Genomic DNA, 114,119 nt, shown 5'->3' with positions numbered 1-114,119 from the left:
AGGTGGGTTATGAAATCCCGATCAACCGGCATTTCTACGTCTACAAGCCACCGCGTCCGCTGGACGAGATCGAGCAGGAGATTACCGAACTGGAAGGGGAAATTGCCGGGCTTTTAAGGGGATTGGTGGGATGATTGACGTAACACTTCCAGCGACATGGTCAAGCAAGCGCCTCAAATACCTAGCTACCTATAATGATGAGGTCTTACCAGAAAGCACTGATGAAGAGGCCGAGATCGACTACGTTGAGATCTCAGGTGTTTCCCTATCTCGTGGAGTTGAGCAGGTAGAGCGTATTACTTTCGGGAAGGCTCCCTCTCGTGCTCGTCGTAAAGTGCGAAGCGGCGACATATTGATTTCTACAGTTCGGACTTACCTCAGGGCCATTGCCAAGGTTGACGAAGCTTCGCCAGACCTGATTGCTTCGACAGGTTTTTGTGTTGTTCGACCAGACAGGGAAGAAGTCGATAGTGGATACCTCGGTTGGGCCGCGAAATCTGAGCCGTTTGTATCGGAGGTTGTTTCGCGCTCGGTCGGGGTCAGCTATCCGGCGATTAACGCTAGTGAGCTGGTCACTATCGAAATGCCGCTCCCACCCCTCGAAACCCAGCGCCGCATCGCGCAGTTTCTGGATGAGAAGACCGCCCGCATCGATGGCCTGATCGAGAAAAAGCGCGCCCTGTTGGACCGGCTGGCGGAAAAGCGCCAGGCCCTGATCACCCGCGCCGTCACCAAGGGCCTTAACCCCGAAGCCCCCATGAAACCCTCCGGCATCGACTGGCTGGGTGATATTCCTGCGCATTGGGATCTGGTTCCATTCAAATGGAGATGCCAAGTACAAAGTGGGCAAGTCGATCCTCGCGAGCCTGAGTATACAGATATGCCTTTAATTGCTCCCGACTATATAGAAAGCGGTACTGGACGACTATACGATGTCCCTAGTGCCGAGGAACAGGGAGCAATTAGCGGGAAATACTTCTGCTCTGAGGGCTCTGTTCTATACTCAAAGATTCGCCCTGCACTCAGAAAGGTTGCGTTATTTGATTCAGTGTGTCTTTGCAGTGCAGATATGTACGCTATTGACCCCGGGAAGTATTTTGAACGTCGGTACTTATTTTATTTTCTTCTAACTGATGCGTTTACGGCTTATGCCGAGCTTGAGTCACTTCGCGTTGCGATGCCTAAAGTAAATCGAGAAGCGCTTGGTGCGTTTGTGTTACCAATTCCCTTTCTAGATGAGCAAACTGAGATTGCCGACTATTGTTCACGTGTAGATCGAGAGAATCGCTTCGCTGCAGATGAAGTAAAGCGTAGTGTCCAGAAGCTAGAAGAATATCGCTCTGCACTAATTACCGCTGCCGTCACTGGCCAAATCGGAGGTCTGCAATGACGTTGGCAGCCTCCACCTATTTCGAGCACCTGAAGGCCTATGTAAATAGTCGATATGTGATGCATGATGGCGTGGGAGGTGAAGTCATCCTGAAAGAAAAGTATTTTCCTCCAACAGGGACCCGCGCGAAAACAAGGAAAATACAGCTTCTTTTGCCGGGGCCGGGATTGGCTTTCAAGTTGGACCATGATCAGGTTGAGTTGCAGCGGAAAAAGAGTAAACCGCCTCTTTTCCACTTTCTAGACGATACAGCTAAGCCTTGGTCAAAGCGCTGCGACTTCGTTATTTTCTATGTGAACGGCCAAAGGTTTTACGCGGACTGTATCGAGTTCAAATCCAAGAGTTTGACTGCTGAAAAGATTGTCCCTCAGCTCAGGGCGGGTGCCTGTTGGGTCCACAGCCTCAAGCGCACCATCGAGCATTACACCGGTGACAAGCGCCGAATTCATCTTCGCAAATTCGTCTTTGCCGAGAATGACAACCCAGACGCCTATCTGGAACCCAATCGGCAACTCCGCGCTGATCCATCCATACGCTATTACCATTTTGACGAGGTGCACGGCCAGGCGCTGGCCGAGTTGCAGAACACCTCGATACAGGAGATTTGATCCATGGCTGGCCACTCCGAACTCGCTTTTGAAACCGCCATAGAAGCCAGCCTGACCAGTGCGGGCGGCTATGAGAAACGCAATGCCTCAGCCTACGACGAGGCGTTGGCGATATTCCCAGAGGATGTCACCGGTTTTTTGCAGGACAGCCAAGCGGCCAAGTGGGGCCAACTGGAAGCCTTGCTGGGCGAAAAGACTCGCGCCACGGTGCTGCACAGCCTGGCCAAGGAGTTGGAGATCAAGGGCACCCTGCATGTGCTGCGCTACGGCTTCAAATGTTACGGCAAGACCTTCCGGCTGGCGCATTTCCGGCCCAATTCCGGCATGAACCCGGAGGCGGCGGCCGCCTACGCACTGAACCGGCTAACGGTCACCCGGCAGGTGGCTTTTACTTCGGTGATGAAGAAGGCCGATGGTCCAAAATCAACCAAAAACCGCCGCTGCATTATCGATGTCACTCTGAGCTTGAACGGCCTGCCGGTGGTCACCGCAGAATTGAAAAACTCGCTCACCGGCCAGCGGGCGGCAGATGCGGTCAAGCAATACAAGCAGGACCGCGATGAACGCGACCTGTTGTTTGCGTTCAAAAAGCGCGCCTTGGTGCATTTTGCCGTGGACCCGGACGAGGCATGGATGACCACGCGCCTGAAGGGCAAGGATACCGTCTTTCTGCCCTTCAACCGCGGGCATGATCATGGCGCAGGCAATCCACCAGTGGAGAACAACTGGAAGACCCACTACCTGTGGGATGAGGTGCTGGAGAAGGACAGCCTGATGGACATCCTGCAACGCTTCATGCACCTGGAGGTGAAGGAGCGGCAGGTCAAGACCGACAAGGGCGTGCGCACCATCCGCAAGGAAACCATGATCTTCCCCCGCTATCACCAGCTCGACGCGGTGCGCAGGCTGGTGGTCCATGCACGGGCCAATGGCTCGGGGCACAATTATCTGGTCCAGCACTCGGCCGGTTCCGGCAAGTCCAATTCCATCGCCTGGCTGGCGCACCGGCTGGCCAGCCTGCACGATGCCGAGGATCAGAAGGTGTTCCACTCGGTGGTGGTGGTCACTGACCGGCGCGTGCTGGACCAGCAGTTGCAGAACACCATCTACCAGTTCGAGCACAAGACCGGGGTGGTGGAGAAGATCGACGAGAACACCCAGCAATTGGCTCAGGCCCTGTCCGGCGGCACGCCGATCATTATCACCACCTTGCAGAAATTCCCCTTCATTTCCCAGGCCCTTTCTACGCTGGAGAAAAAGGGCACAGGGGTGAAAATCAGCACCGCCGGCAAGCGTTTTGCTGTGATTGTGGACGAGGCGCATTCCTCCCAGAGCGGCGAGACAGCTTCTGAATTGCGGGGCATGCTGAACAAGGATGGCATCGAGGCGGCCATAGCCGCCCAGTTGTCGGATGAGGAAGACGATGCGCTGTCGGATGAAGCCAAGGCCGCTATTCTTCGCGATTCGCTGAAGCGGGCACGGCAACCAAACCTTAGTTTCTTTGCCTTTACCGCCACGCCGAAATTCAAGACCAAGGCCCTTTTCGATGAACCGGGCCCCTCCGGCAGCTCTCCGTTTCACGAATACTCCATGCGTCAGGCCATCGAAGAAGGCTTCATCATGGACGTGCTGCAGAACTACACCACCTACAAGCGCTTCTTCGGCCTGATCAAGCAGGTTGAGAACGACCCGGAAGTACCGCGCAAGAAAGCCGCCAAGGCCCTGAGCCGCTACCTGGAATTGCACCCGGTCAATATCGAGCAGGTGGTCTCGGTGATCGTCGAGCACTTCCGGTTGTATGTGATGAGCGAAATGGGCGGGCGTGCCAAAGCCATGGTAGTGACTGGATCGCGGCTGGCTGCGGTGAAATACAAATTGGCCTTTGACCGCTATATCAAGGACAACGGCTATGGCGGCATACGCTCGCTGGTCGCTTTCTCCGGTAGCGTTGAAGATCCAGACGACCCCGGTTCCGCTTACACCGAGGTCGCGATGAATGACGGTCTGGCGGAAAGCGAGCTGCCGGAAACCTTCGAGCGCGAGGATTACCGTGTGCTGCTGGTCGCGGAGAAATACCAGACCGGTTTCGACCAGCCGCTGCTGCAGACCATGTATGTAGTCAAACGCCTGGCCGGTGTCCAGGCAGTGCAGACCCTGTCTCGCCTCAATCGTGTGGCACCGGGCAAGGCCCGTACCTTCGTGCTGGACTTCGCCAACGAGGAAGACGATATCTATCAGTCCTTCAAGCCCTACTACGAGGCTACACCTGTCGGCGAGAATGCCGATCCGCACCAGTTGTCCGAGCTGCAACACAAACTTATGGGTTGGGCCATCTTTGCGCCCGATGATGTCAATGCTTTCGCGGATGTATGGTATCGGAGCAAACGGGATCACTCTGCTTCCGACCACCGGGTAATGAATGCAGTGTTAGATGCGGTGGTTGCGCGCTTCAGTGACAGGGAGGAAGCGGAGCAAGAAGAGTTTCGCGGCCAGTTGACCGCCTACCGTAATCTCTACGCTTTTCTATCTCAGATCATTCCGTATCAGGACAGCGAACTGGAAAAATTTTACGCCTTCGTCCGCAACTTACTTTCCAAGCTTCCCCCTCCTGGCGATGGTCAGGCCTTCGCACTCGACGACGAAGTGGCCTTGCGCTATTTCCGCCTGCAACAAATGACGGAGGGCTCCATCGACCTGGGCACGGGCGAGGCCTACCCTCTGAAAGGGCCCACCGATGTCGGCACTAGTGGCGTGAAGGAGGAAGCCGTGCCGCTATCATCACTGGTCGAAAAGCTAAACGAACGTTTTGGCACAGACTTTACCGAAGCCGACCAACTGTTCTTTGATCAGATCACCGCGAGCGCCGAGGAAAATGAAAAAATCGTTGAAGCGGCAAGGGCAAACAACCTGCCAAACTTCTCCGCATTTCTGGAGCGAATGCTGGATGAACTGTTCATTGACCGAATGGAAAACAACGAAGACATATTTTCGCGTGTGATGACCGACAAGGAGTTTCGTTCAGCAGCCCATGAGCACCTTGCCGAGGAGATTTTTAAGCGAGTGCGTGAGGAAAAGCGCACCGGCGGCGGATAGGCGTTTTGGGGTGCAGAAAGCGTATAACAATGCCATGCAGTTGACGCTCCTTGCGTCGCGCAACTGATGGCTGGCGTTAGAGCGAAGGGGTTACGGGTCAGTGAGCTGGTCGCGGTGCGGGTCACGGACATTGACGGCGAGCGCTCTCAGCTTCGCATCGAGCAAGGCAAGGGGCATAAGGATCTGCACTCGACCATGCGCTACCTGCACTGGGTGCCGGACGTGCAGCGGGGCCGTGGCCACACCGATCTGGTTGACCTGCTGGGGGCCGGGCGTTATGCAGTACGTTCGTCTTGACGTACGTACCCAAAGGCGTACACTTGGTGAAAAGTTGAACACGCAAGAGGTGCGTCATGACCGGAATCACAGCAACTGAGGCGCGCAGCAACCTTTATCGGTTGATTGACGAGACCGCCGAGTCCCACCAACCAATCGTCATCACGGGTAAGCGGAACAAAGCCGTCTTGGTTTCCGAGGAAGACTGGTCTGCGATTCAGGAAACACTTTATCTGCTCTCCGTACCGGGCATGAGGGAGTCTATTCGTGAGGGGATGGATACCCCTGTGGACGAATGCGATGAGGAGATGGACTGGTGACATGGAAGTTGGTTTACACCAAGCAAGCCCAGAAAGATGCAAAGAAACTGGCCTCTAGCGGCCTCAAACCAAAAGCCCAGGAATTGTTGGCGCTGATTTCAGAGGACCCTTACCGCAAGCCGCCTCCGTTCGAGAAACTCATTGGGGATCTCGCGGGGGCCTATTCGCGCCGCATCAATATTCAGCATCGTCTGGTCTACCAAGTATTGGAAGAAGATCGGGTGGTAAAAGTTCTGAGGCTCTGGAGCCACTACGAATAATGCATAACCAGCCGCGCTCATGGCGCGGCAACGTCGCCTTCGTAGAAGACCTCGCAGTCCTCCGGGCTGATGGATAGGGCATCCAGCCCGCGTTTCAGCAGGTCCAGCGGGGCGCCGAGCAGCACCTCCAGGAAGTGCGGCTCCTCGATCTCCGGCGCATCGAAGCTGCCATGCACCTCCTGGCGCATCAGCGCACAGCCGTCGCCATCGACCACGGCCACCTCGGCCTCGCGGATCCGGCGCTCGGGCAGTTCCAGTGCGGCCTGCGCGGCCAGGCGGTTGCGGGGCGTGGCCAATGCCACGTCCCGTGAGTGCGCCACGCCATTCTCTATCTGCCAGGCCGAAAGCAGCTGCACGATCTCGGTCTCGCCGTTGGCACGCCCCGCCAGCCGTGCGAAGTCGGTGCCCTTGGTGGCCGCCAGCCACCCCGGACCGACCAGCACCACCGCTGCCGCATCCACCAGGCTGAAGCGCTGGGTCCGCTCGTAGGCCGCCAGTTCCTCGTCCAGATCCACCCCGCGGATGAGCAGATCGTGTCCGCTCAGCACCACCTCGCCATGCAGGTGGCGCAGCAGCGCCTGCGCGTCCTCGCCCTGGCTGGTCAAGGACGCGGTCAGCTCCGCACTGCCGGAAGCGGCCCCGGCTGGCAACCAAGCCTCCGGGAAGGACTCCAGCTGCAGATCACCGAACGCCACGTTCAGCACCCAGTGCGGCGGCGCCTCGGTGAAATCCGCCTCGGCCTCGCCGGTGCCGCGGCTGCCGAACAGGGTCATCTCCCAGTCCTCGGTGCGGATGACGCCGTCGCGCGCGCTCAGTCCGAAGGCCACGTCGTCAAACCCCAGCACGCCCACCTCGACGCGCTCCGCCGACACATTGGCTCCCAGGGCCAGCCGCGTCAGCGGTTGCGCATCATCCGCCGCCACCCGCCATTCCGTTGCAGGCGCATCCACCTCAAGGCCGCGGACCGTCACCGTCTGGTCCTGGCCCTCGTCACGCCAGTGCAATTCGCCTCCACGGATGCGCAGGTCGAGAGCCAGCGCGCGGCCGTCGGCGTCTTCCGCCTGCCGCCAATCGACGTTCAGCGCGCCGGCCGCATCCCGCTCCAGATTCAGCACCGGGGTATCCAGCAGCAACGTGCCCGGCTCCAGACGGCCACGCAGCAACGGCAGCCAGCGCACTGACAGGCGCGCCGCTGCCAGATGCCCCACCGGATCCGCGTCGGGTTCCGGCCCGAGCAAAACGTCGCTCACGCGCACGGCCGGCCCCGGCCATAGACGCAGCGTGGCATCGCCCTCGATGCTCACCGGCACCCCCAGCTGCGCCTCCATCTCGCCGGCTATCTGCTCGCCCAGCCGCTCCCCCGGCCACAGCAGTGCCAGCGCGACCCCAGCCAGCACCAGCACCGCCACCAGCACCCCGGCTAGATACAACAGGAAAGTAAGCGATCCACAAACCCCATCTGTTGCGCCCGGAGCTGATTCGGGAAACTGCTCCCATCGAATCCAGATGAGGAGGTCAGTTCCATGTGGTTGTCACCAGCGCGCGCCCGTTGGTTGGGGTATCTGCATCACGCGCACGCTTGCGGCCTGTCGCTGAGCGATTATGCCCAGGCGCAGGATTTGAGCCTCGCCGAGCTTTTGGGCTGGGAGCGTCACCTGGCAGCGCTCGGCATTGCGGTGCCGCAGCGCCACCGGCCGGCCCGGTTTGTGGCCGTGGCGGTGCAGCCATGATCCGGCCCGATACCCAGGTCAATGTCTATCTCTGTCGCGAGCCGGTGGATATGCGCAAATCCATCGATGGCCTTTCCCTGCTCGTCCAGGAGGCGATGGCGCTCAATCCATTCGAGCAGGCGGTGTTCGTCTTCTGCAACCGCCAGCGCGACAAGGTCAAAATCCTCGCCTGGGAGCGCAATGGCTTCGTGCTCTGGTACAAGCGCCTGGAGCAGGAGCGGTTCAAGTGGCCGGCTCGGCTGCAGGGCGACACCCTGACCCTTTCCGGGCAGGAACTGAACTGGCTGCTGGATGGGTACGACATCGCGCTGATGCGCCCCCATAAAGCGTTGCATTATCAGGCCGTTGGTTGATCTTTTTGCTTTTGGAGGGGGCCTGATTCTGCTATAATCGGTCCATGAAATCAGCGGCCATTCAACCATATAGGGATGTCTCCCGCCTACAGCGGCAGGTCGCTGAGCTGGAGAAAAAGCTCGCCGAAACAGACGCCCTGTTGGCCACCAAGGAGGCCCACTGGGCTGCCCGCGAGCGCTCCATGTTCGAGCAGATCCGGCTGCTGCTCGACAGCCGCTTCGGCCCCTCCACCGAACGCTACCACGTCGATCAGCAGCAACTGCAGTTCGACGAGGCCGAGCAGTATGCCGATGCACCGGTCACCGAACCGGAGGCAGAGGCCGCTCAAGCCGGCGAGACGGCCCCGAGCGTGCCGGCCAAGCGCCGGAACCGTGGCGGCCGCGTGCGGCTGCCCGCGGAACTGCCGCGGGTCGAGGTGGTGCACGATATCCCCGAGGCACAGCGCTACTGCCCGCATGACGGCAGCGAGCTGACCTGCATCGGTGAAGAGGTCACCGAGCAACTGGATGTCATCCCCGCCCGGGTGCAGGTCCGCCGCCACATCCGGCGCAAGTACGCCTGCAGATGCTGCGAAGAAGGCGTGCACACCGCAAGCATGCCGCCGCAACCGCTGCCCCGGAGCATGGCCAGCCCCGGATTGCTGGCCTACATCGCCACCGCCAAGTACGAATTCGGCCTGCCGCTCTACCGCCAGGCCAAGGGCTTCGAGCGCAAGGGCATCCCGCTGCCGCGTAACACCCTGGCGCGCTGGATGGTGGGCATCGGCGAGCTGCTCACCCCGCTGGGGCAGGCCCTGCAGGACCATCTACTGGCCCAGCCGCTCATCCACATGGATGAGACCACGGTCCAGGTGAACACCGAGCCGGGGCGAACGGCCTCCAGCACCTCCTACATGTGGGTCCAGCGCGGTGGCCCGCCCGGTGAGCAGGTGGTGCGCTACGACTACGACACCAGCCGCTCCGGCCGGGTCCCCCAGCGCCTGCTCGGCGACTATGCCGGCGTGCTGGTCACCGACGGCTACGAGGGCTATGCCCAGGTGGTGCGGGAGAATGGCATCACCCATGCCGGCTGCTGGGCGCATGCCCGGCGGAAGTTTGTCGAGGCCCAGAAGGTCCAGCCCAAGGGCAAGACCGGCAAGGCCGACTGGGCGCTGAGCCTGATCGGCAAGCTTTACCGCGTCGAGCGCGAAGGCAAAACCCTGGACCCGGAGGCTCGTCTGGTGCTGCGTCAGCGCCAGAGCCGGCCGCTGATCGACAAACTCCAGCGCTGGCTGGAGAAGTCCATCACCCAGGTGCCGCCGAAGACCGCCATCGGCAAAGCGCTGCGCTATCTTCAGGGCCAGTGGTCCCGGCTGACCCGCTTTCTCGATGATGGGCGCATCCCGCTGGATAACAATCCGGCGGAGAACGCCATCCGACCCTTCGTGGTGGGCCGAAAGAACTGGCTATTCAGTCACACCACCCAGGGCGCGGCGGCCAGCGCGATGATCTACAGCGTGATAGAGACGGCCAAGGCCAACGGGCTGGAGCCCTACGAGTATCTGGAAGATGTCCTCACCCGCCTGCCGGCTGCGGACACCAACCAGGCGGTTCACGCTCTGCTGCCCTGGAACTGGGGTAAGACCATACAGGCCTGAGACTAAGGCCGGTAGGTGGGCGGGGTGGACCGCTTACACAGGAAACGCAACGGGGAACGCGACGTGAACGGCATGTGCATGGGCCTCCCGGTCAGGAGCCGATAACCCGGAATGATGGCTTCGAGTGTAGCAGCGCAACGCGCGCAGGCATGCGGAAGAGTTTTCCGCAGCAGGTCGCTCGGAAGTGCGGCTATTGTTTGGGGAATGAGGATCCAAAGGAAGAAGGTCCGCCTGTGCTGGTCCTGCCGGTGCCGCATTTTCTTTCGGCGCAAAAGGATGAGATCGACCGGGTGGCGGGGTTTACGGCTGGCGCCGATGACTATGTCGTCAAACCGTTCTCGCCGCGCGAGCTGGTTGAGCGGGTCCGGGCCATACTCAGGCGTTACGAGGCCGGGTCCAGGGAGGGGCCATCGGCGGCTCTTTGCGTCGGGGGGCTTGAGCTGGATCCGGAGCGTTACCGGGTTAGCCGTGACGGAGAGGAGATCAAGCTGACACTGATCGAATTCCGGCTGCTGCAGGCCCTGATGAGCGCGCCCGGGCGTGTGCAGACCCGTGAGGCCCTGATCGCACACTGGTACGATGACGAACCCGACGTGATTGACCGGGTCATCGATGTGCACATTGGCAAGCTCCGGCGCAAGCTGGTGGCCGACGTCGACCTGGTCGCTCTGGTTGCCCGCGAGCTGGAGTTGGCCCGACCGGTGATCGAGGCGGCGATCAGGTGCGCATCGAGGTTGCCAACACCGGCGCGACGATCCCGACCGCGGATCTGCCTCACATCTTCGAGCGTTTCTACCGTGTTGAACGTGCCCGTTCCCGCCAGACAGGAGGGGCCGGGATCGGGCTGGCGATTGTTCGCGAATTGGTCGAGGCGCACGGCGGGCAGGTTGGTGCGCGTAGCGAGGATGGCTGGACGCGTGTCTGGATCGAGTTGCCCGTTTCCTGATTGCCTTTACAAGCCCTTCACATTGGCTTTATTCGCCCTTTGCACAAGGGCGCTAGAGTGCACCTTAAGCTTCACGTTACTGCGAAACGAGAGGTGTACCATGGCCACCCGGCTCAAACTGCTCCCTGGAATGCTGCTTGCTCTCCTGCTGCTGCCGGCACCTGCCAGTGCCGAGGGCACGATCTACACGGAAGAAGGCGTAGCACTGGCATGCAGCGTCGTGACTTTCTGATACTCACGCTCGGAACAGGCGCAAGCCTGTTACTACCGGTGGGCGCAGCAATGGGCCGCTTGGAGGTGCGCGAGTTCCATCGCGTGACTGGACGCGCATGGGATCTTGGAACCCTTGCGCATGATCCGGCGTTCTGGCGCGCGCACGTCCCCCATGCTGCCTGGAGAATCCTGTTCCGCGGTGGGACGGAGCGTCCCTTCTCGAGCCCGCTGGACGAACGCTACGAGGACGGCACCTACGTCTGCGCGGCGTGTCATCTGCCGCTGTTCAGCTCCGATACCAAGTTCGACAGCCGCACCGGTTGGCCCAGTTTCTACCAGCCCTTCCCGGGGCACGTGGGCACGAAGCAGGATCGCCTGCTCTGGATGGTGCGCACGGAATACCATTGCATCCGTTGCCGGGGGCACCAGGGGCATGTTTTCGAAGACGGCCCCGCGCCCACGGGCCGGCGCTGGTGTAACAACGGGCTCGCCCTGCGTTTCGCGCCGGCAACGGGCCACGCTGACGACGAGGAACGGGCCACGGCCCTGTTTGCGGGTGGTTGCTTCTGGTGCGTTGAAGAGGCGTTCGACGGCGGCGGACAATTCTGCGATCGGAGCACGTTCTACCCGGCCGAGGAGTACCACCAGAACTACTATCAGAAGAATCCGCTGCGCTACAGGTTCTATGTGACCCGATGTGGCCGCTATGCGCGCCTGGATCAACTCTGGGGGAGCGAGGCCCGGCCGGGGAAGGATTGATCCCCGCCCCGGTTAATCACCCGTAAAGGGCTTGCAGAATAACGAAAAGAAGCACTTGTCAACGCCACCTGACGCTGTCCAGAGCGTTGCGGCGCATTCGTGATCCGGAGCCTTGGACGCTCCCGCCCCTCGAACGGAATCGCGGTGTCGGTTTGCCAGATGCACCAAGGTGGTCGATGCTTTAGAGCAACGCCCGCAGCGGAGAACGGACATGAAAAACGCAATCCTGTTTGTTGCGGCCGTGGTGATGACCCTCGCGACTCAGACCGCGTTCGCGGGCCAGGGTGTGGAGCGACTCGAAAGCCCCGATGCCATTGAAGCCGTTGATGACCGGCTGCGTGCGGCCCTCAACGCACGCGGCATGACCCTGGTGCAGGTGGTCCATCATGCGGAGAACGCCCGCGGCGTGGGCGAGAGCCTGCCCGAGACCCGGACCTTCATCTTTGGTAACCCGCAGGTGGGTACGCCAATGATGCAGTGCCAGGGGCAGGTGGCCCTGGACCTGCCGCAGAAGATGGTCATCCGGGAAGATGAGGGCCGCACCCTGGTGGAGTGGAACGATCCGCTGTACCTGGCGGAGCGTCACGGGCTGGAGGGCTGTGACCTTCCGCTGGACAAGGTGGTCGAGGCGCTGAACGGCATTGCAGCCGAGGCGGCTGGTCAGTAGCGGCCGCCACCTGGTTTCCCCCCCCGTCGCAGTAGGGGATCCCTCCGGGCGAAGAATCGAGGTGCGGGAGGAAGCTGTAGGAGAACGGTATGGAATCTGGAATCGAGCACAGCGGCGCTTGCCTTTGCGGTGCGGTTCGAGTTAAGGCAAGAACCCAGGGTACAAGCATTGGCGCATGTCACTGCAAGATGTGCCGGACATGGGGTGGAGGTCCGCTTTTTGCTGCCGAGTGCGGTAGTGACGTGGAGTTTGAGGGCACCGAGCATATAACCACGTTTAGCTCGTCGGAATGGGCGGTGCGGGGGTTCTGTCGGAGGTGTGGTACCCACCTGTTTTACCGGTTAAAGAAAGAAAACCACTATGCGATCCCCGTCGGCCTGTTCGATGACAGGGACGTGTGGGAGTTTCGGGAGCAAATATTTATTGATCAGAAACCCTCTTTCTATTCATTTGCAGAAAAGACCAGGAACCTTACAGAGAAAGAGGTGTTTCAGCTGTATTCCGGAGAGTGAGCGGCGTTATAGGTCTCTTTTAGTGGTTACTTCTATGGCCCGGATGGCCACCGATGGGAGGTGGCGCACAATCCGACTAGGTCAACACCTTGAGCGGCCCGTGGTCGTCGCAGTGGTCGCCATGCGGGTGGTGCAGGTGCCCGTCCACCAGGTAGTCGATGTGATCACCGTGCGGAACGGGCTCGTGACCGCAGCCGGGGCCATGGACGTGACCGGGTTCGTGGCCATCACAGCGGTGATCAGGGGTGCAGCGGTCCGGATTGGTGTCGCTGACCTCGATCACATGTTCGTCGACATGATCGCCGTGCGGATGGTGCAGGTGGCCATCGTGCAGGTAATCCACGTGACCGTCGTGTTCCACAGCGGTGTGGCCGCAGCCGGGGCCGTGGTCATGATCGTGGTTCGGGTGTTTTTGGCAGCTCATCAGGGTTTCCTCCCTAAGGAGTAGGGGACGGGTTGCGCTCCGATGCGTGTTCCAGTGCATTGTTCAACAGCTCTGCGACATGCTCGTCGGCAAGCCGGTAAAAAATGTGCCGGGCCTCCCGGCGCCGGTGTAACAGACGGGCGCGGTGCAGGCTCTGCAGACGCGCCGAAACGGTACTCAGCTTGTCGTTCTCTCCCACCAGTTCCCCCACACAGCGCTCCCCGCCCTGCAGCATCGTGAGCAGGCGCAGCCGCTCCGGGTCGCCCATGGCCCGGAACATCTCTGCTGCTTGGTTCAGGGCCTCGGGCGAGGGGAGCTCCGGGAGACGGGCGGTGTGGTGGTCACAATGGTCCAACTGGTGCTCCGATAATCCATGTATTGTCGTAGTATGGCTCAGAGTTGCCCTGTGTGCCAGGCGCACGGTGCGCCCGCATTGCGGGAAGCGCAGCCTTGGCCGATGATGCTGGGTACCGCAGTGCGGATGGTTCGATCTTCGCCAAAGGTCGGCTCTTTTGTGCGGTGGTTGTCGAGGAAGCTATGGACCTGAGCGTTCGTAACGCCAAGGCAGAAGACGCCCCGAAGCTGGCCGAGCTCATGAACTTGGCGGGTGAGGGCATACCTGCCTATCTCTGGGGGCGCATGGCGGGGCCGGGCGAAGATGCCTTGGCGTTTGGTGCCCGGAGGGTGGCCAGAACGGAAGGCGGGTTCAGTTATACCAACACCTATGTTGCGGAATATGATGGCGCCATGGCCGGGATGCTGCTCGGCTATCGGCTGCCTGATCCCTATGAAGCCGGCCCGTTGGACGAGATCCCCGTTGTGGTCCGGCCGCTCATCGAGTTGGAAGCGCTTGTTCCCGGGTCGTGGTACATCAACGCCGTGGCCACGGACACGGCCTATCGCGGCCAAGGGGTAGGGCGGAGGCTCATGGACTGGGCCGAGCACCTCGCCGCGGCGTCGGGTGCCGGGGTGCTTAGCCTGATCGTGGCGGAGGAGAATGCCCGGGCGCGACGGCTTTACGAGAAACTCGGTTACCAGGCCATCGCCCGACGCCAGATCGTGCCGTTTCCCCGGTGTGCCCACACCGGGGATTGGGTCTTGATGACGAAGGAAATCAGCCCCGATACCTGATAGCGGCGTCCACTGGGACCGGCTTTTCCGCCGGCGCTGCATGGATGGCTGGCGCTGGGGGTGGCAGCGTTTCCCGGGGGCTGTCGGTCATTGATACGCGCTTTGCGGCTCCGAACCGGCCCGCGCCTCTTTGAAGGACACCAGGCGCTGTTTGTCCTCATCCCACAGTGCGAGCGGTACGGACGCCAGGCTTTGCCGCAGTGTGATCCGGCCCACGTCCCGAAGCTCGGGATGATCCCGCAGCACTTCGGGCAGCCGGTAGGATGGAATGCGGGAGCACAAGTGGTGGACATGGTGGACGCCGATATTGGCGCTGAACCAGCGCAGGATGCCCGGCAATACGTAGTGGGAACTGCCGTGAACGGCGGCCTCATCGAAGCTCCACTCCTCCTGGTGCCGCCAGTAGGTGTCTTCGAACTGGTGCTGGACGTAGAACAGCCAGACACCGATCACAGCGCCCAGCAGCGTGATGGGCAACTGCACGAGCAGAAAGGGGCCCAGGCCAACCAGCCAGATCATGCCGGCCACAACGAGGGCGATGGCCGCATTGGTGCCCATGGTGCTCACCCAGGGCATCCACCCCGACCGCATGAAACCGAACGGCAGGCGGTTGGCCAGCAGAAAGAGGTACACAGGGCCGATACCGAACAGGACCAGTGGATGACGGTACAGGCGATAGCGCAGCCTGTGCAGCCGCGGGAGGGCCTGGTACTCACGCACGGTCAGCGTCTCGATGCCGCCGATATTCGGCCGGTCCAGGTTTCCGGAGGTGGCGTGATGGGTGGCGTGGCTGTGGCGCCATAGATCGAAAGGCGTGAGGGTCAGCACCCCGATGACCCGCCCGACCCAGTTATTGGCGCGCCGGGAGCGGAAAAACGACCCGTGGCTGCAATCGTGCTGGATCATGAATAAACGGACGAGAAACCCGGCTGCCGGCACGACGGCGATCAGGCCGATCCAGTAGCCGGCGTTCTGGGCGCTCCATGCCACCCCCCACAGCAACACGAAGGGAATAACCGTGATCAGGATTTCCACAACACTTCGCGCGACTCTGGGCTCACGGTAGTGGCTCAGTGAGCGCCGCAGCGCTCGCGGGTTGTCTACGGCACCGATGTTCGATGCGTCTTGCGAACTCATCCAGCTAACCTCTGTCTTTCTAAGGCACATGCAAGCATAGGTTCAGGCTAGGCCCATAAAGGGGTGTTGTCTGTGCGGAAGGGAACACGCGGTGATCGGGCGGAGAGGGCGCGCCCGGAGGTGTATTGGGTCAAGCAGCCCCGCAGCCAGACCACATTCACGGCGACGGGCACGGCTCATTCAGGGAGATCCGGCAGCCGTCGGTAGCCAGCCAGGCCTCGAAGTAGTCGTCCAGTCGCGATTGGGTGTGGGCGTACCAGTCTTCGTCTTTGACGATGGCGCCTGCGGCATTCAGCGGATGGGTGGGGATGTGCAGACGCATATCCAGGCCGGTGTCCGGGTGGGTGGTGACCTGGAGGGCGGCCGAGTCACGCGCGGGCCCGTAGGGAATGCGCCGGGCGAGTTCGGCGAGGCGCTCGGTGGTGGTGGCGAAGCGGATGAGATCCCGGGCGGCCTCGGGGCGGGCGGCGCCGCGGGGAACCGCCCAGGCCTCGTGCTCCTGGACCTGGCCGTCCCAGAGGATCTCGATGGGGGCATCATCCCGGAGCATGGCGTCGAAGAAGCGGCCGTTGTAGCCCGACGCCATCACCACCCGGCCCTCGACGAGCAGCCGCGCCGGGGTGTCCCCGGCCTCCCACCAGTGGATCGCCTCGAGCTCTGCGAGCCGACCCAGGGCCAGGCGCAGGCCGCGAGGGGTGCTGAGCAGTCGATAGAGCTCTTCCCGGGGCACCCCGTAGGAGCGTAATGCCCACTCCAGGTTGACCGCCGGGGTGCGCTGCAGGGCACGGGGGCCGGGGAAGCGTTGCTGGTCGAAGAGATCGGCGATGGCGGTGGGGCGCCGGCCGGGGAAGGCTTCGGGCCGGTAGGCTACCACGGTTGCGAACACCGTATGGGTGAGGGCGCAGCGGCCGATGGCGTCCGGCAGGAAATCGCGGGCTGGCGGTGTGCCGTCCGGTGCTGGCGCCGCCAGGTCGGGCGGCAGCGGCGCAAGGAGGCCCTCCTCGCAGGCGGCCATGGCGTCACTGCGGGTCATGTCGATAAGGTCCCAGGGCACCTCGCCGTCGGCCACGGCCCGGCGCAGTGCCTCCAGGCCCCCGTCGTAGCGCTGCACCTCCACCGGGATGCCGGTCCGGGCGGTGAAGGGCTCGAACAGCGCCTCGCGCTGGGCACGCTCGTAGGCGCCGCCCCAGCTCAGCACGACCAGGGCGTCGTCCGCCGTCGTGGCCGGGGCCGGTGCGCAGAGCAGCAGCACCAGGGCAAGGGCCAGGATCCGTCGTCTAACCGTTGCCATGTTCCTCCCGTCGCAGGGTGTCGCTCTGAACGCGATGGGCACGGGCGATGCCGGCCTCGTAGACCACCCCCATGAACGCATTGTCCCGATGATCGTCGACCACGGCGAGCGCCTCGCCGGAGACCTCCTCGAGCCGTGCCATGGCCTCCCATAGCGAGCTGCCGGGGCGCAGCACCGGGCGCTTGGCGTCGATGACATCTGCGGCCGGTCGGCGCCCGCCGTCGGCCTGCTGGGCGGCCTCGAGATCGTGAAGGAGAACGCAGCCGCGGTAGCGTCCCCGTGCATCGACCAGGTAGGCCTCGGCGTGGCGCGCGCGGCCCAGGGCGCCGATCGCCTCGCTCACGGGTGTTTCCGGAGGCAGGGTCACGCAATCCTGCGTCACCTGCGAGGCCACCGACGTAGCCTGCAGGACGGCCCGGCCGCGGCCGGCGGAGAGGTCGAGGCCGCGCCGGTCAAGCTGGATATCGAACAGCGAGCGGCCGAATAGCTGGGCCGCGATGGGGCTGGCCAGCGTCACGCTGGCCAGGGCGGCGGTGGTGAGGGCGTAGCTGCCGGTCAGCTCGAAGACGATCAGCAGGGTGGTCAGCGGCGCGCCGATCACCGGCGCGGTGACCGCCACCATGCCGCAGACGGCATAGAAGACGAAGGTCTCCGGGGGAGCGCCTGCGACCTGGCCGACGAGGGTGCCGCACAGGGCCCCGAACAGGGTCCCGATCACCAGGGCGGGGCTGAAGACCCCACCGCTGAAGCCCATCCCCAGGCAGAGGGCGGTGGCCGCCAGCTTGAGGAGCAGGATCAGCAGCAGCTCGCCGCCACCGAAGGCACCGGCGATGGTGGCGAAGCGAAGCGTCTCCTGGCCCATGCCGAGGATGTCCGGCACCCAGAGGGCGGTCAGCCCCAGGAGGGCGCCGGCCAGCGCGGGGCGCAGGGTCGCCGGAAGGGGCAGTTTGGTGGCCAGCCTTCCGACGCCGAGGATGGCGTGCATGTAGGCCCCGGCGACCAGGGCGCCGAGCCCGCCGATGACGACGAAGAGCATGAATTCCCAGGCGCGCGGCACGACCGTCTCGGCGACATGGAACAGGGCGCCCTGATCCAGCACCGTGGTGGCCACCACATAGCCGACGATGGCCGCTGCGGCTACCGGGGCGAAAGCGCGCAGGGCGTAATGGCGCAGTACCACCTCATGGGCGAAGACGATGCCCGCCAGCGGCGCATTGAAGGCGGCGGAGATGGCCGCCGCCACGCCGCAGGCGATGGTGATGTTGTCTTCCGAGCGTCCCAGGCGCAGCAGCCGGGAGCCCAGCGAGCCCAGGGTCGCGCCCATGTGGACCAGGGGGCCGTACTGGCCCACCGAGGCGCCGGCGCCCAGCGAGATCATGGCGGTCAGCGCCGAGAGGCCGCCGGCCCGGGCCGGCAGGCGTCCGCGTCGGGTCTGTACTGCGGCGATGACGTCGGCCGGGGTATGGGGCCGCTTTTCGGGAATGGCTCGGTGAAGCAGGCCCACCAACAGCCCGCCCAGGGTCGGCACGGCCAGGGTGGCGGCGATCAGGGCGGCGGGATGGTCGAACATCATGCGGCTGCGCGGTGAGATCAACAGGATCTCATTGAGCCACAGCACCGCTGTGACGAAGCCCACCGCGGCGAGCGCGGCAACGCCGCCGATCAGGGCACCCAGCAGCACCAGGCCCAGGAACCGGACCACCGCCAACGGGCCTCGCTCGGTGAGTGCATGATCGGGATTCATATTCCAAGGTTTAGGCGCCCCCGGCTGTCCGGTCCACTGTCGCCGGTCGACGCCCGGGTGCCGGGCCAGCCCTCCCGGTTTTGCAAACCGACCACGTTCCGGTCACTTGCGATTGCCCGCCACCTGCTCCACGCTTCCGGCCATCACGATGAATATGCTGCCGCAGCGGCAGGCCGAACCGGAGGGCCGGAAGAGTGAAGATGACCGCTTTTGCCGAAAAATTCTCCCAACAGGCCGGCATCAACAGCCTGATGGATGATTTGGGCAAGGCCATGGCCGGGGATCAGCCCATGATCATGATGGGTGGGGGCAACCCGGGGCACTTTCCGCCGGTTCAGGAACGCCTGGGTGAAGAACTCCAGAAACTGGCCCATGATCCGGAGGCGGTGGCCCGCCTGATCGGTGTTTACGATGCACCCCAGGGCGAGGCGCGGTTCATCCGTGCGCTGAAGGATCTCCTGAATGAAACCTACGGCTGGGGCCTGAGCGAAGAGAATATCGCCCTGACCAACGGCAGCCAGGCGGCCTTCTTCATGCTGTTCAACTTCTTTGCCGGCGAGATGCCGGACGGCAGCCGGCGCCAGATCCTGCTGCCCATGGCACCGGAATACCTGGGTTATGCCGATGCGGGGCTGGGTCCGGATACCTTCCGCAGCGTGCGCCCCCGGATCGACATGCTGGACGCGCACACCTTCAAGTACCGGCTGGATTTCGAAGAACTGGCGCTGGATGAGCAGGTGGGGGCGCTTTGCGTGTCCCGGCCGACCAATCCCACCGGCAACGTGCTGACCGACGAGGAGATCGGCCGGCTTCACGGACTGGCCAGGGCGTGGGATATCCCGCTGATCGTCGACGGCGCCTACGGCAGTCCCTTTCCCGAGCTGATCTATACCCGGGCCCGGCCCTTCTGGGACGAGCAGGTGATCCTTTGCCTCAGCCTGTCAAAGCTGGGGCTGCCGGCCGTGCGTACTGGGATTGTCATCGCCGCGCCCGAGGTGATCCGCGCCCTGAGTGGCACCAATGCCATCCTCAACCTGGCGACCGGCAGCTTCGGTCCCCAACTCACCGAGGGCCTGGTGCGCTCCGGCGAGATCCTGTCGTTGAGTCGCGACCAGGTCCGGCCCTGGTACGAGGCCAAGATGCGCAAGGCGGTGGCCGTGCTTCACGAAGCCTTCGGCGAGGCCTGTCCCTGGTCTGTCCATCAACCGGAAGGGGCCATGTTCCTCTGGCTCTGGTTCCCGGGTCTGCCCATCACCAGCCACGAGCTTTACCAACGCCTTAAGGGCAAGGGTGTCTTGGTGGTTTCGGGGCATTACTTCTTCCCGGGGCTGCCGGACGACGAAGACTGGCCGCATCGCCACGAGTGCCTGCGGGTGACCTATTCGCAGGATGACGAGGCGGTGGCGGAGGGGTTGCGGGTGATCGCCGAGGAAGTCCGGCAGTGCTATTCGGACGCGGGCGTCCGATGATCGAGCAGGGCGGAGGCTGGCCGCTACTGGCGACCACCGAACAGTACCAGGGCCAGTCCCGCTACCGTCGCCGCACCTCCGCCGATGAAGTACCACATGGTCTCGTCGGTAAAGCGGCCGGTAAAGGCCTCATGCGCCTGCTCCATCAGGCCCTGTGAGGCTTGCCAGCCGAGATACAGGGCAATGATGCCGCCGGCCAGTAGGGCAATACCAAGAATGCGAATGGGGCTCATAACGCTTCTCCCATGAACACCGAAGGAGTTGCCCCCCCGGTCTTGTCACCGATTGCTTCCGGGTCGCTGCGCCCGATCATTCCCACGGGAGTGCACCCTTCGCCTACGAGTGTAGTCCTCTCCTGAGACCGCACAGGGCGCGGCCGCCAGGCGCTTTCAGCGCGGGCGGCCGCGTGGGTGAGGCAGGCCAAGGCCCGGTGCATGGTCTAGAGTGCATGCAGCATGGCAGTTCCATGCGCCTATCCACCGAGGCAGCGCCATGTCACAAGGCGAACCATGCAAGATCGTAGACCTCGCATTGCAGGGAGGCGGTGCCCACGGCGCCTTGACCTGGGGGGTACTGGACCGGCTGCTGGAGGATTTGCGTATTCGCATCTCCAGCGTCAGCGGCACCAGTGCCGGTGCCATGAATGCCGTGGTGATGGCGGACGGTCTGGACCGCGACGGCCGGGAAGGCGCACGCAAGGCCCTGGAGGCCTTCTGGAAACAGGTCAGTGATTCGGCACGGTTCTCTCCGGTTCAGCGCAGCCTGTGGGACCGCATGACCAGCAATTACAGCCTGGACAATTCGCCCGGCTACCTGTTCTTCGAGCACCTGACCCGGCAGTTCTCGCCCTACGAACTCAACCCCCTCAACATCAATCCCCTGCGCGACCTGGTGGCCGAAACGGTGGATTTTTCCCGGGTCAACCATTGCGCGGACCTGAAGGTGTTTGTCACCGCCACCAATGTGCGGACCGGGCGCGGCCGCACCTTCACCCAGCCGGAGATCTCCGTGGACTCGGTCATGGCTTCCGCCTGCCTGCCGTTTGCCTTTCAGGCCGTGGAGATCGACGGCGAGGCGTACTGGGACGGGGGCTATATCGGCAACCCGGCCCTCTATCCCCTGGTGGAGGACAAGGCCACGCGCGACCTGATCGTGGTGCAGATCAACCCGTTACGGCGCGAGGCGCTGCCGCGTACGGGCCGCGAGATCATCAACCGCGTCAACGAGATCACCTTCAACGCCAGTCTGATCAAGGAGCTGCGCTCCATCGCGCTGCTGCACCAGCTTATCGAGGCCGAGAAGCTGGAATCGGAACGCTACCGCGATATCTACGTGCACCTGATCCACGCCCACGAGGAGCTCAAGGACCTGGATGCCTCCAGCAAGATGAACGCGGAGTGGGAGTACCTTCTGCACCTCAAGGCGCGCGGCTGGGCGTGGGCGGACCGTTTCCTGGCACACCACTTCGATGACCTGGGTGTTCGCTCGACCTTCGACCTGAGCAGCCTGTTCGAGGACAGCTTCCAGCCGCCCCAAATCCCCGGATCGGACGCCACCACCGGGAAAGGGGAGTAAGGCCGTGCTGGGCATAGTCGTCATCCTGATCACGCTGGGGCTGTTGATCTATCTCGCCTATCGCGGGATCAGCCTGCTGATCCTGGCACCGGCGCTGGCCACCTTTGCGGTGGTGGCCAGCCTCGAGGGCCGGGTGCTGGCGAGTTACACGCAGATCTTCATGGGCAGTACCGCCGACTTCATCGCCCTCTACTTCCCGGTATTCCTGCTCGGCGCGGTGTTCGGGAAGCTGATGGAGGACTCGGGCAGCGCGGAGGTGCTCGCCAACGCCATCATCGAGCGGCTCGGCAGCAACCGCGCCATTCTGGCCGTGGTGCTCTCCTGTGCCGTGATGACCTACGGCGGTGTCTCGCTGTTCGTGGTGGCCTTTGCCGTCTTCCCCATTGCGGCGGCGCTGTTCCGGCAGGCCGATATCCCCAAGCGGCTGATTCCAGCCACCATCGCCCTGGGGGCGTTCACCTTCACCATGACCGCCTTGCCGGGCACGCCAGCCATACAGAACGCCATCCCGATGCCGTACTTCGGCACCTCGCCCTTCGCCGCCCCCGGGCTCGGGGTGATCACCGCGGTGGTGATGTTCTCGCTGGGGATGCTCTGGCTCCAGTACCGTGCCCGGAAGCTCGCGAAGGAAGGCTACGGGGACCATGACGACGCGGATTTCACGCCCGACAAAGAATTGCGCGAACGGGCGGCAGGCGAGGGCTTCGACCTCATGGAGCTTCCGGTCGAGCAGCAACCGGTCGGGCCGCCGCCCATCCTGATCGCCGTGCTCCCTCTGGTGTTGGTGATCGCTATAAACCTGGTGTTCACCTTCCTGATCATCCCGCGCATGGACACCGACTACCTCGCCCTGCCGATCTACGGGGAAACCGCGATCGATCAGGTGCGCGGTATCTGGTCGGTGATCGCCGCGCTGGTGTTGTCGCTGCTGGTGCTGATCGCCACCAACTGGCGCCGCCTGACCGGGCTCAAGCAATCCGTCGACAACGGGGCCAATGCCTCCCTGCTGCCCATCTTCAACACCGCGAGCCTGGTGGGCTTCGGCGCGGTCATCGCATCCCTCGGTGCCTTCCTGCTCATTCGCGACACGGTGGTCGGGGTGGGTGGGGACAACCCGTTGATCTCGCTGGCCATCGCCGTCAACGTGCTGGCCGGCATGACCGGCTCCGCCTCCGGCGGCATGAGTATCGCCCTGTCCACACTGGGCGAGACCTACCTGGAGATGGCGCAGGTGCATGGCATCAACCCGGAACTGCTGCACCGGGTGACCGCGGTCGCCACCGGCGGGCTGGATACGTTGCCCCACAACGGGGCGGTGATCACCCTGCTGGCCATTACCCGCCTGACCCACCGCCAGGCCTATTTCGACCTGGCCATGACCGCCATGGTGGTGCCCTTCGCCTCGCTCGTGGTCCTGATCACCCTGGGCACCCTGTTCGGGAGTTTCTGATCCGGGGTTAGGGGCCAGTTACGCCGATCAGGATGGATGGGGGTACTGCGCTCATTGAGGCTGCGGGTCTGGTCAGTCGCTGAACTCGGGGAAGTTTTCGGGCCGGTTCAGCTGCCAATCGTAAGCGGTGTGGCGGATACGGCGTGCCCGGTCTACGGCCTCAACGACCGCATCTTCGCCGTGAGCGCGCAGCCATGCCTTCACCGAGCCCTGTTCGGCGACAAAGTGCTCCTCGTACCAGTCGAATAACTCGGTGAGATAGAGTGTGTCGCCACGCAGCTCGAAATGCCGCGGGGTGCGCAGGGCACGGCGGGTGTTCTCCGCCAGCAGGGCGTCCACGTTGTCGGGGCGGTAAAGCTCGGTGCGCAGCGGCGGGCAACCGACCGAGGCACAGTTCACGGCGAAGTGCACCCGGGCGTCCTTCCAGCCCAGGGCGCGGTAGTCGTCGCCCAGCAGGATCTCGTTTTCGATCTCCGAGAGGCTGAATTTGCGACCACCGATGTCGAAGTGGTTTTGGCTGAATACCCGGTAGGGATTAAACAGATGGCCGTAGTCGCGGACGCTGCCCACCAGCTCGCCATTGCGGGGGTTGCTGAGGATATGGGCGAGCATGAAGTAGTTGTAGGTATTCAGCCAGAAGGCCACCGCCCGCTGCCGTTCATCCAGGCTGGCACGGTCGAACAGTGCCAGCAGTTGGTCCTGCTCCTGGAGCAGGGCCTCGGTTTCCGGGTGGTCCAGGGCCGCCTGGTAATCGAATGCCGAAACGAGCCCGCCGTTGGGCAACGCCTTTTCAAGGAGATGGCGGTCCAGCAACTCGGCATAGGGCGCGAAAGTCTCGTCGAGGGTCTGGCGCCCCGGTTCCGCGCCCAGGGTGGGGCTGGCGGCGGATGCCCCTACGGCAACGGCGAAGGTGAGGGCGGCGGTGGGCATGTAAAGCGGCCAGGACATCGGTTGGTCTCCCATCACAACAAGCGGCGGGCCTTGCGCTTACGCGGGCCTGAGGGCGGAACGTGGCCGTATGGCCACCTGGGTCAGTGTGAGTAACCTGCCGTCAGCCCACCATTCGCGTAACTACTTACGTGTTTCCCCGTACCAGCGCAGAGGGGCTATCTTTGGCGGGTAGACCCTGGCCCGCAGGCCGGTGTCGCCGGGAGTGATGGGGCAGGTCCCGATAGTGGGTGTATCGATGATGAGCAAGACAGTACCGAAGGTGGCGTACGGTGTTGCGGTGGGCGCGGCGTTCCTGGCCGTTATAGTGGGCCTGAGTGGTTGTGGTGGCAATGGCACTCCCGACCGGCAGGCATTGGAGGAGGCGGTCAGGACGGGCTACGCGGAACGCCCCAGGGGGTGTTTCGACCAGGTCTACCTCCAGTGGGTGAACCGCTTTCCCATCGAGCGCCCGAGCGGTTTGGGCAGCAACGAGGTGGCCCCGATCTTCGATGCGTTGCTTGGGCTGGGTGTGCTGGAGGAGCGGCGCAATGGCGAGATCCGCTACCACCTGACCGACACCGGCGAGCGTTACCACCGAGAGGGCATTGGCCTGTGTTTCGTTGCGCTGGAAGTGGTGCGCCTGCACGACATCTCATCGCCTTTCGAGCTCCAGGGGCGCAAGGTGATCACCGCCGTCGCCGAGTCCCGGACCGAGCTGGCGGGCTTTGCCGACAGCCCGCACTTCGAGACGCTGCTCCAGGCCTCACGCGAGCACTGGGCGCGGTCGGTGGGCAGCCCCCGTCTGGACGAACTGGTCGCGCATCATGAACAGGGGCAGCCCTTCACCGAGGAGATCACCTTCGTGAGGCAGGACGACGGCTGGTCGGTGGTCGAACGCTAGCCAGGGCTATTGGGCGGCGGTGCAGGCGATTGGAGAAAATGGCGGTCATCTGCCAACATGGGGCAGGCCCGGAGCGGGAGAATCAGGGAGGGGGACAATTGATGCACATTCGTAAAGGGATGCTGGTCCTGTGGGTGCTGGCGCTGCTGGTCGCTGCCCCGGCCCATGCCCTGGACGGGGCGACCGTCGATCGCTGGTTGAACGCCCTGCAGGCGCTGGACGAATGGGCGGAGGAAGAGGCCGACGATCTAGAGCGGGAGTTGCGGGCGATGGACGATCCCGGCGATATGGCGCCGGGGGAGTTCGGCCGCGTGATGGCGGAAGCGGCCAGGCAGCACGCGGCGGTGCAGGAGCTCATGCAGCGCCACGGCTTCGAGGATGCCCAGGCGTGGGCGCGGACCAGCAACCGCATATTCAACGCCTTTTATGCCCTGGAGATGGAGCGGATGGCACCGGAGATGGAACGGGAACGGCAGCAGGCGCTGCGGGACCTGGAGGAGAGTCCGCACCTCACTGAGGAGCAGAAGGCGCAGATGCGGGAGGCGTTGGAGCAGCAAAAGCAGATCATGGCCGACGCGGTGCCCGAGGTGCCCGAACAGGATCTGCAGGCCGTTCGTGCGCGTGAGGAATCACTGAGGGCGTTTTTCGAACGCTGATTGGTCCGGGGAGCGGCCCGTTCCCCCGCTTGTCTCCGCGCGGGCAACGTGGCAGTCTTCGGTATTACTGTTACCGATCAGACAACGATGCGGCCCCTATACGGCAGGGTGGTCTACCCCGCCGCGTGGGGGCCCATTTTTTATGTGGGAACGATTTAATGAGCGAAAGACCGAATATTGTCATTTCCACTTTGGATGCGGACCGGCTTTACGATTTGCTGGACTCGCTGCCGGCGGGCGGCGTTCCAAGCAAGGCTGAACTCAAGGCGGAGCTGGAACGGGCGGAAATCGTGGAGCCAGAGGATATCCCGCCCACCGTGGTGTCCATGAACTCCACGGTGCGCTTCCGCGTGGCCTCTTCCTCCGAAGAGTTTACCCTGACGCTGGTCTATCCCAAGGATATGGATGCCACCAGCGGCAAGATCTCGGTGCTGGCCCCGGTGGGCAGTGCGCTGCTGGGACTCTCCCAGGGCGACGAGATCGAGTGGCCGAAGCCGGGCGGCGGTGTGCTGCGGGTCCGCATTGAGGAGATCCTGTACCAACCGGAGCGCTCTGGCGAGTACCACCGGTAACGGCTTGGATGCACTCATAGGCGGGTCACGACGTGCCAGATCGCTGCCACGAAGGCGAGGGTGGCCAGGGTGCTGATATTGACCGGGGGGTAGTCCGGCTCCCACTGCCAGATGCCGATACCAGCCAACAGGGCGAGACCTATCAGGGCCAAGCAGACCAACGGCGCTACGGAGCCGGCGAGGCCGACCACCAATGATTGCTTCTTTGCCTGCAAGGCCTCCGGCGGTGGGAGCGGCTTTCCGTCCAGGATGAAACTCGCCAGCGCATCCCAGTTATCCTCGCTTAGCGCGGCGCTGTGGGCCCCGCGCACATAGTGGACCTGGGCCACCGCGGGCGTTCTCGGCTCCCGAAAGCCGTCATGCCCGGCGCTTCCCAAGTCCTGCCACTCCACCATCTCCAACGCTTTCGGGAAGATGGCGACCACCCAATCGCTTGTGGCTACATAGTTTAGAACCCGTTGGACCTGCCCCCGTTCAATGGCCTCACCCCATGGGTAATGGGTGGGCACCACGCTGCCGGCGAATACCACATTGTGGAAACGGCATGAGGGATAATCGCGGAGTGCTCGCGCCAGAAGATAGGTGCCGTTGCTATGCCCGATAAAGGAGAATCGGGCATTCGGCCAACGGGCCAGTGCCTCGGTGTACTGGTCCATTAGCCACTCCACTTTCTCCCTGCGTTTATGCAGCATCAGGAAAGGGAGCATGGGGAAATAGCCGTAGCTTGAGGTGGCGGTGGCGATTCGCAATCCGGCCCCACCACGCTGTTGGGCCAAAGACTGCACCCGGCGCGCAATCTTGTGGGTCCAGTAACCGCGGTCGCGTATGCCGTGGATTACAAACACCACGTCCCGCACCGTTTCGTCGCTGTCGGCGGGGGCATGGTCATGGGGCAGAACCGACTCGGCTTTGAGCGCCTCAACGGGTGCCAGAAGCGCCTTCAGGATCTGACTGGCCCGCGCCTGTCCCCGGGTGCATGCGCCGGCTGCCGTGGGTGTCGCTAGTGGTTCCGGGTCTGCCACCCTAATTACGTTGCCATGGCCGGAGTGGGGCACGTCGAGGTAGACGAAATCCCGGCCCGATACCAGATCAACGTTGTCTTCCGGGGCGACTATGTCATCGATAGACCCCAAGAGTTGGATCGTGAGTGCATCTCCATAACCGCGCTCTCGTGCAAAACGGCGCATCCACAGCCATTGCACTCGTAGTTGCGTGATGAAAGAGGCGCCCCGCCGGATGCAAAAGATAGCTGGCGGCCTGCGCTTGATAAGCCACAGTAGGGCACCTACCCAGGTGCCGATGGTCCAGTAGATGGCTTTGAACAACGAGAGGTGGTGGGAGATGCGCCATCCGCGGTTCATACCAGCCAATAGCACGAGCCGCTCAACCTTCGCCGCCCAAGGTCGGCCGGTCCTATGCATTATTGTCGGGTCGAATGGGGCCTTCGGCGTTTCGCCGCAAGCTACGACATAGACCTTCCGTGCGAGAAGAGCACCGTAGCTGTGCCCGATCAAAACGATGCGCTCGATCTCGCCGTTGGAGGCGACCCACTGTCGGTCTATGCCGGTCACGATTTCGTTCGCTATAGCCACTGGGTCGGACAGGGAAGCGTACCCCAACGGAAGCGGTGGCACGAAGAATTCGGCATCACGGTATTGCGGTTGCCGCTGAAGGAGTTCCACCAGATCGTCCAGCGACGCGGGGGTCTTGCCGAACGCGTGCAGAAGAACGACGAGGGTGCTACGCGAGTGTTCGCCATCTTGGCGGCTGCTGCCTGGTTGCGACTCAGATTCCATGGCTTTTCTCCATTGGCCACGCCTTGAAGCCAATATAGATCACCGCCACGGCGTAACTCACCGCCAGGCAGACGAGCAAGACGCCCGCGTGCACTGCAGCACTTGAGTAAAGGGCTAAGCTTTCAGGCAGGTGGGGCCCATTATGGCGGGGCCTCAGCTCCAATCAGGCTGTGGCAGGGAGCAGTACCCGTGAACAAGACAGCGGTCAAAAGCCTGCAGCGCATCCTGCGCGATGCGGGAACCTACAGCGGCAAGATCGATGGCCTGCGCGGACCGCTCACCAATAAGGCGGTGAACGGCATGATCGAGGCCCGTCGGGATGGTTTTCCCGACGCTGTCGAGGGCTGGTCCGCGCGGCGGCGTGCCGTGGCCTGCCTCCAGCGGGGTGCCCTGGACCGCGACATCGAAGCCGGGCCGGTGGACGGCCTATGGGGCCCGCAGACGGACTTTGCCGCCGACTCGCTCGCCACGCTGTTCGAGACGGGGGAACCGCCACCCGCCTGGCGCGACGAGCCGGTGGTCGACGTCAATCCCAACGGCTGGCCGCGCGAGGCCGCGCTCATCGAGGCCTTCGGCAGCCCCTGCGAGGCGAACCTCGTGCGCGTACCCTGCCCGTGGACCCTCTCACTGGCCTGGGACCTGCGTACCACCTGCGATCATATCGGTTGCCATGAGCGGGTGGCCGAAAGCCTGCGCCGGGTGCTGGAGCGGGTGTACGCGCACTATGGCGAGGAGCGCCTGCGTGAGCTGCGCCTGAACCGTTACGGTGGCTGCTACAACTGCCGGCGCAAGCGCGGCGGCAGTAGCTGGTCCACCCACGCCTGGGGGGTGGCCATCGACTGGGATCCGGATCAGAATAAGTTGCGCTGGGGCCGCGACCGCGCCCGCCTGGCACGCCCCGAATACGACCCCTGGTGGCGGTTCTGGGAGGAGGAGGGCTGGGTGAGCCTCGGTCGCGCCCGGAACTTCGACTGGATGCACGTGCAGGCGGCCAAGCCCTGATCAGAGCCGCCGCGGCAAGCAACAGGCGGGAAGCCGATGGCGGGATGTGGACTGGTGTTGCCCGGGGGCGGCGCGCGCGGCGCCTATCAGGTGGGCGTGCTGAAGGCCGTGGCGGCGCTCACGCCCAGGGACCGCGGCAATCCCTTTCCAGTCATCATCGGCACCTCGGCGGGCGCGATCAACGCCGCAGTGCTGGCCTGTTATGCCACCCATTTCCAACGCGGCGTGGCGAATATGGAGGCCGTCTGGGCCAACTTCCGCTGCCAGCACATCTACCGCACCGGCTGGCGGCACAACCTCACTACCGGGCTGCACTGGATGGCGGCCATGGCGCTGGGGGGGCTGGGCGGTCACAACCCGCGTTCACTGCTCGACAACGAACCCCTGGCCGAACTGCTGCGCCGCAACCTGCCGCTGGACGGCATCCGTATGGCCATCCACCGCGGCGCGCTGCGTGCTGTGGGGGTGACCGGGGCGGGCTATACCTCCGGACGGGCGGTGACGTTCTTTCAGGCCGCACCGGATGTGGAGGGCTGGCTGAAGGGCAAGCGGGTGGGTCGGCCAGTGCGACTCGGCGTGCAGCACCTGCTGGCCTCAAGCGCACTGCCCTTCATCTTCCCCGCCCGGCGCGTGGGTCACGAATACTTCGGCGACGGTGGCCTGCGTCAGACGACGCCGCTCAGCCCCGCTATCCGCCTGGGCGCGGACCGGCTGTTGATTATCGGCACCCGGGATGCCCACCCCGATCCGGAGCCGCCCGCCGATGTGCCCTATCCCTCCATGGGGGATATCGGCGGCGCCCTGCTGGATATCATCTTTATGGACCACCTGCAGACCGACCTGGAACGGCTGGAACGCATCAACCGGACGCTGCGCCAGGTCGCGCCGGAACACCGGGCGGCCGTGGGCCTGAAGCCCATCCGTTGGCTGGAGATCCAGCCCAGCACCGACCTGCGGGAGATCGGCTCGCGCCACATGCACCGGGTGCCGCCCAGCGTGCGGGCCCTGTTCCGCGGCGTCGGCGCCTGGGGCCCGGGCCGGCTGCCCAGCTACCTGCTGTTCGAAGCGGAATACTGCCGCGAGCTCATCGACCTGGGCTACCAGGACGCCATGGCCGTGCGCGGGGAATTGCTGGCGTTGATCCAGGACAGCCCTGAGGCGGCCTAACCCCAAAGCGCCTGCCAGGCCAGGCGCAGGGCCAGCAGGGTGAGCAGGACCTGGAACACCCGGTGGAAGCGCTGGTCGCTGAAGCGGCGCAGCAGGTGGATGCCCACCCAGGTGCCGATGGCGCCGGCGATGATCATCACCCCGATCAGGCCAATCCAGTCCCGGAAGGCAAAGCCGGCGAAGCCGAAGACCACCGCCTTGGGCGCATGTTGGAGCGTCATGGCAGCAGCGAAGGTGGCGACGGTGGTGAGCCGGTGGCTGGCCTGCTGCTGTTTGATGAAGGCGGCCACCAGCGGGCCGGTAGCACCGACGAACAGCGAGAGGAAACTGGTGGCGGTGGAGGCCAGGAAGGTGCCGGTGGCGCCAAGCGCGCGCCGGGGCACCGGCGGCCCCCAGACCAACAGCAGGATGAAGCCGGCGATGGCGATCTGGATGGTGGCCAGCGGCAGGCCCACCAGCAGCCGGCTGGCGAGCCAGGCGCCCAGCACCACCCCGGGCGCGAAAGCGGCGATGGTGCGCAGGTCGATATGGCGCCACATCATGAGTGCACGGCCGGCGTTGGAGCCCAGTTGCACCAGGCCGTGAACGGGGATGATCGCCCCCGCCGGGAGCGTGAGCGCCAGCAGCGCCAACAGCACGACCCCACCACCCGCCCCCAGTGCGGCCGTGATCATCGAGGTGAGGGCGGCGGCGAGAATGAGGCCACCGGCAATCGCGGGCGAGAGCGTGGCGGGTATCCAGGACTCAATCATTCGTGACAGTATGCACGGAGGCGCCATGGCCAGGCTATGGAGAGCAGGGTGTAAGGAGTGGGAAGGGAATGGCATCCGGTGTGTTGAAGGGGGTGGTGCGGGCGATGCGGCCCCCGTTTCTGCTGTTATCCCCCCTGTGCGTGCTGCTGGGCATCGCTACGGCCGTGGAGGTCGGCGTCACTCCGGACCCGCGGCTTGCCACCCTGGTGGTGCTGGGCGCCTTGCTCGCGCATGGCGCCACCAACCTGCTGAATGAGTACCATGATTTCCGCTCCGGGCTGGATCTGCGGACCACCCGCACCCCCTTCAGCGGGGGCAGCGGCGCGCTGCCGGCCCAGCCGGCCGCCGCGCCAGCGGTGTTGATGGCGGCGCTGGCCGGGGTGGGCCTGAGCATCGCCCTCGGCGTTTATTTGACGTTACAGGCGGGGCCCGGCCTGTTGCTCGTCGGCCTGCTGGGTGTGGTCCTGATGGTCGCCTATACGCCACTGATCACCCGCTCCGCACTGCTGTGTCTGATCGCCCCCGGCCTTGGCTTCGCCCTGATCCAGATCGGCACCCACTATGTGCTCACCGCCCGTTTCAACCCTGAACTGTTTTGGGTGGCCCTGACACCGCTGTGTCTGGTCAGCGCGCTGCTGCTGATCAACCAGTTCCCGGACGTGGAGGCGGACCGGGCGGTCCAGCGCGGCCACCTGCCGATCCGGCTGGGTCGCCCGCGGGCCGCCCGGGTGTTCGCGGTGCTGGTGGGCGGCGCCTACGTCGCGCCTGTGGCTGCCGTGGGGGTGGGCGGGTTGTCAGCGGGGTTGCTGTTGGCCCTGCTGCCCATGCCCGTCGCCGGACTGGTGGCGGCGCGGGTCATGCGCCTGGCGCGTCGCCCGCAAGCGCTGACGCCCTGGTTGGGGGTGAATGTGGCTGTGGTGCTCACCACCTTACTGCTGCTGGCGCTGGGGTTGCTGCTGGTCTGATCGCCCGCCCCCACCATCACTGCGCGAAGGGCCACCCCCACCATCACTGCGGGAAAGGCCACCCCCACCGTCACTGCGGGAAAGGCCACCCCCCACCGTCACTGCGAGAAAGGCCACCCCCCACCGTCACTGCGAGGAGGCGAAGCCGACGTGGCAGTCTACCGCCCTGGATCGCCACGGGCCTTCGGCCCTGGCGATGACGGGGGAGGGTGGCCTGTAATGATTGGAGGCGACGTTCTTCACTGACGGCGGGCGGAACTTCTCTGTGTTTTCTTAATTCTATTCGTATTCAATGATCGATAGGTAATAGCTATTTATCTGCCTTTAGTAAGGAAACCGCCCCCATGGGCGTTTGCGCTCTACCGCCCCTTATAACCCTTTAAAAATAATGAAAATGCATTCGTTGACGGCGGCGATAGCTGTCCTAGACTCGAAGCAAGAAAAGGCGCATTAATAATAAGTCCCCATGGGTCCGAGGGCGGCACCGGGCACGTGTCGGGGAAACGGCGAAAGGAGAAGGTATTATGGCTTCCTATTTACACCCTGGGGTCTATATCGAGGAAATACCCAGTGGTTCCAGGCCTATTGACGCGGCAGGGACGTCCACCGCCGCTTTCATCGGCTACACCACCCGGGGGCCGGTCGACGAACCGACCTTCATCACCAGTTGGGAAGACTACGAGAACATCTTCGGGGGCATCCGCGAGGTAGAGGACTCGGTTAGCGGTATTGATTCGATGAAGAATGCCAGGCTCGGCCAGGAGATCGACACCCTCGGCCTGTCGGTGTTCGCCTATTTTCAGAATGGCGGGGGCAAGGCCTACATCATCCGCACCGCCAGTGACACAAAGGTGGCCGACGGTGCACTGGAGGACTCCGGCACCGACCTGATTGGGTTCGAGGCGGTCAATCCCGGAACCTGGGGCAACCGGCTGCGGGTCCGCCTCACAGCCAAGCCGGACGCCAGCGATTCCCGTTTCACCGTGGAGATCGGCCGCGGGGATGGCGATGACTTCGTCGCCGACGAGACTTTCACCGACGTCTCGCTGGAGAAGGGGGATAACGATTATCTCACCACCGTCCTGAAGGAGGGCTCGGAGCTGCTAAGGGTCAGCGACGAGGACGATATCGCCGATGCGGTCGCGGTCATTAACGCTGCCGGAACGGACGGTGTCAGCGTGGAGATGACCGGCGGCGAGGACGGGACACCCGGTGGCGCCAATGAATACACCGGTATCTTTTCGAAGCTTCTGAAATACCGGGATATCAACATCATTCTGCTGCCCGATCAGACCTGGGGAGGCGCAGGGCAGGGGATCATTGAAAGCGCCATCAGTCATTGCGAGACCATGAAAAACCGCATGGTCATCTTCGATCTGCCTCCCGGCCAGGAGCTGGAAAAAGAAAAGGACGTGACCGACCTGGCGCTGACCACCTCGACGTACGCGGCCACCTATTACCCCTGGGCGCTGGTCAGCAACCCGCACTACAACCCCGACACCAACCCGGGCGCGGAACGGATGGTGCTGGCGCCGGCGGGCGGCTTTGCCGCAGGGCAGTGGGCACGAACGGACGGCCGTCGGGGGGTGTGGAAGGCCCCGGCGGGGGTTGAGACGAACCTTCTGGGCATCAGAAAGCTGCTCTACACGGTCGAGGACGCCGAGCAGCAGTACCTCAACCCGTTGGGTGTCAACGCCCTGCGCCAGTTGCCCAACTACGGATCGGTGATTTGGGGCTCGCGCACGCGGGCCACCCGCGCCAACCCGGAGTGGCGCTACATCCCGGTGCGGCGCACCGCCATTTTCATCGAGGAGAGCATCTTTCACGGCATCCATTGGGCGGTCTTCGAGCCGAACGACCACCGCCTGTGGTCGGCCCTACGCACGAATATCGAATCCTTCCTGGGCGGGCTCCACCGCTCGGGGGCCTTCCAGGGTGAGAAGGCCAGTGATGCCTACTTTGTGCGCTGCGGTCTCGGGCAGACCATGCGCCAGGGCGATATTGATCGCGGCCAGGTGATCGTCGAGGTGGGCTTTGCGCCGCTCAAGCCGGCGGAGTTCGTCATCGTGCGCATTCAGCAGAAAGTCGGCCAACAGTAAGGGAGCATACTCATGGCAGCCCCGCTTTTTCCGGTGAACACCCACCGTCACGATCCGTACCGCACGTTCAAGTTCCAGATCCTGATCGACGGCCAGCCCGTCGCCGGGCTTAAGAAGATGAGCGCACTGAAAAAATCCACCGAGTCGGTGGCCTGGCGCACCGCGGGTGACCCTTCCCACGAGCGCCAGCTTCCGGGCGGCACCAGCTACGAGGCGGTGACCCTGGAGCAGGGCCTGACCCACGACCCGGTGTTCGAGAACTGGGCCAACCTGGTGAACAACATCGAGGGTGATGGCGGCATGTCGCTGCGGAATTTCCGCAAGGACATCATCATCAACGTGCTCAATCTGCAGGGTCAGGTAGCCATCTCCTACAAGGTGTTCCGGGCCTGGGTCTCCGAGTTCCAGGCCTTACCGGAGCTGGACGCCGGCACCATGAACGCCGTGGGCATCCAGACCATCACGCTGCAGCACGAAGGCTGGCAGCGCGACACGTCGGTCCCGGAGCCTGCAGAGACCTGATTTCGCAACCCGATAACGGGTGGAGGCGTTGAGCTATGGAACGGCTGCCGGGAGGACTGTTGGAGGCGGGCGAGCGGCGACGGGACTTCCGCTTCAAGCCGGTGGACGGGGCGCTGGAGATGGCATTGCTCGAAGCGGCCCGGACCGCGCCTTCCACCCCCGCGGCGGTGACCGCGGTGTTGGCCACCGCGCTGGAGGCGCTGGCCGGCGGGCCGGCGAGCACCGAGCGGGTGCGCCGCCTGTGCGTGGCCGACCGCCAGCACCTCATGCGTGCGCTGGCGGTGCACTTTGGTGAGCGCCACGCCTGGATGTCGGCCCGCTGTGCCGGCTGTGGCGAGGCCTTCGACTTTCAGCTCGACCTGGCCTGCCTGCCCACCGATCCGGCGGGGCCGACCTTTCCGGAGGTGGCGGTGGACTGGCAGGGCCGGAACTGGCGCTTTCGCCTGCCCAACGGCGCTGACCAGGAGTCGTTGGCCGAGGCCGGTGATGTGGAGGCCCTGTTGCAGCGCTGCCTGCTCGCCCCCAGTGGGGCCGACGTGGCCGAGTTGGGTGAGGCGGGGCACGAGGCCGTCGACCGGGCCATGGACGCCGTCTCGCCCGGGGTGGTCAGCCAGGCGCAGGCGCCGTGCCCGCACTGCGAACACGACAACCGCGTGGTGCTTAACCCCTACAGCCTGTTGGGGCGCGCCCCGGACAGCCTGCTGGCGCAGGTGCACAATCTGGCCACGCATTATCACTGGAGCGAGCGGGAGATCCTGGACCTTCCGCGGGAACGGCGCGAGGCCTATCTCAGGCTGATCGACCGCGCCAGGGGGATGACGCAATAGGCCATCGCAAGGAGGCCGCATGCGCTTTTTACACGATGTTCTGCGGGACGCGCGCCGTCCCCTTCGCCCGGGGGGGACCACCCTCTGGCGCAGCCCCGCCGGGGAGGCGGAGCCGGACGAGAGTCCGGCCCCACCGCCGGAGGAGGACGAGGACGGTGCAGCAACCGTGTACCGGTTTCAGAAGGCCGGGGAGGGGCGACCTCCCCAGGTGTCGGAGCGCGGTAAGCCGGCCGGGAGAGCACCCTCCGGCAATACCGCTCTCCCTTTGCCCGGCGCCCGTCACAGGGCAGAGGCCGGGCCCCCCGTCGCCGGGGAGCAGTATGTTGAACGTCGAACTACGGTAAATGGAAAGACTGGGTCGATGAACAAACCGGCGACTGCCGTGCGTGACCGCAATGGGATCGCAGGTGAAAGAGGATCTGTTGATCGGTCTGCAACGGTTGACGACAACGCACGGTCCGTAGACGTACACAGTGCTTCGACGACTTTGGAAAAGGAAAGACTGAGCGTGAAGGCTGAAGTCACGGAAACCGGCAATGAAAAGGAAAGTCCTTCAACCGCAAGACGACTGGAGACAGCTGACTCAAACGCCAGTGTGAGCAAGCGGTCAACGAGAGGGAATCCGGGAGCCGACACCCCTTCTGAACCCTATACCCGCCCCCGGCGGGGCACCGGTGCTCCGCCGAGCGGGGTCGACCGGACCGACCCGCCGGAGGCCCCGGCCACTGAGGGGTTTCCGGCGTCCGGCCCGGCCCCTGTCGGGGCGCCCTCGACGGGCGGGTTCACCGCCACTGCGGACCGGCCCGAGCCGGCGGCAGCACCCGAGCCCGTCGAGGCGGTCACCCGGGCGGAGCCGTCCGGCGACCCCTCCGGCGACGGCGCCGCCTTCCACGCCGGCCCCGCGCCGGAGCCCGGCCCGGAGTCGACGCATGCGGCCCGGTCAACCCCACAGGTCCGCATCGGCCAGGTCGAGGTGGTGGTGGTCAACGCCGACCCCCCGGCCCGGAAGGGGCGCCGCCCATCGACATCGGATCGCGCCGCACTCTCCCGTAACTACCTGCGGAGGTTTTGACGATGGCCCTGGTGGCCTCCTCCGTGGCCCAGGTCTGCAAGGGCCTGGCGCAATACCTGGGTGGCGAGTTCGACGGTCTGGATACCAAGGTCCATGTGCTCCTGGGCAGCCCGGGGGATGCGGCCACCTCCGAGCAGGATGGCGAACACAACCTCAATCTCTTCTTCTTCCGCTTCGAGCCCTCCGGCTTTGATGGTGACACCCTGCCGGGCGAGACCCAGTACCTGCGCATGTACTGCCTGGCCACCCCCTTCGCGGTGGCCGAGGAGGCGGTGAGCAGCGGCGAGAACGACCTGCGCATCATCGGCGAGGTGCTGCGGGTCTTCCAGGAGACGCCGGTGTTCCAGTTGGAGGCGGACGGTGAGCCCTTCCACCTGCAGGTGGTCTTCCAGACGCTGGGCGTGGAGCAGATCAACCAGCTCTGGGCCACCCAGGGCGACACCATTTACCGCCCGTCGGTGCTGTTCGAGGTCTCGCTGGCACCGGTGATCCCGCAACATCGCCACGTGGAGCCGCCCCGGGTCGGCACCCTGGGCCTGGAGGTGGGCGGCATGGCCGGGGGTGGCACCACCACCACCGCCGGCGCCACCGTCACCCGCATGCGTCCCGAGACCGGTCGCGAGGACTGGGCCCCGGCCGCGAGCCTGGTGCACCAGGGGGCCCTGGTGCAGTCGCTCACCTTCGCCGTGGGCAGTGACGAACTGGCAGGGTTTACCCCGCAGGTCTGGGTGGTGGGAGAGCCCGGTACCGAGGTCACCCTGCGTTGGGAGGTCTGGGACGACCAGCAGGGCTGGCAGCCCCACCCTGGGGGCACCGAGGTCACCCTGACGGAGGCGGCCATCCACCCCGAGGGGCTGGCGGACGCCAGCCTGCACACGGTGGCGCTGCCCTTCGATGACCGGTCCGGCCAGCTACTGCTCTATGCCGAGCGCAGTTACCCGCGGGCGACCGACGGCCGCACGCTGCTGCGGCGCTCCAACCCGCTGCTGATCACCCTGTACCAGGAGGGCGCATGAACGCCGCGGCCGCCGCCGACGAGGCCCTGCCCATCGCCGAGCAGTTGCAGCCGGAGTGGGACCGGCTGCAATACCTCGGTTACTGCCTGTCGCGCAGCCGTCAGGGCCAGGACCCCGATCGGCCGGCACTGAAGCAGCTCCAGCGGCTGCAACACCAGGTGGAGCGGCTACGGGCCCCGGACGGTGCCTGGGAGCGCGCCCTGGGGCTGGGCCTGGAGCCTGTCGAGTGGGACCTGTTGGCCTGCGTCCTGGGGCCCGATATGGAGCCGCGGGTGGGCTGGATGTTCCAGAATCTGCAACCGGGCAGCCCGCAGCCCTACCCCTCGCGGGCCCTGGTCCAGGAGCTGCTGGCGCTCGCCCCGCACCAGGCCCGGCTGCTGGAGCAGGCCCTGGACGCCGGCGCACCGCTGCGCCGTCGCGGCCTGCTGCGCGCCCGCGACGGCGATCCCTACGCGCCGCTCACCCCGGAGCCCGGCCTCGGTGCGCGCCTGCGCGGCGTCCGCCAGGCGCCGCCGGCGCCCCCCGGTGCGGTGCCGGTGGACAACCCCGCCGGCTGGGACGACCTGGTGCTGCCGGCCCCTCACCGGGCCCAGTTGCGCGAGTATCTGATGTGGCTGCAGCACCGGGAGACGGTGGTGGAGCGCTGGGGCGGCCAATCGGTGGGCGGGCCCATCGCGCTGTTCAACGGCCCCTCCGGCACCGGCAAGACCCTGGCCGCCAGCGTCATTGCCAACAGCCTGGGCTGGCCGCTCTACCGGGTGGACCTGGGGCGCCTGGTCAGCAAGTACATCGGTGAGACGGAGAAGAACCTCAACCAGCTCTTCGACGCCGCCCACCGCCAGCCCATGGTGCTGCAGTTCGACGAGGCCGACGCCCTGTTCGCCAAGCGGGGCGAGGTCAAGGAGGCCCGCGACCGCTACGCCAACATGGAAGTCAGCCATCTTCTGGCGCGCATCGAGGCCCACCGGGGCCCTTGCATCCTCACGACCAACATGCGCAAGCAGATGGACAGCGCCTTTGCCCGCCGCTTTCAGATGGTGGTGACCTTCCCGCGCCCCGGCGTCGCCGGGCGGGCCGCACTGTGGGGCCGGTTGCTGCCGCCGCGGGCCCCGCGGGCGCCCGACCTGGATCTGGAACTGCTGGCCCGCTCAGTCAACCTCACCGGCGGCGGTATCCGCAATGCCGCCCTGCACGCCGCCTACCTGGCCGCCGGGCGGGAGTGCGCCATCGGTCTGGCGGAGGTCGCCCTGGCGGTCTGGCGGGAGCTGGGCAAGGACGGCCGGGAACAAACCCCCCGGGAGCTGGGTGATCTGGCTCCCCACCTGCCTCAGGAGGTGCTGCATGATTGATATCCACCACCTGCGCCTGCAACTGCCCGAGGGCTACGCCGGGCGCGCGCCGCATATCGTACGCCTGCTGGGTCGGGCACTGGCGGACGCCCCCACGGCCGGATCGGCGGACCTGGCCCGGCTCCAGGTCGGCCCGGTGACGCTGCCCGCCGGGGCCAGCGACCGACAGGCTGCCGACTGCATCGCCCGCGCCATCCGGGCGCAGCTGCCGGGGGCGGTGTGACCATGGGCCGGCATGTACGCGGCGTCCTGGTGGAGTACGCGCAGAGCGCCTCCCCGCTCACCCTGGTCTTCGAGTTCAACCCGGAGACCCTATCGCGCAGCCGCAGCGTGGAGATCACCCTGGCCGACACCCCCGCCACCCGGGGCGGCTACGACTTCCAGTCGCCCTCCGAGACCCCCCGCGTCTCCCAGGGGGTGAGCGTGGAGCCGGAGGGCTTCGATGTGGAGATCCTCCTGGATGCGACCGACCGCATGGGGCAGGGCGACCCGGTGGCCAGCGCCTCCGGGGTGGAGCCGGAGCTGGACACCCTGCGCTCCATGGTCGAGCCCAAGGTGCAGGGCCCGGACGGGATGCAGACCCTGGCCAGCCTGGGCATGGGCGGGCAGCGCGCCTTCCAGCGCGACGAGAGCGCCTCGGTGCTGCTGTTCCTCTGGGGCAGTCATGTGCTGCCGGTCTTTCTCAAGGGCATCGACGTTCAGGAGACGGCGCACCTGCCCAGCCTGGTGCCCTACCGGGCGACGGTGACCCTGAGCCTGCAGGTCATCGAGGGCAACAACCCCTTCTACCGCGAGGAGAAGATCCGCCAGGCCGCCAGCGCGGCGCTGCACAGTGCCACCGCCCCCGGCCATCTGTCTGGAGGGATGAGCTGATGCTGTTGCGCCAGTCCCGCTACCATAAACCCCGCGCCGCCCGCCGCTTCAGCGCGGGGGCCGACGGCGAGCCCGACTTCCCGGGGATCCGGCCACGCGCCATCGGGCCGGCCAGCGGCGTGATCGAACACACCATCGCCAAGGGCGAACGCCTGGACGCCCTGGCCCATTACTACTACCGCGACAGCCGGTTGTGGTGGCGGATTATCGACGCTAACCCGGACCTGCTCTTCGCCGGCGTGATCCTGCTGGATGAATACGCCGGCGAGACGCTGCTGATCCCCCGGGCGAGGGAGTAGGCCATGGTGCTCGATCTGCTCAGCGGCGAACAGCGGGCCCCGGCGGAGTGCCGGATCTACCTCCACGACCAGGAGGTGCCGGAGTACTACCCCTTCCTCCGCGAGTTGGAGGTGGACACCAGCCGGGAGGAGGCCTGGACCGCGACCCTGCGCCTGGCCACCGTGCGCGATGAGCTGGGGAGCTGGGGTATCCAGGACGACGCGCTGTTGCGGCCCTGGGCGGAGATCACCCTGGCCATCGTCTTCGGCGATGACGAGGAGCGCCTGTTCAAGGGCTATATCCGCGAGGTCAACGCCGACTTCCCGGAGAGCGCCGGTGAGGCGGAGGTCGTGGTCGAGTGCCAGGACCAGTCCCTGCGCCTGGACCGCACCCACCAGCGCGAGCCCTGGGGCGACGAGGAGGCCCCGGTCAGCGACCGGGTGATCATCGAGGAGATCCTCAGCCACTACGGCCTCGCCCTCAGCCCGGACAGCAAGAGCGGCCAGCAGGGGCTGGTGGAACTGCCGCAGGACAGCTCCGATATCCAGTTCCTGCGCAAGCGCGCCGAGGAGAACAACTACGAGCTGATCTTCTACCCGGACGAGGTCTACTTCGGGCCCTACCGCCTGGACGGCGCCGGGGCCCAGGCCACCATCCAGGTCTACGCCGGCCAGGCCACCAACTGCCTGCGGCTCAACGTCAGCGCCGACGGCCACCTGCCGGACCTGCTCCAGGTGGAGGTGCCGGCGGAGCGCGAGGATGACGACTCGCGCACGCTGCAGATGTTCTCCACGCTGCCCCCCATGGGGCCGGAGCGGGCCGACAGCCGGGGCGGCGGCCTGGAGCCCAATGTAGACACCCTGAGCGGGGAGGGGGGCGATGCCGCCGAGCAGCTCGAGGCCCGGGCCCAGGCTCGCATCAACGAATACGACCTGCACCGCCTGCAGGCCGACGGCGAGCTGGACGGCAGCCTCTACGGCCACGTGCTGCGCCCGGGCCGGCCGGTGCCGGTGGACGGCCTGGGCGAGCGGCTGAGCGGGCTTTACTACGTCGACCGGGTGGCCCATCACTTCAGCCCCGACGGCTACTTCCAGCGCTTTCAACTGCTGCGCAACGCCTACGGCGACAACGTGGAGACCGCCGCCCCGGTCGCTTCCCGGCTGGCGGGGGTGCTCTGAACGGGCGGCGGCGGGCCCCAACGGGCAACGCAACAGAGGAGGACGACGGTGGACGATGTCATCAAGCAACTGGTCCGGCAGGCCCAGGAGCGGCGCTACGGCAAGTACCGCGGGGTGGTGGTGGACAACGCCGACTCCCAGCGGCGCGGGCGGGTCCAGGTGCGGGTGCCGTCCGTCTGGGGGGATCGCATCAGTCACTGGGCGCTGCCCTGTCTGCCCTTTGGCGGCAAGGAGGGCCAGGGGCTGTTCTCGGTGCCCGAGGTGGGCGCCCAGGTCTGGGTGGAGTTCGAGGGGGGCGATACCGAGCACCCCATCTGGACCGGCACCTTCTGGCGCAACGCCGAGGAGGTGCCCGACGAGGTGGCGCGCGAGTCCGATGCCGCACCCAGCACCCGGGTCTTCCGCACCCCCAAGGGCCACCGGCTGGTCTTCGAGGAGCGGGACGATGCCGAACAGGTGCGCCTGGAGCACGGCGGCGGCGCGCACGTGGACATGAACCCGGAAGGGGGGCTGACGCTCACCGACGCCGGCGGCGCCACCGTGGTGCTGGACGCCGAGAACAACCAGCTTCGGGTGGAGGATGCCAACGGCAACACCCTGGTGCTCACCACCACCGGCACCACCGTGGAGGACGCCAATGGCAACAAGATCGAGATGGCGCCGAGCGGCGTGACCGTGAAGGGCGCGCAGATCGTGCTCGATGGCAATCAGGTGATGCTGGGCGGGGCCGGCGGCGAGCCGCTGATCAAGGGTCAGAGCTTCCTGAGCCTGTTCGCCACCCATGTGCACACGTCGTCCGTCTCCGGAAGCCCCACCTCGCCGCCGCTGCCCCAGGGCGAGATGAGCACCCTATCGATGAAAGTGCTGACCGGTTGAGGTGACCATGGAGCGACGGCTGAGCAACCCGCCCTACCTGGCCTTCCCGCTGCGGATCGAGGCCGACGGCCCGCGCCTGGCCGACCGCGCCGGCCACATCCGCGGCCAGATCGAGCAGGTGTTGTTCACCCTGGCCGGGGAGCGGGTCTTCCGGCCCGACTTCGGCGCCGGGGTCAAGGCGCTGCTGTTCGAGCCCAACGACTCGCCCCTCTGGGCGCTGACCCGGCGCCGCCTGATCGCCTCGCTGGCCGACGCCCTGGCCGGTGAGGTGGACCCGAAAACCATCGAGGTGCACGTCACCGGGGAGGAAGCCCGCCTGCTGATCACCGTCAGTTACACCCTGGCGGCGGTGGGCCACCGGGAGCGCCACCAATTCGCCGTGGGAGAGCCGTGATGGCCGACAGCCCCGAGATCGAGCTGCAGTTCCAGGAAGGCTGCGACGACTGCGGTCGCCGGGAGGTCCGCCTGCCGCCACGGCTGCCGGCGCTGGGCGATGACTTCGACTGGGACCTGCGGGACTACGACGGCTTCCGCCTGTTCATGCTCGAGGAGCTGGCCGCGCGCTTCCCGGAGCGCAAGCGCTGGACCCCGGCCGACCTGGAGGTGGTGCTGGTGGAGGCGTTGGCCGCCGTGCTCGACCAGCTCTCCGACACCCTGGACCGGGTGGCCGGCGAGGCCTACCTGGAGACCGCCCGGCGCCCCGAGTCGGTGCGCCGGCTGCTGTTGATGATCGGCTACGACGCGCTGGGGCTGCGCCGGCGCCAGGGCCTGCCGCCCTTCGACGGGGAGCACGACGGCGACCCGATTGCGGCCATCGAACGCCTGGAACAGTACTGGCTGGACCATCCGGAGGACATGGAGCGGGACCGCCAGGAGGGGCCGCGCCAGATCCACCGCCAGCACCGCATTGTCACCACCGCGGACTTTGTCACCCGGCTCGAGGCCCACCCGGTGGTGGAGCGCGCCCAGGCGGCCGAGACCTGGAACGGGAGCTGGTCGCTCATCCAGGTCGCCGTCATCCCCTGGGCCCGGGTGGGCCTGGACGCCCCGCAGGACTACGACGATGCGCTTTGGACGCGCATCGAGCAATTCCACGCCGAGCGCGACCTCTACCTGCCCGGGCGCGACGGCCGGCCGCCGGTGCGCAGCCTGCTGCGCCACTACCTGGACGATTACCGCATGGTCGGCCAGGAGGTGCAGTTGGTGCCGGCCGAGGAGGTGGGCTTGTCGCTGTCGCTCTCCATCCAGGTCGCCCCTCACTACTTCCAGTCGGAGGTCCGCCGGGCGGTGGAGCAGGCCCTGGGAACCGGCCCGGGGGGGTTCTTCGAGCCGGGCCGGCTGCGCTTCGGCGAGGATGTCTGGGCCGGCGACCTGTTCCAGTACCTGATGGCGCTGGACGGGGTGGAGAACCTCTGCCTCAACCGCTTCAAGCGCATCGGTACCCGCTTCCCGGACATGAGTGGGACCGGGCGCATCGCCCTCAACGGCCTGGAGCTGGCCGTCTGCGACAACGAACCCGAACACCCGGAGCGGGGCTATTTCCACCTGCGGCTGCACGGCGGGAGGCGGGGCTGAGATGGCCGATGATGATCTGACCCGCTGGAACCGCGCCGGCCTGAGCCGCTTCCGTTACCTGGACGGCAATGCCGCCACCTTCCTGGAGGAGCTGCGCGCCGGGCTGCAGGCGCGCTTCCCGCGTTGGCCGGCGGTGGCCGGGGAGGGACCCCCGGAGGAGGACGAGCGCGAGTGGCGGGCCCGCCTGGAGCGACACTACCAGGCCGACCGGGACGACCTCCTGTGGCAGATCGGGCGTGGCTTCGCCCGCGCCAGCCACGTGCTGGGCGAGCACCTGGACGTCTACGCCAACGAGGCCACCCTGGGCACCGCCGGCGAGTGGGAGAACCTGCGCAAGCTGGTGGCCATGCTCGACTACCACCCGCGGCCGCCGGCCTCCGCGCACACCACGCTGGCGGTACTGGCCAAGAAGGCCGGGCCGCTGGCGGCCGGCTTTGCGGTCAAACACAGCCCGGCGGACGGTGCCCCGGTGGTGTTCGAGACCCTGACCGACCTGGACCTGGACCCGGTGCTCAACGCCGTGCGCCCCGCCGATCACGACCGCAATCCGGCACCGCTGCAGGGGCAGTACCTGGAACTGGCGGGCGAGCACGACAAGCTGACCCGGGGCACCCCGCTGGTGGTGGAGGACACCCGGCGCGGCAGCAGCCGCGCCCACCTGATCCAGTCGGTGACGCTGGACGAAGCGCGCGGTGTCACCCGGGTCCGGGTGAGCCCGCGGCTTTCGTCCCGTTACCGGGTGGGCGATGTCCGGGTGCACGTCCTGCCCAAGGAGCGCCTGGCGGTTACCGGCCCGGTGCTGAAGGGCGCGGTGCTGGGGCACAGTCTGCGGCTCGGCGACGACACCGGAGACCTCAAACCGGGGGAGACGCTGGTGCTCAGCAACCCGGGCCACAAGGCGCGCTTCCTGCGCGTCGACCGGGTCCGGCCCCGGCTGCTCAGCTTCAAGACCCCCCTGGGCAAGACCTACCTGGCCGGCGCGCGCCTGTCCCGGCCGGTGGAGGTGCCGGTGGTCCGCCGTGCCGGGGTGCCCTGGCGGCGCCGCATCGAGGCCGGTGACGACAAGGGCAAGAACCTCTACGTGGTGTTCGTCGCCGGCGACTGGCACCGCCTGCAGAACCAGTGGGTGGCCCGCCGCCCGTCGGCCGTGGACACCGCCCTCCGTTCATTCAAGGTGACCCGCGCCCACTACCAACCGGTGGGCGTGCCGCCGGAGGCCGATGACTCGCCGGCCTGGGAGGGCTACACCGCCCTGAGCCTGGTGGGCGACGAACTGGATAACAATCCGCAGTACCTGCTGGCGGTGCCCGAGTCACCCGGCCCCTGGGCCCCCGACCCCCTGCTTGAGCGGGCGGAGGGCGGGGTGCGCGATCCGCTGATCAGCGAGCACAGCAAGCACGCGGCGCCGGGCGATTTCGCCGTGCTGGTCTGCGGCGGCGCGATCGCCTGGGCCCGGCTGGGGGCGGTGGCCGAGGACGAAGAGGGCGAGCGCACCACCCACCATGCCGCCGGCGGCGCCTGGCGGGACAGCGGCGGCGGCCCGATCCATCCCGACAGCTCGGGGGCGCGTGAGGGCGGGCCCTTCTACCGTGATGCCTCGCAGCTCTTCGTGCACTTCACCGAGACGGTGCGGCTGCACGACGGGCAGCGCAACCCCACGCCCCTGCGCGGGCGCACCCTGCCGGTGTCTGATCCGGACGGGGTGCTGGCCGCTCGCCTGGGCCAGGGGCATCGCCTGCTGCTGGACAACGGCAGCGGGGCGACCACCGCCCGGGTGGTGAAACTGGAGGGCGGCGATCCCTTGCGCCTGACCCTGTCCGAGCCGCTGCCGGACGACAGCCGCCACGACAATCTGGTCCTGTACGGCAATGCGGTGCCGGCCGGCCACGGCAGCGGCAAACCGGAACAGGCCCTGGGCAGTGGCGACGCCACCGAGCGTCACCCGGCCTTCGAGCTGGCCGTCAAGGATGTCAGCTTCGTCGCCGACCCCAGTCAGGCGAGCGGGGTGCGGGCGGCGGTGGAGGTCACGGTGGATGACCGGCGCTGGACGCAGATCGCCAACCTCAAGGACGCCGGGCCGGAGGACGCCGTCTACACCGCGCGCCTGACCGAGGATGGCACCCTGCAGGTGCGCTTTGGCGACGGGCGTCACGGGCGCCGACTGCCCACCGGGACGAATAACGTGCGCATCCACTACCGCCAGGGCGTGGGCACCCGGGGCAACCTGCCGCCGGGCTCGCTCACCCAGCCCCAGCGCCCCCACCCGCGGGTGGCGTCGGTGCGCCAGCCGCTGCCGGCCGGTGGTGGCGCCGACCGCGAGCCGGAGGCGGACCTGCGGGAGAGTGCCCCGGCCACCCTGCTGACCCTGTCCCGGGCCGTCTCGCTGCGCGATTTCGCCCGCCTGGCCCGGGCGCACGCCAGCATCTGGCAGGCCAACGCCTTCTCCCGGCCCACCCGGCGGGAGCGCCGGGAGAGCCTGGAGGTGGTGGTGGTGCCCGCCGAGGGGGCCCGCCTGACCAGTGAGCTGCGCGACCAGCTCACCCGCTACCTGGGTACCCACGGGGTGCCGGGGGTGGACCTGCGGGTGGAGGATTACGTGCCGGTGGTGATCGGGCTCGATATCACCCTGCGCATCGACCTGGATGCCTTCGACCCGGAGCCGGTGATCGAGGCGGTGCGCGCCGCGCTGGAAGAGGCCTTCTCACTGCGACGCCGGCGCCTGGGCCAGCCACTCTACCGGGGCGAGGTCTTCCAGGTGGTGGAAGGGGTGCGGGGGGTGGCCAACTCCAGTTGCGAGATCAGGGTGGTCTCCGTGGGCACGGAGGGTGAGGCGGATGGCCTGCGCCAGGTGCTCACCTCCGGCGGCGTGGTCCGCGTGCTGCAGCCCGGACCCCGCCAGTGCCTGCACCTCGCCCCCGGGCGGCCCGACATCGCCATCGAGACGGAGGCCTACCAGCCATGAGCCGCAGTTCCCTGGCCGACCAGCTCTACCAGCTGCTGCCCGCCGTCTATCGCGAGCGTGACCGGCCCGGCGGGGCCAGCCGCGGCGGGGCGCCCGGCGGGGGCGAACCGCCGGAGGCGGGCGCCGCGCCCGGCGAGGTGGGTGACCTGGAGGCCCTGCTGCAGGTCTACGGGCGTTTCCTGGACCGCTGGCGCAATACCCTCGACCAGCGCTATTACGACAACTTCCCCGACCGCGACCCGCGCCGGGATGACCAAGGCCGCGAGCGGAACTGCCAGTCCTGGCTGCTGCCGTACTTCGCCCGGCTCATGGACGTGGACCTGGTCTCCCCGGACAGCGAGGGGCAGCGCGAGGAGGTCACCCACGCCGTGGCCTGGCGTCAGCGCAAGGGCACCCGGGTGGCCACGGAGGCGATCGCCGAGGCGGTGGGCCGCATGGAGACCGCCGTGCAGGAGGGCTGGCAGCGGGTGGCGCGCACCCCCCGCATCGGCGACCCGCTGCTGCCCGAGGCCCACTACGGTGTGGCGGACCCCATCCCCGACGACGCCTCTCCCGCGGAACGGGCCCGCCACCCGGGCCTGCCCGCCGTCACCCCGGATCTGCGCTATGCCTCGCGGTCGCTGCGCACCCGGCCCGGGGACCCGGCGGCCCGGCGCACCCTTTACGCCGGTGAGCCGCAGCATTGGGTGCAGGCCAACCCCGGCGGCGTACCCTGCTTCCCCGGCAGCCACCAGGATGTCTCTCGGCGCACCCCGGATCTGCGCACCCCCGACGCCGGCCGGGGCCACTTCCACCCCCGACGCGCGCTGCTTTACCTGGCCCCGCCGGACGGTCTGTGTCACCCGGACCCTCAGGGCATGCGCTGGGAGGCGGTCTGGGAGCGGGTGGGCACGCAGGCGCACTACCGCGACGACGAGATCGAGTACCACCGCCGGACCATCCACTGGCGGGGCGAGGAGTGGACCTGCCTCGACCTGCGCGCCCGCACCGAACGGCCGCTCAAGCTGCTGGGGCGGGAAGGGCTGGGCCCACAGGTGGACGGCGACCGGGTGCTGTTCCGTCTCCAACACCTGTGGCTGCCCCACCGGCTGGCCCTGGAGCGGGGGAGCCTGGCGCTGCACGGCTGCGCCCTGCGCCACCTGGCCGTCACCACGGCGGGCCACGGCGGACCGGCGGTGGCGGCGCGCGGCTGCCTGTTCAACACGCTCCTCGCCGCTGGGGCGGAGGCGGAGCTGGAGTACTGCACCGTGCTCGACCGGCTGGTGGCGACGCGGTTGTGGATGAGCGACAGCATCAGCGTGCCGGTGCCGCGCGGGGTGGAGAGCGGCGGCGACCTGCCCGCCGCGGGCTGTATCCGCTACAGCCGACTGCCCTTCGTGCCCGAGGCGGAATGGCGCCACCAGGGCGAGCCCTCGGCCCTGCGCCTGGCGCGCAGTACCCACCGGCAGGCGGTCTTTCTCGAAGACCGCTTCGGCGAGCCCGGTGCCGGGGTGCTGCACTGGCACTGCCCCGAGGCCATCACCCGGGGCGCCGAGGACGGCGGCGAGATGGGTGCTTATCACGACGCCCGCCACCAGCTCCGCTGGCAGGCGGTGCGGGACAAACTGGCCAATTACCTGCCGCTGGGCATCGAGGCGGTGCTGATCCCCGACCCCCGGTTGCAGTGTCCACCGCCCTACCGGCGATAACCCACCACGGAAAGCGCAGAGCGAGAAAGACCACTATGAAGACGCAGACCTCGCAACCGTCCCACCGCGACCACGGCCAGTACAGCGGCGTCTACCTGCAGCAGGGGCGGATGATCACCGACGCCGACTGGAACGCCCTCGGCGAGATCGGCCAGCGCCGGCTGGTGGGCGCCCTGTGGGATGCCATCGCCAGCGGCGCTCCGCGCGAGGGCGGGCTGCGGTTGTCGGACGACAGCGGTCTGCGCCTGCACCCCGGCGTGCTTTACGTGGGCGGCGTCCCCGCCCGGCTGACCGGCGACGGGCCGCTGGCGCCGGGGGAGCAGCCCGATTACCCGGATCCGCCCCCCTTCGACGGGCGGGACCTGACGCTCTACGCCGACGTCTGGGAGCGTCCGGTCACGGCCCTGGAGGACCCGGCCCTGATGGATCCGGCGCTGCACGGCGCCGATACCAGCAGCCGGGGCGAGACCCTGCTGCAGGTGAAGTGGTGCCCGCGCGGGCTGGACCCCGCCGACCCGGCGGTCAACCCGCCGCTGGGCGATGCCCCGCTGGCGCTGCGGCTGCGTCACATCGTCGTCGGCGATGACCCCTGCGACCCCTGCGCCAGCGAGATGAACCTGGACGAGCGCATAGGCAACTACCTGTTCCGGGTGGAGGTGCACGACCTTTTCCTGGACGAGGCGGGTGAGCGGCAGCTGGTGCTGAAGTGGTCCCGCGACAACGGTGCCGAGGCCCACCAGGCCGATAACGTCCCGGAGGGCTTCGACCGCGGCGACTGGGTCTGGGAGTTCTTCGACGAGGCCAGCGAGCGGACCCTGGGCCGGCATTTCCCGGAGGACTACCGGCCCCGGCGCGGGCGCCTCACCCCGGCGTTCGAGCGCCCCCCGGAGGGGGAGCCGCGGGCGTTCGTGCGCCAGTGGGACGGCTTTCTTCAGCTCAACCTGGACCGGCCCGCCCTGGTCAGCGGCGTGGACCGGGGCGCCGAGCTGGACCCGGAACTCGACCCGGACGCCCACGGCTGGGCGGGGATCGACGCCGGTGTGCTGGCCGTCAACGGCGAACGCCTGGAACTCCGGCTCGCCTTCGCCGACCGCCAGTTCCTGCCCGGTGACTGCTGGCAGGCGGCGGTGCGCGAGGCGGTGCAGGGGCCCGGCGACTACGTGCTCGGCGACGAGCATACCGGCGAACCGCCCCGCGGGGTGCGCCACCGCTACCTGCCTTTGGGCGAGCTGGACGGCGACGGCGCGCTGGTGCCGCACGGCGACGCGGAGCGCCGCCGTTTCAACTTCCCGCCGCTCACCGACCTGGCCGCCGCCGACGTGGGCTTCAGCGAGCGCTGCGAAGCCCTCTATCGGGGCGCGGAGAACGTCCAGCAGGCGCTGGACGCGCTCTGCGACATCGCCGCCGAGCACATCGCTTACCGGTTGCCCGATTGCGAGGGGGAGGAGGTGACGGTCAAGCGGCTGTTGGCCGAGGCCCTGGCTGAACGTTGGCCGGATATCGACAGGGACGGCCGGCTGAGCGTGCGGGACATGCTCGACGGCTTGCTCTGTCACCTGGACAGCGCGGCGCTGCCCCACGACGTGCCCGAGTGCCGCGATGGCCGCCGCAGCCTGCGCGAGCGGCTGCGGATTCCCGCAGGGCGGACCACCACCGCGGAACCGCTCAACCGGTTGCTTTGCGATACCACGGCCGATCACCTCCCCCTGGGCCGCGAGACCGAACTCTGTCCGGACCTGGACCGGGAAGGCGTGGAGACGGTGCAGGACGCCCTCAACACCCTCTGCGGGCGCAGCGGTGGTGGCGGCTGCGCGCAGGTGGTGGAGCCGGGGGAGCTGGCTCGGACGCTGAAGGTGCTGATCGAAGAGCGGCGGGAGAGCATATGGCTGTGTCTTAAACCCGGCGTGCACGAAATCCCCGCGGACCTGGCGCTGCATACGGCCCGGCATATCCGGATCAGTGGTGGCGGGTATCACGCCTGTGGCATCCGCCTGGAGGGTGGAGAGTGGGCGTTGCAGGCACCGCAGATCCAGCTATTCGATCTCGGTATCGAACTGCCCGACGACGGCGAGAGCCGGGTCCACCTGAGCGGGGACGACATTACCCTCCAGCGGGTACACGTGCTCGCCCGGGAGGCCGAGGGGGGCGGCGGCCAGCGCCGGCCACTGCTCCATATCGATGGGCAGCTTAAGGAAGGTATTGGGCTTATCCGCCTGGAGGACTGCCGGCTCACCCCGGTGGATCGGGGCTGGGCGCTGTTGCTGGAGCGGGTCTACCAGGTCGCCTACATCCAGAATAACCATATCGACGGTCTCGTGCGCTACCGGCATGGGGTGGGCAAGCCGGTGGACCCGGCGAGCCAGCGCATCGACTATGTGGACCTGCGCAGCGGAGACACGCCCGAGCCGGTGGCCGACGGGGATCGGGAAGGTGACACCGGGGGTGATGTGCCCCGGCCCAGGCCGGGGACCGGCGGAGGCCCGGTGGTCCGGCCCATCCCCATCCCGATCCGCGACCCCATCCTGAACCGGCGGCTGCCGGACCGCGTCGCCGACGCCGAGGGCAGCCTTCACGTCAACAACAATTTCATACTGCGCTGGACCAGCGATATGGAATCCGGCTTCGTTCGGGTGGACGACCGGGATCGGCGCTTCCTGGCCCGGGCGGTGACCGGTCCGGCCATCTTCACGGTCGCCCAGAACACCTTCGGCATGCGGTCCAGCTTCATTGGCGGCCGCCTTATGGCCCAGGGTAATCAGCTGGTTGCGCTGGAGGACGACAGCCGCAATACGCCGGCCCTGTGGTTGCTCTGCAACCAACTGGTGGCCCATGGCCACATCGGGCCCGGGCTGGAGGCGCGCCATACGGCGGTGGACGATGCGATCGGCAACAATCTGATGGCGTTCGCCTCACTCAACCAGAACGGGGACCAGACCTGAGCCGGCTCGCCGGCAGGGGGAGCCATGGTGGCCTTCGCCCAGCAACAGCGCGCGCAACCGGCACCGGCCCGGCGCCCGCAGCCGGTGGCGAAGCCCCATAGCCAGCGCGCGGCCATCGCCGCGGTGATCGGCCAGGCGGGCCTCCAGCCCCGGCTCAAGCTCGGTGCCCGCGACGACCCGCTGGAGCGCGAGGCCGAGCGCACCGCCGAGCGGGTGACCCGCGGCCCGGCGCCGGCATCGGACGACCCGACGGCCCCCGGCGCCGGGTCGCCCGATGCCGCCCGCCGGGCGCCTCCCGCCACCGCTCCGGTCGCGAGCGGGGCGCACGGTGCCGCGCCGGCGGACGCCCCCGTCCCCCTGCCGGAGGAGCGGGAGGAGGAAGCCCCCGGCGCGGCCGATGCCCTGCCGGAACCACTGGCCCGGCGCATCGGACACTTGCAGCAGGGGGGGCGCCCGCTGCCGGAGGACCTGCGCGCCTTCATGGAGCCGCGCTTCGGGCAGGATTTCTCCGCGGTGCGCATACACACCGACGACGAGGCCGCCCGCCTCTCCGAGGCCATCCACGCCCACGCCTTCACCCTGGGCGAGCACATCGCCTTCAACCGCGGCGCCTTCCGGCCCGACAGCCGTGACGGCCGGCGGCTCATCGCCCACGAACTGACCCACGTGGTGCAGCAGCGCAGTGCGGGCGTGGACCATCAGGATGCCACTGCCCCGCCGGTGCGGCGGTCCTGGATTGACAGCTTGCGCCGAGGTGGTCGCCGGTTGGTGGGGGCCGGGATCGACATGGCCAAGGGGGCGTACGACCGCCTCACCGGGGCCGTGGGCGATATCTTCGACAAGGCCGGCAACTTCATTGCCTCCAAGGGCATGGCGGTGGTGGAGAAGCTCGCCCCCAACCTGGCCCCCATACTCCAGGAGATCATCGACAAGGGCCCGGTGGGGTGGCTCAAGGACCGGGTGGCCGCCGTATTCGACCGGCTGGTGGAGGCGGTCACCCGGCTCACGCCCGAGGGGTCGGTGGAGCGTCTGAGCGAGCTCTTCTCCGGCATGCTCGAGCGGGCGGGCGCCATCGTGGAGGCGCTGGCCTCGGGGGACTGCGGGCCGCTGTTCGATGCCATCCGGCGGCTGCGCACCCTGGTGACCGATGCGGCCGGGGCGGCCTGGGACCGGCTCACCGACTTTCTCGCCCCCGTCGGTAACTTTTTCGCCGATCTCTGGGAGAGCACCGGTGCCCGCGCCCTGGACTTCATCACCGGGGTGGCCGGTGACCTCTGGGACGGCATCAAGGCCCTCGGCCGTCGGATCTGGAACTGGACGCGGCCCATTCGCGAGACCCTGGGTGCGGCCTGGGACTGGGTCAAGGGCAAGCTATTCGGATCCAGCAACGACAGCAGCGGAAACGATCAGGGCGGCCTGGTCGGCTGGGTGCAGGACAAGGCCGGCGAGGCGTGGGACTGGATCAAGGCACGCACCCGGCCGCTCTGGCAGCCCATACAGCAGGGCGTGGAGTGGCTGCGGGAGCTGGTGCCGCCCGCTTTCGTCAAGCGCCTGGGCGAGGACATGCAGGCGCTCAGCAACGACCTGGGCACGGCCGAGCAGCAGATGGCGGGGGCCGGCGAGGAGGGCGGGCCGGGCGCTGGCGTGGCGGAGAACCGGGCGGCGCTGGCCAACGCGTTGCCCACCGTGGAAGCGGTGCTAGCGCGGGTGCGGGGCCTCCTGGTCGACTCCGGGCGTTGGCTGGTGGAGCGGCTTGGCGGGGTGGGGGATAAGGTGGCGGCCTTCTTCTCCGGTCTGCGCCAGTTGGACATCACCCGGCCCCTGGCGCGGGCGCTGGGCTGGCTGGAGCGGGGCATCGCCGGGCTCAGCCGCTGGGCGGAGAGCGGGGTAAAGCAGCTGTTCGACGGCCTGGTCGCCGGCTTTGACCGGCTGACGCCCTTCATCGAGCGGATGATCGGCGTGGTGCGCCGGTTGCTCTCGGTGGTGACCGACCTGATGCAGTTGCCGCAACTGGTGTTGTCCGCGGCCTGGCGGCTGATCCCGGAGTGCATCCGCAAGCCGGTGCAGGACTTCATCGTCAACCAGATACTGGCGCGCATCCCGGTCTTCGGCCAGCTCCTGGCCCTCCCGGACCTCTGGGAGAAGGTCAAGGCCAAGGCCATGGAGATACTGCGCAAGCTGTTCGTGGACGGAGATCTCGCCGCGGCCGCCTGGGCCTTCTTCCAGGCCGCACTGCGGCTGATCGGGCTGCCGCCCGAGCTGGTGGTCAGCCTCCTGGCCAACGCCGCGGCGGCCATCGGGCATATCCTGCAGGACCCCATCGGCTTCCTGCTCAACCTGGTGCGGGCGGCCGGGCGCGGCTTCTCCCAGTTCTTCAGCAACATCGTCGGCCACCTCAAGGCGGGGATAGCCGGCTGGCTGTTCGGCACCCTGCGCAAGGGCGGGATCGAGCCGCCGGAGGACTTCTCCCTGCGCTCGATCCTCGGGGTGGTGCTGCAGATCCTGGATATCACCACCGACCGGATCTTCGACCGCATCGGCCGCCAGGTGGGCTCCGGCGTGGCGCTTCGCATGCGGCGGATGCTGGAACACGCCTCCGGCGCCTGGCAGTTTCTGCGCACCCTGGTCGAGGAGGGGCCGGGCGCGCTGTGGGCGGCGTTGCGGGAGCGCTTGAGCGATCTGGGCGGGCAGGTGCTGGACAGCATCATCAACTGGGTGAGCGTCACCATCATCAAGCAGGCCAGTATCCGGCTCACCCCGCTGCTCGCCCCCACCGGGGTCTCCAACGTCATCGCCCTGGTGATGGAGCTCTACCGGGTGATCACGGCGCTGACCGCCCAGTTGCGGGCGTTGCTGGAGGTGGCGAACCGCTTCCTGGCCGGGGTGGCCGAGATCGCCTCCGGGGCGTTGGGCAAGGCCGCCGACTACCTGGAGGATGCCCTGGGCCGGGCGGTGCCTCCGGCGCTGGCCTTCCTGGCCCACTACGCCGGGTTGGGGGATGTCAGCAGCCGCATCCGCGAGATGGTGGAGGGGATCCGCGAGCGGGTCGACGCCGCCCTCGACTGGCTCATCGAGCGCGCCCTGCGCCTGGGCGAGGGCTTCGTGGAGCTGGCCCGCCGCGGGGGGCGGGCGGTGCGGCGCGGGGCCCGCGCCCTGGTCAACTGGTGGCAGGCCGAGCGCGAGGTGGAGACCGAGGGCGGGGAACGGCATACCCTGTCCATCGACGCGGAGAAGGAGCGCCAGGCGCTGACCATCGAGTCGCGGCCCACCCCCTACGCCGAATTCATCGCCGCCCTGAAACTGCCGGACGACGCCGCCGACACCCGCCGACGGGCGTTGGCGGCCGCGGAAGCGGTGGAGGGGCTTATCGGGGAGTCCCGCGACCTGGAGGGCCAGTTGGAGGCCTCGGCCATCGACGAGCCGACCTACACGGAGAAGCGCAAGGCACTCAAGAACAGGATGGATGAGGCCATGGACCAGCTCTCGACCCTGACCCGGGAGCTGCTGGAGCAGTCCACCGGGGGTTCGGTCGCCGACCTGCCTTCCACGCCGGCCATCTACGGCCCCAGAACCGCGGCGGGTTTCGGCAGCTCGGTGCGGGTGGAGTTGCTGACCCGCGACCATCCGACCGGCAGCACGCCGCGTAATGCGCCCGAGAACGAGAGCTGGAACCTGTTGCGGCGGCGCATGGACGGCGGGGGTACCTACTATGTCCGTGGGCACCTGTTGAATGAGCATCTGGGCGGCCCGGGGGATACCTGGGACAACCTGACGCCGCTCACGCAGGGTGCCAACAACCGGGATTCACAATCGATGCTTCACCGGTTTGAAGACCCGGTCAAGGACGCGGTGGAAGGGGGACAGGCCGTTAACTACATCGTCACCGCCAACTATGGCGTATCACACCCGCTGGTGGCGGAGGCCGAAGCCCACCGGACGGAGGAGGGCGATACCGACGCCGACGTGATCGCGGATATCATCCAGGCGGAGCAGCGGATCCCCCGGACCCTCGACTGCAGCTCGGAGAAGATAACGCCGGACGGCAAGGCCGCCGGCACGGTGGCGAGCCATCAGGTGGATAACCGTTTCAAGGCGAACGCCCTGGATGATTACAGCATCCGCGCCCGGCCCAAGACCCGGTTCTATATCGACGACGAGGCCCTTGCGGCCAAGCGTGCGGACAATGTCGGCCGGTTGGCCGAGCTGGACGGGGTGGATCACGACCTGGCACGGGCGATTGTCGACAATCGGCCGGATGGCGGTTACCGGCGGAGCGCTACGCTGAAGAAGGAGGCCAGGATGACCGACGCCCAGTGGGAGGCGGCCCGCAAGACCGATGCCTTTCATGTCCATTTCTTTCGACGCAGCTAGGGGACCTGAATGGATAGCTCGCACCTGGAACGACGACTCGCCGACCCCTACGCCTTCGCCCTCTTGCAGTGGCCAGCCACGCTGGGCCTGCTCGCCCTGGGCCACCAGGGCTGGTGGTTGGCGCTCACCATCCTCCTGGGCCTGTGGTTGGCGCTGATGCTGCTGGCCGCCTACGCGGGTGATCGCCCCGGCCGCACCGCCTTCGGCAACGCCATGCTGCTCAGCAACCTCACCGTGGCCGGCGCCTACTGGGCGCACCCGGGCCCCTGGGTACTCGCCTGGCTGGCGGCTACCCTGCTGTTGCTCTACGTGGCCCAGCGCGCGCTCTTTCGCCCCCCGGAGAGCGCTCATGAGGTCCCCCGGCCCGCCGGAGAGGCAGGCGATTAAGCCCCGACTCGGCGGTTGAATCGGGGGTTGGGCTAGAGGTCGGGTTGGGGCGGGCGCGTGGGGCGCACCCGCCGGTGGGGGTCAGTGGTGCGCGGCGACCGCGCCCAGGAACTCGCGGCAGAGTTCCGGGTTGGCGGCGTGGGAGATGTCACCCATGGACAGCATGCCTGTCATGCGCTTGTCGCTGTTGAGGACGGGGACACGGCGCACCCGGTGCTCTTCCATCAGGTGTACGGCATCCTCGATGTCGTCGTCCTCCCAGCAATAGATGATGTCCCGGGTCATGACATCACCCGCGGTCATGGAGGCCACGTCCCGGCCTTCCGCCAGACCCCGGCAGACGATGTCTCGGTCGGTCAGCATGCCGACCAGCCGATCGTTCTCACCGATGGGAATGGCGCCGATATCCTTCTCGCGAAAGAGCCGGGCGATCTCCATGATGGGGGTGTCCGGGGCACACCACTCCACGCCACGATGCATGGCTGCGTTCACTTTCATGTCAATCACCCTCCTGTTGCGGGGACCGCATTGACAAGTATAGTTCAGCCCCGGCGCGTCCTCAGTGCTCCCCGGCCGGCTGCTGGCAGGGATCGGTTTGTTTCAGGTTTGTAATGAAACTGTCATGAAAGCAGGGTACCGTGCGCGCCGGTAACCGTTCCATCACGGAACTGTCATGGTCTTGCCGTGGACAGACAGCGTGCCTATGTTGAAAAACGATTCACCCCCGCCCCCGACGGCCGCCAGCCCGGCCCTGGCCCGTGAGCAGCGCCGCGAGGTGCCTGCCTGGATGCGCGGCCTCTACGCCGGGCTCTGTCTTTACCTCTTCCTCGCCGCCCTCAATGTGCTGGGCTCTGGTCTGGGCACCTTCGGCGGCGACAGCGACTTCCTGGTGCGGGCCTTCGCCTACGGCGAGAACCCCTTCATCGCCCTGTTGGCCGGGGTAATGGTCACCATGGTGGTGCAGAGCTCGTCGTTCACCTCGGCGCTCATCGTCACCCTGGTGGCCAGTGGCGAGATGACGCTGGGCACCGGGGTGTTCGCCATCATGGGGGCGAATATCGGCACCGCGGTGACCGGCGTGATCGTCGCACTGGCCAACATCCGCATCCGCCGCAACTTCCGCCGCTCGTTCACCGCCGCACTCCTGCACGATTTCTTCAATATCCTCACGGTCATGCTGATCTTCCCGATCGAATGGCTCACCGGCCTGGCCCACGAGACCGGGCGTGGGGTGTTTACCCAGTTTGCGGCCTGGGTCAGTGGCCTGATCGGGTTGGAGGAGGTGCCGCGCCCGGACAGCCCGGTCAAGGTGGTCACGCGGCCGGTGGTGGAGGCGGTGGACGCCGTGGGGGCCTGGGTGATGCCGACCACGGCCGGCGAGGGGTTGCTGGTGGCGGCCATCGGCCTGGCGCTGATGTTCATCGCCCTGATCTTCATGGTGCACAACCTGCGCGGGGCCCTGTTGCGCCACATGGACGGGCTGTTCCGCACCTACTTCTTCCGCACCGACCTGCGCGCCTACGGAGTCGGGGTGGTCTCCACGGTGCTGGTGCAGTCCAGCACCATCACCAGCAGCCTGATGGTGCCTCTGGCCGGCGCCGGGGTGGTGCGTATCCGCCGGGTGCTGCCCTTCATGATGGGGGCGAACCTGGGCACCACGGTGACCAGCGTGCTGGCGGCCACCGCCAATCCCATTGCCGCGGCCATGACGGTGGCGCTGTTCCACGTCACCTTCAATGTGACCGGGACCATGATTTGGTACCCGTTGCGCCGCATCCCGTTGAAGCTCGCCCTCTGGTACGGCGATCTGGCCGGACGCAAGCCGCGCTACGCCTTCTTGTTCCTGTTTGGCGTATTCTTGGTGGTACCGCTACTGGGTATTGGCGCCATCGAATTGTTCATGGGCCTGCGCTGAGGCGCGGCCTGACGCGAGGTTTTCCCCATGTTTCGACAGCTCTACAGCGCGCTGACCTCGGAGAACACCCTGGACCGGGCCTTTGAGGACCTGACCCGCATGCTGGAACACGGCGCCTGGATGTTCGCCCGCGCCAACGAGGTGCTCTACAGCGAGACCCCGGCCGACGAGGTGCGCCAGCCGCTCTACGACCGCGACCAGTCCATTAATGAGCTGGAGCGTTCCATTCGGCGCAAGGTATTGCGCCACCTGACCGTGAACCCCGGCCACGATGTGGCCATCTGCCTGGCGTTGATGAGCGTGGCGAAGGATGCCGAGCGCATTGGCGACTATTGCAAGAACGTCTTCGAGATCGGTTGCCTCTACACCGAGGGCTTCCACGTGGACAAGTATCAGGCCCCGCTGGACCGCATGGCCGAGGCGATGCGCGGCATGTTCAGCCGGGTGATCGCGGCCACGGCCCGCTCCGATGAGGCGGCGGCCGGCAAGGCGCTGGCGCAGGCCGGGGAGATCCGCAGGAGCTGCGACGAGGTGATCGCGGAGCTCTTCCACGACGAGGGCGAGATCGAGTTCCACGAGGCCATGGCCTACTCGCTGCTCGCCCGTCACTACAAACGGGTGGCCGGGCACCTGGCCAATATCGCCACCGCGGTGCTGGGGCGGCTCGAGGATCTGGACTTCTATCCGGAGAAGGAGGCCTCGGAACGGGCCCGGCGCTGACAGGGGCGGTACGCCCAGCGTTGGGTGCCGGGCGTGGTGCCCGGCACCCGGGCCTTGCGGTTCCCGAACACGGTTCAGTCGGCCCGGGCGAGTCCCTGGACGGCGTGCTCGTGCAGCACCTCGGCCACGCAGGCGGTGAGCTTGCGGGCCATGGGCAGGTGCAGGAATTCGTTGGGGCCGTGGGCGTTGGCCCCGGGGCCCAGCGCACCGGTGACCAGGAATTGCGCCTGCGGGAAGGTCTCGGCCAGCAGCCCCATGAAGGGGATGGCGCCGCCTTCGCCCATGTGCACCGCCGGGGCGTTGAAATGCCGTCGAGAGGCGCGGTCCAGCGCCTCGCCCAGCCAGGGGGCGAAGTCCGGCGCATGCCAGCCATTGGAGGCCTGGCTGGGTTCGAAGTGCAGGCGGGCGCCGGCCGGCGGGTCGCTGGTCAGCAGTTCATCAAGGGCGCGGGTGGCCGCCTCCGCATCCACGGTGGGTGGCAGTCGCAGGGAGAGCTTGAGGGCGGTGCCGGTGCGCAGGACGTTACCGGCGTCGTCCGGCTCGGGCAGGCCCGAGGCACCGACCACCTCCAGTGCCGGACGCCAGGTGCGGTTCAGGATGAGCTCGGCCGGGTCCTCCACATCGGGTCGCAGGCCGGGCACCCGGGGAAAGCGCCGGAAGGTGGTATCGCTCAATACCCCGGCGGCCTGGGCCGCCTGCCGGCGCCGGGTGGCCGGGATCTCTGCATTGAAGGCTGCCGGGAGGATGCGCCCGTCCCCGGCATCCTCGAGCCGCTCCAGCAATCGGCGCGCCACCCGGAAACTGGAGGGGATGACCCCGCCGGCGTCACCGGAGTGTACCCCTTCGGTCAGCACCTCCACGCTCAGCGTGCCCGCGGCCACCCCGCGCAGTGAGGTGGTGCACCAGAGCTGTTCGTAGTTGCCGCAGCCCGAGTCCAGGCAGACCACCAGGTCCGGTTGACCCAGGCGATCGCCCAGGGCCTCCAGATAGTGGGGCAGGTCGTAGCTGCCACTCTCCTCGCAGGTCTCGATCAGCAACGTGCAGCGGGCGTGGGGCAGGCCCTGGTCGCGCAGGGCGAGCACCGCGGCCAGTGAGCTGAACAGGGCGTAGCCGTCGTCGACGCTGCCCCGGCCGTAGAGCCGGTCGTCCTGGACCACGGGGGTCCAGGGGCCTTTGTCGGCATCCCACCCGGCCATCTCCGGCTGCTTGTCCAGGTGGCCGTAGAGCAATACCCCGCCCGGGGCCTGGCCCGGTATGTCCACCAGCAGCAGCGGCGTTCGCCCGGGCAGGCGCACTACCTCGATGCGGGTGTCGGTGGGCGCATGGCAGTGGCACCAGTCCTCGGCCAGGGCGACGGCGGCGTCCAGGTGGCCGTTTTCCGCCCAGTGCGGGTCGAAGTGAGGGGATTTGGCCGGGATGCGGATGAACTCACTGAGCGCCTCTGTGATGGTGTCGCCCCAGAGGGCGTCCACGTACTTTCGGATCGCTTCACTGCTCATGGTCCTGGTGTCCCTGTTGCTGGAGTGGCGGGCGTCGGCGGCGGAATGCGGCTACTCTGGAAGTGGAAATCGGCATTCCCGACGGTGAACCCCATGCACGAGCGCCTTACCGCTTCAGGGCCGCAAACGGCCCGCGTGTGGGCCTGCCGGACGGCCGGCGTATTGCTGATCATTCTACTGGGCTTGGCAACCGGGGTCATGGCGCGGGACGAGCCGGCGACCTGGCTGCAAGCCATCGCCGAGACCCCCTTCGACGAGCCGCTGCAGGTGGTCTCCGAGCAACGGCATGACGCCGTTGAGGGCACCGCCTATGCCCGGGTGCCGTTCCCCTTCCCGGAGCTCAAATCGGTGCTCAGCGAACCGGCCGCCTGGTGCGAGATCGTCTTTCTGCACCAGAACGTCAAGGCCTGTGTGCACCAACCCGTGGACGGGGCCGATGCCGCCCTGCGCCTGTACGTCGGTCGTCGCCACTACCATCCGCCGGCCGAGGCCAATGCAGTGGATCTGCAGATGCGGTTGCAGGTGGACAGCGAGCAGCGGCTGGAGGTGGTGCTGGAGGGCGACCGCGGCCCCTACGGCACCCGCGATTACCGCCTGGTCCTGGAGGCGGTGCCGCACGGGGCCGACCAGAGCCTGTTGCGACTGCGCTACGCCCTGTCGTTCGGTGTGCGCGCCCGCCTGGCCATGCGGGTCTACTTCGCCACCGCCGGCCGGGACAAGGTGGGCTTCACCGTTATGTCCCATGACGAGGCGGGGGAGCCGGTCTACGTGGACGGCGCGCGTGGGATGTTCGAGCGCAACGTCATGCGGTTCTACCTGGCCCTGCAGACTCACCTGGAGACCCGGGCGCTGCCCGAGGCGGAGCGCCTGCCGGCCAGCCTGGAGCGCTGGTTTGAGCTCACCGACCGTTACGCCCACCAGTTGCGCGAGCTGGAGCGCGATACCTATATCGAGCAGAAGCAGCAGGAATACACCCACCAGCGAGAGCTGCAGGAGGCGGAACCGTCCCCGGCCCCCTTTCCGGAGGTTTGGCCCGGCGGCGGCTGAGGGGCCGGCGGGCTTCCCTGAAACCGGGTGCCCCGGTAAGGTACCGCCTCGTTCCTCGGCCATGGTGGCCGAAGCCGGCAGAAGAGGACTCAACCATGCAGCTAGGCGCCCATGTATCGGCGGCCGGTGGCCCGCAGAACGCCCCCGAGCGGGGCCGGGAGATCGGCTGCGACTGCATTCAGATCTTCACTCGCAACCAGCGGCAGTGGCGGGTCAAGCCCATCAGTGACGAGGAGGCCACCGCCTTCCGGGCCAACCGCGAGGCCTGTGGGATCGGCGCGGTGATGAGCCACGCCTCCTACCTGCTCAACCTGGGCACCACCGATCCGGAGAAGTTCGCCAAGACCTATGACGCCTTCGAGCAGGAGCTGCTCCGTTGCCACAAGCTGGGCGTGGAACTGCTGAACTTCCACCCCGGGGCCCACGTGGGCAAAGGGGTGGAGACCGGCATCCAGCAGATTGCCCACGCGCTCAACGAGATCTGCCGCGCCCACCCGGACAAGACCGACGTCTGCCTGGTGCTAGAGAATGTGGCCGGGCAGGGCACCACCCTGGGTCGCAGTTTCGAGGAACTGCGCGCGATCCTGGACCTGCTCGAGAGCCCGGAGCGCTTCGGTGTTTGCGTGGACACCGCCCACGCCTTTGCCGCCGGCTACCCGATTCACACCGAGGCGGGCTGGGAAAAGACCTGGAGCGAGTTCGACCGCATCCTCGGCCTGGATCGGCTGGTGGCGCTGCACCTGAACGACTCCAAAGTGCCCTTCGACTCGCGCAAGGACCGCCATGCCCTGATCGGGCGGGGCGAGATCGGCGCCGAGGCCTTCCGCCGCGCGGTTACCGACCCGCGCACCCGCCACCTGCCCATGTTCCTGGAGACCCCGGCCGGACCGGAGGGTTGGGCGCGTGAGATCGTATGGCTGCGCCAGGCGGCGGCGGGCGAGGCCGCCCCGTTGCCGGAGATCGAGGATGCGGGGGTGAACCTGTAAGCCCCCGCCCGGCTCGTCCCCACGGTCCCAGGCTGTCTGCCATAGTAACGTCATGGGTCGATGGAGTCGTCCGGTGGAGCACAGCGCAACGCTTTTCCTCGCGGGGGATGTGATGACCGGTCGTGGCATCGACCAGGTGCTGCCGCACTCGGTGGATCCGCGGATTTACGAGCCGGTGATGGACTCGGCCGAGGGGTATGTGGCGCTCGCGGAGCGGGCAAACGGGCCGATACCCAGACCGGTGGATTACGCCTATGTCTGGGGCGATGCCCTGGCGGAGCTGCGGGCGTGGGCGCCGGCGCCGCGCCTGATCAACCTGGAGACGGCGGTCACCACCTGCGACGACCCCGAGCCCAAGGGCATCCATTACCGCATGCACCCGGGTAATGTGCCGCTGCTGCAGGCGGCTGGCGTGGACGGTTGCGTCCTCGCCAACAACCACGTGCTGGACTGGGGCCGGGCCGGTTTGCTGGAGACGCTGGAGGCACTGGACCGGGCGGGCATCCGTTATGTCGGGGCCGGTCGGGACCGGCGGGAGGCGGCGGCGCCGACGGTATTTGGGGTGCCCGGTGGGCGGCTGGTGCTGTACGCGCTGGGTATGCCCAGCAGCGGAGTGCCGGCGGCCTGGGCGGCCACCGAGGAGCAGCCGGGCGTCAATGTGTTGCCCCGGCCCTCGGATGAGGCCGTGACCCTGCTGGCCGAGGCCGTCCGCCGTGAGCGCCGACCCGGCGACGTGGTGGCGGTCTCGCTGCACTGGGGCTCCAACTGGGGCTACGCCATCCCCCGGGCACATCGGGTGTTTGCCCACGCGCTGATCGATCGGGCCGGGGTCGATCTGGTCTGGGGTCACTCTTCCCATCATGTGCGCGGTATCGAGGTCTACAAGGACCGCCTGATCCTCTACGGTTGTGGTGATTTCCTCAATGACTACGAGGGGATCGGTGGCCATGAGGCCTTCCGCGGCGACTTGGTGCTGATGTACCTCCCAGCACTGGCGCTCGCCGACGGCCGGCTGCGGGCCCTTACCCTGGTACCGCTGCAGATCCGGAACTTCCGGCTGCACCGGGCGAAGCGGGCGGACGCCGAATGGCTGGCCGCGGTGCTGGACCGCGAGGGACGGGCGCTGGGCACCTCGGTGACCGTGAGCGCGGACGGTCGCCTGGCGCTGCACTGGCGGTGAGAACGGCCCGGTGGCCAGGCCGGGTCAGCGGGCCGCCGCGCCCTGGCGCCGGTCGAGCAGGACGATGACCTCGTCGTCACTCACCTGGTGGAAGTCCCGGTAGTGCAGGCCGATGGCCTGGAAGGGGGTCGGAGTGGCCAGGCAGATGAGCTCGTCCACCTCCGCGCGCAACCGGACCACGGTATCGGCGGGGGCCACGGGCACGGCGAGGATCAGCCGCTCGGGGCTGGCACGGCGCAGGGCCTTGAGCGCGACCCGCATGGTGGCGCCGGTGGCGATGCCGTCGTCGATGACGATGGCGGTGGCCCCGGCCGCGGAGGGGCGCTCGCGGCCCTGGAGGTAGAGGGCGCGGCGCTGGCGTATGGTTTCGAGCTCCTGCGCCTTGGCGCGCTCAAACGCCTCCTCGCTCACGCGCACGGCGCGCCACACATCCTCGTTGATGACGACCTCCGGTCGATCCCCGTTGACGACGGCCGCCAGGGCCAGTTCGGGCTGCCAGGGCACCCCGATCTTGCGGACCATCAACAAATCCAGCGGCGCATCCAGCGCCTCGGCCACCTCGAAGGCCACCGGTACGCCCCCCCGCGGCAGGGCGTAGACGACCGGGCGGGGGTAGTCACGGGCCACCAGCTCCCGGGCCAGGGCCCGGCCGGCCTCGGTACGGTCACTGAATCCCTGAAAGCCGTTCATGGTATCACCGGCTGCTGTCAGCATGGGTAGGGGGGCATACCGCGGGTAGACGCCTACTATGAAGATTAGCAGCAATGCGGCACCGCACCGGCGGTGTGCGCCCGTCTGAACCCGGAGACAACAGCGCGCCCATGGCACAGGAATGGATAGACAGCCCGTCCGATGGTCCGGGTCCGGTCCCGTTGCGGGACAAGGTGGCCTTTCTCGCCGACAGCGATGCCTACCCCGACGTCCAGGGCAGGGTAACGGTGCGCGAGACCCATATGTCCTGGGTGTTCCTGGCCGGAGATCGGGTCTACAAGCTGAAGAAACCGTTGCGGTATCCCCGCCGTGATGGGCGCTTTTTGTGGGGTCGGGAGTTTCTCTGCCGCGAGGAGGTCCGGCTCAACCGGCGGCTGGCGCCGGATGTCTACCTCGGTGTCTCGGCGCTGACGGTGACGGCCGATGGGCGGCTGGCGTTGCAGGGCGGGGGGCGGACGGTGGACTGGCTGGTGGTCATGCGGCGGCTGCCGGCGGAGCGGATGCTGGATAACGCCATCGCGGCCGGGGCGGTGGACCGGGAGCGGATCGACCGGCTTGGTGAGCGGCTGTCAGGGTTCTACCGAGGCCTGGCACCGGAGCCGGTCTCGCCGCAGACGTATCTGCAGCGTTTCGCTGGCGAGCATGCGAGGAATCGGGCGGTGCTCACCGACCCGCGTTTCGCGCTGCCCAAAGGCGCCCTCCAGCGGGTATTGGACGCGCTGGACCGGTGGCTGGAGGCGGGGGCGCCGGCCCTGCGTGAGAGGGCGCGGGCGGGGCGAATCGTGGAGGGGCATGGCGATCTGCGCCCGGAGCACGTCTGCCTGTGTGATACCCCGGTAGTGATCGACGGCCTGGAGTTCAGCCTTGCCCTCCGTCAGGTAGACCCTTTCGACGAGCTGGCCTTCCTGGGTATGGAGTGCGACCGGCTGGGGGCGCCCTGGATCGGCCCGCGACTGATCCGCCAGTGCGGCGAGGCCCTGGATGACCACCCCGGCGCCCCGCTGCTGGCCTTCTACACTGCGTACCGGGCTTGCCTGCGGGCGCGCCTGGCGCTCGCCCACCTGCTGGAACCCGACCCGCGCAGCCCGGAGCGGTGGGTGCCGCTGGCCGCCGACTACCTGTCCCTGGCTGAAAGGGCCGCGGCTAACCTGGGCCCTCCAGCAACTCGGTGAGCGAGCCGCCCTTGTGGGTGCGGCGGATGGCCTCCGCGAACAGCGGCGCGGCGCTGACAATCTCCAGGCGTTGCTCCGCCACCGCGGGGTCGAGGCGGTCGGGGGGGACGGTGTCGGTGATGAGGATCCGCTCCAGCGCGGAGTCACTGAGCACCCGCCCGGCGTCACCGGTGAACAGCCCGTGGGCGGCCAGCCCGACCACCCGCGCTGCGCCCTGACGCCGGCAGGCCGCGGCGGCGCGGGCCAGGGTACCGCCGCTGCTGATCAGATCATCCATCAGCCACACCGAGGCCCCGGCCACGTCGCCCACCAGGGCCTCACCGCTCACCACCCCCTCGCTGCGCCGCTTCTCCACGAACGCCGCGCCCACCGGCCGGTCCAGCAGGGCGGCCAGGGTCTCCTGAAAGCCCTGCGCGCGCTTGACGCCGCCCGGGTCGGGGGAGGCGACCACCACCGGGTCGTTCTCGCAGCGCCCGCGGATGTGGGCGGCGAACAAGCGGCGGGTGTCCAGCGGATGGGCCTGGCAGCGGAAGGCGTTCTGGAAGGCCGCCCGGTTGTGCACCTCCAGGGTGATCACCGCGTCGATGCCCATGGCCTCGAGCAACTGCGCCAGGTAGCGGGTGGTGACCGGGTCGCGCGGCTTGGTCTGGCGGTCCTTGCGGGCGTAGGCGAGGTAGGGGATGACGGCGGTGACCCGGGCCGCGCCGGCCTGGCGCACGGTGGCCAGAAAGAACAGCAGGCGCGCCAGGCGCTCGTTCACCCCCTGCGCCGGGTCGCCGTGCAGGCTCTGCAGGACGTAGACGTCCTCGCCGCGTACGCCGGTCAGCGGGCGCGCCTTGTGCTCACCGTCCTCGAACTCGCGCTCCTCGTGCTCGGCCAGGGGCGATCCCAGGGCCTCGGCCACGCGGGCACCGAAATCCCGACTGGCGTTGAGTGCGAACAGTTTCATCGGCTCACCCTGTGGTCGTCCCTGCCCGTCTGGCGTTGCGGCCGCCTCATTGCGGCCTGTCAGATGCCCGGGCCCGTCGCCGGGAAGTAGCCGCGTTTCTCCAGCATGGCCGCATAGGCGGCGATGCCGCCGTAGCGGTCGATCTCGGAAAGCTGCAGCGCCAGGATGCGGCGGGCGTCCTCGTCCAGGAGCTCGCGGGGTGCGATCTCCCCGTCATTGTCCATGGCGTGCTCGGTAATGTAGGTCTTCATCCCGATCACCGGGAACTGCACCGCGTGGTAGTAGCGGTAGCCCCGGTCGTCCAGGCCGTGGTTCAGGTACATGTACGCGTCACGGTCACGCTTGAAGTAGTGGATGGCCACATGGGGGTGTACCCGGACCACCCGGATGCGCACCGTGTGGCGGCTGTCGCCGGCCGGGGCATCGGGGTAGGTCAGGGTCAGCTCGGTGCTGTAGCGGCGCAGCCGGTTGAAGTTGGCATCCACCCGGGTCAGGGCCGCCACCGGCTGCCGCGCCGGGTCGGCGAGGGCGGTGCCCGGGGATGGGGAGTAATCCACCCGCAGCCCGGCCCGGGGTTCAGCAGCGGGCGCCGACAGAACGGCGAACCCCGCGAGGGCGAGGGCCAGGGTGCCTGCAAGCAGCCATCTTGCGCGCATGTTCGGACTCCGCATTGGCATTCATGGCGCTTTGCGGCCATGGTAAGGGGTAAGGCGTGGACGCCGTGGGGCGGGCACCAGGTGCGGGCCCTTGTCGCCACTATAGAAGAGCCGCCGGCCGCCCTCCATGGACGGCCGGCCCGGTCCGGGATCGGTTAGATCGGGAGGGCGCGGTGCAGGAGAATGACGCGATGAGCATGGCGCAGCGCGAGCAATCGGAGCGGGGCTGGGCGTTGGAGCCGCACGATGCCGACGTGCGGGTGTGTGGCTGGGGCCCCACCCCGGAGGCCGCCTTCGAGCAGGCGGCGGTGGCGCTGACCCGGGTGGTCACCGACGCCCCGCTGGCCGCCCGCGAGCGGGTGGATGTGCACTGCCAGGCCCCGGACAGGGAGCTGTTGCTGGTGGACTGGCTGAACGCCGTCATCTATGAGATGGCGGTGGGCGGTCTGTTGTTCGGCGACTACTCGGTGCGGCTGCGGGGCGATCGGTTGGAAGCCAGCCTGTGGGGCGAGCCGGTGGACCGCGCCCGCCATGCCCCGGCCTGCGAGCCCAAAGGCGCCACCTACACCGCCCTGAGCGTCGGCCGCGACCGGCAGGGGCGTTGGACAGCGGGCTGCGTCGTGGACGTCTGAGCGGCGGAGCCCGAAACCTCGGAGGCTGTCATGGATACCTCACGTTTGACCCGCATCGACGAGACGAGCTGGCAGATTGAGCCCAGTGGCGCCATGCGGGTGCCCGGCATCATCTACGGTGACGAGACGCTGATCCGGGCCATGGACGACAAGGTGGCCGAGCAGACCGCCAACGTCGCCTCGCTGCCCGGTATCGTCAAGGGCGCCTACGTGATGCCGGACGCCCACTGGGGCTATGGCTTTCCCATCGGCGGCGTGGCCGCCTTCGACCCGAATGAGGGCGGGGTGGTGTCCGCCGGCGGCGTGGGCTTCGATGTCTCCTGCGGGGTGCGCACCCTGCTCACCGGGCTGACGGTGCCGGAGGTGCGCCGTGTGCAGGAGCGCCTGGCCGATGCCCTGATGTCGAGCATCCCCGCCGGGGTCGGCAGCCACAGCGGCATCACCCTGCAGGGCCGGGAGATGGATGCCATGCTGCGCGGCGGCGCCGCCTGGGCGGTGGAGAAGGGATGGGGCGGGGCCGAGGACCTGGCGCGCATTGAGGAGCGGGGCCGGATGGAGGGGGCCGATCCCGACTGCGTGTCCGAGCGGGCCAAGAAGCGCCAGCGCCGGGAGATGGGCACTCTGGGCTCGGGCAACCACTACCTGGAGGTGCAGGCGGTGGAGACCCTCTACGATCCGGATACCGCGGCCGTGCTCGGCCTGGCCGAGGGCGATGTGGTGGTGACCATTCACTGCGGCTCGCGCGGTCTGGGCCATCAGATCGGCACCGAGTTCCTGCGTGACATGCTGCCCGCCGCCGCCGAGGCTGGCATCCACCTGCCGGACCGGGAACTGGCCTGTGCCCCCATCCACTCGCCCATCGGCGAGCGCTACCTGGGGGCCATGCGCAGCGCCATTAACTGCGCCCTGGCCAACCGGCAGATCCTGGGGGAGTTCGCCCGCGAGGTCTTCGCCCGTTTCTTCCCCGACCATCCGCTGGACCTGCTCTACGACGTCTCGCACAACACCTGCAAGGTCGAGACCCATACCGTGGATGGCCGGCCGCGCCGGCTTTTCGTCCACCGCAAGGGCGCCACCCGGGCCTTTGGCCCGGCCCACGCCGATCTGCCCGAGGCGCTGCGTGGGGTCGGTCAGCCGGTGCTGATCGGCGGCAGCATGGGCACCGGCTCGCACATCCTGGTGGGCACGGGGGCCGGCGACAAGGCCTTCTCCTCCGCCTGCCACGGTGCCGGCCGGGCCATGTCCCGGCGCGCGGCGCTGAAGCGCTGGCGCGGCCGCCAGGTGGTGGACGAACTGGCCGAACGCGGGATCCTGATCCGCAGTCCCTCGATGCGCGGTGTGGCGGAGGAGGCCCCGGGCGCCTACAAGGATGTGGACCAGGTGGTGATCGCCGCCGAACGGGCGGGGCTGGCGCGCCGGGTGGCGCACCTGCGCCCGCTGATCTGCGTCAAGGGGTGAGTCGCCGGGTCTGTGCCAGGGTCCCGAGCCGGGTGCTTCGGACGCTCAGCGTGACTGTGCCCCGGCCCCGCACCACCCAGCGTGCCCGGGCCTGATGGCTGCTGCCCCGTGAGCGCTGGAACCAGGGCATGTGCGCCATGTTCCCCAATCCGCGGCCCCAGCCGTCGAGATGGCCAAGGGCTTGGCGGGCCGGCTGGCCCTCGGTCAGGGTACAGCCCTCCAGCCAGAGTTCGGTTTCCACACCGTCGTTCCAGGGCCGACTGCGGCCGGCGGCTACGCCGTAGGTGGGCAGGTAGCCGTGATTCGCCACGACCGCGATGATCTCCCAGTGGTCGTCCCCCAGCGGGCGGCATTCCAGCCCGGCGATAGTCAGTCGGGGTAGCAGGGCGGCAGCCCGCAACCAATAGGTGGCGATGCCGTCACAGATGTCGGGCAGCGCTTCGGGGGGCGGGTTCCAGATGCCGATGCTGGGGTCCAGCCCGCCAACCTCTACCGGCCCGATTTGCGGGTGCTTGAGGGGCAACCAGGGCCGGAAGAGCCGTTGGCGGTTGTGCTCGGCATCCCACTGGGCCAGCCGTTCCATGTCGCCACGGTGCAGGCTGGTGTAGAGGTCCACGAAGCGTTTCGGGCGGGGCAGGTCGAGCCGGCGGAAGAGGTCCCAGAGTTCACAGACCTGGGCCAGGCAGGCGCGTTGGTGATAGGCGAAGTCGGTCAGGTCCCCGTAAAGCGGGGTCTCGGGTTCGTAGGTGAACTCCTCGAAGCCGCTGACCGTGGGATAGCCGGTGAGCATTTCGCCCCAGGCGGCCAATTGGCGGTAGAGCGCCAGGTCATCCTGGTCCATGGCGGCGTCCGGGGCGCCGGTCAGCGGGCGGATGAAGACCCCGCCGAAGGTGTGTAGATCGAGCCAGGCGTAGATGTTGGGATGGCGGGTGGCGAAATCGAGCACCGCGTGGGTCTCGGGCTCGGAGCCTGGAAAGTGCCCAGCGCCGGTCTGGTCCGGCTCTGGCCGCCAGTTCCAGGGAAAGTTGCGGTTGAAATCGGGGGTGTCTCGCAACGGTTCCGGCTCCGGCACGGTGTGGCCATCCCAGTGACGGATGAGCCCCTCCGGGTAGAGGCGGTAATAGGGGGGTGGGTCGTCCAGTTCACGGGGCAGCATCAGCCCGGCATGCCGGGGCGAGGCGACGAACGGCCCGGCCGGATCCTCCATCCGCAGATAGCGGCAGCGGCCATCGCCGTCCAAGTCGCTCGGTTCCCAACGGGGGGTGTCGGGGGCGTGGGGGCTGCGCCGGGGTGCCGAGCGCACGAAGCCGCCGTGATGAAGCACCTGTTCCGCACCGTCGGGCGAGACGCGCGGGCAGATGTAGAAGAGCACGCCGCGGAGTTGTTCCTCCAGATGGGGCAGCAGTCCGCCGTGGGTGTTGGCACCGCTCAGGTGGAGTTGCAGGGCCGCCTCGGCCACGGCCAGCGCCACGCTGGAGCCGGCCAACTCCGAACCGTGCATGTTGCCGTTCACCCAGACGGCGGGACGCGACCGCTCCGGCCGCCTGCCCACGGTGAGCAGCCAGATCTCGCGGCCCTCCGGGCTGGTGCCCAGGCTCTCCAGGCGGGCCACCTCCGGGTGCGCCGACGCCCAGTGCTGCAACTGCCCGGTGAGGGTGTCGTAATCCAGGTATTGGTGCCGGAAGGGCTCGATGTCGGTGGGTGCACCCATGCCTGTCTCCAACAGCGGTTGGCCGTGTGTTCCCAGTATGGGCCAGACGCCCAGGGAGCGACGGGGTGGGGTAGACTGAGGCCGTCGAGAGCAAGGTCTTTCACGACGGGAACGGACATGTGCGAACTGCTGGCGATGAGCGCCAATACCCCTACGGATCTTTGCTTCAGCTTCACCGGCCTGGCCCGCCGGGGCGGGGCCGCCGGGCCGCACAAGGACGGTTGGGGGGTGGCCTTCTACGAGGGCCGCGGGGTGCGGGTGTTCCACGATCCCCAGCCCAGCGCCGACTCGCGCATTGCCGAGATCGTCCAGACCCAGCCGATCAAGAGCCGCGCCGCCATTTGCCACATCCGCCAGGCCAACGTCGGCTGCGTCGGGCTGGAGAACACCCACCCCTTCATCCGCGAACTCTGGGGGCGGTACTGGACCTTCGCCCACAACGGGCAGCTGCACGGCTTCAAGGCCCGGCCTGGGGTCTACCGGCCGGTCGGAGACACCGACAGCGAGCACATCTTCTGTGACCTGCTCAACCGCATTCGGGCGGAGTACACCCCGGAGGTGGCGGACGACGACCTGCTGCGCACGGTGGTGGCGGCCTCGGCAGAGTATGCCCGCCAGGGGGTGTTCAACCTGCTGCTCAGCAACGGCCGCTGGGTGTTCACCTTCTGCAGTACCCGGATGGTGGCCATCACCCGGCGCGCGCCCTTCGGGCCCGCGCGCCTTAAGGACGCTGACGTCACCGTGGACTTTGAGGCGGTGACCACCCCGCGCGATGTGGTCAGCGTGATCGCCACCGAGGCGCTGACCAGCGACGAGCGCTGGGACGACTACCAGCCTGGGGAGTGGCGCATGTGGCAGGATGGTGAGGTGGTGGCCTGCGGGCGGGAGTCCATCCCGCGCTGGTCGCACCCGGATCCGGAGCGACTCTGAGGCCGCTACCGGGGCCGGGTTACCCCGGCCCGGTCGGTCCCGCCCGGCAAAGGGGGTAGAATCCCCGCCCATGGCCTCTCGCTCCCCATACCCGCATTACGATGTCATCGTGATCGGCGCCGGCGCCGCCGGGCTGATGTGCGCGCTCACCGCCGGCGGGCGTGGCCGCCGGGTGCTGGTGCTGGACCATGCCAACAAGGTGGGCAAGAAGATCCTGATGTCCGGCGGTGGGCGGTGCAATTTCACCAACATCCACTGCGGGCCCGAGCACTTTCTGTCGGCCAACCCGCACTTCGTCAAATCGGCCCTCAGTCGCTACACCCCCTGGCACTTCATCGCCTTGGTGGAACAGCACGGCATCCCCTACCACGAAAAGAAGCTGGGCCAGCTCTTCTGCGACCGCTCCTCCAAGGATATCGTCGGCATGCTGCTGGCGGAGTGCCGGGCGGTGGGGGTGGCGATCCGTACCCGCTCGCCGGTCAGCGACCTGCGGCTGGGGGCACCGCACTGGCTGTCCACTCCGCAGGGCCCGGTGACGTGTTCATCGCTGGTGATTGCCACCGGCGGCTACTCGATTCCGAAGATGGGTGCCACCGGCTTCGGCTTCGACCTGGCGCGGTCGCTGGGGATTCCGGTACGGCCCACCCGTGCGGCGCTGGTGCCGGTGACCCTGGAGGGGCGCAAGCGGCGCCAGCTGCAGGACCTGGCCGGGGTGGCCCTGGACAGCGTCACCCGCGCCGGCGGGGCCGCCTTCCGCGAGAATATCCTGTTCACCCACCGTGGGCTCAGTGGGCCGGCGATCCTCCAGGCCTCGTCCTACTGGCAGCCCGGCGAGCCGCTGGAGATCGACCTGTTTCCCGACACGGATCTGGCCGGGCACCTGGAGGCGATGCGCCGGGAGCGCCCGCGTCTGACCCTGAAGAAGCTGCTGGGCGAGCAACTCACCCGCCGTGTGGCCCAGCGCTGGTGTGAACTCTGGCTGCCGGACAGGCGCCTGGAGCAGTTGACCGGCGAGGACATACGCCGGATCCAGCAGGCCTGCCAGCCCTGGACGGTCTGGCCCGATGGCACCGAAGGGTACCGTACCGCCGAGGTGACCCTGGGCGGGGTCGACACCCATGCGCTATCTTCCAAGACCATGGCCTGTCGTGATCACCCGGGGCTCTACTTCATCGGTGAGGTGGTGGATGTCACGGGCCACCTGGGTGGTCATAACTTTCAGTGGGCCTGGGCGTCGGGGCATGCGGCGGGGCAGCATGTGTAGAAGGGCGCCCCCCGTGGCCCTGGCCCGTTCTCACCCCGGGGGGCAGTTAGGGCCCCGGTCCCCTCCTTGCAACCAGGGTGTTACGCCATCCATGATTACAGCCGCTGAATCGCAGCCTGTCCACCTTGCCGTGCTGGCCGGGGACCCGCGCCTGCCCTACGACTACGGTGTGGACGGGCGCTTTGGGGAGTCGGAGGTGGAGGCGGTACGCCAGGCCCGGGTGGCGCTGGAGACGCTGGGTGGCTATCGGGTTGAGGTGCTGGATGACCACGACCGGCTGTTCGACCGGCTGCGGGAGGCCCCGCCCGATCTGGCGCTTAACTTTTGTGACACCGGCTACCGCAACCAGCTGCGCCACGAGCAGAACGTACCGGCCCTATTGGAGCTGCTGGAGATCCCTTACACCGGTGCCACGCCGGCCTGCATGAGCATCTGCGGCGACAAGGCGCTGGTGCGGCTGCTGGCAGCCAGCCACGGCATCCCGGTGCCCAATGAGACCTTCGTCGATCTTACCGCGGACCCCATGGTGTTGCCCGAGCTCTACCCGGCGCTGATCAAGCCCAATGCCGGTTGCGGCAGCCAGGGGGTGACCCCCGACTCGGTGGTCCATGACGCCCAGCAGGCGCGGGCCTGCCTGGAGCAGCTGGCGCTGGAGCCGGAACGCCCGCAGGCCTTGATCCAGGACTTTCTCACCGGTGCCGAGTACACCCTGGGACTGGTAGGCAATCCGGAGACCGGCTTCACCGTGCTGCCGTTGCTGGAGATCGACTACTCGCGGCTGCCGGCCGACCTGCCGCCCATTCTCTCCTACGGTTCCAAGGTGGACCCGAACTCCGCCTACTGGCAGAGCCTGCGCTTCAAGCCCGCCGAATTGGCACCGGAGCACCAGGCCGCGATGGTGGAGCACAGTGTCTTCCTGTTCGAGCGCCTGGGCTTTCGGGATTACGCCCGCTTCGACTACCGGTGCGGGGTCGACGGCGTGCCCCGGCTACTGGACGCCAACTTCAACCCCACCTGGAGCTACGACGGCAAGATGGCGATCATGGCCGGTTGGGCCGGCTATGAGTACGCGGACCTGCTGGCGCTGTTGCTGGACACGGCCCGCCGCCGCTACGGGATCTGACATCGTTCCGGCCGGGGACAGCCGGCAAGGTCTGACGCATTACAGGAGCAGCCGGGGGATGGCCTCGTTCCACTCCCGGCTGGCTACGCGGGCCCCGTTCTCGTAGGCGTCCAGGATCGCCTGGATGAAGAAATGCTCGGCATCGGCGGTGAGGCGGATGCGGGCGTCGATGCGCACCGCCCAGTCGCCGCGCTGGAAGCGGGTCTCCTGCTCGATGACGGCCTCGGCGGACAACGGGTCCTGCTCCTGGATACGGAACACCCGACGCATGGTGGAGCCCAGGGTGAGATCGATGTCCTCGATCCGGGCCAGGGCCGCGCCACCCACGTCACCGGCGTCCCCGAAGGCGGTATAGGTGGTCTCGTCGTTGGTCAGGTCCACGGCGATACTGCGCTCCGGCTCGGCGGTCTCGAGGATGGTGTGGGTCGGGATGGGGCAGCGCTCCGGCGGCCCGAAGGCCGGTAGCTGGTCATCCTCCGGTCGCGGCGGTCGCAGGGGCAGCGCCAGCGTGCTCGCCCCGGTGATCAGGGTGATCTCCGACCGTTCCGGTGCCGGCCAGATGATCGGCCAATAGGCGCTGGAGATCGCCAGCCGGATGGTGTGCCCGGGGGCGAAGCGGTAGGCCATGTCGTTCAGTCGTACGGTGATCCGGTAGCGTTGCCCCGGCACCAGCGGGGCGGGGCGCTCATGGCTGTCCCGGTGCGCCAGGTTGAGCACCCCATAGCTGACCCGGCCGGAGGCCCCGTCCGGCGCCACGTCGTTCAGGCGAACAATCACGTGGGCCAGTGGCGTGTCGCAGGCCAATTCCAGGGTGACGACCGGCGTGCCGAGCATCTCCACCGGCTCGCTGAGCGGGTCGGAGTCGAAGACCAGCGACTTGCCGTCGTCGGTGCGCTGGTCCATGGGGGCGTCGCCCTCGGCGCCGAAGCCGTAGAAATCGCCGGCGCGCAGCCCGGTGGTCTGCGGTGAGCGCAGGCGCATGCGATCCTCCGGGTCCGGGTGATCGCCCAGCGAGAGCACGTTGAGGTGCCAGGTGCGCGGGGTGATGCGCGGCGAGGGCCACTCGGTTTCCGCCACCCAGCGGCCGGGGCGCTCGTCGTGGCGGGGCGCCGGGGCGATCCAGTCCTCCATCCAGGCACGGATCAGCGGCTCGTCCATGATGCCGTTCTCTTCCTCCTTCAGCCAATAGTCCCACCAGCGCACCGCTTCCTGGAAGAAGCCGATGCGCGGCCCCGGCTCGGCGGCGTGGGGAAAGGCGTGGGGCCAGGGGCCGATCAGCGCCTTGCGCGGCGCCTGTAGGCCGGCCATCAGGCGTGGGATGGCGTTGACGTAGCCGTCCGCCCAGCCGCCCACGGCGTAGACCGCGCACTGGATGGCCGAATAGTCCTCGCACACCGAGCCCTGCTTCCAGTAATCATCCCGGTGGGGGTGACGCATCCACAGGGCGGGGAAGAGGCGGTTGTGTGCCAGCCGTTCCAGCCATTGCTCGCGCCAGGGCTCACCGGCGATCTCCGGGTCGGGGGGGCAGGCGTTGAGCGAGAAGAAGGCCGCGCCCCAGGTCAGGTTCTCGTTGAGCAGACAGCCGCCCTTGTAGTGGGCATCGTCGGCATAGCGGTCGTCGGTGGAGCACATGGTGATGATGGCCTTCAGCGCCGGCGGCTGGCGGGCCGCCACCTGCAGGGCGTTGAAGCCGGCCCAGGACAGGCCGATCATGCCCACCCGGCCGTTGCACCAGGACTGTTCGGCGATCCAGGCGATGGCCTCCTCGGCGTCGTCCTGCTCCTGGGCCAGGTACTCATCGCGCAGGATGCCCTCGGAGTCGCCGGTGCCGCGCACGTCCAGGCGGATGGCGGCGTAGCCGTGGCCGGCGAAGTAGTGGTGCAGCGGTTCGTCACGCAGGCGTGTGAAGTCGCGCTTGCGGTAGGGCATGTACTCCAGCACCGCCGGCACCGGGTGGTCGGCGGAGCCCACCGGCAGCCAGACCCGCGCGGCCAAGCGCACGCCGTCGGACATGGGGATCCAGACGTTCTCGATCACCCGGACATCGTCGTCGAAAGATTCGATCACCCGCATGGCCGTTCCTCACTGGCCGGGTCAGCCCGGCGCCTTCTGTGGCCGAGCGGCGCGCAGGCTGTCCAAGTCGCATTCCAGCAGCCGCTCGGTGGTGCGCACCAGGGTGCGGGCCACCTTGTAGGTGGTCTCCAGTGAGACCGATTCGTTGGGGGCATGGGCCAGTTCGATCTCGCCGGGCCCGTAGATCACTGTGGGCACCTGGGCGTGGCGGACCCAACCGGACATGTCGCAGCCGTAGGGGGCGGCGCTGATGGTGGGGCTGCGCCGGTACTCGTCCTCGGCGGACTCGGCCAGCGCCTGGACCAGTGGATGGTCCTCGGGGGTGGCCGCCGAACCAAAGCCCGAGGCCAGTCGGGAGATGCGGGGTGGGTTGCGGCTCAGCCAGGGGTCGTCCCGGATGGCCTCGTCGATGGCACGGCGAAAGCGCGCCTCGGCCTGGTCAATGGTCTCACCCAGGGGGACCCCGACCCGCACCTGCGCCTCCAGCGAGTCCATCACGCTGGAGGACCACAGCCCGCCGTGGAGGGTGCCCACGTTGGTGGCATAGGGCAGGGGGTGGACCTTCATCAACGGGTGGGTTTCCGCCTCGTTGACCGCCTTCTCGTCGGCGCGCATGGCCTCGTAAAGGGTGATGAAGTGGTCCAGGGCGCTCTCGCCCTGCAGCCGCTTGCTGGCGTGGGCCGCCTTGCCCGGCACCTGGATGCGCAGTGACATGGCGCCGGCGTGGGCGATCAGCAGTTCCGGGATGCCGTCCTGGACCGTGGGCTCGGGGATGATGGCCACGTCCGCGTCCCAGCCGCCGCGGATAGCCGCCAGGGTGCCCAGCCCGCTGTCCTCCTCGGCGGGGACGGCGGCGAAGATGATGCGGCCGGGGAAGTTGCGGCCGCTCTCCGCGAAGGCCTCGAAGGCGGCCATGGCGGCGACCAGGCCCGATTTCATGTCCGATGCCCCACAGCCGTAGATGCGGTCACCGCGGGTCATGCCGGAGAAGGGCTCGTCCTGCCAGTGGCTGTAATCGCCGGGCGGCACCACGTCCACGTGGCCGGTGAGCAGCACCGAGGGGCCGGGCTGTTCGCCACGCAGCACGCCCACCACCACCGGGGCCCAGACCCGCTCCACCTCGTGGCCGGGGTAGCGCGGATCGCGCTGCAGGGCGGCGATGCCGTCGTTCCAGTAGTCGATCTCCACGTCCTGCTGTTGCAGCCAGTTGGCGATCTGGGCGACGGCGGCATCCTCCTCACCGGTGATGGAGGGGATGCGGATCAGGGAGACCAGGCGCTCGCGGATCTTGTCAGGATCGACGAAGGAAGTGCGTCTGACCATACGACGGTTCCTCTGTGTCGGCCGCGGGGGCCGGATAATGGGGTGCTATGCTCGCTAGCATGAGTGTAGATGACACCCCGTCCACCGGAACTGAAACCGGTCCGTTACCGGCACCCCGGCTGAGTCGCGGCCGGTTGACTCTGCGCCCGACCCGGCCGGAGGACTGCGCCTTCGTGCTGGCGGTGGAACGGGACCCGGACAATGCCCGGCATGTGGGGCAGTGGCCGGCGGCCCGGCATAGGGCCTGCATCGACAGCCCAGGCTGGGTGCACGCCATCGTCGAGGAGGCCGGGGTGCCGGTGGGCTATCTGGTGCTGCAGGATGCCGATGACCCGGACGGCAATCTGTTGCTGCGCCGTATTGCGATGGCCCGCAAGGGCGGTGGCCGCGGACGGGCGGCGCTGATCCTGGTGATGCGCTACTGCTTTGAGGTCCTCGGTTTCCACCGGCTCTGGCTCTACGTCGCCGAGCACAACAAGCGGGCCCTGCGCCTCTACCTCGGGTTGGGTTTCGTGATGGAGGGGACGGCCCGGGAGTGCGCCGCGGAGGGGGAGCGGCGTTATTCCATGCACATCCTGTCCCTGCTCGAACGGGAGTACCGCCTGCAACTGGCCACGTCCCGGCACCGGAGGGGGGCGGGGCGCGGCGCATGAACCGTGGCGCAGCCGGCCGGGCTGGCGTAGCGGTTCAGCTGTAGTTGGTCGGCACCACGTCAGCGAACTGGAAGTCCAGGGCCTGCATGATGTGGCGGAACTTCTGGTGCAATTCGGCTTCGTCCGCCGCCCCCAGGAAGACATCGCCGATCTCAAAGCTGTAGCTGTCCTGGGCGCGCAGTTCCGACAACCGCATCCCTTCCTCTATGGCGATGTGGACGATCAGTTCCGGATGGACCCGCTTGAGCGCCTGGATCTCCTCCTCGGAGGGCACCCGGGTCACCACTGTGTCGGCGAACACGCGGGGCATGAACTTGCCCGCCATGGGGAAACGGCCCTCCGGACGGGGGAAGTCCGGCCGCCGGCCCAGGGCGATGTCGATGGCCACCTCGTGGTGGGAGGCCCCGGTGGCGATCTGGAAGATCGGGCAGTGGGACTTGGAGATCCGCGCGTTGATCTCCAGCAGCCAGATCTTGTCGATGGCCTCATCCCAGAAGAACTCCATGTTGAACGGCGTGTGGTCCAACCCGATGTGGTGAAGGAGCTTTTCCGCGTGTCCGATCATGCGGTTGCGGACCCCGGCGGGGAGCTGGGAGGGGTACTGGTAGCTGAAAAAGCTCACGTTATTGGCGGCCCGCAGCGAGTCCACCACCGCATACACCACCACCTCGCCGTTGTGCACGTACCCCTCCAGGGTGCAGAGCCGACCACCGATCAGCCCCTCGGCGATGCAGGTGGCGCCGCTGCCGCGGTCGGGCAGGGCGGCGCGGTTCTGGCACTGCTCGACGATGTAGTCGAACGGTTCGGCGAACACGTGAATGTGCTCGCGAATGGTGGCCATGGCGTCCAGGTACTGCTGCTCGTTCTCAATGCGGAAGCCCAGGTAGGAGGAGAAGGCCACGGTGGGCTTGAGCCAGAAGGGGTAGGCCACGTCCAGGTCGGCCAGCGGGTCGTCGCTGTACGGGTCCAGCCCCTGGAAGTCGGGCGTGCACTCGGGCACCGCCTGCTCGCAGGCGAGTCGATTCCAGTACTTGCTCTCACAGTAGAGCACGCTCTCCAGGGTGGGTGTGGGTAGGCCGTGCTCCCGGCGCAGGATGGGCAGCATGGAGGTGGTGGGAAAGTCCCAGTGGCCGATGATGCCGTCCACCGCGGGGGCATCCGCGAGGGTCCGGCGGGCCTCGGCCATGATCTCCGGCATCGGGTAGGACTCGGGCAACACCATGGTGTCGTAGTCCACCAGGCCGTGGAAGGTGTACTCCCCGGCGTTGCGGACGGTCTGCAGTTCAGCGAGGTTGAAGTCGTCCAGCCCGATTACGAAGATGTGCTGGGTCATGCGGGGAAAGCTCCTAGAAATGCGCCGGCCGGTGGGTCCGGCCCGGCCTGGCAACACCACCCAATGTAGTCGAACAACCGCTACACTGCCGGGACGAACGTCCGTTTTAAGAGTGCCGCCATGACCACGATCCGTCGGGATACACCGGGCGAGCGCTGGCTGGCCGAGACCCACCGGGTCGAGAACCAGCCGCCGCCACTGCAAGCCTACAATCTCTACCGCCAGGACGCGGCGCTGCGGGAGGGCGTGCACCGTTACCGGGCGGGCTGGGCGGAGGCGGGCCTGGTCCGTCAGGGGGCGTGGGCCGGGCGGCCGGAGGTGATCGAGCTGGGCTTCCAGGCCAACGAGCAGCCACCCCGGCTGCATACCCACGACCGCTTCGGTCACCGGGTGGACGAGGTGCGCTATCACCCGGCCTATCACCGGCTGATGCGGCGGGCCCTCACCCAAGGGCTGCACGCCGCGCCCTGGCGGAACCCCGGCCCCGGGGCCCATGTGGCGCGGGCGGCCCGTTACTACCTGCAGGCGCAGGTGGAGGCGGGGCACGGTTGCCCGGTCACCATGACCTTCGCCGCCGTGCCGGCCCTGCGACGCCAGCCGGACCTCGCCGCCTCCTGGCTGGACAAGTTGCTAGCCCTGGACTACGACCCGCGCAATTGCCCCGTGGCGGCGAAAAAGGCCGTCACCATTGGTATGGCCATGACCGAGAAACAGGGTGGCTCGGACGTACGCGCCAACACCACCCGGGCCTATCCCCTGGGCACGCCGGGGCCGGGCGAGGCCTACGAACTGGTGGGCCACAAGTACTTCGTCTCGGCGCCCATGAGCGATGCCTTTCTGGTACTGGCTCAGACCGATGCCGGCCTGAGCTGCTTTCTGTTGCCCCGGTGGCGCCCCGACGGCGGCCGTAACCCACTGCAGATCCAGCAACTCAAACGCAAGATGGGCAATGTCGCCAATGCCTCCAGCGAGACCGAGCTTCGCGGGGCGCTGGCCTGGATGGTGGGTGAACCGGGGCGCGGTGTCCGCACCATCATCGATATGGTGGCCATGACCCGCTACGATTGCACCATCGGCTCGGCGGCGGGGCTGCGGCAGGCGGCCGTACAGGCGTTGCACCATTGCCGTCACCGCCGTGCCTTCGGTGGGCGGCTGGTCGATCAGCCGCTGATGGCCAACCTGCTGGCGGACCTGGCGCTGGAGAGCGAAGCGGCCCTGCAGGTCGCCCTGCGCCTGGCGGGGGCGCTGGACCGTCCGGACGCCCCCCGTGAGCAGGCCCTGTTCCGGCTCGCCACACCGGTGGCGAAATACTGGGTCTGCAAGCGCACGCCGGGGCACGCCTACGAGGCCATGGAGGCGATCGGCGGCAGCGGGGTGATGGAGGACTGCATCCTGCCCCGCCTGTTCCGCGAGTCGCCCATCAACGCCATCTGGGAGGGCAGCGGCAATATCCAGTGCCTGGATGTGCTGCGTGCGGTGGAGAAGGCGCCGGACACCCTGGACGCCTTCCTGGACGAACTGGAGCGGGCCCGCGGCGCGGACCGGCGCTACGACGCCCACCTGGACCGGCTGCGCCAGGCGCTGCCGCCGCGGGCCGACGCGGCGTATCGGGCCCGGGCGTTGGTGGACGACATGGCCACGGCGCTGCAGGCCGCGTTGCTGCTGCGTCACAGTGACCCGGCGCTGGCCGATGCCTACTGCGCGGGCCGCCTGGCCGCCACCGGTGCCCACCACTACGGCACGCTGCCGGACGGCGTGGACTGCGCGGCCATCATCCGCCGGGCCACCCCTGCGGTCTGAGCCGGCCCCGCCCGGTCTCAGCCCCCGGGGGCCGGCAGCTGTTGCCATACTTACGCAATGCAGTGGCTGGCAAACGATTGCGGGAGGAGGGGCCATGACAGTGTGCGACGGTTTTGCCGGGGCGGTGGGCAACACCCCACTGATACGCCTCAAGCGGCTTTCCGAGGAGACCGGCTGCGAGATCCTGGGCAAGGCCGAGTTCATGAACCCGGGCGGGTCGGTGAAGGACCGCGCCGCGCTCTACATCCTCCTGGATGCCGAACGGCGCGGCCTGCTGCGCCCCGGTGGCACGGTGGTGGAGGGGACCGCGGGCAATACCGGGATCGGCTTGGCCCACCTGTGCAACGCCCGCGGCTATCGCTGTGTGATCGTCATTCCCGAAACCCAGACCCAGGAGAAGATCGACCTCCTGCGCACCCTGGGCGCGGCGGTGCACACCGTACCGGCCCGGCCCTACAAGGACCCGAACAACTACCAGAAGGTGGCCGGCCGCATGGCCGAGGAGATGGACAACGCGATCTGGGCCAACCAGTTCGACAACACCGCCAACCGCCAGGCCCACTACGAGACCACCGGGCCCGAGATCTGGTCGCAGACCGGAGGGCGGCTGGACGGTTTCGTTGCGGCCACCGGCACCGGCGGCACCCTGGCCGGCGTAGCCCGCTACCTCAAGGCGCAGTCGCCGGATGTGCGCTGCGTACTGGCCGACCCGCACGGCAGCGCGCTCTACGGCTACGTCAAGACCGGTACGCCGGAGGTGACCGGCAGCGGCTCCATCACCGAGGGCATCGGCAGCACGCGGGTCACCGCCAATCTGGAGGGGACGCCCATCGACGACGCCTACAGCATCCCCGACCAGGAGGCCGTGGATCGGGTCTATCAGGCGCTCTACCAGGAGGGGCTGTTCCTGGGCAGCTCCTCCGGCATCAACCTGGCTGCCGCTGTGCGCCTGGCCCGCGAGCTGGGGCCGGGGCACACCATCGCCACCATCCTCTGCGACGGGGGCGCGCGCTACTACTCGCGGCTGTTCAACCCGGAATGGTTGCGCGAGAAGGGGCTGACCCCGGAGACTAACCGGGAAACAGGCAGGGATGACCCGGAGGCCCCTTGACCACCCAGGCAGAGATTACGGCGTTCCTGGCCGCTGAGTTCCCCCAGACACCCTGCACGGTGGAGGCAGTGGGGCAGGGTAAGGCGACCGTGCGCCATCCCATCGGCGAGAACGAGCTGCGTCCCGGCGGCACCGTCTCCGGCCCGGTGATGATGGCGGTGGCCGACGTGGCCCTCTACGTGGCCCTGCTCGGCGTCATCGGCATCGTGCCGCTGGCGGTGACCACCAGTCTGAACATCAACTTCCTGCGCAAGCCCGCCGCCGACCGGGACATCGTTGCCCGCTGCGAACTGCTCAAGGTGGGGCGGTCGCTGGCGGTGGGGGAGGTGGCGCTTTTCTCGGACGGTGACGACCACCCGGTCGCCCACGCCGTGGGGACCTATGCCATCCCCGCGGAGCGCTCTGGCGCCTGAGGCCATGGCGGCGTCCGGACGTCCCGAGCCGCAACGCCGCCCCGGGGCGGCGCCCGGTCCGGCGCTCCGGGTGGGCCAGGCCGAGGCGCGGCTGCTCAATGGTGTGCTGGGTGACCCGCTGCTGCACCTGCGGCTGCACCACCAGCGCCGCAGCCTGTTGTTCGACCTGGGAGAGGGCAGCCGGCTCTCGGCCCGCATCGCCCACCAGGTGAGCGATGTCTTCATCAGCCACGCCCACATGGATCACATTTGCGGTCTACTCTGGCTGTTGCGCTCGCGAATCGGCCCATTCCCGGCCTGCCGGCTGTACGGCCCCCCGGGGCTGGCCGGGCATGTGCAGGGCATGGTCAATGCGGTGCTCTGGGACCGGGTGGGTGAGCGCGCGCCGGGTTTCGAAGTCCTGGAGCTGCATGAGGGGGACCGACTCCTCCGCGCCGGGGTCAGGGCGGGGCGGAGGGCGCCGATGCCGTTGGCGCCCCGTCGGGCACCGGACGGCTACCTGCTTGCGGAGCCCCAATTCCGGGTTCGGGGAAGGGCCTTGGATCACGGCACGCCGGTGCTCGCCTTTGCCTACGAGCCACCGCGGCAGCTCAATGTGCGCAAGGAGCGGCTGGCGGCCCGCGGCTGGCCGCCCGGCCCCTGGCTGGGGGAGCTGCGCCGTCGGGTGCTGGCGGGGGATCGGGACGGCGATCTGGCGCTGCCCGACGGCCGCCGTTGGCCGGTTGAACGGTTGGCAGCGGAGCTGTTGCTGGAACGCCCCGGGCAACGCCTGGTCTACGCCACCGATCTGGCCGATACGCCGACCAACCGCCAGGCGCTGGTGTCGCTGGCCAGGGGGGGCGCATACGCTCTTCTGCGAGGCGCCCTTTCTCCGGGGCGAGGCCGCTCAGGCCGCCCGCACCGGCCACCTGACCGCCGGCGCCTGCGGTCGGATCGCCGCCGCGGCCGGGGTGCAGCGGTTGGTGCCCTTTCACTTTTCCCGCCGCCACAGCCGCGACCCCAGGGCCCTGATCGCGGAGGTACGCGAGGCCTATGGCGGCGAGGTGGTGGTGCCTGGCCTGCCCCACCTATACTGAACGGCGTGGCCCGGAGGTGACCGGCGGATCGAACGCGATGTGGTGGCGGAGGTGGCCAGCTACGGGCGGCAGCTGGGGCTGCTCACCGAGGCGCTGCTGGCCGTCGCCGGGGACAGTGAGGCACCGGCGGTGCAGCGGCTGCGCGAAACCCACGCCGCAGTGGAGGCGGTGAAGGGGCGGCATCGCGACGGTGCGCTGCGAGCGGCCGAGTCGGCCCTGGAGCGCTTGCGCCGCGACGATCCGGCCGCCTTTCAGGCGTTGATTGAGCGACTCACGCCACCGTCAGCCAGCGACCGCCGTTGAAGACCTCGTGGGGTCGGAAGTCGGCCTTATACCGCATCTGGTCGCAGCCCTTGATCCAGTAGCCCAGGTAGACGTAATCCAGCCCCAGGCGGCGCGCCTCGTTGATCTGCCAGAGGATAGCCAGGGTGCCCAGGCTGCGCTCCGGCAGGTCGGGCCGGTAAAAGGTGTAGACGGCAGAGAGCCCGTCGGCGACCAGGTCGGTGGCCGCCACCCCCAGTAGGGTGTCGTTTTCGTCGCGGAACTCGTAAAACAGGGTCTCGCACCAGTCCGTGCGCAAAAACTCCAGGTAGTCGCCGATGGCGGGGTCGCTCATTTCGCTGCCCGGATGGCGCGCCTGGAGGTAGTCGCAGTAGAGCTGGTAGTGCTCTTCCCGGTAGGTTGATGGCAGGGGCTCGACGGTGGCTCCGGCGTTGGCCTTCAGGCAACGCCGGTGGCGCCGGCGGGAGCGGAAACGGTGCACCGGTATACGCAGTGACTGGCAGGCGTGGCAGGCGTCACAGCCAGGCCGGTAGATATAGCGCCCACTGCGCCGGTAGCCCTGACGGATCAGGTTGCTGTACAGCCCCGGCGAGAGGCTGGCGTCCGGGTCCACAAACCAGGTACAGGCGGTTTCCCCGTCCAGGTAGGGACAGTCGTGCTCGCCGGTGGCGTAGACGGGGAGGCGGCGAATCAGGTCGTTACGACCCATACAGCACCTCCGGTGCGGTGGTCCGCGTTTGGTGTTGTCGATGGATGGCCACCGGGTCCAGGTCCCGGTCGAAGCGCCAGGGCCCGCGCCGGTGGGGCAGGACCAGGGCCTGCTGAAGCTGGGCGAGAAAGCGGCTGCGGCTGACATCCACGGCGCCCATGCGGCGCAGGTGGGGGGAGCTGACCTGGCAGTCGAACAGGGCGAAGCCCCAGCGGTGGAGCTGCGCGCTGAGCCAGGCCATGCAGGCCTTGGAGGCGTCGCTGCGCCGGCTGAACATGCTCTCACCGAAGAAGGCCCCGCTCAGGGCCACGCCGTACAGACCGCCCACCAGCTCGCCGTCCCGGTCCCAGCACTCCACCGAATGGGCGATGCCCAGTTCGAACAGCGCCTCGTAGGCGTGCATCATCTCGGGCACGATCCAGGTGCCGGCCTGGTCCTCCCGCGGGGCCGCGCAGGCACTGATGACGCCGGTGAAGTCGGTGTCCAGGCTCATGCGGAACGCGCCGGTGCGCAGCCGCCGTGCCAGTCGGCGGCTGACGTGCAACCAGCCCGGGCGGAAGATGCAGCGCGGGTCGGGGCTCCACCAGAGGATGGGTTGACCGGGCCCGTACCAGGGGAAGATGCCCCGCCGGTAGGCCTGCTCCAGGCGCACCGGCGACAGGTCGCCCCCCACCGCGAGCAGCCCGTTGGGTTCGTCCATCGCCTGCTCGGCGGGAGGAAAGGGACTGCGCGGGTTGTGTTCATCCAGCCAGTAGAGTCGGTACATGGGGCTCAGCCGGATCGCGCCAGGATGGACTAATCATACCATCCGCAAGCCGGCCTTGTCCGGCCGCCGGAGAAAGCGGGCGACCGCTGTCCGGCTCTTGGATGACAACCTGAGATTATGGCTGTATCCTTCTGACTGAATTGACAGTTCTTTCGGAACTGAGCGCCATTTCCTTCACGCCGGCTGTCCGGCCCAGCAGTGACGACGCGAATGACCGTGGCCCGATCACAGACCCAGAAGCCCGTCCGCTCCGCCCTGGGGCACCACGTCAGCCGGCGGCTGCGCGAGGCGCTGCTGTTGGTGCTGGCGGCGGTGGCGGTGTTCATGATGCTGGCGCTGGTCACCTATCACCCGCAGGATCCGGGCTGGAGTTTTAGCGCCCAGACCGACCAGGTCCACAACGCCGGTGGCGTGGTGGGCGCCTGGTTTGCCGATTTCACCCTCTATCTGTTCGGGTACCTGGCCTACCTCTTCCCGCTCACCATGGCCTATGCGGCCTGGCTCGCCTTCCGCTGGCGGCGTGAGGGGGGCGGTGTCGACGGTGGCATCGTGGCGGTGCGGGGCGTGGGCTTTGTGGTCACCCTCGCCTCCGGCACCGGGCTGGCGGCGCTGCATTTCAGCGCCATTCCGGAGACGGTGCCCCTCTCCGCGGGCGGGGTTCTGGGCGAATTGGTCGGGCACGGGCTCGGTGGTCTGTTGAATTTCGAAGGCGCCACGCTCTTCGCCCTGGCGCTGTTCCTGGGGGGGATTACCCTGACCACCGGCCTGTCCTGGGTGGGCCTGATGGACCGCCTGGGCCGCCTGGCCTTTCGCACCACCGGCTGGTGCCGCCGGCAGGCGGGCCGGCTGAGTGAGGGCCTGGCCGCCGCGCGCGCCCGCCGGGCGGAGCGGGCACGGGCCGCGCGTGAGGCGCGGGCGCGCCAGCCCGAGGTGCGCACGCCTTCGCCCCCGCGCGGGAAACCGAAACCGCCGCGGGTCACTAAGGCCGAGCCGGTGGTGCCCAAGGCCCCGGCACCCGGGCGCAAGCCGGCCGCCGGCCAGCAGATCGAACTCTTCCACGACAAGCCCGCCCCCGGGGCTGCGCCACCGGTGAACCTGCTGGATTCGCCGCCGGAGCAGCAGGGGGGCTACTCCGAGGACACTCTGGAGGACATGTCGCGGCTGGTGGAGACCAAGCTGGCCGACTTCGGTATCGAGGTGGCGGTGACGGCGGTGCAGCCGGGCCCGGTGATCACCCGCTTCGAACTCAAGCCGGCCAAGGGCGTCAAGGCCAGCCAGATCACCAACCTGTCCCGCGACCTGGCCCGGTCCCTGGCGGTGATCTCGGTGCGGGTGATTGAGGTGATCCCGGGCAAGTCGGTGATGGGGCTGGAGATCCCCAACGAGCAGCGGCAGCTCATCGCCTTTTCCGAGATCATCCGCTCGCCGGAGTATGAGAAGGCGCAGGCGCCGCTCACCATGGCCCTGGGTCAGGACATCGGCGGCCATCCGGTGGTGGCCGATCTGGCCAAGATGCCCCACCTGCTGGTGGCCGGGACCACCGGTTCGGGCAAGTCGGTGGGGGTCAACGCCATGATCCTCAGCCTGCTCTACCGGAACAGCCCGGAGCGGGTGCGGCTGATCATGATCGACCCCAAGATGCTGGAGCTGTCGGTTTACGACGATATCCCGCATCTGCTCTCGCCGGTGGTCACCGATATGAAGGAGGCGGCCAACGCCCTGCGCTGGTGCGTGGCCGAGATGGAACGCCGCTACAAGCTGATGGCCTCGGTGGGGGTGCGCAACCTGGCCGGTTATAACAAGAAGGTGCGCCAGGCCCGGGAGCAGGGCGAGCCGCTGCGCGACCCGCTTTGGAAGCCCGATGAGCAGATGGACTACCAAGTGCAGCCCGAGGCACCGGAACTGGAGCCGCTACCGTTCATTGTGGTGGTGGTGGACGAGTTCGCCGATATGATGATGATCGTCGGCAAGAAGGTGGAGGAGCTGATCGCGCGGCTGGCGCAGAAGGCCCGGGCGGCCGGCATCCATCTCATTCTCGCCACCCAGCGGCCCTCGGTGGACGTGATCACCGGGCTGATCAAGGCCAACATCCCCACCCGCATCGCCTTTCAGGTCTCGTCCCGGGTGGACTCGCGTACCATTCTCGATCAGCAGGGCGCCGAGGCGCTCCTGGGGCACGGCGATATGCTCTACCTCGCCCCCGGTTCCGGGCTGCCCAACCGGGTGCATGGGGCCTTTGTCTCCGACCAGGAGGTGCACCGGGTGGCGGACTTTATCCGCCAGACCGGGGAACCCGACTACGTCGACGAGGTCCTTCAGGATACCACCGACACCGCGCCCATCCCCGGTATCCCCGGTGAGGGCGGTGGCGATGGCGAGCAGGATCCGCTGTACGATCAGGCCGTGGCGGTGGTCACCGAGACCCGCCGGGCGTCTATCTCCGGCGTGCAGCGGCGCCTGAAAATCGGATACAACCGCGCCGCCCGCATCGTCGAGGAGATGGAGGCGGCGGGGGTGGTCAGCGCGCTGCAGCCCAATGGCGGTCGCGAGGTGCTGGCACCGCCGCCGCCCAAGGATTGACCCGGGCGGGTGCGGCTCGAGGAGACCCGGAGTCTATGAAGATCAAGCTGGCGTTTGCCGTGCTCCTGGCCCTGTGCCTGAGCCTCTCCGTCATGCCGGTGCTGGCCGAGCAGGCGGCCACCCGGGCCGATCTCGCCCGGTACTACGATGACGTCACGAGCCTGCAGGGGCGCTTCACCCAGCAGACGCACGACGAGTCCGGGCGGATCCTGGAGGAGTCCAGCGGTGAGTTCTGGATCGAGAGGCCGGATCGCTTCCGCTGGAACTATGCGGAGCCGTGGCCGCAGGAGATCGTCTCCGACGGTGAAAGGCTCTGGGTCTATGACCAGGACCTCGACCAGGTGACGGTGCGCTCGTTGGCCGACAGTCTCGGCCGCGGCCCGGCGACCCTGCTGGGCGGCACCCTGGGCGAGCTGGAGGAGGCCTTCGAGCTGACCTTCCCCGAGCCGGGTCGGGTGGCCCTGCAACCCCGCGAGGCCACCCTGGACTACGAGCATGTGCTGCTGCGGCTGGAGGACGGGGTGCCTGTGGAGCTGGAGTTGGAGGACGGCCTGGGCCAGATCACCGTGCTCAGGCTGGAGGCGCTGGAACGCGATGTCGAGATCGATCCCGGCCGGTTCGAATTCCAGCCACCGGAGGGCGCAGACGTGATAGAGGCCGGAGGAGGGCGGACGCTTTGAGCCACCAGGAGGGGTTGCCCGGGTTGGATCCGGAGCCAGCCGGCGCGGGCCCCGGGGCCGACGCGCCGGAGCGCGAGGGTGCCGATCTGGCCGCCCGGCCGTTGGCCGATCGCATGCGGCCGCGCACCCTGGATGAGTTCATCGGTCAGGACCACATCCTGGGCGAGGGGCGATCGCTGCGCGAGGGCATCCGCGCCGGGCGGCCCCACAGCATGATCCTCTGGGGGCCGCCCGGCACTGGCAAGACCACCCTGGCGCGGCTGGTGGCGGAGGCGGCCGAGGCACGTTTTCTCACCCTCTCGGCGGTCATGGCCGGGGTCAAGGACATCCGCGCGGCCATGGAGGAGGCCACCCGGGTGCGGGCCGCGGGGGGGCGCACCCTGCTGTTCGTGGACGAGGTGCACCGGTTCAACAAGGCGCAGCAGGACGCCTTTCTGCCCTGGGTGGAGGACGGCACGGTCATCTTCATCGGTGCCACCACCGAAAACCCCTCCTTCGAGCTCAACAACGCCCTGCTGTCGCGGGCCCGGGTCTACGTGCTCCGGGCCCTGGACGAGGTCGCCATCGAGGGCATCGTCCGCCAGGCCCTGGCGGAGCCGGAGCGCGGTTATGGCGGTCGGGTGCGGCTTACCGACGACGCCCTGCGGCTGGTGGTGCGGGCCGCCGACGGCGACGCCCGCCGGGCGCTGACCACCCTGGAGATCGCCGCCGACCTAGCGGAGTCGGACACCGTGGACGAGGCGGCCATCCGGGAGGCGGTGGCCGGTGGCACCCGACGCTTCGACAAGGGCGGCGATGCCTTCTACGAGCAGATCTCCGCCCTGCACAAGTCGGTACGCGGCTCTGACCCCGACGCCACGCTCTACTGGTTCTGCCGCATGCTCGATGGTGGTTGCGACCCGCTCTACATCGGTCGGCGGGTGATCCGCATGGCCTCGGAGGACATCGGCAACGCCGACCCGCGCGCCCTGCAGATGGCCCTGGATGGCGTCGAGGCCTACGAGCGCCTCGGCAGCCCGGAGGGCGAACTGGCCCTGGCCCAGGCGGTGGTCTACATGGCCAGCGTGCCCAAGAGCAACGCGGTGTATGCGGCCTTTAACGCGGCCATGCGCGACGCGCGCGAGCAGGGCAGCCAGGAGATCCCGGTGCACCTGCGCAATGCCCCCACGCGATTGATGAAGGAGCTGGGCTACGGCCGCGCCTACCGCTACGCCCACGACGAGCCGGATGCCTACGCCGCCGGTGAGAACTACTTCCCCGAGGCCATGGGCGTGCGCCGCTACTACCGGCCGCCGGAGCGCGGGCTGGAGGCGCGTATCGCCGAGCGCCTGGAACGCCTGCATGAAATGGACCGCGACGCCGGCCTGAAACGGCCGGACTGACGGGAGGCGTCAACCATGGCCGTTCTTCGGGCCCCCCTGACCCTGATCGCCCCCCTGGTCGTAGCCCTGGCCGGCTGTGCCGCCGCCCAGGGCGGTGGCGGGGATGACATGCCTGCCACTGGGCAGGATCAGGCCTACCAGTGCGGTGAGACCCGGGTGCGCGCCGAGTTCGAGGCGGACGGCGTGATTCTGCACATCGGCATGGGCACCCTCGGCCTGGCGGCGGAAGAGGCCGCATCCGGCGCCCGTTACCGGAACCGCCACGGCGACGAGTTCCACGTCAAAGGCATGGACGAGGCCCGGTTCACGCTCGACGGGGACGAGCCGCTGCGCTGCCGGGCCACTGACCACCTGCCCCCGTGGCGGGCCGCGGAGCTTCGCGGGGCCGGCTTCTGGGCCGTGGGCCAGGAGCCGGGCTGGATGGCCGAAGTGAACAACAACCAGACGCCGGCACTCACGCTTACCCTGGACTACGGGGAGCGGGAACTGGCCTTCGACCGGATCAGCCCCTTCATCACCCCGGACGGTGGCACGGCATTCCGGGTTGAGTCCGATGACCACCGGGTGGAACTGCACATCCAGCGCGCCACCTGTCGCGACAGCATGAGCGGCGAGCGCTTCAATGCCACCGTGGAACTGCGCGTGGACACCAGAACCTATCCGGGGTGTGGGCGTTTCCTGCGTCAGTGACCCGTGTGCCCCAATCGCGAATCACCGGGAGGCATCGCGGGTTCCCGCCGTAAGCGGTGAAGGGTGGGATAGTTGAGGCGCTGCTTACCTCGCCGGGGCGCTATACCGGGGCAATATGACCAGTATTATGGTGCGGTGCACCATTATCGCGCACGGCGCGATGGTGCGCTCAGGGTGGAGGTATGTAACAACCGGAAAATAGAGATAAATATGGATATAGTGCATCCTTTCTGATTGGCCTGGAATTTGCACATGCTGACTGAGATCAGGCCCTGGCGGCAGATCCGTCGGGTGATTTTCTCAGGCTACGAACGACAAGGGGCACTATGGCGAATACCAGCGCCACTCAGGAGGTCGCCGACTATCTGCTGGCCTCCAAACGTTGTGAAATCCTGGGCCTGGATCATCTGCTACACATGGGCCGCCTGGTGGCCGCGGTCAGTGACTTGGTGCATGCGCTCCAGCAGGAGCGGGGCCTGTCCAACCTCCATGTGGCGTCCCGTGGCGAGCGGGCCGGTGAACGGTTGGCGCGGCGGGTAGAGGAAACCCGAGACAGGGAGCAAGCGTTTCGTGAGCGGCTCGCCGAGCTGGACACGCAACGGCTCTGCAGCCCGGGGTTCGTTCGCCTGTTCGCCCGGATCGCTTATGCCCTTCACGGGCTCGATGAACTGCGCGCCGTGCGCCGTGAAATCCGGGGTCTGAAACTGTCCCCGGAGGCCATCATCGAGGGCTACAGTGAACTGGTGCGCGGTCTGCTCGCTGTGGTCTTCGAGGCGGCTGATGCGGCCGCCGATCCGGATATCTCGCGCGTACTGGTGGCCATGTTTCATCTCATGCAGGGTAAGGAGTTGGCCGGGCAGGAGCGCGCTGTGGGCGCTGCTGGCTTCGCCCGTGGCGGGTTCGACGAGCCCCTTTCCGGACGGCTACAACAATTGATAGACCACCAGGAGCGCTGCTTTCAGATCTTTATGGAGTTCGCCGATTCGCGCTCTCTGGATGCGTGGCGGGGGGCGATCAGTCGCGAGGCCATGACCACGCTGGAGCGGTTCCGGCGCATCGCCTTCGCCTCCGTGCAGGAAGGGCAGGCCGAGCAATCGCTCTGCGATGACTGGTTCGAACTGACAACTGCCCGGATCAATGCGATCAAGGAGGTGGAGGACCGTCTGGAGGTAGCCCTGACTGAGCTCTGCGCACGAAAACTCGAGGACGCCCGGGCGGATTTGGACAAGCACCGGATCGAGCTGGACACCCTGGTTGAACAGCCGGGGCCGGGGTCTTTCGCCATCTTTTATGACCCGCCCGCCGATGCACCTCCGGTGGAAGAAACCTACGACGCCGGCTGCGCCAGCCCCCGTTTGGGCCGCTCGCTGATCGATCTGGTGCAGTCCCAGTCGCTCCGCCTGCACGAGATGGGCGAGCAGTTGCGGGAGGCCCAGGCTGCGTTGGAGGAGCGCAAGTCCATTGAGAAGGCCAAGGGTCTGATTATGACCCACCGGGACATGACTGAGGATGAGGCTTACCGGTTCATGCGTAAGCTGGCTATGACTCAGAACAAGAAGTTGGTCGATGTGGCCCGGGCGACCATTGATCTGGCGGATATGTTCAAGGGGGTGGGACGGTAAGTCCCGCACGGTGGCGCCCCGGCATGGGGTCCGGAGCGCTAGGCGGGGCCGAGGTGCTTGGCCAGTGCCTGTACCAGGGGTTTCATGAACCATCGGTGTTCCGGCATCAGGTCCACTGGCAGTGCCCGCTCCCTCAGGGCTCGGGCCACGACCGGCCCGATGGCAGCCACAGTGCATTGCCGGAGGCCATCGCGCAGGAGCTCTTCCAGGTTGCCTGCTTTGGCTACCTGCAGCAGGCGCTGTACCTGCGGGCTGCTCGTCAGGATCAGCGCATCCAGTCGGCCTTCGCCCAGGGCGACCACCAGTTGCCGGACCTCGTCGTCCTCGGCCTCGTCAGCGTAGACGTAGGGCGCCACGGTGGTGGTGTGGGCACCGGCCTTCTTCAGATAGTCCATGAGCCGCTGGTTGGGGTTGGTTCCGTAGAGTTGAACGGCAACACGGCGACCTTGCAACTCGTCGCCGTTCAGGGTCCGGATAACGCCCTCGGTGGTCGCCTCGACGGCCATCCGATCCGGCGTCAAGGCCAGTTCCTGAAGCACACGCGCGGGTTTTGGCCCCCGGCAGAGCACGGATGTGCCGCTCAATGCGTTCAGGAATGCGTCGCGCAAACCGATGGCCTCGCACCGGCTCAGTAGCCTGCGGAGGCCTTCCCCGGTCAGCAGGATCAACAGGTCGGGCGGATCGGCCACGAAGTCGCGCAGCCAGTCATCTACTGGTGCCGGATTCGCCACGTCGTGAATGCCCACCAACGGGCACCGCCAGACACGGGCGCCTCGACGCTCCAAGAGCCCGGCCAGCACCTCCAGTTGCCGGGACTCGGGAATGGCCACATGGCGTCCGGCCAGGCTATCCGCTAACGCATTCCGGTCAATCCGCTCGCTCATGCCACCTCTACCCTTTTGTTCCCGGCCGGTGTCCCCGTCAAGGCTTGTACCAGGGTGGGGAAGGGGGCGTTACCAGTGCCAGTGCCCTCAAACCAGGCCAGTCGTCGGCGGAGACGGACCACCTCGCCCACGATGAGCAATCCCGGCGAGCCGACCGTCGTCTCCGCCACCCGGCTCGGAAGAGTGGCCAGTGTCCCCTCGATCACCCGCTGATGGCCAGTGGTCCCTTGAACCACGACGGCGACCGGACGCGTTTCCGGCTGTCCCAGGCGCTGTAACTCACTACAGAGTTGGTCCACATGGGTCAGCCCCATATACAAGACCAGGGTCTCGCCCGCCACGTCGAGCCGCTGCCTGCCCAAGTCTAGCCGTCCCCTACGGGTGTGGGCGGTGATGAAACGAACGGACTGGGCGTGCTCGCGATGGGTGAGGGGGATGCCGGCGTAGGCCGCGCAACCCGTGGCCGCAGTCACGCCCGGGACCACCTGGAACCGGATCCCGGCATTCGCCAGGGCCTCCAACTCCTCGCCACCGCGCCCGAATACGAAGGGGTCGCCGCCCTTCAGGCGTGCGACTCGCATCCCCTGGCGGGCCTTTTCAATCATTATGTCGTTTATGCGTCTTTGCCGATGGCCATCGCGAAAGCCTTGCTTGCCGACAAAGATCCTTTCCACGTCCTCGCTCACCAGATCCAGCACGGCCCGGGAGACCAGGCGGTCGTGGACCACCACATCCGCCTGCTGAAGCAGCCGAACAGCACGGAGAGTGAGCAGTTCCGGGTCGCCCGGACCTGCGCCCACGAGATAAACTTCGCCGAGGCCGGTCGCGTCGCCGCCGTCCACCAGCACGTCTCGGCCTGTCCGATTGAGATAAACGGGCAGTTCTTTCATAAGACCCTCCCGCAGCGCTCAGGCCGCCTCCGGGTTGCCGTGCCGTGCGTGCAGGAAGCGCAGAACAGCGGCGCGGTACTGGTGGAATCTGGGGTCTTCGGCCAGGGCGAGCCGGTTCCGCGGGCGTGCCAGGTCTACCGTGAGGTTCTCACCGATAGTGGCCGACGGGCCGTTGGTCATCATGACGATCCGATCAGACAGGAGTACCGCCTCGTCCACATCGTGCGTGATCATGATGACGGTATTACCCAGGCGTTGATGGATCTCCATGACGGAATCCTGCAAGTGGGCCCGGGTGAGCGCATCCAATGCGCCGAACGGCTCGTCCATGAGCAGGACCTTGGGTTCCATGGCCAGGGCTCGCGCGATGCCCACGCGCTGCTTCATGCCACCGGACACCTCGCTGGGATACTGCTCCCGAGCATGCGTCATCTGCACCAGTTCGAGCTTCTCCATGGTGCGTTCGTGGCGCCGGACGGCGCTATCTGTCGCGAAAACCTTGTCCACGGCCAAGCGCACGTTGTCGTAGACCGTCAGCCAGGGGAGCAGCGAGTGATTCTGGAATACCACCGCGCGGTCCGGGGCGGGGCTGTTCACCTCCCGGTTGTCCAGCAGCACCCCCCCGCGGGTCGCCTGCAGCAGACCGGCCACGATATTCAGTACCGTGGATTTGCCGCAGCCGGAATGGCCGATGATCGATGTGTACTCCCCTTTCTGAATCCGTAGATCGACGCTGCGCAACACCTCCAACTTGCCGCGCGGGGTGTCGAAACTCATGTCGATGCCTTCGAGGCTCAGGTAGCTATTCATGATGTCTTCTCCCCTGTTCAGCGCTGGGTGTAGTCCAGGCGGCGCTGGACCAGATTCATGACGGTATCCAGGGCAATGCCCACGAGACCGATGACCAGAATGGCCACGAGAATCGAGGCGACATTGAGGTTGTTCCACTCGTCCCAGACGAAAAAGCCGATACCGATCCCACCGGTGAGCATCTCCGCGGCCACAATGACCATCCAGGCGATACCTAGGGAGAGGCGCATGCCGGTGAGCATGTGAGGCAGTGCCGCCGGCAGCAGGATTTTTCGGGTGATCTCGAGGCGGTTCAACTGAAGGACGCGGGAGACATTCATGTAGTCCCGTGGAATCGCCTGTACGCCCGCGGAGGTGTTCAGGATGATGGGCCATATGCTGGTGATGAAGATCACAAAGATGGCCGAGGGGTCCACCGCCCGGAAGAGCAGCAGGCCGATGGGCAGCCAGGCCAGCGGGCTGACCGGGCGCAGGATCTGGATCAGTGGCCCCCAGGCGCGCCGACAGACTTCGCTGGTGCCCATCATCAGCCCGACTGGAATGCCCACGAGCAACGCCAGGAAGAACCCGCCGAGCACCCGGCCCAGCGAGTAGGTCACCTGCCAGCCGATGCCCATGTCGTTGGGGCCATAGTCGTAAAAGGGGTCGGAGAAAAGCGTGACGGCCCGCTGCCACGTTTCGCCCACGGTGGGCAGGTCCGGCGCAACGGTGCTCTGGGTCGTTGCCCAAACCGCGAGTACGATCAGGAAGGTCAGGGTGGGTAGCGTGACCAACCGGGTAACGGTTTGCAGGCTTGCGACCATCTGTTCCCAGCGCCGGCATTCTACGGGTGCTACGTCCGCGGTGGGACGCCGTGTGTCGGCAGCGGCGGAACGGGCCAAAGGCCTGGTGGTGGCCTCCTCAGACCGCCTGTCGGCGGTAGAGGCGCTGATATCGTAAGTGTTGGCAACCATGAGCGTCTCCTCAGCCGTTCAATTCGGCCAGTTGCGGCAGGCTCAGGGCCCGGGAGTGCACATCAAAGCCTTCCAGGTAAGCCATGACATCCCGGGGGTCGAAAGTGCGGCCATCGAGGAAGCGGTCCGGCCCCATCTCAATGGGGTGGCTGGCCTCCTGGAGGGTCCAAGGCTTATCCCGCGTGCCTTCGCTTTTGTAATCGATGGTGGGGTAGGGCTCGCCCACGGCACGGGCGGCCTCACGATAAAGGTCGGGCCGGTAGACCCGCTCGGCGACTTTGAGCAGATCCTCCGGCTCGCGTAGCTGACCCCAACGCACCATCTGGGTCAGGAACCAGACGGCGTGGGAGCGCCACGGGTAGGTGGCGGCATATCGGTGGAAGACGTTGAAATCCGGGAACGGGCGCGGCTTCTCGTCCCGCTGGAACTGCAGTGTGCCCTTCATAGACATGCCCACCACATGGGGTGGTGCGTTGACGTAGGCCCGGCGGGAGATGATGTCCACGACCTCCTCGCGGTTCTCGGGCTCGTCCATCCACTTATTGGTCTGGATCAATGCCTGCAGCAAGGCTCTGTGGGTATTGGGGTGTTTCTCAACCCATTCTTCCGTTAGGCCGAGCACTTTTTCCGGGTTGTTGTTCCAGATCTCATAGTTGGTGACCAGCACCTTGCCGATCCCCATGTCTACGGCGCGCATGTTCCAAGGTTCACCCACACAGTAGCCATCCATGTTCCGGGCCCGCAGGTTGGCCACCATCTGCGGTGGTGGGATGACCACCAGCCGGACATCTTCGTCGGGGTTGATGCCTGCGGCGGCCATCCAGTAGCGCAGCTCGTAGTTGTGTGTGGAGACGGGGAAGACCATTGCGAAGGTCAGTGGTGCCCGACCGGCCGCCTTGTCCTGGTCGATGACCTTTTTGAGGGCCCGAGCAGTGATGGGGCGTTCCTGCATCGCCTCGGGATCGGCCTCCATCATGCGGTCGTAGAGCGCGTTCGAGACCGTAATGGCATTGCCGTTCAGGTCCATGCTGAAGCCGGTGACCATGGGGGTGCGGGTGGCGCCCACGCCGAGGGTGGAGGCGATGGGCATGCCCGCCAGCATGTGGCCGCCATCCAATGCACCGACGGAGACCTTGTCACGGATGTTGGCCCAGGAGGCTTCCTTCGACACCTGCACGTCGAGGCCGTGCGCCTGGAAGAAGCCCTTTTCACGGGCAATGACCAGGGGGGCGCAATCGGTCAGCGGAATGAACCCCAGGGCTACCCGGGTCACTTCCAGGCCGTCACTTCCCCCGGCCCAGGCGCCGGTGCGCACGCCGGGCGCTACCATGCCCATCAGTGCCGCGCCACTGAGGAGCCCCCCGGTCTTCAGAAAGCTGCGCCGGTTCAGGCGCTTTTCATGGTCCTTGTCCATTGTCAAACCTCATTATCAATCGCAAAAAAAAACGCCCACGCACCATGGCTCTTTGAGCCGTTGTGCGTGGACGCCTTTATCCACATTGGCAGGCACTCGTGACCTGCCGCCCACCGTGCGGGCTTATGAAAGGTGGATGCACCGTTGCATCCTATCTCCTAGTAAGCAATATTAGTGCCAAAAGGATTTCTCTGTAACTTGTTGTTTTAAAGAGCCTGCAAGCCGAGGTTCATTTTATGGTGCACTGCATTATGGCGGGTTGCGATAAACGCGTGCCAGAGTGGTGCATCTGACGTGATCACTCAGGCGGCACTGCGCGCCAGGCGTTGGATGATGGCGTTGATCGCGGGCCGGCAACTGCCGCAGTAGCCCCCCGCCTTGCAGTGGCGGGTCACCGCCTCGGTATCGTGAGCCCCGGCGGCCACCGCGGATTCGATGATTCTCTCGCCGACACCGAAGCAGGCGCAGACGGTCTCGCCGGTCTCGGCTTCACCGGCAGGGCGGCCGGCCAGCAGAGCGAGGCGTTCCTCGGCGCCGAGGGGGCGGTTATTGTCCAGCAGCCCTGCAAGCCAGTCGCAGCCGGGCAGGGCGGCGGGGTCGGCGGCGATGAACAGGCACGCCACCAGCCGGTCGTCCACCAGCCGGGCAAATCGGTAGACGCCCCGGGCACGGTCGGCCATTTCCACCACGGTCCCCTCCGTACCAAGCCAACGGCCCGCCCAATCGCGCCAGCTGTCAGGGGCCTCGGTGGAGGCGAACACGAACCGCTGATGAGCGTGCCCGTTGATCCGAACCCAGTAGGCCGTCTCGGGTGGCGGCAGGTCGTCCGCCCTGCTGAGCACAAAGCCGTAGGCCGCGGCGGGCACGGCCTCCACAGCGACCGGGGTGTGTTTCAACTCTGGCTGACCGGATATCGGATCGGTGATCGGGTTGGCCACCGCGCCGATGCGCGCCTGCGCGGCATAGCAGTCGTTCCAGTGCATGGGCACGAAGAGTTCGCCCCGGCGCTGACCGGTCTGGTATCGGGCTCGCAGCAGAACGCTGCCCCAGGCGCTGCGTACCCGCACCAGGTGGCCGTCCGCCAGGCCGAAGCGTGTGGCGTCCTCGGGGTGCAGGTCGCACCGGGGTTCCGGCTGATGGGTGCTCAGACTGACGGACAGGCCGGTGCGCGTGAGCGTGTGCCAGTGATCACGCGTCCGCCCGGTGTTGAGAACAAGCGGGAATCGGGCATCTGGCGTGTTTCCTGGTGTTTCGGCGCACACCGGGTGCAGGCGGGGGTGGCCATCCTCCGTGGGCAGTCCTCCGTTGGTGGCAAGGCGCTGGGTGCCCCGCCCTGGCCCGGCGGTGTCGAGGCCCGGGCCGGGACACGGCCATTGAACAGGCTGCAGGGTGTCCCACTGTTTGGCGTTCATTCCGGCCAGCGCCCCTAGGTGAAGTGTCCGGCCGCCCATTCCGGGGCCAGGGTTGTGCACCGCGGTCAGTCGGGCGTGCTCGTCGAATATCTCCCGCGGACTCCCGTACGCGAAGCCGCGATCAAACCCCATCAGGCGGGCTACTTGACTGATGATCCACCAGTCGGGGCGGGCCTCGCCGGCCGGCGTACGGAAGGCGCGTTGGCGTGAGATGCACCGCTCTGAGTTGGTCACCGTACCGCTCTTTTCACCCCAGGCCGCAGCGGGCATAAGCACGTGGGCATAGCCGGTCGTATCCGTGTTGGCGATACAGTCGGAAACCACGACCAGCTCGCAGCGTGCGAGCGCGCGTTTCACCAGGTCGGCGTCGGGAAGGCTGACCACTGGGTTGGTGGCCATAATCCAGAGCGCTTTGACGCGGCCTTGGGCGGCGGCACGAAATAGCTCTACCGCCTTCATGCCGGGTTGTCGGGCGATTCGGGGCGAGTCCCAGTAGCGTTGAACCCGAATCCGGTCCCCCTGAGAAAAGCCCATATGGGCGGCCAACTGGTTAGAGAGGCCCCCCACCTCGCGACCGCCCATGGCATTGGGCTGACCGGTTACCGAGAAGGGGCCGCAACCGGGACGCCCCAGGCGTCCGGTAAGGATGTGGACGTTGATGATCGCATTGACTTTGTCGGTGCCCTGACTGGACTGGTTAACGCCCTGGGAGTATACGCTGACCGTGCGTTCGGTGCCGGCGAACCAGTCGTAGAACAGGTGCAGGGCGCGGGGATTCAAGTCGCAGGCGCTGGCGACGGCGTCGGCGTCGCCTGCCTCGTGCAGTATTCGCTTGAGGTTGCTGTCGGCGGCTTCCGTCTCCGGGCGGATATCGCGGTGGATCTGGTCGGTCTCCACCAAACGGCGGAATAGTCCGTTCCACAGTGCCACGTCACTGCCGGGGCGCAGGGGCAGGTGGAGATCGGCCTGCGCGGCGGTCTCAGTCTCGCGCGGGTCGATCACCACCACTCGCATGCCGGGACGCCTTGCCCGCGCCGCCTCCAGGCGTTGATAGAGCACCGGGTGGCACCAGGCCAGGTTGGAACCGGTGAGGACCACCAGGTCGGCGCGTTCCAGGTCTTCGTAACAGCCGGGCACCAGATCCTCACCAAAGGCCCTAATGTGGCCTGCGACCGAAGAGGCCATGCAGAGCCTGGAATTGGTGTCGATGTTCGCCGAGCCGATGTAGCCCTTCATTAGCTTGTTGGCGACGTAGTAGTCCTCGGTGAGGAGCTGGCCCGAGACGTAGAAGCCAACCGCCTCGGGCCCGTCGCGCCGGATGACCCGGTTGAGGCCGTCGGCCACGGTCGCAAGCGCGGTGTCCCAGTCGGTGCGCTGACCATGGACCCGGGGGTGCAACAGCCGGCCATTGAGACCGGTGGTTTCGCCCAGGGCCGCCCCCTTGGAGCAGAGGCGGCCGAAGTTGGCGGGGTGCTCCGGGTCGCCCCGGACATGCACCCGGTTGTCCTTGTCCATCCGGGCGAGCACGCCGCAACCGACGCCACAATAGGGGCAGGTGGTGTGCACCTCGCCCGGCTGCCGTGGGGGTTGGATGCTTGTATTCATGGCTCAGGTCTCCGGTGCGTCCTTTACGGCGTCGACGGGTGTAAGGCGGACGTACAGGTTTCCCCGGTCGTCCCGACGGATCGGGAAGCGCGGCACACAGCCCTGATCCGGGGCGACGGCCTCGCCCTGTTCCAGTTGGATGCGCCAGCCATGTAGCGGGCAGGTCACCCGGTGCCCGTGGACCAGGCCCTGGTCCAGCGGCCCGCCCTGATGGGGGCAGCGGTTGCCGATGGCGAACAGGGCGTCGTCGGCGGTGCGGAAGATGGCGATATCGTCGCCCTCCGGGCGGGCGACCACCCGGGCACCCTGACGGGGGATGTCGTCCAGGTGGCCGATGGGCAGCCAGTCCTCGTGATGCGCCGGCGTCGTTTCAGCGGGATAGTCTGTTGCCAGGTTGCTCATGGTCTGTTTCCTGTCGGTAGCATGACGTGGGTAGGGTGTGGGCTGACGCCGTCAGCCCACCTGGCGCAGTGGCTGGAAACGGTCGCGTTGGCCCTGTCTGGCCAAGGTGGCCCAGGGGTCCTTGCGGTAGATGGACTGGGCGCGTTCGAAGCGCTCGGCGAGGCGCTTGCGGTTGACGTCGTCGTCCACCACCTGCTCGCGGACCCACGACAGGCCGACGCGCTCGATCCAGGGCGCGGTCCGTTCCAGGTAGCGGCCCGTCTCGCGGTAGAGCTGCAGGTAGGCCGCGGCGTACTCCATCACCTCCTCGGCGGTCTCGACCCGGCAGAGCGTGTCGCAGGCGCGCACCTTCACCCCGCCGTTGCCCCCCACCAGGATCTCCCAGCCGGACTCGATGGCCACCACGCCCAGATCCTTGATGCTGGCCTCGGCGCAGTTGCGCGGGCAGCCGGAGACGGCCAGCTTGACCTTGTGGGGCGTCCACGCGCCCCAGCACATCCTTTCCAGGGCGATGCCCAGGCTGGTGGAGTCCTGCACCCCGAAGCGGCACCATTCCGAGCCGACGCAGGTCTTCACCGTACGCAGGGCCTTGCCGTAGGCGTGGCCCGAAACAAAACCCGCCTCCGCGAGTTCGCCCCACATGCCGGGCAGGTCCTCTTTTTTCACGCCCAGCAGATCGATCCGCTGGCCGCCGGTGACCTTCACGGTGGGTACGTCGTAGCGCTCCGCCACCTCGGCGATCTTGCGCAGTTCCGCCGGGGTGGTGGTACCGCCCCACATGCGGGGCACCACCGAGTAGGTGCCGTCCTTCTGGATGTTGGCGTGCATGCGCTCGTTGACCAGGCGCGCCATCTCGTCGTCCTGCGCTTCCTCGGGCCAGGTGGAGATCAGGTAGTAGTTGAGCGCCGGGCGGCACTTGTCGCAGCCATCCGGGGTCTTCCATTCCAACGTGTCGAAGACCTGCTGCAGACAGGTCAGGTGCTGCTCGCGGATAGCCTTACGCACCTGGTCGTGGCTGTGGTCGGTGCAGGCGCAGAGGGGTTTGACCCTGGGCTCGGCGTAGCCGCCGCCCACGGTGGATTGCAGGATCTGCTCCACCAGCCCGGTGCAGGAGCCGCAGGAGGCCGAGGCCTTGGTGTGCGACTGCACCTCCTCCAGGCTGAAAAGCCCCTGCTCCTGGATGGCGTTGACGATGTCGCCTTTGCACACGCCGTTGCAATCGCAGACCTGGGCGTCCATGGGCATGGCCTCGGCATGGCTTTGGCCACCGTGGCCGGCGTCACCCAGGTGGGCTTGGCCGAAGAGCAGACTGTCGCGGAAATCGCTGACCGAGGTGCCGTCCTTGAGCAACTGGAAGTACCAGGCGCCGTCGCTGGTGTCGCCGTAGAGCACGGCGCCCCGGATGCGATCCTCCTGCAGAACCAGCTTCTTGTAGATGCCGCCTGCCGGGTCCTGGTAGACGATGGCCTCCGTGCCTTCGGCCTCGGAAAAGTCGCCGGCGGAGAAAAGATCCACGCCGGTGACCTTGAGCTTGGTGGACGTCACCGAGCCTTCGTAGGCGGCGAAGCCGGCCTCGGCCAGGTGGTTGGCACAGACTTTGGCCTGCTCGAACAGCGGGGCAACGAGGCCGTAGCATTGGCCCCGGTGCTGCACGCACTCGCCCACGGCATAGATACGCGGGTCGAAGGTCTGCATGGTGTCGTTGACCACGATGCCACGCTCGCAGAGGATGCCCGCCGCCTTCGCCAGGTGGATGTTGGGACGGATGCCGGCCGCCATGACCACCAAGTCGGCGGGGATCTCCTCGCCGTCGGCAAAGCGGACCGCCTCCACGCGGTCGTCGCCCAGCAGGGCCTGGGTCTGCGCCTCCAGGCGGAACTCGACACCGCGTTCGCGCAGGGACTGCTCCAGCATGCCTCCGGCCAGGGCATCGAGCTGACGCTCCATGAGGTGGGGGGCCAGGTGCACCACGGTGACCGCCATACCCTGTTGGTGCAGCCCCCATGCCGCCTCGAGGCCCAGCAGTCCGCCGCCGATAACCACCGCGTGGCGATGCTGGCGGCTGGCCTCGAGCATGGCCTCCACGTCGCCGATATCGCGGTAGGCGAGTACCCCGGGCAGGTCATTGCCAGGCACGGGGATGATGAAGGGGTTGGAGCCGGTGGCCAGGAGCAGGCGATCGTAAGGGGTGCGCCGGCCATCGCCACTGATCACCTCGCGGTGCCGGCGGTTGATTTCGGTCACCGGGCAGCCGGTGTGGAGGGTGATTCCGTTCTCCGCATACCATTCGGGCCGGTTGAGCATGATGTCATCCACCGTCTTCTCGCCCGAGAGCAGTGGGGAGAGCATGATGCGGTTGTAATTGCCGTGGGGTTCGGCGCCGAATACGGTGATCTCGTAGCGCTCCGGCGCTACCGCCAGCAACTCCTCCAAGGTCTTGACCCCGGCCATTCCGTTGCCTACCAGTACCAATCGTTCGCGTTGCATCGCTTTTGACCTCCCGGGCCCGTGGCCCGATTCCGCGAAAACAAAAAAGGCGTCCGACGGTCAGCCCCTGATGGGGGGTGATGTCGGACGCCTTTATCCGGGGTGGGCCGTCCTCGGCCCGTTGTGGTGTTCGCCGCGGGCCGCCATTGGCCCAGGGCGCTGCACGCGCCTCAACGATAGATAAGCAAGATTTCGGCCAGAACAAAATATACCAATAAAACGGTGGCATACGATGAAATGTGATCCGGTCGCGGGCGTGGTCCGCACCGAAAGCGTGCGGGGGGCGGACCGGTTGCCCCCGAATGGTCCACGGGGCCGGGCGTTGGGTGAGGTCGTGCCCGGTCACCGCTCAGCAGGTACAATGGCCAGCTTCTTCACGACAGTACACGGACAAAAAACAAACGCATGCTCGATACACGCAAACTGAGACAAGACCCCGAGGGGGTGGCCCGGGCGCTGGCCCGCCGCGGCTACCGGCTGGACGTGGCGCACTACCGGGCGTTGGACGAACGCCGGCGCGAGCTGCAGGTGCGCACTCAGGAACTGCAGAACGAGCGCAACACCCGCTCCAAAGGGATTGGCCAGGCCAAGGCCCGCGGCGAGGACATCGAACCGCTGAAGGCCGAGGTCGCCGATCTGGGCCGGCAATTGGAGGCGGCGAAGGGGGAATTGCAGGCGGTGCAGGACGAGCTCCACGACATCCACGTGGGGATGCCGAACCTGCCGCATCCGGACGTGCCGGAGGGCGAGGACGATAGCGAGAACGTGGAGGTGCGCCGCTGGGGCACGCCGCCAGAGTTCGGGTTTCGGCCCCGCGACCACGTGGAACTGGGCGAGTTACTCGACGGCGGCCTGGATTTTGAAGCGGCGGCCAAGTTGACCGGCGCCCGCTTCGTGGTCATGCGCGGGGCGGTGGCCCGGCTGCACCGGGCCCTCATCCAGTTCATGCTGGATACCCACACCGCCGAGCACGGCTACCAGGAGATCTACGTCCCCTACATGGTCAACCGGGACAGCCTGTTCGGGACCGGTCAGTTGCCCAAATTTGCTGCCGATCTGTTTCACCTCGACGCCGAGCAGGACTACTACCTTATCCCCACCGCCGAGGTGCCGGTCACCAACATGGCCCGGGACGAGATCATCGCCGACGGGCAACTCCCCCTCAAATTCGCCTGCCATACCCCCTGCTTCCGCTCGGAGGCGGGCAGCCATGGCAAGGACACCCGCGGCATGATCCGGCAACACCAGTTCGAGAAGGTGGAGTTGGTGCAGATGGTGCGCCCGGAGGCGTCCTGGGAGGCGCTGGAAGCGCTGACCGGACACGCGGAGACCATACTGCAGCGGTTGGACCTGCCCTACCGGGTGGTGACCCTGTGCACCGGGGACCTGGGCTTCTCCTCGGCCAAGACCTACGACATCGAAGTCTGGCTGCCGGCCCAGGAGACCTACCGGGAGATCTCCTCGTGCAGCAACTTCCTGGATTTCCAGGCCCGTCGCATGCAGGCCCGGTGGCGTAATCCGGAAACCGGTAAACCCGAGCCCCTGCATACCCTCAATGGCTCCGGCCTGGCGGTAGGCCGCTGTCTGGTGGCGATCCTGGAGAATTACCAGGAGGCGGACGGGCGGGTGACCGTGCCCGAGGCGTTGCGCCCCTATATGGGCGGGATCACGCGGCTTTAAGAGCGCTTCTATGCTAATAGCTGATCGCCCCACTGAGGTTCTGGTAAAGCCCGGGGGGCGTTCCTATACTGCCGCCAAGATGGGTGGTCGCGTTAACTCCTAAGCGTAGTCAAGAGCCAAGAAAAATCTCCACGAATGGTTGACGCTATTGGGGAATGCCCGTTGATGGGTAGCGAAATGGACAGCATGAGTAACACATTGCGCAAGTAGCGCCGGAGGATGTCATGGCGAACCGCGAATCGGCGGAAATGGTGTCGAACCTAATGGAGATGGCCCAGAAGAGCTGGCAGCAGTGGTTGGAGTTCGGCCAGCAGTGGAGCCGGTCGGGGCAGAATGTGGAGAACCTGGACCAGGCCTGGCAGGAGAATCTCAATGCCATGGAAAACCTGGTCCAGGACGCGCTTAAGGTGCAGGCGGAGTGGATCCGCCTCTGCCGCCACGCCGGCATGGGAGGCGAGCAGGCCCCGCGCCCGCTGAGCGACATGAACGAGACCAGTTGCAACCTGATGGAGAATTGGCTCGAGGCCCGGACCGCACTCTGGGAGCGGTGGTTCGAGCAGGCCCGGCGACTGGACCTGAACCGTCCCGATCTACCCTTGCAGAGCGATGATGCCCAGGAGGAGTTCTTCGATGTCTGGCGCAACATGGTGGACACCATGATGAAGAGCCAGAAGGCGCTCATGCACCAGGTCGAGGAGTTGGCCGAGGAGCAGGGCGTCACCCCGCCACCGCCACCGGCGGCGGCCGAGAAGGCGCCGCGCAAGACCGCCCGGCAGGCGCCTAAGGCCGGGACCGGCCGTAAGCCGGGTGGTGACGATGGCGATAAAGGGGGGTCCGGCCAGGGTGGGGCCGGCACTGGAGGCCAGACTGCGAGTGGCGGGGCCAGCGAAGCCAAGGGGGCGGGGCGGGCGGCACGGCCTGCCAGCGGGCGTCGCTCAAGTGGGTCCAGCACACAAAAGCCCACCAGTCACTGAGATCGCAACCAATGAACGCCGGGCCGGCTTGGTACCGGCCCGGCGTTCTCTTGTGCAGAGGCGGTGCTCAGACCTGGCGGATGAGTGGCTGCAGCTCGTTGATAAAGGCCTCCTGCTCCTCCTTGGTGCGGGTCTGCAGCGCCCGTTCGACGACCTCGGTGGTGAGGTGAGGGGCGAACAACTCCATAAACTCGTACATGTAGCCGCGTAGATAGGCGCCGCGACGGAAGCCGATATTGGTGACGCTGTCCTCGAACAGGTGGCCGGCATCCAGCGCCAACAGGCCCTGATCGCGCTCGGGCTCGAAGGACATGGTGGCGATGATGCCGACCCCGAGTCCGAGGCGGACGTAGGTCTTGATGACCTCCGAGTCGGTGGCGGTGAAGACCACGTTGGGCTCCAGGTCCCGGGCGTCGAAGGCCTCGTCCAGCTTGGAGCGGCCGGTGAAGCCGAACACGTAGGTGACCAGTGGCCACTCCGCAATGGCCTCCAGGGTCAGCGGTTCGACCTCGGCCAGCTCGTGCCCCTCCGGTACGATCACGCTTCGGTTCCAGCGGTAGCAGGGCAGCATCACCAGGTCCTCGAACAGCTCCAGGGCCTCGGTGGCGATGGCGAAATCCACCTGGCCACGGGCCGCCATTTCGGCGATCTGCATGGGGGTGCCCTGGTGGATGTGCAGGCTGACGTTGGGGTAACGGGTGCGGAACTGGCTCACCACCGGCGGCAGGGCATGGCGGGCCTGAGTGTGGGTGGTGGCGATGCTGAGGCTGCCGCGCTGTTCATCGACGAAATCGGCGGCGATGGAACGGATGTTCTGGACCTCCCCCAGGATCCGGTCCGCCGATTCCAGAATGGCGCGGCCGGCCGGGGTGATGTGGGTAAGGTGCTTGCCGCTGCGGGCGAAGATCTGCACACCCAGCTCGTCCTCCAGCAAGCGGATCTGTTTGCTGACGCCGGGCTGGGAGGTGTACATGGCATCCGCTGCGGCGGAGATATTCAGCCCCCGTTTGGCCACCTCGGAGATGTAGCGCAACTGATTCAGTTTCATACCGGCACCCACTAAAGCGTAGGTCTATTATTAAATAATAGCATAAGGGCTTGCAAACCCTCTTCGCTGTTGCCCGGGGCTGGGGGCACACATTCCTGACTGCGGCACGGTATAATATTCGGACCAACCGGGTTCGGCGCGATGACAACGCAAGGTGGTGAATGTCTGAACAGGGAACCAACCTCGGCATAGCCGATTACCAGGAGCGTCCCGATCTGAGTGGACCGCGGCGGATTCCGGCCAGTGCCTCTGTGCTGGTTATCGACGATGAGCCCGGGGTGCGCAACTTCCTGGAACGGGCGCTGGTGCGTCATTTTCGCCACGTCCGGGTGGCGGCCAATGTCAAGGAGGCGGAGGCGGCGCGGGAGGAGGGTCATTACGACCTGATCATCTCCGACATCCGGTTGCCCGGAGTGAGTGGGGTCGATTGGGTGGAGGCCGTCCGGGCCCAAGGGGACCCCACCGACGTCATCTTCATTACCGCCTATGCCGATCTGGAGACCGCCATTGCCGCGCTGCGGGCCGGTGCCAGTGACTTCATCCTCAAGCCCTTCCGGATGGATCAGCTCTATACCGCCATCGACCGCTGCTTCGAGCGGCGCAGCATGCAGCGGGAGAATTTCCTACTGCACCGGCAGTTGGCGGCCACCCGCCCGGAGATGGGGCTGGTGGGCGAGAGCCAGGTCATGCAGCAGGTCTGCAAGCTGCTCCGCCGCCTGGCCGTGGCACCGAGTACGGTGTTGATCCGCGGCGAGTCCGGCACCGGCAAGGAGTTGGCGGCCCGTGCGCTGCACCGCTGGAGCGACCGCGAGGGCCCTTTCGTGCCGGTGAACTGTGGCGCCATCGCTCCGGAGCTTATGGAGAGCGAGCTCTTCGGCCATGGCAAAGGCGCGTTCACGGGGGCCCAGGAGGCCCGGGAGGGGCTCTTCTCCCACGCCCGGGGCGGCACCCTGTTCCTCGACGAGATCAGCGAGATGCCGTTGGCCATGCAGGCCAAACTGCTGCGCGTGCTGGAGGATCACCGGGTGCGACCGGTGGGCAGTGACCGGGAGGTGCCGGTGGATGTCCGGGTGGTGGCCGCCAGTAACCGGGAGCTCGCCGAGGATGTCCAGGAAGGGCGGTTTCGCAAGGACCTCTACTACCGGCTGGACGTGGTCAGCGTCGAATTGCCACCGCTGCGGGAACGTCCGGAGGACATTCAACCGCTGGCCGAGCACCTGGTCCAGACCCTGGCGACCGAGCTGGGTGTGCCCCCGATAGCCCTCGGTCGCGATGACCTAAGGGCGTTGCACCGCTATCCCTGGCCCGGCAACGTCCGCGAGTTGCGCAATGTCATTGAGCGCGCCCTGTTATTGGGCTGCCCGGCGGCAGACTGCATCAGTGGTGCCGCCATCCCGGTGCCCGACAGTGCCGAGCGCGGGCCGGAATTGCCGGATGCCCCAGCGGGGAACGCCTGGACGCCGCTGGATGAGGTGGAGCGGGTGCATATCCTGCGGGTGCTGGATGCCTGTGACGGTAACAAGTCGGAGGCCGCGCGCCGGTTGGGAGTGGCCCGCAAGACGCTGGACCGCAAACTCGCCCGTTGGCAGGAGGAGGGCCGCCTTTAATTCTCGGCGGCCAACGTATGCGCTGGCGACTGCCCGCCCTGTCGGTCCGGTACAAGCTGTTGTTCCTGGTGTTGTTCCCGGTTCTGTTGCTGATGCCCGCCACACTCTTCCTGGTGGGCTACTGGGTACAGAAGATCAGCGACGATCAGTTGACCATGAAGGTCAGCACCGACCTGAGTGTGGCCAATGACGCCTTCCAGCGACTGGCCGACGATCAGCTGGACCGGCTCGCGCGGCTCGGTGAATCGCATGGGTTCCGCCTGGCGCTTGAGTCCGGTGATACCGGGGCGCTGGAAGAGGCGATGAGCGACTGGAAGGCGCGTTTCGGGTTCACCTTCCTCAATCTGCGCGGCCCGGATGGGCGCGCACTCCACCCGCAGGCCCTGCCCGCTCCCGCGGAGCGTTCCGTCCATCCGATCCTGCGGGCGGCGCTACGCGATTCGCCGGTCAGCGAGATCGAGATTTACGGCCCGGAGCGGCTGCGCGCCCACTCGGAAGCCCTGGCCGAGCGGCTGCGGTTGCCGATCCTGGAGACCGCGCGAGCCGAGCCCACCGATCGCGAGGTCGAGAACCGGGCCATGTTCCTGCGTGCGGCCTATCCGGTGCGCGGTCCGGACGGTGCGGTCCTGGCGCTGCTCGACGGTGGGCTGTTACTGAACGGCAACTTCGATTTCGTGGACGCGATCCGGGATGTGGCCTATCCCGAAGGCAGCCTGCCCGATGGCCGCCCGGGCACGGTGACCCTGTTCCTGGACGATGTCCGGATCAGCACCAACGTGCCCATCGCGCCCGGTGAGCGGGCGCTGGGTACGCGCATCTCGCGGGAGGTGGGGGACAGGGTCCTGCGCGAGGGGGAGGTGTGGATCGGCCGCGCCTTCGTGGTCAATGACTGGTACATGTCCAGCTACCAGCCGGTGGTGGATGTCCACGGCGAACGGGTGGGGATGCTCTACGCCGGCTTCCTCGAGGCGCCCTTTCGCAGCGAGATCACCCACGGCCTGCAGGCGCTGGGTATGCTGTTCCTGGTCCTGATCGTGCTCGGGACCGGTATCGCCATCAGCGGCGCGCAGTCGATCTTCAGCCCCATTGAGCGGATCACCCGCGTGGTCCGGGCCACGGGGGCGGGACAGGCCCTGCGCGTGGGGCCGATCCGCAGCCGGGACGAACTGGGGGTGTTGGCCCGGGAGTTCGATGGCATGCTGGACCTGCTGCAGGCCCGTAACCAGCAGATCCAAGAGGCGGCGGATCGGCTGGAGGAGAAGGTGCAGGAGCGCACCGCCGAACTCAGCGCCCGTAACGAGGAACTGGAGCGCACCATCCGGCTGCTGCGCCGGACCCGCCAGCAGTTGGTGGTGGCGGAAAAGCTGGCCGCCCTGGGCGAATTGACCGCGGGTGTTGCGCACGAGATCAACAATCCGACGGCGGTGATCCTGGGCAATATGGATGTGCTTATCCAGGAACTCGGGGAGGGTGTCCAGCCGGTGCGGCGCGAAGTGGACCTGATCATCGAGCAGGTTTACCGGATTCGCGATATCGTGGACAACCTGCTGCAGTACTCCCGGCCGGGGGACTATGTGGGGATTGTCAGCGAGACCGATGTCAATACCGTGGTGCAGCAGTCGGTGGATCTGATCGGGCATCTGTCCCGCCGGCGCGAGGTGGCGGTGGAGACCTGGCTGGGCGCCTGCCGCACGGTACGCATCAGCCCCCGCGAACTGCAGCAGGTGCTGGTCAACCTGCTGCTCAACGCCCTGCACGCGGTTGCGGACCGCAGCGGCCGGGTGCGGGTGGCGACAACCGACTGGGATGACCGTGGTGTGGTGATCAGCGTGAGCGACAACGGGGTGGGCATCCCTGAGCAGGCCCTGGATCATATCTTCAATCCCTTCTACAGCACGCGGGTGGAGGGGGAGGGCACCGGACTGGGGCTGTCCATCAGCTACGGGCTGATCCGCCGCTACGGCGGGCAGATCACCGTGGAGTCGCAGGAGGGGGAGGGCAGCCGCTTTCGGGTTTGGCTGTTGAGCGAGCCGCGGATGGCGGATGAAGGGGAGCTGTTGGAGCAATTGGATGCCACCCGGGATGAACACTGAGAACGAGGCGCTCCCGCCGTTGGCGGCGCCGGATCAGACGCTGTCCACCTGGCACTGGCTGCTGGGGGGCGCAGCGCTGGTGGTTTTGCTGGCCGGGCTGAAGGCCGCCGCCGGGGTGGTGACCCCGTTGTTGCTGGCGGCCTTCCTGGCCATCATCTGCGCGCCGCCGCTGACCTGGATGCGGCGGCGCGGGGTCCCGGGGTCGGTGGCCGTGTTGGCGCTGTTTGTTGCCGTCGGGCTGGCCTTCTTCCTGCTCTTTCTGGCCCTTCAGGGGGCGGTGGAGAGCATGGCGCACCAGGCGCCGCACTACCAGGCGCGCCTGTTCGGCCTGTTCGATGAGACCATGGCCTGGTTGGCGGGGCGCGGGGTCCCGGCCGAATTGTTGCCGGATCGGCCGCCGCTGCCGGCGCTGGCCGACCTGACCGGGCTGGCGCGGGCGGTGGCGGGGGGCGTGGGCCAGTTCACCGCGACCACCTTCCTGGTGCTGTTGGCCTTCATGTTCCTCCTGCTTGAGGAGACCCACCTGCCCGGGAAGCTGCGGGCGGCCTTCCCCCGCTCCCGCCGAGGCGGGGTGCGGGCGCGCCGGTTCCTGCGCTCGGTCTATCGCTATCTCTTCATCAAGAGTGCGACCAGCCTGGCCACCGGCCTACTGGTCGGGGTGGGGTTGGCGCTGATCGGGGTGGATTTCCCGGTGCTCTGGGGGATCCTTGCCGGCCTGCTCAACTTCATCCCGACGGTCGGATCGATTCTCGCCGCCATCCCGGCAGTCCTGATCGCGTTCCTGGGTCTGGGGGTGATGGAGGGGCTGCTGGCCCTGGCCCTCTACGTGGCCGTCAATGTGGTCATCGGTAGCGTGCTGGAGCCGCGCTTCATGGGCCATACCCTGGGCTTGTCGCCGCTGGTGGTGCTGGTCTCACTGATGGCCTGGGGCTGGGTGTTGGGGCCGGTGGGGATGCTGCTGTCCATTCCCCTGACCATGATCGCCAAGCTGGCGCTGGAGGCGCAGCCCGGGACCCGCTGGCTGGCGATCATGATGAGCGACCGGGCCCGCGGCCACTGACCCCGCTGCCGGCTTAGCGCACCTGCCGCCGCATGGCGGCCAGCCAGTCCTCGGGACTGGTCGGCGGCTCGCCACCCAGCACTTCACTGGCCTCGCGGACGGCGGCGCGGTTGTCGATCACCGCCACCTCCGGGCCGGTCTGCAGCTCCTCCAGGAAGGGCGAGAGTGCCGCGGCGCCGACGCCCTGGCCGTCGCCGCGGTCGATGCGGTCGGCATGGTGCAGGACCACGCGGTCCTGGCCACGGGTGATGGCTACGTAGGCCAGCCGCCGCTCCTCCTCCAGGTTGTCCACCCGGCCGTCGCGGGCCAGCGGCATCAGGCCCTCGGTAAAGCCAAAAACGTGCACCTCCGGCCACTCCAGCCCCTTGGCCCCGTGTACCGAACAGAGGGTGACGCAGGCATCCTCGCCGCTGCTGTCATCGCTGGCGCTGGCGGCGATCTCGAGGGCGTTCGTCCAGCGCTGCGCCGGCGCCGACTCCCGGTCCAGGGCGGCGAGGCGGCGGTTGATGGCCCGCTGCACGGCGCCCAGCCGGGCGCGGGCCGGCTTCAGGGCGCGATCCAGGGCCTCCGGGGCGGCGCGGGAACCGTCCCGTTTGAGCGCCGCCCGGGCGCGGTGGTTCAACCACTCGGCGAACACAGGGGTCTGCAGGCACCACTGGCTCAGGGCCTGCGGGCCGAGCCGGAAGAGATTGTCCAGGGCCTGGCGCAGTCGCTCCACGGCCTGGGCCGCCTGGGGTGGCAGTTGCCCGGCGGCGGTGAGCGGGTCGCCGGCGCTGCTGATCAGCCGGCTGACCCCCCGTGCCCCCAGCCCCGGGATCAGGTCCGCCAGCCGGGACAGGGCGCGGACATCCCGGCGGTTGGCGGCCAGCCGACCGGCGGCGAGCATCATGCGCACGTCGGCGTGCCCCAGCAGGTCCATGCCGGCCTTGACCCGGTAGGGAATGCCGTGGCGCAGCAGTGCCCCCTCCAGCGGCCGTGCCAGCCGGTTCTTGCGGTAGAGCACGGCCACCTCGTCGGCACTGAGCCCGGCGCGCAGACGGGAGCGGATATCCTGCACCACCGCCTCGGCCATCTCTTCGGCCCGGGTGTGGCGGACCAGGGTGACCGGCGCGGCTTGCTCCGGGCCCCTGACGGCCCAGGGGCGTTTCTCGAGACGCTGGCGATTGTGGCGGACCAGGCTTACCGCGCCGTCGACGATGGGCGGAGTGGAGCGGTAGTTGCGCTCCAGCCGGTAGACCCGGGCCTGCTGTTCCTCGATGAAGCGGCGCAGGTTCGCCGGACGGGCATGGCGCCACTCGTAGATGGCCTGATCGTCGTCGCCCACCAGCACCACGGTGCGGTTCTCGGGGATCAACAGGGAGAGCAGGTGGAACTGGGCGCCGTCGGTGTCCTGGGCCTCGTCCACGGTGATGTCGCGCAGCTGCTCGCGCAGCCGAGCGCGCAGGTCCGGGGCCTGGCGCAGCAGCCGGGACGGCAGCAGGATCAGGTCCGCGAAATCCATGATCGCCGCCCGGCGCTTCTCGGCATCGTAACGGCGCAGGCGCTGTACCAGTCGGGCGGTGGCGCCCGGGCCGAAGCCCATGGCCTCCAGGGCATCGCGCATGGGCGCCAGGTGGTCAGGTTCGGTGGGGTCCAGGCCGGCGGCGGCCAGGGCGTCTTGGGCCTCCATCGCGCGTTGGCGACGGGTGCGGTCGGGGAAGGGGCCGGCCAGCAGGGCGTCGAGCATCCGCCGGCTGTCCTCGGCGTCCATCAGGGTGGCGTTTCCAGGCACCCCGATGCGCTGGCCGTGCTCACGGAGCAACCGGCTGCCAAAGCTGTGGAACGTCCCGATCCAGGGCAGGTCCACCCCTTTGGGTAGGCGTGCGGCCAGCCGCTCACGCATCTCGCCGGCGGCCTTATTGGTGAAGGTCAGCAGCACCATGGCCGACCCGGGCAGGCCGCGCTCGGTGAGCCGGCGGGCCGCACGCTCAGTGGTGCAGCGGGTCTTGCCGGAGCCGGCACCGGCCAGTACCGCCGCCGGTCCGTCCTCGTGGGCCACCACCCGGGCCTGATCCTGATCCAGCATGGTAGAGTCCGTCGGGTCTGGGGTGAGCGCAGGGCCGCGGATTATACCTGGAAACCGACTAGAATTCCGGGCAACGGGAACAATCGCGTAACACAACGGGCGGTGACAGGTCATGGTGAGACAACGCGTCCTGTGCGGGCTTTGGCTGTGCGGCCTCTGGCTGTTGCTGGTGCCGGGGAGTGGCGTGGCGGCGGGGCTGCCCGACGCGCTGGCCCAGGCGGTCGACCGCCTGGGCGTGGACCGGGAACAGGTGAGTATCTGGGTGCAGCGTGTGGGCGAGCCGGAGCCCTTGCTGGCCCACCAGGTCGATACCGCGCGCAATCCGGCCTCCGTGCTCAAGCTGGTGACCAGCTTTGCGGCCCTGGAGGGCCTGGGGCCGGATTACCGCTGGCGGACCGAGCTGTACGCCCTGGGTCCTGTCCGGGACGGGGTCCTGGAGGGGGATCTGCTGATCCGCGGCGGGGGCGACCCCTTCCTGGTGACCGAGGAGTTCTGGAAGCTCACCGGGGCCCTGCGGCGCCAGGGGGTGCGGGAGATCACCGGCGATCTG

General features: G+C 67.4%; 100 protein-coding genes (2 of these 100 cut by a window edge). 69 read left to right on the top strand and 31 right to left on the bottom strand.

Annotated features, from left to right (window positions below):
• The 7 genes from MLG_RS09135 to MLG_RS09110 all read left to right on the top strand — a co-directional run.
• Positions 1-134, top strand: the 3' portion of a protein-coding gene (locus MLG_RS09135; RefSeq protein ID WP_011629530.1) for a type I restriction-modification system subunit M. The gene continues 2,044 nt to the left of window position 1, outside the view; the window shows 134 of its 2,178 coding nt (coding positions 2,045-2,178); its start codon lies beyond the left edge, outside the window; its stop codon occupies positions 132-134.
• On the top strand, positions 131-1,390 hold the full coding sequence (locus MLG_RS15155; RefSeq protein WP_011629529.1) for a restriction endonuclease subunit S: 1,260 nt from the start codon (positions 131-133) through the stop codon (positions 1,388-1,390). Before MLG_RS09135 ends, MLG_RS15155 begins: the two co-directional genes overlap by 4 nt.
• The gene (locus MLG_RS09130; protein WP_011629528.1) at positions 1,387-1,998 is read left to right on the top strand and encodes a hypothetical protein; all 612 of its coding nucleotides are present in this window, start codon (positions 1,387-1,389) and stop codon (positions 1,996-1,998) included. Before MLG_RS15155 ends, MLG_RS09130 begins: the two co-directional genes overlap by 4 nt.
• A gap of 3 nt (positions 1,999-2,001) precedes the next feature.
• Positions 2,002-5,091: a type I restriction endonuclease subunit R gene (locus tag MLG_RS09125; protein ID WP_011629527.1), complete on the top strand. Its 3,090-nt coding sequence runs from the start codon at positions 2,002-2,004 to the stop codon at positions 5,089-5,091.
• A 66-nt stretch (positions 5,092-5,157) separates the two neighbouring features.
• The gene (locus MLG_RS15730) at positions 5,158-5,388 is read left to right on the top strand and encodes a hypothetical protein (RefSeq protein ID WP_011629526.1); all 231 of its coding nucleotides are present in this window, start codon (positions 5,158-5,160) and stop codon (positions 5,386-5,388) included.
• A gap of 56 nt (positions 5,389-5,444) precedes the next feature.
• The gene (locus MLG_RS09115) at positions 5,445-5,687 is read left to right on the top strand and encodes a type II toxin-antitoxin system Phd/YefM family antitoxin (RefSeq protein WP_011629525.1); all 243 of its coding nucleotides are present in this window, start codon (positions 5,445-5,447) and stop codon (positions 5,685-5,687) included.
• The gene (locus tag MLG_RS09110; RefSeq protein ID WP_011629524.1) at positions 5,684-5,947 is read left to right on the top strand and encodes a Txe/YoeB family addiction module toxin; all 264 of its coding nucleotides are present in this window, start codon (positions 5,684-5,686) and stop codon (positions 5,945-5,947) included. The genes MLG_RS09115 and MLG_RS09110 overlap by 4 nt, the downstream gene beginning before the upstream one ends.
• Before the next feature lie 17 nt (positions 5,948-5,964).
• On the opposite strand, the gene MLG_RS09105 is transcribed toward MLG_RS09110, so the two are convergent.
• Positions 5,965-7,377 (bottom strand): AsmA family protein, encoded by a 1,413-nt coding sequence (locus MLG_RS09105; RefSeq protein ID WP_011629523.1) that lies wholly within the window; start codon positions 7,375-7,377, stop codon positions 5,965-5,967.
• 93 nt (positions 7,378-7,470) lie between these two features.
• On the opposite strand from MLG_RS09105, the gene MLG_RS09100 reads away from it, so the two are divergent.
• The 7 genes from MLG_RS09100 (at position 7,471) to MLG_RS09070 (ending at position 12,764) form a co-directional block, all read left to right on the top strand.
• A complete protein-coding gene (locus MLG_RS09100; RefSeq protein WP_041717971.1) occupies positions 7,471-7,677 on the top strand; it encodes a hypothetical protein in 207 nt (68 codons plus the stop codon).
• On the top strand, positions 7,674-8,030 hold the full coding sequence (gene tnpB / locus MLG_RS09095) for an IS66 family insertion sequence element accessory protein TnpB (RefSeq protein ID WP_011629522.1): 357 nt from the start codon (positions 7,674-7,676) through the stop codon (positions 8,028-8,030). The genes MLG_RS09100 and tnpB overlap by 4 nt, the downstream gene beginning before the upstream one ends.
• A gap of 44 nt (positions 8,031-8,074) precedes the next feature.
• Positions 8,075-9,667 carry an IS66 family transposase gene (gene tnpC, locus MLG_RS09090; RefSeq protein ID WP_011629521.1) on the top strand — a complete coding sequence of 531 codons (1,593 nt, stop codon included), beginning with the start codon at positions 8,075-8,077 and terminating at the stop codon, positions 9,665-9,667.
• Positions 9,668-9,900: 233 nt separating this feature from the next.
• Positions 9,901-10,845, top strand: coding sequence for a winged helix-turn-helix domain-containing protein (locus MLG_RS15940; protein WP_049753554.1), 945 nt, complete (start codon positions 9,901-9,903; stop codon positions 10,843-10,845).
• Positions 10,824-11,585 carry a peptide-methionine (R)-S-oxide reductase MsrB gene (gene msrB, locus MLG_RS09080; protein WP_083761857.1) on the top strand — a complete coding sequence of 254 codons (762 nt, stop codon included), beginning with the start codon at positions 10,824-10,826 and terminating at the stop codon, positions 11,583-11,585. The genes MLG_RS15940 and msrB overlap by 22 nt, the downstream gene beginning before the upstream one ends.
• A 211-nt stretch (positions 11,586-11,796) precedes the next feature.
• Positions 11,797-12,252: a DUF302 domain-containing protein gene (locus MLG_RS09075; RefSeq protein WP_011629519.1), complete on the top strand. Its 456-nt coding sequence runs from the start codon at positions 11,797-11,799 to the stop codon at positions 12,250-12,252.
• An 89-nt stretch (positions 12,253-12,341) separates the two neighbouring features.
• Entirely contained in the window at positions 12,342-12,764 is a 423-nt protein-coding gene (locus tag MLG_RS09070) for a GFA family protein (protein WP_011629518.1), read from the top strand.
• Between the two features lie 76 nt (positions 12,765-12,840).
• Here MLG_RS09070 and MLG_RS15580 read toward each other — a convergent pair whose 3' ends face one another.
• Both MLG_RS15580 and MLG_RS15575 read right to left on the bottom strand, forming a co-directional pair.
• Positions 12,841-13,188 carry a hypothetical protein gene (locus tag MLG_RS15580; RefSeq protein WP_011629517.1) on the bottom strand — a complete coding sequence of 116 codons (348 nt, stop codon included), beginning with the start codon at positions 13,186-13,188 and terminating at the stop codon, positions 12,841-12,843.
• A 13-nt stretch (positions 13,189-13,201) separates the two neighbouring features.
• On the bottom strand, positions 13,202-13,543 hold the full coding sequence (locus MLG_RS15575) for an ArsR/SmtB family transcription factor (protein ID WP_011629516.1): 342 nt from the start codon (positions 13,541-13,543) through the stop codon (positions 13,202-13,204).
• Between the two features lie 95 nt (positions 13,544-13,638).
• On the opposite strand from MLG_RS15575, the gene MLG_RS09055 reads away from it, so the two are divergent.
• A complete protein-coding gene (locus MLG_RS09055; RefSeq protein ID WP_232209240.1) occupies positions 13,639-14,319 on the top strand; it encodes a GNAT family N-acetyltransferase in 681 nt (226 codons plus the stop codon).
• Between the two features lie 87 nt (positions 14,320-14,406).
• Here MLG_RS09055 and MLG_RS09050 read toward each other — a convergent pair whose 3' ends face one another.
• The 3 genes from MLG_RS09050 to MLG_RS09040 form a co-directional block, all read right to left on the bottom strand.
• Positions 14,407-15,456, bottom strand: coding sequence for a fatty acid desaturase (locus MLG_RS09050; protein ID WP_011629514.1), 1,050 nt, complete (start codon positions 15,454-15,456; stop codon positions 14,407-14,409).
• A gap of 157 nt (positions 15,457-15,613) precedes the next feature.
• Complete coding sequence (locus tag MLG_RS09045; RefSeq protein WP_011629513.1) at positions 15,614-16,747, bottom strand: extracellular solute-binding protein; 1,134 nt, start codon at positions 16,745-16,747, stop codon at positions 15,614-15,616.
• Entirely contained in the window at positions 16,734-18,491 is a 1,758-nt protein-coding gene (locus tag MLG_RS09040; protein WP_011629512.1) for a chloride channel protein, read from the bottom strand. The genes MLG_RS09045 and MLG_RS09040 overlap by 14 nt, the downstream gene beginning before the upstream one ends.
• 200 nt (positions 18,492-18,691) lie before the next feature.
• Between MLG_RS09040 and MLG_RS09035 the strand changes: the two genes are divergently transcribed.
• Positions 18,692-19,960 (top strand): valine--pyruvate transaminase, encoded by a 1,269-nt coding sequence (locus MLG_RS09035; protein WP_232209314.1) that lies wholly within the window; start codon positions 18,692-18,694, stop codon positions 19,958-19,960.
• Between the two features lie 23 nt (positions 19,961-19,983).
• Here MLG_RS09035 and MLG_RS09030 read toward each other — a convergent pair whose 3' ends face one another.
• Positions 19,984-20,193 carry a DUF3185 family protein gene (locus MLG_RS09030; protein ID WP_011629510.1) on the bottom strand — a complete coding sequence of 70 codons (210 nt, stop codon included), beginning with the start codon at positions 20,191-20,193 and terminating at the stop codon, positions 19,984-19,986.
• Positions 20,194-20,452: 259 nt separating this feature from the next.
• Between MLG_RS09030 and MLG_RS09025 the strand changes: the two genes are divergently transcribed.
• Together MLG_RS09025 and MLG_RS09020 are read left to right on the top strand one after the other, a co-directional pair.
• On the top strand, positions 20,453-21,535 hold the full coding sequence (locus MLG_RS09025) for a patatin-like phospholipase family protein (RefSeq protein WP_011629509.1): 1,083 nt from the start codon (positions 20,453-20,455) through the stop codon (positions 21,533-21,535).
• Between the two features lie 4 nt (positions 21,536-21,539).
• Positions 21,540-22,985 (top strand): GntP family permease, encoded by a 1,446-nt coding sequence (locus tag MLG_RS09020; protein ID WP_011629508.1) that lies wholly within the window; start codon positions 21,540-21,542, stop codon positions 22,983-22,985.
• A gap of 72 nt (positions 22,986-23,057) precedes the next feature.
• On the opposite strand, the gene MLG_RS09015 is transcribed toward MLG_RS09020, so the two are convergent.
• Positions 23,058-23,933: a DUF547 domain-containing protein gene (locus MLG_RS09015; protein WP_011629507.1), complete on the bottom strand. Its 876-nt coding sequence runs from the start codon at positions 23,931-23,933 to the stop codon at positions 23,058-23,060.
• 241 nt (positions 23,934-24,174) lie between these two features.
• Here MLG_RS09015 and MLG_RS09010 point away from each other — a divergent pair, with 241 nt between their 5' ends.
• From MLG_RS09010 to rnk, 3 genes are all read left to right on the top strand, one after another.
• Positions 24,175-24,816, top strand: coding sequence for a hypothetical protein (locus MLG_RS09010; RefSeq protein WP_156774663.1), 642 nt, complete (start codon positions 24,175-24,177; stop codon positions 24,814-24,816).
• A gap of 101 nt (positions 24,817-24,917) precedes the next feature.
• Entirely contained in the window at positions 24,918-25,472 is a 555-nt protein-coding gene (locus tag MLG_RS09005) for a hypothetical protein (RefSeq protein ID WP_011629505.1), read from the top strand.
• Positions 25,473-25,630: 158 nt separating this feature from the next.
• Positions 25,631-26,044, top strand: coding sequence for a nucleoside diphosphate kinase regulator (gene rnk, locus MLG_RS09000; RefSeq protein WP_011629504.1), 414 nt, complete (start codon positions 25,631-25,633; stop codon positions 26,042-26,044).
• A gap of 14 nt (positions 26,045-26,058) precedes the next feature.
• On the opposite strand, the gene MLG_RS08995 is transcribed toward rnk, so the two are convergent.
• Positions 26,059-27,840: an esterase/lipase family protein gene (locus tag MLG_RS08995; RefSeq protein WP_011629503.1), complete on the bottom strand. Its 1,782-nt coding sequence runs from the start codon at positions 27,838-27,840 to the stop codon at positions 26,059-26,061.
• Between the two features lie 189 nt (positions 27,841-28,029).
• Between MLG_RS08995 and MLG_RS08990 the strand changes: the two genes are divergently transcribed.
• Together MLG_RS08990 and MLG_RS08985 are read left to right on the top strand one after the other, a co-directional pair.
• The gene (locus MLG_RS08990; protein ID WP_011629502.1) at positions 28,030-28,842 is read left to right on the top strand and encodes a M15 family metallopeptidase; all 813 of its coding nucleotides are present in this window, start codon (positions 28,030-28,032) and stop codon (positions 28,840-28,842) included.
• A 36-nt stretch (positions 28,843-28,878) separates the two neighbouring features.
• On the top strand, positions 28,879-30,009 hold the full coding sequence (locus MLG_RS08985) for a patatin-like phospholipase family protein (protein WP_011629501.1): 1,131 nt from the start codon (positions 28,879-28,881) through the stop codon (positions 30,007-30,009).
• On the opposite strand, the gene MLG_RS08980 is transcribed toward MLG_RS08985, so the two are convergent.
• Complete coding sequence (locus MLG_RS08980) at positions 30,006-30,761, bottom strand: TSUP family transporter (protein ID WP_011629500.1); 756 nt, start codon at positions 30,759-30,761, stop codon at positions 30,006-30,008. The genes MLG_RS08985 and MLG_RS08980 overlap by 4 nt on opposite strands.
• 68 nt (positions 30,762-30,829) lie before the next feature.
• On the opposite strand from MLG_RS08980, the gene MLG_RS08975 reads away from it, so the two are divergent.
• The 18 genes from MLG_RS08975 to MLG_RS08885 all read left to right on the top strand — a co-directional run bounded on the left by MLG_RS08975 (position 30,830) and on the right by MLG_RS08885 (position 55,739).
• Entirely contained in the window at positions 30,830-31,726 is an 897-nt protein-coding gene (locus tag MLG_RS08975) for a prenyltransferase (RefSeq protein WP_011629499.1), read from the top strand.
• 524 nt (positions 31,727-32,250) lie between these two features.
• Entirely contained in the window at positions 32,251-33,825 is a 1,575-nt protein-coding gene (locus MLG_RS08970) for a phage tail sheath family protein (protein ID WP_011629498.1), read from the top strand.
• A 12-nt stretch (positions 33,826-33,837) separates the two neighbouring features.
• Complete coding sequence (locus MLG_RS08965; RefSeq protein ID WP_011629497.1) at positions 33,838-34,347, top strand: phage tail protein; 510 nt, start codon at positions 33,838-33,840, stop codon at positions 34,345-34,347.
• 35 nt (positions 34,348-34,382) lie between these two features.
• Positions 34,383-35,174, top strand: a complete 792-nt coding sequence (locus MLG_RS08960) for a hypothetical protein (protein ID WP_011629496.1) — start codon at positions 34,383-34,385, stop codon at positions 35,172-35,174.
• A 1,074-nt stretch (positions 35,175-36,248) separates the two neighbouring features.
• Entirely contained in the window at positions 36,249-37,262 is a 1,014-nt protein-coding gene (locus tag MLG_RS08950; protein WP_011629494.1) for a Pvc16 family protein, read from the top strand.
• Positions 37,259-38,611, top strand: coding sequence for an ATP-binding protein (locus tag MLG_RS08945; RefSeq protein ID WP_011629493.1), 1,353 nt, complete (start codon positions 37,259-37,261; stop codon positions 38,609-38,611). The genes MLG_RS08950 and MLG_RS08945 overlap by 4 nt, the downstream gene beginning before the upstream one ends.
• Positions 38,604-38,834: a hypothetical protein gene (locus MLG_RS08940; protein WP_011629492.1), complete on the top strand. Its 231-nt coding sequence runs from the start codon at positions 38,604-38,606 to the stop codon at positions 38,832-38,834. Before MLG_RS08945 ends, MLG_RS08940 begins: the two co-directional genes overlap by 8 nt.
• Before the next feature lie 2 nt (positions 38,835-38,836).
• Entirely contained in the window at positions 38,837-39,484 is a 648-nt protein-coding gene (locus MLG_RS08935) for a CIS tube protein (RefSeq protein ID WP_011629491.1), read from the top strand.
• Entirely contained in the window at positions 39,484-39,783 is a 300-nt protein-coding gene (locus MLG_RS08930) for a tail protein X (RefSeq protein ID WP_011629490.1), read from the top strand. Before MLG_RS08935 ends, MLG_RS08930 begins: the two co-directional genes overlap by 1 nt.
• Before the next feature lie 3 nt (positions 39,784-39,786).
• Positions 39,787-40,941 (top strand): phage late control D family protein, encoded by a 1,155-nt coding sequence (locus MLG_RS08925; protein WP_011629489.1) that lies wholly within the window; start codon positions 39,787-39,789, stop codon positions 40,939-40,941.
• Between the two features lie 48 nt (positions 40,942-40,989).
• Positions 40,990-41,817, top strand: coding sequence for a phage baseplate assembly protein V (locus tag MLG_RS08920; RefSeq protein WP_011629488.1), 828 nt, complete (start codon positions 40,990-40,992; stop codon positions 41,815-41,817).
• A gap of 7 nt (positions 41,818-41,824) precedes the next feature.
• On the top strand, positions 41,825-42,211 hold the full coding sequence (locus MLG_RS08915) for a GPW/gp25 family protein (protein WP_011629487.1): 387 nt from the start codon (positions 41,825-41,827) through the stop codon (positions 42,209-42,211).
• Positions 42,211-43,392, top strand: coding sequence for a baseplate J/gp47 family protein (locus tag MLG_RS08910; protein ID WP_011629486.1), 1,182 nt, complete (start codon positions 42,211-42,213; stop codon positions 43,390-43,392). Before MLG_RS08915 ends, MLG_RS08910 begins: the two co-directional genes overlap by 1 nt.
• 1 nt (position 43,393) lies before the next feature.
• Positions 43,394-46,354, top strand: coding sequence for a baseplate J/gp47 family protein (locus tag MLG_RS08905; RefSeq protein WP_011629485.1), 2,961 nt, complete (start codon positions 43,394-43,396; stop codon positions 46,352-46,354).
• Positions 46,351-48,042, top strand: a complete 1,692-nt coding sequence (locus tag MLG_RS08900; RefSeq protein ID WP_011629484.1) for a phage tail protein — start codon at positions 46,351-46,353, stop codon at positions 48,040-48,042. Before MLG_RS08905 ends, MLG_RS08900 begins: the two co-directional genes overlap by 4 nt.
• 35 nt (positions 48,043-48,077) lie before the next feature.
• Positions 48,078-50,981 carry a DUF6519 domain-containing protein gene (locus tag MLG_RS08895; RefSeq protein WP_011629483.1) on the top strand — a complete coding sequence of 968 codons (2,904 nt, stop codon included), beginning with the start codon at positions 48,078-48,080 and terminating at the stop codon, positions 50,979-50,981.
• Between the two features lie 24 nt (positions 50,982-51,005).
• Entirely contained in the window at positions 51,006-55,352 is a 4,347-nt protein-coding gene (locus MLG_RS08890) for an eCIS core domain-containing protein (protein WP_011629482.1), read from the top strand.
• A 9-nt stretch (positions 55,353-55,361) separates the two neighbouring features.
• Entirely contained in the window at positions 55,362-55,739 is a 378-nt protein-coding gene (locus tag MLG_RS08885) for a hypothetical protein (protein WP_011629481.1), read from the top strand.
• An 81-nt stretch (positions 55,740-55,820) separates the two neighbouring features.
• Here MLG_RS08885 and MLG_RS08880 read toward each other — a convergent pair whose 3' ends face one another.
• Entirely contained in the window at positions 55,821-56,237 is a 417-nt protein-coding gene (locus MLG_RS08880; protein WP_011629480.1) for a CBS domain-containing protein, read from the bottom strand.
• 205 nt (positions 56,238-56,442) lie between these two features.
• On the opposite strand from MLG_RS08880, the gene MLG_RS08875 reads away from it, so the two are divergent.
• Together MLG_RS08875 and MLG_RS08870 are read left to right on the top strand one after the other, a co-directional pair.
• Positions 56,443-57,654, top strand: a complete 1,212-nt coding sequence (locus tag MLG_RS08875) for a Na/Pi symporter (RefSeq protein WP_198003281.1) — start codon at positions 56,443-56,445, stop codon at positions 57,652-57,654.
• A gap of 27 nt (positions 57,655-57,681) precedes the next feature.
• Positions 57,682-58,374, top strand: a complete 693-nt coding sequence (locus MLG_RS08870) for a phosphate signaling complex PhoU family protein (protein ID WP_011629478.1) — start codon at positions 57,682-57,684, stop codon at positions 58,372-58,374.
• 74 nt (positions 58,375-58,448) lie between these two features.
• On the opposite strand, the gene MLG_RS08865 is transcribed toward MLG_RS08870, so the two are convergent.
• Positions 58,449-59,873 carry a M20/M25/M40 family metallo-hydrolase gene (locus MLG_RS08865; protein ID WP_011629477.1) on the bottom strand — a complete coding sequence of 475 codons (1,425 nt, stop codon included), beginning with the start codon at positions 59,871-59,873 and terminating at the stop codon, positions 58,449-58,451.
• A gap of 162 nt (positions 59,874-60,035) precedes the next feature.
• On the opposite strand from MLG_RS08865, the gene MLG_RS08860 reads away from it, so the two are divergent.
• The 3 genes from MLG_RS08860 (at position 60,036) to MLG_RS08850 (ending at position 63,086) form a co-directional block, all read left to right on the top strand.
• Positions 60,036-60,920, top strand: coding sequence for a hypothetical protein (locus MLG_RS08860; RefSeq protein WP_232209239.1), 885 nt, complete (start codon positions 60,036-60,038; stop codon positions 60,918-60,920).
• A gap of 95 nt (positions 60,921-61,015) precedes the next feature.
• The gene (locus MLG_RS08855; protein WP_011629475.1) at positions 61,016-61,906 is read left to right on the top strand and encodes a deoxyribonuclease IV; all 891 of its coding nucleotides are present in this window, start codon (positions 61,016-61,018) and stop codon (positions 61,904-61,906) included.
• A 52-nt stretch (positions 61,907-61,958) separates the two neighbouring features.
• Positions 61,959-63,086, top strand: a complete 1,128-nt coding sequence (locus tag MLG_RS08850; RefSeq protein ID WP_011629474.1) for a CapA family protein — start codon at positions 61,959-61,961, stop codon at positions 63,084-63,086.
• A gap of 24 nt (positions 63,087-63,110) precedes the next feature.
• On the opposite strand, the gene MLG_RS08845 is transcribed toward MLG_RS08850, so the two are convergent.
• Positions 63,111-63,800 carry a phosphoribosyltransferase gene (locus MLG_RS08845; protein WP_198003220.1) on the bottom strand — a complete coding sequence of 230 codons (690 nt, stop codon included), beginning with the start codon at positions 63,798-63,800 and terminating at the stop codon, positions 63,111-63,113.
• Between the two features lie 107 nt (positions 63,801-63,907).
• On the opposite strand from MLG_RS08845, the gene MLG_RS08840 reads away from it, so the two are divergent.
• A complete protein-coding gene (locus MLG_RS08840; protein WP_049753552.1) occupies positions 63,908-64,969 on the top strand; it encodes a hypothetical protein in 1,062 nt (353 codons plus the stop codon).
• Here MLG_RS08840 and MLG_RS08835 read toward each other — a convergent pair.
• Together MLG_RS08835 and MLG_RS08830 are read right to left on the bottom strand one after the other, a co-directional pair.
• The gene (locus MLG_RS08835; RefSeq protein ID WP_011629471.1) at positions 64,941-65,918 is read right to left on the bottom strand and encodes a ribose-phosphate diphosphokinase; all 978 of its coding nucleotides are present in this window, start codon (positions 65,916-65,918) and stop codon (positions 64,941-64,943) included. The genes MLG_RS08840 and MLG_RS08835 overlap by 29 nt on opposite strands.
• Before the next feature lie 59 nt (positions 65,919-65,977).
• A complete protein-coding gene (locus MLG_RS08830) occupies positions 65,978-66,574 on the bottom strand; it encodes a hypothetical protein (protein ID WP_011629470.1) in 597 nt (198 codons plus the stop codon).
• 191 nt (positions 66,575-66,765) lie between these two features.
• On the opposite strand from MLG_RS08830, the gene MLG_RS08825 reads away from it, so the two are divergent.
• Both MLG_RS08825 and MLG_RS08820 read left to right on the top strand, forming a co-directional pair.
• Positions 66,766-67,206 (top strand): archease, encoded by a 441-nt coding sequence (locus MLG_RS08825; protein ID WP_198003219.1) that lies wholly within the window; start codon positions 66,766-66,768, stop codon positions 67,204-67,206.
• Positions 67,207-67,236: 30 nt separating this feature from the next.
• A complete protein-coding gene (locus tag MLG_RS08820; protein ID WP_011629468.1) occupies positions 67,237-68,664 on the top strand; it encodes an RtcB family protein in 1,428 nt (475 codons plus the stop codon).
• Here the strand turns inward: MLG_RS08820 and MLG_RS08815 are convergent.
• On the bottom strand, positions 68,654-70,375 hold the full coding sequence (locus MLG_RS08815) for a M14 family metallopeptidase (RefSeq protein ID WP_011629467.1): 1,722 nt from the start codon (positions 70,373-70,375) through the stop codon (positions 68,654-68,656). The two genes, MLG_RS08820 and MLG_RS08815, sit on opposite strands and share 11 nt — an antisense overlap.
• 117 nt (positions 70,376-70,492) lie before the next feature.
• On the opposite strand from MLG_RS08815, the gene MLG_RS08810 reads away from it, so the two are divergent.
• The 3 genes from MLG_RS08810 to MLG_RS08800 all read left to right on the top strand — a co-directional run bounded on the left by MLG_RS08810 (position 70,493) and on the right by MLG_RS08800 (position 73,692).
• Positions 70,493-71,305, top strand: coding sequence for a class II glutamine amidotransferase (locus tag MLG_RS08810; RefSeq protein ID WP_011629466.1), 813 nt, complete (start codon positions 70,493-70,495; stop codon positions 71,303-71,305).
• Positions 71,306-71,375: 70 nt separating this feature from the next.
• Positions 71,376-72,569 carry a BaiN/RdsA family NAD(P)/FAD-dependent oxidoreductase gene (locus MLG_RS08805; protein WP_011629465.1) on the top strand — a complete coding sequence of 398 codons (1,194 nt, stop codon included), beginning with the start codon at positions 71,376-71,378 and terminating at the stop codon, positions 72,567-72,569.
• Between the two features lie 91 nt (positions 72,570-72,660).
• A complete protein-coding gene (locus MLG_RS08800) occupies positions 72,661-73,692 on the top strand; it encodes a D-alanine--D-alanine ligase family protein (RefSeq protein WP_011629464.1) in 1,032 nt (343 codons plus the stop codon).
• A 39-nt stretch (positions 73,693-73,731) separates the two neighbouring features.
• Here MLG_RS08800 and MLG_RS08795 read toward each other — a convergent pair whose 3' ends face one another.
• Both MLG_RS08795 and MLG_RS08790 read right to left on the bottom strand, forming a co-directional pair.
• The gene (locus MLG_RS08795) at positions 73,732-75,765 is read right to left on the bottom strand and encodes a CocE/NonD family hydrolase (RefSeq protein WP_011629463.1); all 2,034 of its coding nucleotides are present in this window, start codon (positions 75,763-75,765) and stop codon (positions 73,732-73,734) included.
• A 21-nt stretch (positions 75,766-75,786) separates the two neighbouring features.
• Positions 75,787-77,088 (bottom strand): ArgE/DapE family deacylase, encoded by a 1,302-nt coding sequence (locus MLG_RS08790; protein WP_011629462.1) that lies wholly within the window; start codon positions 77,086-77,088, stop codon positions 75,787-75,789.
• A gap of 134 nt (positions 77,089-77,222) precedes the next feature.
• Between MLG_RS08790 and MLG_RS08785 the strand changes: the two genes are divergently transcribed.
• Complete coding sequence (locus MLG_RS08785; RefSeq protein WP_049753551.1) at positions 77,223-77,741, top strand: GNAT family N-acetyltransferase; 519 nt, start codon at positions 77,223-77,225, stop codon at positions 77,739-77,741.
• Positions 77,742-77,775: 34 nt separating this feature from the next.
• Here MLG_RS08785 and MLG_RS08780 read toward each other — a convergent pair whose 3' ends face one another.
• Complete coding sequence (locus MLG_RS08780) at positions 77,776-79,074, bottom strand: ATP-grasp domain-containing protein (protein ID WP_011629460.1); 1,299 nt, start codon at positions 79,072-79,074, stop codon at positions 77,776-77,778.
• 120 nt (positions 79,075-79,194) lie between these two features.
• On the opposite strand from MLG_RS08780, the gene MLG_RS08775 reads away from it, so the two are divergent.
• The 5 genes from MLG_RS08775 (at position 79,195) to MLG_RS08755 (ending at position 83,777) form a co-directional block, all read left to right on the top strand.
• Complete coding sequence (locus tag MLG_RS08775) at positions 79,195-80,874, top strand: isovaleryl-CoA dehydrogenase (protein WP_011629459.1); 1,680 nt, start codon at positions 79,195-79,197, stop codon at positions 80,872-80,874.
• A gap of 94 nt (positions 80,875-80,968) precedes the next feature.
• Positions 80,969-81,985: a cysteine synthase A gene (locus MLG_RS08770; protein ID WP_011629458.1), complete on the top strand. Its 1,017-nt coding sequence runs from the start codon at positions 80,969-80,971 to the stop codon at positions 81,983-81,985.
• Positions 81,982-82,398, top strand: coding sequence for a PaaI family thioesterase (locus tag MLG_RS08765; protein ID WP_011629457.1), 417 nt, complete (start codon positions 81,982-81,984; stop codon positions 82,396-82,398). Before MLG_RS08770 ends, MLG_RS08765 begins: the two co-directional genes overlap by 4 nt.
• A 4-nt stretch (positions 82,399-82,402) precedes the next feature.
• Positions 82,403-83,494, top strand: a complete 1,092-nt coding sequence (locus MLG_RS08760) for an MBL fold metallo-hydrolase (RefSeq protein ID WP_011629456.1) — start codon at positions 82,403-82,405, stop codon at positions 83,492-83,494.
• Between the two features lie 19 nt (positions 83,495-83,513).
• Positions 83,514-83,777 carry a hypothetical protein gene (locus MLG_RS08755; protein ID WP_011629455.1) on the top strand — a complete coding sequence of 88 codons (264 nt, stop codon included), beginning with the start codon at positions 83,514-83,516 and terminating at the stop codon, positions 83,775-83,777.
• Here the strand turns inward: MLG_RS08755 and MLG_RS08750 are convergent.
• Complete coding sequence (locus MLG_RS08750) at positions 83,746-84,465, bottom strand: arginyltransferase (protein WP_011629454.1); 720 nt, start codon at positions 84,463-84,465, stop codon at positions 83,746-83,748. The genes MLG_RS08755 and MLG_RS08750 overlap by 32 nt on opposite strands.
• Complete coding sequence (aat, locus tag MLG_RS08745) at positions 84,455-85,231, bottom strand: leucyl/phenylalanyl-tRNA--protein transferase (RefSeq protein WP_011629453.1); 777 nt, start codon at positions 85,229-85,231, stop codon at positions 84,455-84,457. Before aat ends, MLG_RS08750 begins: the two co-directional genes overlap by 11 nt.
• Positions 85,232-85,441: 210 nt before the next feature.
• On the opposite strand from aat, the gene MLG_RS08740 reads away from it, so the two are divergent.
• The 5 genes from MLG_RS08740 (at position 85,442) to MLG_RS08720 (ending at position 92,185) form a co-directional block, all read left to right on the top strand.
• Positions 85,442-87,811 (top strand): DNA translocase FtsK, encoded by a 2,370-nt coding sequence (locus tag MLG_RS08740; RefSeq protein ID WP_011629452.1) that lies wholly within the window; start codon positions 85,442-85,444, stop codon positions 87,809-87,811.
• 35 nt (positions 87,812-87,846) lie between these two features.
• A complete protein-coding gene (gene lolA, locus MLG_RS08735) occupies positions 87,847-88,491 on the top strand; it encodes an outer membrane lipoprotein chaperone LolA (protein ID WP_011629451.1) in 645 nt (214 codons plus the stop codon).
• Positions 88,488-89,873 (top strand): replication-associated recombination protein A, encoded by a 1,386-nt coding sequence (locus MLG_RS08730; RefSeq protein ID WP_011629450.1) that lies wholly within the window; start codon positions 88,488-88,490, stop codon positions 89,871-89,873. The genes lolA and MLG_RS08730 overlap by 4 nt, the downstream gene beginning before the upstream one ends.
• 15 nt (positions 89,874-89,888) lie before the next feature.
• On the top strand, positions 89,889-90,563 hold the full coding sequence (locus MLG_RS08725; protein ID WP_011629449.1) for a COG3650 family protein: 675 nt from the start codon (positions 89,889-89,891) through the stop codon (positions 90,561-90,563).
• Positions 90,564-90,889: 326 nt separating this feature from the next.
• Entirely contained in the window at positions 90,890-92,185 is a 1,296-nt protein-coding gene (locus tag MLG_RS08720) for a nitrate- and nitrite sensing domain-containing protein (RefSeq protein ID WP_011629448.1), read from the top strand.
• A 38-nt stretch (positions 92,186-92,223) separates the two neighbouring features.
• On the opposite strand, the gene MLG_RS08715 is transcribed toward MLG_RS08720, so the two are convergent.
• From MLG_RS08715 to nirB, 8 genes are all read right to left on the bottom strand, one after another.
• Positions 92,224-93,069: a uroporphyrinogen-III synthase gene (locus MLG_RS08715; RefSeq protein WP_011629447.1), complete on the bottom strand. Its 846-nt coding sequence runs from the start codon at positions 93,067-93,069 to the stop codon at positions 92,224-92,226.
• Entirely contained in the window at positions 93,066-93,959 is an 894-nt protein-coding gene (gene cobA, locus MLG_RS08710) for a uroporphyrinogen-III C-methyltransferase (RefSeq protein WP_011629446.1), read from the bottom strand. The genes MLG_RS08715 and cobA overlap by 4 nt, the downstream gene beginning before the upstream one ends.
• Positions 93,960-93,977: 18 nt before the next feature.
• Complete coding sequence (locus MLG_RS08705; protein ID WP_011629445.1) at positions 93,978-94,769, bottom strand: ABC transporter ATP-binding protein; 792 nt, start codon at positions 94,767-94,769, stop codon at positions 93,978-93,980.
• 17 nt (positions 94,770-94,786) lie between these two features.
• Positions 94,787-95,572 (bottom strand): nitrate ABC transporter permease, encoded by a 786-nt coding sequence (ntrB, locus tag MLG_RS08700; RefSeq protein ID WP_232209237.1) that lies wholly within the window; start codon positions 95,570-95,572, stop codon positions 94,787-94,789.
• Between the two features lie 160 nt (positions 95,573-95,732).
• Complete coding sequence (locus MLG_RS08695) at positions 95,733-97,136, bottom strand: ABC transporter substrate-binding protein (protein ID WP_011629443.1); 1,404 nt, start codon at positions 97,134-97,136, stop codon at positions 95,733-95,735.
• Between the two features lie 302 nt (positions 97,137-97,438).
• Positions 97,439-100,153, bottom strand: a complete 2,715-nt coding sequence (locus MLG_RS08690; protein ID WP_011629442.1) for a nitrate reductase — start codon at positions 100,151-100,153, stop codon at positions 97,439-97,441.
• 3 nt (positions 100,154-100,156) lie between these two features.
• The gene (gene nirD / locus MLG_RS08685) at positions 100,157-100,555 is read right to left on the bottom strand and encodes a nitrite reductase small subunit NirD (RefSeq protein WP_011629441.1); all 399 of its coding nucleotides are present in this window, start codon (positions 100,553-100,555) and stop codon (positions 100,157-100,159) included.
• A gap of 51 nt (positions 100,556-100,606) precedes the next feature.
• The gene (nirB, locus tag MLG_RS08680) at positions 100,607-103,042 is read right to left on the bottom strand and encodes a nitrite reductase large subunit NirB (protein WP_011629440.1); all 2,436 of its coding nucleotides are present in this window, start codon (positions 103,040-103,042) and stop codon (positions 100,607-100,609) included.
• Positions 103,043-103,447: 405 nt separating this feature from the next.
• On the opposite strand from nirB, the gene serS reads away from it, so the two are divergent.
• Positions 103,448-104,722 carry a serine--tRNA ligase gene (gene serS / locus MLG_RS08675; RefSeq protein WP_011629439.1) on the top strand — a complete coding sequence of 425 codons (1,275 nt, stop codon included), beginning with the start codon at positions 103,448-103,450 and terminating at the stop codon, positions 104,720-104,722.
• A gap of 224 nt (positions 104,723-104,946) precedes the next feature.
• Complete coding sequence (locus MLG_RS08670) at positions 104,947-105,696, top strand: hypothetical protein (protein WP_011629438.1); 750 nt, start codon at positions 104,947-104,949, stop codon at positions 105,694-105,696.
• A gap of 67 nt (positions 105,697-105,763) precedes the next feature.
• Here MLG_RS08670 and cysB read toward each other — a convergent pair whose 3' ends face one another.
• On the bottom strand, positions 105,764-106,744 hold the full coding sequence (gene cysB, locus MLG_RS08665; protein WP_011629437.1) for an HTH-type transcriptional regulator CysB: 981 nt from the start codon (positions 106,742-106,744) through the stop codon (positions 105,764-105,766).
• A 161-nt stretch (positions 106,745-106,905) separates the two neighbouring features.
• On the opposite strand from cysB, the gene MLG_RS08660 reads away from it, so the two are divergent.
• The 3 genes from MLG_RS08660 to MLG_RS08650 are packed head-to-tail and all read left to right on the top strand — an operon-like array spanning position 106,906 to position 111,504.
• Positions 106,906-108,351, top strand: a complete 1,446-nt coding sequence (locus MLG_RS08660) for a sigma-54-dependent transcriptional regulator (protein WP_011629436.1) — start codon at positions 106,906-106,908, stop codon at positions 108,349-108,351.
• 17 nt (positions 108,352-108,368) lie between these two features.
• Positions 108,369-110,444, top strand: a complete 2,076-nt coding sequence (locus MLG_RS08655) for a sensor histidine kinase (RefSeq protein ID WP_011629435.1) — start codon at positions 108,369-108,371, stop codon at positions 110,442-110,444.
• On the top strand, positions 110,434-111,504 hold the full coding sequence (locus tag MLG_RS08650) for an AI-2E family transporter (protein ID WP_156774661.1): 1,071 nt from the start codon (positions 110,434-110,436) through the stop codon (positions 111,502-111,504). Before MLG_RS08655 ends, MLG_RS08650 begins: the two co-directional genes overlap by 11 nt.
• 13 nt (positions 111,505-111,517) lie before the next feature.
• On the opposite strand, the gene MLG_RS08645 is transcribed toward MLG_RS08650, so the two are convergent.
• Positions 111,518-113,569: an ATP-dependent helicase gene (locus tag MLG_RS08645; RefSeq protein ID WP_011629433.1), complete on the bottom strand. Its 2,052-nt coding sequence runs from the start codon at positions 113,567-113,569 to the stop codon at positions 111,518-111,520.
• Between the two features lie 112 nt (positions 113,570-113,681).
• On the opposite strand from MLG_RS08645, the gene dacB reads away from it, so the two are divergent.
• A protein-coding gene (gene dacB / locus MLG_RS08640) for a D-alanyl-D-alanine carboxypeptidase/D-alanyl-D-alanine endopeptidase (RefSeq protein WP_011629432.1) crosses the window boundary here: on the top strand, positions 113,682-114,119 show its beginning. 1,005 nt of this gene lie beyond the right edge of the window; only the first 438 of its 1,443 coding nucleotides appear in the window; its start codon is at positions 113,682-113,684; the stop codon falls past the right edge of the window.

This window comes from Alkalilimnicola ehrlichii MLHE-1 (genome assembly GCF_000014785.1).
Classification (GTDB): Bacteria; Pseudomonadota; Gammaproteobacteria; order Nitrococcales; family Halorhodospiraceae; genus Alkalilimnicola; species Alkalilimnicola ehrlichii.
This window is presented reverse-complemented; position numbering and strand designations above follow the sequence as displayed.

Excerpts from the sequence above, each read along its gene's own strand:
- MLG_RS15155 (WP_011629529.1), top strand. The coding sequence starts at position 131 with ATGATTGACGTAACACTTCCAGCGACATGGTCAAGCAAGCGCCTCAAA.
- MLG_RS09130 (WP_011629528.1), top strand. The coding sequence starts at position 1,387 with ATGACGTTGGCAGCCTCCACCTATTTCGAGCACCTGAAGGCCTATGTA.
- MLG_RS09125 (WP_011629527.1), top strand. The coding sequence starts at position 2,002 with ATGGCTGGCCACTCCGAACTCGCTTTTGAAACCGCCATAGAAGCCAGC.
- MLG_RS15730 (WP_011629526.1), top strand. The coding sequence starts at position 5,158 with ATGGCTGGCGTTAGAGCGAAGGGGTTACGGGTCAGTGAGCTGGTCGCG.
- MLG_RS09115 (WP_011629525.1), top strand. The coding sequence starts at position 5,445 with ATGACCGGAATCACAGCAACTGAGGCGCGCAGCAACCTTTATCGGTTG.
- MLG_RS09100 (WP_041717971.1), top strand. The coding sequence starts at position 7,471 with ATGTGGTTGTCACCAGCGCGCGCCCGTTGGTTGGGGTATCTGCATCAC.
- tnpB (WP_011629522.1), top strand. The coding sequence starts at position 7,674 with ATGATCCGGCCCGATACCCAGGTCAATGTCTATCTCTGTCGCGAGCCG.
- tnpC (WP_011629521.1), top strand. The coding sequence starts at position 8,075 with ATGAAATCAGCGGCCATTCAACCATATAGGGATGTCTCCCGCCTACAG.
- msrB (WP_083761857.1), top strand. The coding sequence starts at position 10,824 with ATGCAGCGTCGTGACTTTCTGATACTCACGCTCGGAACAGGCGCAAGC.
- MLG_RS09075 (WP_011629519.1), top strand. The coding sequence starts at position 11,797 with ATGAAAAACGCAATCCTGTTTGTTGCGGCCGTGGTGATGACCCTCGCG.
- MLG_RS09070 (WP_011629518.1), top strand. The coding sequence starts at position 12,342 with ATGGAATCTGGAATCGAGCACAGCGGCGCTTGCCTTTGCGGTGCGGTT.
- MLG_RS15580 (WP_011629517.1), bottom strand. The coding sequence starts at position 13,188 with ATGAGCTGCCAAAAACACCCGAACCACGATCATGACCACGGCCCCGGC.
- MLG_RS09050 (WP_011629514.1), bottom strand. The coding sequence starts at position 15,456 with ATGAGTTCGCAAGACGCATCGAACATCGGTGCCGTAGACAACCCGCGA.
- MLG_RS09045 (WP_011629513.1), bottom strand. The coding sequence starts at position 16,747 with ATGGCAACGGTTAGACGACGGATCCTGGCCCTTGCCCTGGTGCTGCTG.
- MLG_RS09040 (WP_011629512.1), bottom strand. The coding sequence starts at position 18,491 with ATGAATCCCGATCATGCACTCACCGAGCGAGGCCCGTTGGCGGTGGTC.
- MLG_RS09035 (WP_232209314.1), top strand. The coding sequence starts at position 18,692 with ATGACCGCTTTTGCCGAAAAATTCTCCCAACAGGCCGGCATCAACAGC.
- MLG_RS09030 (WP_011629510.1), bottom strand. The coding sequence starts at position 20,193 with ATGAGCCCCATTCGCATTCTTGGTATTGCCCTACTGGCCGGCGGCATC.
- MLG_RS09025 (WP_011629509.1), top strand. The coding sequence starts at position 20,453 with ATGTCACAAGGCGAACCATGCAAGATCGTAGACCTCGCATTGCAGGGA.
- MLG_RS09015 (WP_011629507.1), bottom strand. The coding sequence starts at position 23,933 with ATGTCCTGGCCGCTTTACATGCCCACCGCCGCCCTCACCTTCGCCGTT.
- MLG_RS09010 (WP_156774663.1), top strand. The coding sequence starts at position 24,175 with ATGAGCAAGACAGTACCGAAGGTGGCGTACGGTGTTGCGGTGGGCGCG.
- MLG_RS09005 (WP_011629505.1), top strand. The coding sequence starts at position 24,918 with ATGCACATTCGTAAAGGGATGCTGGTCCTGTGGGTGCTGGCGCTGCTG.
- rnk (WP_011629504.1), top strand. The coding sequence starts at position 25,631 with ATGAGCGAAAGACCGAATATTGTCATTTCCACTTTGGATGCGGACCGG.
- MLG_RS08995 (WP_011629503.1), bottom strand. The coding sequence starts at position 27,840 with ATGGAATCTGAGTCGCAACCAGGCAGCAGCCGCCAAGATGGCGAACAC.
- MLG_RS08985 (WP_011629501.1), top strand. The coding sequence starts at position 28,879 with ATGGCGGGATGTGGACTGGTGTTGCCCGGGGGCGGCGCGCGCGGCGCC.
- MLG_RS08980 (WP_011629500.1), bottom strand. The coding sequence starts at position 30,761 with ATGATTGAGTCCTGGATACCCGCCACGCTCTCGCCCGCGATTGCCGGT.
- MLG_RS08975 (WP_011629499.1), top strand. The coding sequence starts at position 30,830 with ATGGCATCCGGTGTGTTGAAGGGGGTGGTGCGGGCGATGCGGCCCCCG.
- MLG_RS08970 (WP_011629498.1), top strand. The coding sequence starts at position 32,251 with ATGGCTTCCTATTTACACCCTGGGGTCTATATCGAGGAAATACCCAGT.
- MLG_RS08965 (WP_011629497.1), top strand. The coding sequence starts at position 33,838 with ATGGCAGCCCCGCTTTTTCCGGTGAACACCCACCGTCACGATCCGTAC.
- MLG_RS08960 (WP_011629496.1), top strand. The coding sequence starts at position 34,383 with ATGGAACGGCTGCCGGGAGGACTGTTGGAGGCGGGCGAGCGGCGACGG.
- MLG_RS08950 (WP_011629494.1), top strand. The coding sequence starts at position 36,249 with ATGGCCCTGGTGGCCTCCTCCGTGGCCCAGGTCTGCAAGGGCCTGGCG.
- MLG_RS08945 (WP_011629493.1), top strand. The coding sequence starts at position 37,259 with ATGAACGCCGCGGCCGCCGCCGACGAGGCCCTGCCCATCGCCGAGCAG.
- MLG_RS08940 (WP_011629492.1), top strand. The coding sequence starts at position 38,604 with ATGATTGATATCCACCACCTGCGCCTGCAACTGCCCGAGGGCTACGCC.
- MLG_RS08935 (WP_011629491.1), top strand. The coding sequence starts at position 38,837 with ATGGGCCGGCATGTACGCGGCGTCCTGGTGGAGTACGCGCAGAGCGCC.
- MLG_RS08930 (WP_011629490.1), top strand. The coding sequence starts at position 39,484 with ATGCTGTTGCGCCAGTCCCGCTACCATAAACCCCGCGCCGCCCGCCGC.
- MLG_RS08925 (WP_011629489.1), top strand. The coding sequence starts at position 39,787 with ATGGTGCTCGATCTGCTCAGCGGCGAACAGCGGGCCCCGGCGGAGTGC.
- MLG_RS08915 (WP_011629487.1), top strand. The coding sequence starts at position 41,825 with ATGGAGCGACGGCTGAGCAACCCGCCCTACCTGGCCTTCCCGCTGCGG.
- MLG_RS08910 (WP_011629486.1), top strand. The coding sequence starts at position 42,211 with ATGGCCGACAGCCCCGAGATCGAGCTGCAGTTCCAGGAAGGCTGCGAC.
- MLG_RS08905 (WP_011629485.1), top strand. The coding sequence starts at position 43,394 with ATGGCCGATGATGATCTGACCCGCTGGAACCGCGCCGGCCTGAGCCGC.
- MLG_RS08900 (WP_011629484.1), top strand. The coding sequence starts at position 46,351 with ATGAGCCGCAGTTCCCTGGCCGACCAGCTCTACCAGCTGCTGCCCGCC.
- MLG_RS08895 (WP_011629483.1), top strand. The coding sequence starts at position 48,078 with ATGAAGACGCAGACCTCGCAACCGTCCCACCGCGACCACGGCCAGTAC.
- MLG_RS08890 (WP_011629482.1), top strand. The coding sequence starts at position 51,006 with ATGGTGGCCTTCGCCCAGCAACAGCGCGCGCAACCGGCACCGGCCCGG.
- MLG_RS08885 (WP_011629481.1), top strand. The coding sequence starts at position 55,362 with ATGGATAGCTCGCACCTGGAACGACGACTCGCCGACCCCTACGCCTTC.
- MLG_RS08880 (WP_011629480.1), bottom strand. The coding sequence starts at position 56,237 with ATGAAAGTGAACGCAGCCATGCATCGTGGCGTGGAGTGGTGTGCCCCG.
- MLG_RS08875 (WP_198003281.1), top strand. The coding sequence starts at position 56,443 with ATGTTGAAAAACGATTCACCCCCGCCCCCGACGGCCGCCAGCCCGGCC.
- MLG_RS08870 (WP_011629478.1), top strand. The coding sequence starts at position 57,682 with ATGTTTCGACAGCTCTACAGCGCGCTGACCTCGGAGAACACCCTGGAC.
- MLG_RS08865 (WP_011629477.1), bottom strand. The coding sequence starts at position 59,873 with ATGAGCAGTGAAGCGATCCGAAAGTACGTGGACGCCCTCTGGGGCGAC.
- MLG_RS08855 (WP_011629475.1), top strand. The coding sequence starts at position 61,016 with ATGCAGCTAGGCGCCCATGTATCGGCGGCCGGTGGCCCGCAGAACGCC.
- MLG_RS08850 (WP_011629474.1), top strand. The coding sequence starts at position 61,959 with ATGGGTCGATGGAGTCGTCCGGTGGAGCACAGCGCAACGCTTTTCCTC.
- MLG_RS08845 (WP_198003220.1), bottom strand. The coding sequence starts at position 63,800 with ATGCTGACAGCAGCCGGTGATACCATGAACGGCTTTCAGGGATTCAGT.
- MLG_RS08840 (WP_049753552.1), top strand. The coding sequence starts at position 63,908 with ATGGCACAGGAATGGATAGACAGCCCGTCCGATGGTCCGGGTCCGGTC.
- MLG_RS08835 (WP_011629471.1), bottom strand. The coding sequence starts at position 65,918 with ATGAAACTGTTCGCACTCAACGCCAGTCGGGATTTCGGTGCCCGCGTG.
- MLG_RS08830 (WP_011629470.1), bottom strand. The coding sequence starts at position 66,574 with ATGCGCGCAAGATGGCTGCTTGCAGGCACCCTGGCCCTCGCCCTCGCG.
- MLG_RS08825 (WP_198003219.1), top strand. The coding sequence starts at position 66,766 with ATGAGCATGGCGCAGCGCGAGCAATCGGAGCGGGGCTGGGCGTTGGAG.
- MLG_RS08820 (WP_011629468.1), top strand. The coding sequence starts at position 67,237 with ATGGATACCTCACGTTTGACCCGCATCGACGAGACGAGCTGGCAGATT.
- MLG_RS08815 (WP_011629467.1), bottom strand. The coding sequence starts at position 70,375 with ATGGGTGCACCCACCGACATCGAGCCCTTCCGGCACCAATACCTGGAT.
- MLG_RS08810 (WP_011629466.1), top strand. The coding sequence starts at position 70,493 with ATGTGCGAACTGCTGGCGATGAGCGCCAATACCCCTACGGATCTTTGC.
- MLG_RS08805 (WP_011629465.1), top strand. The coding sequence starts at position 71,376 with ATGGCCTCTCGCTCCCCATACCCGCATTACGATGTCATCGTGATCGGC.
- MLG_RS08800 (WP_011629464.1), top strand. The coding sequence starts at position 72,661 with ATGATTACAGCCGCTGAATCGCAGCCTGTCCACCTTGCCGTGCTGGCC.
- MLG_RS08795 (WP_011629463.1), bottom strand. The coding sequence starts at position 75,765 with ATGCGGGTGATCGAATCTTTCGACGACGATGTCCGGGTGATCGAGAAC.
- MLG_RS08790 (WP_011629462.1), bottom strand. The coding sequence starts at position 77,088 with ATGGTCAGACGCACTTCCTTCGTCGATCCTGACAAGATCCGCGAGCGC.
- MLG_RS08780 (WP_011629460.1), bottom strand. The coding sequence starts at position 79,074 with ATGACCCAGCACATCTTCGTAATCGGGCTGGACGACTTCAACCTCGCT.
- MLG_RS08775 (WP_011629459.1), top strand. The coding sequence starts at position 79,195 with ATGACCACGATCCGTCGGGATACACCGGGCGAGCGCTGGCTGGCCGAG.
- MLG_RS08770 (WP_011629458.1), top strand. The coding sequence starts at position 80,969 with ATGACAGTGTGCGACGGTTTTGCCGGGGCGGTGGGCAACACCCCACTG.
- MLG_RS08760 (WP_011629456.1), top strand. The coding sequence starts at position 82,403 with ATGGCGGCGTCCGGACGTCCCGAGCCGCAACGCCGCCCCGGGGCGGCG.
- MLG_RS08750 (WP_011629454.1), bottom strand. The coding sequence starts at position 84,465 with ATGGGTCGTAACGACCTGATTCGCCGCCTCCCCGTCTACGCCACCGGC.
- aat (WP_011629453.1), bottom strand. The coding sequence starts at position 85,231 with ATGTACCGACTCTACTGGCTGGATGAACACAACCCGCGCAGTCCCTTT.
- MLG_RS08740 (WP_011629452.1), top strand. The coding sequence starts at position 85,442 with ATGACCGTGGCCCGATCACAGACCCAGAAGCCCGTCCGCTCCGCCCTG.
- lolA (WP_011629451.1), top strand. The coding sequence starts at position 87,847 with ATGAAGATCAAGCTGGCGTTTGCCGTGCTCCTGGCCCTGTGCCTGAGC.
- MLG_RS08725 (WP_011629449.1), top strand. The coding sequence starts at position 89,889 with ATGGCCGTTCTTCGGGCCCCCCTGACCCTGATCGCCCCCCTGGTCGTA.
- MLG_RS08720 (WP_011629448.1), top strand. The coding sequence starts at position 90,890 with ATGGCGAATACCAGCGCCACTCAGGAGGTCGCCGACTATCTGCTGGCC.
- MLG_RS08715 (WP_011629447.1), bottom strand. The coding sequence starts at position 93,069 with ATGAGCGAGCGGATTGACCGGAATGCGTTAGCGGATAGCCTGGCCGGA.
- cobA (WP_011629446.1), bottom strand. The coding sequence starts at position 93,959 with ATGAAAGAACTGCCCGTTTATCTCAATCGGACAGGCCGAGACGTGCTG.
- MLG_RS08705 (WP_011629445.1), bottom strand. The coding sequence starts at position 94,769 with ATGAATAGCTACCTGAGCCTCGAAGGCATCGACATGAGTTTCGACACC.
- ntrB (WP_232209237.1), bottom strand. The coding sequence starts at position 95,572 with ATGGTCGCAAGCCTGCAAACCGTTACCCGGTTGGTCACGCTACCCACC.
- MLG_RS08695 (WP_011629443.1), bottom strand. The coding sequence starts at position 97,136 with ATGGACAAGGACCATGAAAAGCGCCTGAACCGGCGCAGCTTTCTGAAG.
- MLG_RS08690 (WP_011629442.1), bottom strand. The coding sequence starts at position 100,153 with ATGAATACAAGCATCCAACCCCCACGGCAGCCGGGCGAGGTGCACACC.
- nirD (WP_011629441.1), bottom strand. The coding sequence starts at position 100,555 with ATGAGCAACCTGGCAACAGACTATCCCGCTGAAACGACGCCGGCGCAT.
- nirB (WP_011629440.1), bottom strand. The coding sequence starts at position 103,042 with ATGCAACGCGAACGATTGGTACTGGTAGGCAACGGAATGGCCGGGGTC.
- serS (WP_011629439.1), top strand. The coding sequence starts at position 103,448 with ATGCTCGATACACGCAAACTGAGACAAGACCCCGAGGGGGTGGCCCGG.
- MLG_RS08670 (WP_011629438.1), top strand. The coding sequence starts at position 104,947 with ATGGCGAACCGCGAATCGGCGGAAATGGTGTCGAACCTAATGGAGATG.
- cysB (WP_011629437.1), bottom strand. The coding sequence starts at position 106,744 with ATGAAACTGAATCAGTTGCGCTACATCTCCGAGGTGGCCAAACGGGGG.
- MLG_RS08660 (WP_011629436.1), top strand. The coding sequence starts at position 106,906 with ATGTCTGAACAGGGAACCAACCTCGGCATAGCCGATTACCAGGAGCGT.
- MLG_RS08655 (WP_011629435.1), top strand. The coding sequence starts at position 108,369 with ATGCGCTGGCGACTGCCCGCCCTGTCGGTCCGGTACAAGCTGTTGTTC.
- MLG_RS08650 (WP_156774661.1), top strand. The coding sequence starts at position 110,434 with ATGAACACTGAGAACGAGGCGCTCCCGCCGTTGGCGGCGCCGGATCAG.
- MLG_RS08645 (WP_011629433.1), bottom strand. The coding sequence starts at position 113,569 with ATGCTGGATCAGGATCAGGCCCGGGTGGTGGCCCACGAGGACGGACCG.